This window comes from Caulobacter sp. FG7 (assembly GCF_057808875.1).
In genome coordinates, this window is record NZ_JBMDIW010000009.1 from 1 (window position 1) to 115343 (window position 115343).

Annotated in this window: 94 protein-coding genes and 1 pseudogene (1 of these 95 running past the window's edge); 61 read left to right on the forward strand and 34 right to left on the reverse strand. The window is 69.0% G+C overall.

Annotated features, from left to right (window positions below; all coding sequences use genetic code 11):
- Positions 1-764 precede the first annotated feature (764 nt).
- Genes ACODR1_RS09155 through ACODR1_RS09165 form a run of 3 tightly spaced genes read left to right on the forward strand, consistent with a single transcriptional unit; the run spans position 765 to position 3635 of the window.
- Positions 765-1904: a DNA cytosine methyltransferase gene (locus tag ACODR1_RS09155; RefSeq protein WP_488880168.1), complete on the forward strand. Its 1140-nt coding sequence runs from the start codon at positions 765-767 to the stop codon at positions 1902-1904.
- A complete protein-coding gene (locus ACODR1_RS09160; RefSeq protein WP_488880169.1) occupies positions 1904-2965 on the forward strand; it encodes a DUF262 domain-containing protein in 1062 nt (353 codons plus the stop codon). The genes ACODR1_RS09155 and ACODR1_RS09160 overlap by 1 nt, the downstream gene beginning before the upstream one ends.
- Position 2966: 1 nt before the next feature.
- The gene (locus tag ACODR1_RS09165; protein WP_488880170.1) at positions 2967-3635 is read left to right on the forward strand and encodes an MAE_28990/MAE_18760 family HEPN-like nuclease; all 669 of its coding nucleotides are present in this window, start codon (positions 2967-2969) and stop codon (positions 3633-3635) included.
- 7 nt (positions 3636-3642) lie between these two features.
- Here the strand turns inward: ACODR1_RS09165 and uvrB are convergent, their stop codons facing one another.
- The 5 genes from uvrB to ACODR1_RS09190 all read right to left on the reverse strand — a co-directional run bounded on the left by uvrB (position 3643) and on the right by ACODR1_RS09190 (position 10597).
- Entirely contained in the window at positions 3643-5919 is a 2277-nt protein-coding gene (gene uvrB, locus ACODR1_RS09170; RefSeq protein ID WP_488880171.1) for an excinuclease ABC subunit UvrB, read from the reverse strand.
- A gap of 87 nt (positions 5920-6006) precedes the next feature.
- The gene (locus ACODR1_RS09175; RefSeq protein ID WP_488880172.1) at positions 6007-7542 is read right to left on the reverse strand and encodes a hypothetical protein; all 1536 of its coding nucleotides are present in this window, start codon (positions 7540-7542) and stop codon (positions 6007-6009) included.
- A gap of 21 nt (positions 7543-7563) precedes the next feature.
- Positions 7564-9102, reverse strand: a complete 1539-nt coding sequence (locus ACODR1_RS09180) for a hypothetical protein (protein ID WP_488880173.1) — start codon at positions 9100-9102, stop codon at positions 7564-7566.
- 62 nt (positions 9103-9164) lie between these two features.
- Positions 9165-10106, reverse strand: coding sequence for a hypothetical protein (locus ACODR1_RS09185; RefSeq protein WP_488880174.1), 942 nt, complete (start codon positions 10104-10106; stop codon positions 9165-9167).
- 77 nt (positions 10107-10183) lie between these two features.
- Positions 10184-10597 carry a DUF1810 domain-containing protein gene (locus ACODR1_RS09190; RefSeq protein ID WP_488880175.1) on the reverse strand — a complete coding sequence of 138 codons (414 nt, stop codon included), beginning with the start codon at positions 10595-10597 and terminating at the stop codon, positions 10184-10186.
- 120 nt (positions 10598-10717) lie between these two features.
- On the opposite strand from ACODR1_RS09190, the gene ACODR1_RS09195 reads away from it, so the two are divergent.
- On the forward strand, positions 10718-12793 hold the full coding sequence (locus ACODR1_RS09195) for an alpha/beta hydrolase family protein (RefSeq protein WP_488880176.1): 2076 nt from the start codon (positions 10718-10720) through the stop codon (positions 12791-12793).
- On the opposite strand, the gene ACODR1_RS09200 is transcribed toward ACODR1_RS09195, so the two are convergent.
- Positions 12753-13652, reverse strand: coding sequence for a LysR family transcriptional regulator (locus ACODR1_RS09200; RefSeq protein WP_488880177.1), 900 nt, complete (start codon positions 13650-13652; stop codon positions 12753-12755). The two genes, ACODR1_RS09195 and ACODR1_RS09200, sit on opposite strands and share 41 nt — an antisense overlap.
- A gap of 103 nt (positions 13653-13755) precedes the next feature.
- On the opposite strand from ACODR1_RS09200, the gene ACODR1_RS09205 reads away from it, so the two are divergent.
- From ACODR1_RS09205 to ACODR1_RS09230, 6 genes are all read left to right on the forward strand, one after another.
- A complete protein-coding gene (locus ACODR1_RS09205; RefSeq protein ID WP_488880178.1) occupies positions 13756-14511 on the forward strand; it encodes an SDR family oxidoreductase in 756 nt (251 codons plus the stop codon).
- Positions 14512-14682: 171 nt separating this feature from the next.
- Positions 14683-15012: a PadR family transcriptional regulator gene (locus tag ACODR1_RS09210; RefSeq protein WP_101711469.1), complete on the forward strand. Its 330-nt coding sequence runs from the start codon at positions 14683-14685 to the stop codon at positions 15010-15012.
- Between the two features lie 12 nt (positions 15013-15024).
- Entirely contained in the window at positions 15025-15990 is a 966-nt protein-coding gene (locus ACODR1_RS09215; RefSeq protein ID WP_488880179.1) for an HAAS signaling domain-containing protein, read from the forward strand.
- 184 nt (positions 15991-16174) lie between these two features.
- The gene (locus ACODR1_RS09220; RefSeq protein ID WP_488880180.1) at positions 16175-18013 is read left to right on the forward strand and encodes a DUF885 domain-containing protein; all 1839 of its coding nucleotides are present in this window, start codon (positions 16175-16177) and stop codon (positions 18011-18013) included.
- Between the two features lie 250 nt (positions 18014-18263).
- Positions 18264-20615: a TonB-dependent receptor gene (locus ACODR1_RS09225; protein WP_488880181.1), complete on the forward strand. Its 2352-nt coding sequence runs from the start codon at positions 18264-18266 to the stop codon at positions 20613-20615.
- A 269-nt stretch (positions 20616-20884) separates the two neighbouring features.
- The gene (locus ACODR1_RS09230; RefSeq protein ID WP_488880182.1) at positions 20885-21394 is read left to right on the forward strand and encodes a GNAT family acetyltransferase; all 510 of its coding nucleotides are present in this window, start codon (positions 20885-20887) and stop codon (positions 21392-21394) included.
- A 22-nt stretch (positions 21395-21416) separates the two neighbouring features.
- Here ACODR1_RS09230 and ACODR1_RS09235 read toward each other — a convergent pair whose 3' ends face one another.
- The 3 genes from ACODR1_RS09235 to ACODR1_RS09245 all read right to left on the reverse strand — a co-directional run bounded on the left by ACODR1_RS09235 (position 21417) and on the right by ACODR1_RS09245 (position 29627).
- Positions 21417-26156, reverse strand: a complete 4740-nt coding sequence (locus ACODR1_RS09235) for an autotransporter domain-containing protein (RefSeq protein WP_488880183.1) — start codon at positions 26154-26156, stop codon at positions 21417-21419.
- 187 nt (positions 26157-26343) lie between these two features.
- Complete coding sequence (gene katG / locus ACODR1_RS09240; protein ID WP_488880184.1) at positions 26344-28521, reverse strand: catalase/peroxidase HPI; 2178 nt, start codon at positions 28519-28521, stop codon at positions 26344-26346.
- Positions 28522-28676: 155 nt separating this feature from the next.
- A complete protein-coding gene (locus ACODR1_RS09245; protein ID WP_488880185.1) occupies positions 28677-29627 on the reverse strand; it encodes a LysR substrate-binding domain-containing protein in 951 nt (316 codons plus the stop codon).
- Positions 29628-29750: 123 nt separating this feature from the next.
- Between ACODR1_RS09245 and ACODR1_RS09250 the strand changes: the two genes are divergently transcribed.
- The 3 genes from ACODR1_RS09250 (at position 29751) to ACODR1_RS09260 (ending at position 31338) form a co-directional block, all read left to right on the forward strand.
- Positions 29751-30185, forward strand: a complete 435-nt coding sequence (locus ACODR1_RS09250; protein WP_488880186.1) for a transcriptional repressor — start codon at positions 29751-29753, stop codon at positions 30183-30185.
- An 87-nt stretch (positions 30186-30272) separates the two neighbouring features.
- Positions 30273-30635, forward strand: a complete 363-nt coding sequence (locus tag ACODR1_RS09255; RefSeq protein ID WP_488880187.1) for a response regulator transcription factor — start codon at positions 30273-30275, stop codon at positions 30633-30635.
- A gap of 52 nt (positions 30636-30687) precedes the next feature.
- Entirely contained in the window at positions 30688-31338 is a 651-nt protein-coding gene (locus tag ACODR1_RS09260) for a response regulator transcription factor (protein WP_488880188.1), read from the forward strand.
- Here ACODR1_RS09260 and ACODR1_RS09265 read toward each other — a convergent pair.
- Positions 31335-33242, reverse strand: a complete 1908-nt coding sequence (locus ACODR1_RS09265; protein ID WP_488880189.1) for a PAS domain-containing sensor histidine kinase — start codon at positions 33240-33242, stop codon at positions 31335-31337. The two genes, ACODR1_RS09260 and ACODR1_RS09265, sit on opposite strands and share 4 nt — an antisense overlap.
- A 160-nt stretch (positions 33243-33402) precedes the next feature.
- On the opposite strand from ACODR1_RS09265, the gene ACODR1_RS09270 reads away from it, so the two are divergent.
- The 4 genes from ACODR1_RS09270 to ACODR1_RS09285 all read left to right on the forward strand — a co-directional run bounded on the left by ACODR1_RS09270 (position 33403) and on the right by ACODR1_RS09285 (position 36604).
- Positions 33403-33990: a helix-turn-helix transcriptional regulator gene (locus ACODR1_RS09270; RefSeq protein WP_488880190.1), complete on the forward strand. Its 588-nt coding sequence runs from the start codon at positions 33403-33405 to the stop codon at positions 33988-33990.
- 122 nt (positions 33991-34112) lie between these two features.
- Positions 34113-34634 (forward strand): Dps family protein, encoded by a 522-nt coding sequence (locus ACODR1_RS09275; protein WP_101718766.1) that lies wholly within the window; start codon positions 34113-34115, stop codon positions 34632-34634.
- 121 nt (positions 34635-34755) lie between these two features.
- Positions 34756-34902 carry a hypothetical protein gene (locus ACODR1_RS09280; RefSeq protein ID WP_488880191.1) on the forward strand — a complete coding sequence of 49 codons (147 nt, stop codon included), beginning with the start codon at positions 34756-34758 and terminating at the stop codon, positions 34900-34902.
- 28 nt (positions 34903-34930) lie between these two features.
- Positions 34931-36604, forward strand: a complete 1674-nt coding sequence (locus tag ACODR1_RS09285) for an FAD-dependent oxidoreductase (protein WP_488880192.1) — start codon at positions 34931-34933, stop codon at positions 36602-36604.
- A gap of 54 nt (positions 36605-36658) precedes the next feature.
- On the opposite strand, the gene ACODR1_RS09290 is transcribed toward ACODR1_RS09285, so the two are convergent.
- The 6 genes from ACODR1_RS09290 to ACODR1_RS09315 form a co-directional block, all read right to left on the reverse strand.
- On the reverse strand, positions 36659-39466 hold the full coding sequence (locus ACODR1_RS09290) for a TonB-dependent receptor domain-containing protein (protein ID WP_488880193.1): 2808 nt from the start codon (positions 39464-39466) through the stop codon (positions 36659-36661).
- A gap of 201 nt (positions 39467-39667) precedes the next feature.
- Complete coding sequence (locus ACODR1_RS09295) at positions 39668-39976, reverse strand: UBP-type zinc finger domain-containing protein (protein WP_488880194.1); 309 nt, start codon at positions 39974-39976, stop codon at positions 39668-39670.
- A gap of 100 nt (positions 39977-40076) precedes the next feature.
- Positions 40077-40565: a RidA family protein gene (locus ACODR1_RS09300; RefSeq protein WP_488880195.1), complete on the reverse strand. Its 489-nt coding sequence runs from the start codon at positions 40563-40565 to the stop codon at positions 40077-40079.
- Positions 40566-40696: 131 nt separating this feature from the next.
- On the reverse strand, positions 40697-41095 hold the full coding sequence (locus tag ACODR1_RS09305; RefSeq protein ID WP_488880196.1) for a c-type cytochrome: 399 nt from the start codon (positions 41093-41095) through the stop codon (positions 40697-40699).
- 28 nt (positions 41096-41123) lie between these two features.
- Complete coding sequence (locus ACODR1_RS09310; protein WP_488880197.1) at positions 41124-42728, reverse strand: flavin monoamine oxidase family protein; 1605 nt, start codon at positions 42726-42728, stop codon at positions 41124-41126.
- 262 nt (positions 42729-42990) lie between these two features.
- The gene (locus tag ACODR1_RS09315) at positions 42991-45486 is read right to left on the reverse strand and encodes a TonB-dependent receptor plug domain-containing protein (protein ID WP_488880198.1); all 2496 of its coding nucleotides are present in this window, start codon (positions 45484-45486) and stop codon (positions 42991-42993) included.
- Between the two features lie 661 nt (positions 45487-46147).
- On the opposite strand from ACODR1_RS09315, the gene ACODR1_RS09320 reads away from it, so the two are divergent.
- The 7 genes from ACODR1_RS09320 to ACODR1_RS09350 all read left to right on the forward strand — a co-directional run bounded on the left by ACODR1_RS09320 (position 46148) and on the right by ACODR1_RS09350 (position 59166).
- On the forward strand, positions 46148-49183 hold the full coding sequence (locus tag ACODR1_RS09320) for a TonB-dependent receptor domain-containing protein (protein WP_488880199.1): 3036 nt from the start codon (positions 46148-46150) through the stop codon (positions 49181-49183).
- Between the two features lie 82 nt (positions 49184-49265).
- Complete coding sequence (locus ACODR1_RS09325) at positions 49266-51053, forward strand: amidohydrolase family protein (RefSeq protein WP_488880200.1); 1788 nt, start codon at positions 49266-49268, stop codon at positions 51051-51053.
- Positions 51054-51267: 214 nt separating this feature from the next.
- Positions 51268-52434 carry a hypothetical protein gene (locus ACODR1_RS09330; protein ID WP_488880201.1) on the forward strand — a complete coding sequence of 389 codons (1167 nt, stop codon included), beginning with the start codon at positions 51268-51270 and terminating at the stop codon, positions 52432-52434.
- 101 nt (positions 52435-52535) lie between these two features.
- Positions 52536-53138: an RNA polymerase sigma factor gene (locus ACODR1_RS09335; RefSeq protein WP_488880202.1), complete on the forward strand. Its 603-nt coding sequence runs from the start codon at positions 52536-52538 to the stop codon at positions 53136-53138.
- Entirely contained in the window at positions 53107-54108 is a 1002-nt protein-coding gene (locus tag ACODR1_RS09340; RefSeq protein ID WP_488880203.1) for a FecR family protein, read from the forward strand. Before ACODR1_RS09335 ends, ACODR1_RS09340 begins: the two co-directional genes overlap by 32 nt.
- A 91-nt stretch (positions 54109-54199) precedes the next feature.
- Positions 54200-57433, forward strand: coding sequence for an outer membrane beta-barrel protein (locus ACODR1_RS09345; RefSeq protein ID WP_488880204.1), 3234 nt, complete (start codon positions 54200-54202; stop codon positions 57431-57433).
- Between the two features lie 101 nt (positions 57434-57534).
- Positions 57535-59166: an alkaline phosphatase D family protein gene (locus tag ACODR1_RS09350; protein WP_488880205.1), complete on the forward strand. Its 1632-nt coding sequence runs from the start codon at positions 57535-57537 to the stop codon at positions 59164-59166.
- On the opposite strand, the gene ACODR1_RS09355 is transcribed toward ACODR1_RS09350, so the two are convergent.
- The 3 genes and pseudogenes from ACODR1_RS09355 to ACODR1_RS09365 form a co-directional block, all read right to left on the reverse strand.
- Complete coding sequence (locus ACODR1_RS09355; RefSeq protein ID WP_488880309.1) at positions 59163-61199, reverse strand: PAS domain-containing protein; 2037 nt, start codon at positions 61197-61199, stop codon at positions 59163-59165. The two genes, ACODR1_RS09350 and ACODR1_RS09355, sit on opposite strands and share 4 nt — an antisense overlap.
- Positions 61185-61643 (reverse strand): annotated as a pseudogene (locus tag ACODR1_RS09360) (GAF domain-containing protein); the annotation flags it as partial. The pseudogene ACODR1_RS09360 and the gene ACODR1_RS09355, both read right to left, overlap by 15 nt.
- Before the next feature lie 109 nt (positions 61644-61752).
- A complete protein-coding gene (locus tag ACODR1_RS09365; RefSeq protein WP_488880206.1) occupies positions 61753-63354 on the reverse strand; it encodes an EAL domain-containing protein in 1602 nt (533 codons plus the stop codon).
- A 250-nt stretch (positions 63355-63604) separates the two neighbouring features.
- Between ACODR1_RS09365 and recA the strand changes: the two genes are divergently transcribed.
- Both recA and alaS read left to right on the forward strand, forming a co-directional pair.
- Entirely contained in the window at positions 63605-64675 is a 1071-nt protein-coding gene (gene recA / locus ACODR1_RS09370) for a recombinase RecA (protein WP_101718782.1), read from the forward strand.
- 1153 nt (positions 64676-65828) lie between these two features.
- Positions 65829-68471, forward strand: coding sequence for an alanine--tRNA ligase (alaS, locus tag ACODR1_RS09375; RefSeq protein WP_488880207.1), 2643 nt, complete (start codon positions 65829-65831; stop codon positions 68469-68471).
- Positions 68472-68553: 82 nt separating this feature from the next.
- Here alaS and ACODR1_RS09380 read toward each other — a convergent pair whose 3' ends face one another.
- Positions 68554-69234: a hypothetical protein gene (locus tag ACODR1_RS09380; protein WP_488880208.1), complete on the reverse strand. Its 681-nt coding sequence runs from the start codon at positions 69232-69234 to the stop codon at positions 68554-68556.
- A 76-nt stretch (positions 69235-69310) separates the two neighbouring features.
- Positions 69311-70648: a serine hydrolase domain-containing protein gene (locus ACODR1_RS09385; protein ID WP_488880209.1), complete on the reverse strand. Its 1338-nt coding sequence runs from the start codon at positions 70646-70648 to the stop codon at positions 69311-69313.
- Between the two features lie 168 nt (positions 70649-70816).
- Between ACODR1_RS09385 and ACODR1_RS09390 the strand changes: the two genes are divergently transcribed.
- From ACODR1_RS09390 to ACODR1_RS09445, 12 genes are all read left to right on the forward strand, one after another.
- Positions 70817-71665, forward strand: a complete 849-nt coding sequence (locus tag ACODR1_RS09390; protein WP_488880210.1) for an alpha/beta hydrolase — start codon at positions 70817-70819, stop codon at positions 71663-71665.
- Between the two features lie 111 nt (positions 71666-71776).
- Entirely contained in the window at positions 71777-72430 is a 654-nt protein-coding gene (locus tag ACODR1_RS09395) for a hydrolase (protein ID WP_488880211.1), read from the forward strand.
- 64 nt (positions 72431-72494) lie between these two features.
- A complete protein-coding gene (locus ACODR1_RS09400) occupies positions 72495-72782 on the forward strand; it encodes a XapX domain-containing protein (RefSeq protein ID WP_488880212.1) in 288 nt (95 codons plus the stop codon).
- Between the two features lie 53 nt (positions 72783-72835).
- Positions 72836-74710: an amidohydrolase gene (locus ACODR1_RS09405; RefSeq protein ID WP_488880213.1), complete on the forward strand. Its 1875-nt coding sequence runs from the start codon at positions 72836-72838 to the stop codon at positions 74708-74710.
- Positions 74710-75129, forward strand: a complete 420-nt coding sequence (locus ACODR1_RS09410) for a DoxX family protein (protein ID WP_488880214.1) — start codon at positions 74710-74712, stop codon at positions 75127-75129. The genes ACODR1_RS09405 and ACODR1_RS09410 overlap by 1 nt, the downstream gene beginning before the upstream one ends.
- On the forward strand, positions 75126-76409 hold the full coding sequence (locus ACODR1_RS09415) for an alginate export family protein (protein ID WP_488880215.1): 1284 nt from the start codon (positions 75126-75128) through the stop codon (positions 76407-76409). The genes ACODR1_RS09410 and ACODR1_RS09415 overlap by 4 nt, the downstream gene beginning before the upstream one ends.
- Positions 76410-76411: 2 nt before the next feature.
- Positions 76412-77089 (forward strand): YoaK family protein, encoded by a 678-nt coding sequence (locus ACODR1_RS09420; protein WP_277795239.1) that lies wholly within the window; start codon positions 76412-76414, stop codon positions 77087-77089.
- 144 nt (positions 77090-77233) lie between these two features.
- Positions 77234-77857, forward strand: a complete 624-nt coding sequence (locus ACODR1_RS09425; protein ID WP_488880216.1) for a helix-turn-helix domain-containing protein — start codon at positions 77234-77236, stop codon at positions 77855-77857.
- A gap of 17 nt (positions 77858-77874) precedes the next feature.
- A complete protein-coding gene (locus ACODR1_RS09430; protein ID WP_488880217.1) occupies positions 77875-78672 on the forward strand; it encodes an alpha/beta hydrolase in 798 nt (265 codons plus the stop codon).
- Positions 78673-78763: 91 nt separating this feature from the next.
- Positions 78764-79414: a response regulator gene (locus ACODR1_RS09435; protein WP_488880218.1), complete on the forward strand. Its 651-nt coding sequence runs from the start codon at positions 78764-78766 to the stop codon at positions 79412-79414.
- The gene (locus ACODR1_RS09440; protein WP_488880219.1) at positions 79411-82440 is read left to right on the forward strand and encodes a sensor histidine kinase; all 3030 of its coding nucleotides are present in this window, start codon (positions 79411-79413) and stop codon (positions 82438-82440) included. The genes ACODR1_RS09435 and ACODR1_RS09440 overlap by 4 nt, the downstream gene beginning before the upstream one ends.
- Positions 82441-82507: 67 nt before the next feature.
- Complete coding sequence (locus ACODR1_RS09445) at positions 82508-82846, forward strand: hypothetical protein (protein ID WP_488880220.1); 339 nt, start codon at positions 82508-82510, stop codon at positions 82844-82846.
- Between the two features lie 7 nt (positions 82847-82853).
- Here the strand turns inward: ACODR1_RS09445 and ACODR1_RS09450 are convergent, their stop codons facing one another.
- A complete protein-coding gene (locus ACODR1_RS09450; RefSeq protein WP_488880221.1) occupies positions 82854-83789 on the reverse strand; it encodes an AEC family transporter in 936 nt (311 codons plus the stop codon).
- Between the two features lie 93 nt (positions 83790-83882).
- On the reverse strand, positions 83883-85409 hold the full coding sequence (locus ACODR1_RS09455; RefSeq protein WP_488880222.1) for an esterase-like activity of phytase family protein: 1527 nt from the start codon (positions 85407-85409) through the stop codon (positions 83883-83885).
- A 118-nt stretch (positions 85410-85527) separates the two neighbouring features.
- On the opposite strand from ACODR1_RS09455, the gene ACODR1_RS09460 reads away from it, so the two are divergent.
- On the forward strand, positions 85528-85752 hold the full coding sequence (locus ACODR1_RS09460; protein WP_488880310.1) for a glyoxalase superfamily protein: 225 nt from the start codon (positions 85528-85530) through the stop codon (positions 85750-85752).
- A gap of 11 nt (positions 85753-85763) precedes the next feature.
- Positions 85764-86870, forward strand: a complete 1107-nt coding sequence (locus ACODR1_RS09465) for a serine hydrolase domain-containing protein (RefSeq protein WP_488880223.1) — start codon at positions 85764-85766, stop codon at positions 86868-86870.
- Between the two features lie 12 nt (positions 86871-86882).
- Here the strand turns inward: ACODR1_RS09465 and ACODR1_RS09470 are convergent, their stop codons facing one another.
- Complete coding sequence (locus ACODR1_RS09470) at positions 86883-87455, reverse strand: DUF2939 domain-containing protein (protein ID WP_488880224.1); 573 nt, start codon at positions 87453-87455, stop codon at positions 86883-86885.
- A 183-nt stretch (positions 87456-87638) separates the two neighbouring features.
- Between ACODR1_RS09470 and ACODR1_RS09475 the strand changes: the two genes are divergently transcribed.
- Together ACODR1_RS09475 and ACODR1_RS09480 are read left to right on the forward strand one after the other, a co-directional pair.
- Positions 87639-89054 (forward strand): amino acid permease, encoded by a 1416-nt coding sequence (locus ACODR1_RS09475; RefSeq protein ID WP_488880225.1) that lies wholly within the window; start codon positions 87639-87641, stop codon positions 89052-89054.
- 171 nt (positions 89055-89225) lie between these two features.
- Positions 89226-89582, forward strand: coding sequence for a PilZ domain-containing protein (locus tag ACODR1_RS09480; protein ID WP_488880226.1), 357 nt, complete (start codon positions 89226-89228; stop codon positions 89580-89582).
- On the opposite strand, the gene arsH is transcribed toward ACODR1_RS09480, so the two are convergent.
- Positions 89579-90307 (reverse strand): arsenical resistance protein ArsH, encoded by a 729-nt coding sequence (gene arsH, locus ACODR1_RS09485; RefSeq protein WP_488880227.1) that lies wholly within the window; start codon positions 90305-90307, stop codon positions 89579-89581. The two genes, ACODR1_RS09480 and arsH, sit on opposite strands and share 4 nt — an antisense overlap.
- Before the next feature lie 51 nt (positions 90308-90358).
- On the opposite strand from arsH, the gene ACODR1_RS09490 reads away from it, so the two are divergent.
- Genes ACODR1_RS09490 through arsC form a run of 3 tightly spaced genes read left to right on the forward strand, consistent with a single transcriptional unit; the run spans position 90359 to position 91799 of the window.
- On the forward strand, positions 90359-90718 hold the full coding sequence (locus ACODR1_RS09490; protein ID WP_488880228.1) for an ArsR/SmtB family transcription factor: 360 nt from the start codon (positions 90359-90361) through the stop codon (positions 90716-90718).
- A gap of 2 nt (positions 90719-90720) precedes the next feature.
- On the forward strand, positions 90721-91395 hold the full coding sequence (locus tag ACODR1_RS09495; protein ID WP_488880229.1) for an MIP/aquaporin family protein: 675 nt from the start codon (positions 90721-90723) through the stop codon (positions 91393-91395).
- On the forward strand, positions 91392-91799 hold the full coding sequence (arsC, locus tag ACODR1_RS09500; protein WP_488880230.1) for an arsenate reductase (glutaredoxin): 408 nt from the start codon (positions 91392-91394) through the stop codon (positions 91797-91799). Before ACODR1_RS09495 ends, arsC begins: the two co-directional genes overlap by 4 nt.
- Here the strand turns inward: arsC and ACODR1_RS09505 are convergent.
- From ACODR1_RS09505 to ACODR1_RS09515, 3 genes are all read right to left on the reverse strand, one after another.
- The gene (locus ACODR1_RS09505) at positions 91789-92595 is read right to left on the reverse strand and encodes a hypothetical protein (protein ID WP_488880231.1); all 807 of its coding nucleotides are present in this window, start codon (positions 92593-92595) and stop codon (positions 91789-91791) included. The genes arsC and ACODR1_RS09505 overlap by 11 nt on opposite strands.
- A gap of 121 nt (positions 92596-92716) precedes the next feature.
- Positions 92717-93046, reverse strand: a complete 330-nt coding sequence (locus ACODR1_RS09510; protein ID WP_488880232.1) for a DUF2322 family protein — start codon at positions 93044-93046, stop codon at positions 92717-92719.
- A gap of 120 nt (positions 93047-93166) precedes the next feature.
- A complete protein-coding gene (locus tag ACODR1_RS09515) occupies positions 93167-94381 on the reverse strand; it encodes an NADP-dependent isocitrate dehydrogenase (protein ID WP_488880233.1) in 1215 nt (404 codons plus the stop codon).
- 230 nt (positions 94382-94611) lie between these two features.
- Between ACODR1_RS09515 and ACODR1_RS09520 the strand changes: the two genes are divergently transcribed.
- Entirely contained in the window at positions 94612-97131 is a 2520-nt protein-coding gene (locus ACODR1_RS09520; RefSeq protein WP_488880234.1) for an ATP-binding protein, read from the forward strand.
- 112 nt (positions 97132-97243) lie between these two features.
- On the forward strand, positions 97244-97564 hold the full coding sequence (locus ACODR1_RS09525) for a DMT family transporter (protein WP_488880235.1): 321 nt from the start codon (positions 97244-97246) through the stop codon (positions 97562-97564).
- A gap of 110 nt (positions 97565-97674) precedes the next feature.
- On the opposite strand, the gene ACODR1_RS09530 is transcribed toward ACODR1_RS09525, so the two are convergent.
- Positions 97675-98703: a serine hydrolase gene (locus ACODR1_RS09530; RefSeq protein WP_488880236.1), complete on the reverse strand. Its 1029-nt coding sequence runs from the start codon at positions 98701-98703 to the stop codon at positions 97675-97677.
- A 95-nt stretch (positions 98704-98798) separates the two neighbouring features.
- Here ACODR1_RS09530 and ACODR1_RS09535 point away from each other — a divergent pair, with 95 nt between their 5' ends.
- Both ACODR1_RS09535 and ACODR1_RS09540 read left to right on the forward strand, forming a co-directional pair.
- Positions 98799-99617, forward strand: coding sequence for an RNA methyltransferase (locus ACODR1_RS09535; protein WP_488880237.1), 819 nt, complete (start codon positions 98799-98801; stop codon positions 99615-99617).
- Between the two features lie 199 nt (positions 99618-99816).
- Positions 99817-102516 (forward strand): TonB-dependent receptor, encoded by a 2700-nt coding sequence (locus ACODR1_RS09540; protein WP_488880238.1) that lies wholly within the window; start codon positions 99817-99819, stop codon positions 102514-102516.
- Positions 102517-102652: 136 nt separating this feature from the next.
- Here ACODR1_RS09540 and ACODR1_RS09545 read toward each other — a convergent pair whose 3' ends face one another.
- Complete coding sequence (locus tag ACODR1_RS09545) at positions 102653-103522, reverse strand: LysR family transcriptional regulator (RefSeq protein WP_488880239.1); 870 nt, start codon at positions 103520-103522, stop codon at positions 102653-102655.
- Positions 103523-103636: 114 nt separating this feature from the next.
- Here ACODR1_RS09545 and ACODR1_RS09550 point away from each other — a divergent pair, with 114 nt between their 5' ends.
- The 4 genes from ACODR1_RS09550 to ACODR1_RS09565 all read left to right on the forward strand — a co-directional run bounded on the left by ACODR1_RS09550 (position 103637) and on the right by ACODR1_RS09565 (position 106312).
- Positions 103637-104746 (forward strand): S-(hydroxymethyl)glutathione dehydrogenase/class III alcohol dehydrogenase, encoded by a 1110-nt coding sequence (locus ACODR1_RS09550; protein WP_058350041.1) that lies wholly within the window; start codon positions 103637-103639, stop codon positions 104744-104746.
- A 130-nt stretch (positions 104747-104876) separates the two neighbouring features.
- Positions 104877-105707, forward strand: coding sequence for an S-formylglutathione hydrolase (gene fghA / locus ACODR1_RS09555; protein WP_488880240.1), 831 nt, complete (start codon positions 104877-104879; stop codon positions 105705-105707).
- Between the two features lie 10 nt (positions 105708-105717).
- Complete coding sequence (locus tag ACODR1_RS09560; RefSeq protein WP_488880241.1) at positions 105718-106014, forward strand: hypothetical protein; 297 nt, start codon at positions 105718-105720, stop codon at positions 106012-106014.
- A 7-nt stretch (positions 106015-106021) separates the two neighbouring features.
- Positions 106022-106312 carry a hypothetical protein gene (locus tag ACODR1_RS09565; RefSeq protein WP_488880242.1) on the forward strand — a complete coding sequence of 97 codons (291 nt, stop codon included), beginning with the start codon at positions 106022-106024 and terminating at the stop codon, positions 106310-106312.
- On the opposite strand, the gene ACODR1_RS09570 is transcribed toward ACODR1_RS09565, so the two are convergent.
- Positions 106309-107112 (reverse strand): hypothetical protein, encoded by an 804-nt coding sequence (locus ACODR1_RS09570; protein ID WP_488880243.1) that lies wholly within the window; start codon positions 107110-107112, stop codon positions 106309-106311. The two genes, ACODR1_RS09565 and ACODR1_RS09570, sit on opposite strands and share 4 nt — an antisense overlap.
- 178 nt (positions 107113-107290) lie before the next feature.
- On the opposite strand from ACODR1_RS09570, the gene ACODR1_RS09575 reads away from it, so the two are divergent.
- The 6 genes from ACODR1_RS09575 to htpX all read left to right on the forward strand — a co-directional run bounded on the left by ACODR1_RS09575 (position 107291) and on the right by htpX (position 111427).
- On the forward strand, positions 107291-107683 hold the full coding sequence (locus ACODR1_RS09575) for a hypothetical protein (protein ID WP_488880244.1): 393 nt from the start codon (positions 107291-107293) through the stop codon (positions 107681-107683).
- 63 nt (positions 107684-107746) lie between these two features.
- Positions 107747-108436 carry a hypothetical protein gene (locus ACODR1_RS09580; RefSeq protein ID WP_488880245.1) on the forward strand — a complete coding sequence of 230 codons (690 nt, stop codon included), beginning with the start codon at positions 107747-107749 and terminating at the stop codon, positions 108434-108436.
- A 3-nt stretch (positions 108437-108439) separates the two neighbouring features.
- Positions 108440-108883, forward strand: a complete 444-nt coding sequence (locus ACODR1_RS09585) for an ExbD/TolR family protein (protein ID WP_488880246.1) — start codon at positions 108440-108442, stop codon at positions 108881-108883.
- 148 nt (positions 108884-109031) lie between these two features.
- A complete protein-coding gene (gene rpsD / locus ACODR1_RS09590; RefSeq protein ID WP_101712483.1) occupies positions 109032-109649 on the forward strand; it encodes a 30S ribosomal protein S4 in 618 nt (205 codons plus the stop codon).
- A gap of 462 nt (positions 109650-110111) precedes the next feature.
- Positions 110112-110474 carry a TFIIB-type zinc ribbon-containing protein gene (locus tag ACODR1_RS09595; RefSeq protein WP_488880247.1) on the forward strand — a complete coding sequence of 121 codons (363 nt, stop codon included), beginning with the start codon at positions 110112-110114 and terminating at the stop codon, positions 110472-110474.
- 20 nt (positions 110475-110494) lie between these two features.
- A complete protein-coding gene (htpX, locus tag ACODR1_RS09600; protein WP_488880248.1) occupies positions 110495-111427 on the forward strand; it encodes a zinc metalloprotease HtpX in 933 nt (310 codons plus the stop codon).
- A gap of 143 nt (positions 111428-111570) precedes the next feature.
- On the opposite strand, the gene ACODR1_RS09605 is transcribed toward htpX, so the two are convergent.
- Positions 111571-112881, reverse strand: coding sequence for a cation:proton antiporter (locus ACODR1_RS09605; protein WP_488880249.1), 1311 nt, complete (start codon positions 112879-112881; stop codon positions 111571-111573).
- A gap of 154 nt (positions 112882-113035) precedes the next feature.
- Between ACODR1_RS09605 and ACODR1_RS09610 the strand changes: the two genes are divergently transcribed.
- Positions 113036-114211: a sialidase family protein gene (locus ACODR1_RS09610; RefSeq protein WP_488880250.1), complete on the forward strand. Its 1176-nt coding sequence runs from the start codon at positions 113036-113038 to the stop codon at positions 114209-114211.
- Positions 114212-114220: 9 nt separating this feature from the next.
- Here the strand turns inward: ACODR1_RS09610 and ACODR1_RS09615 are convergent, their stop codons facing one another.
- Both ACODR1_RS09615 and ACODR1_RS09620 read right to left on the reverse strand, forming a co-directional pair.
- Positions 114221-114652 (reverse strand): hypothetical protein, encoded by a 432-nt coding sequence (locus ACODR1_RS09615; RefSeq protein ID WP_488880251.1) that lies wholly within the window; start codon positions 114650-114652, stop codon positions 114221-114223.
- A gap of 94 nt (positions 114653-114746) precedes the next feature.
- Complete coding sequence (locus ACODR1_RS09620) at positions 114747-115229, reverse strand: Lrp/AsnC family transcriptional regulator (protein WP_488880252.1); 483 nt, start codon at positions 115227-115229, stop codon at positions 114747-114749.
- Positions 115230-115313: 84 nt separating this feature from the next.
- Between ACODR1_RS09620 and ACODR1_RS09625 the strand changes: the two genes are divergently transcribed.
- A protein-coding gene (locus ACODR1_RS09625) for an EamA family transporter (protein WP_488880253.1) crosses the window boundary here: on the forward strand, positions 115314-115343 show its 5' end (the start). The gene runs 885 nt beyond the window's last position; only the first 30 of its 915 coding nucleotides appear in the window; its start codon is at positions 115314-115316; the stop codon falls past the right edge of the window.

Consider the following 115343-nt stretch of genomic DNA (forward strand, 5'->3'; position numbering starts at 1 on the left):
TTCGGCCGCCTCCCCCAGAGGGGGAGGTTCCCCCTCAGTCGCTCCGCGACAGCTCCCCCAGAGGGGGAGCATTGGGTTGGCGAAGGCGTCGGACGAGATCCTCCCCCTCTGGGGGAGGTGGCCCGGAGGGCCGGAGGGGGTCTGCACGGACAGACACGCGGCCTCGCGCTCACGCGGGAAACCGCTGAGGGGATGGAGAGGGCGCGGGGCGTCCGGACCGCGTCCGGAGCTGTGTTTGAATGTACCGTTTCGACGAAGCCTTGACGCCCCGCGCGATCGTTTGACCTCAGGCCGGGGCGCGCGGGCCTTTTCCGCCCTTCACCCCCTTCGGCATCTGCCTTCCCCGTAACCGGGCTGTGAGCTTCGCTAGCCATCGCGTGCAGACAGAAGGCGCCGGAGCGGACCCTCGGGCGGGCGGGAGCCCATGACAGGCAGGCCCCCGAGAGGCGGGTTTACGTCCCCCGCCCTCCGTTCAAGCCCCGCCGGCCCGGCTCACGCCGCTCCAGGAGACCCCGCTCGATCGCACCCCGCCGCACGCATCGGGCCGGATCCTGGCGCCCTCTCCCCGCGACGGGATGGAGAGGATTATGCGGGCGGTCTGAGAGCCGTCGGATGGGAAACGTTGATAATTTTCTAGAGCGTTGATTGGGTTGGGGTTTGTGTGTCGGCGGACGGGGATAGGGGGGCTGGAGACTACCGCTGTCTCGCCGGTACGGACGACTCCTGATAACCTAAATGCCGAAAATAGCTAACATATATAGATCATGAAATTTGCAAGTCTTTTCTCCGGAATTGGTGGTTTTGAGGTTGGGTTCTCAGCCTCTGGTCACGTTCCTCAGCTTTTTTCAGAAATATTAAATCCAGCTCGTGCTGTTCTTTCGAAGCATTTCCCCGATGTTCCTCTTGAGGGGGACGTTTCTGATATAGTTGATATGGGGGGCGATGTCGATATGATAGTTGCCGGATTCCCATGTCAGGACCTTAGTCAGGCGGGGAGAACTGCAGGGTTAGACGGCCTGCGATCAGGTCTCGTTTCAAACGTTTTCAGACTTGCGGAAAAGTCGAAGACGGAATGGATCGTGCTTGAAAATGTTCCTTTCATGTTGAGGCTAAATTCTGGGTCTGCAATGCTATCCATTGCCGATAGTCTTGAAGCGCTCGGGTATAAGTGGGCTTGGCGCGTGGTGGACTCTTTCGGTTTTGGGGTGCCTCAAAGGCGCGAGCGTGTCTTCATGGTTGCGAGTAGGTCGCATGACCCGGCTGGCGTGTTGCTGGTGGATGATGAAAAGCTTGAGCGCCCGACGACGGAAATTGGGCTTAAGGCTCATGGCTTTTACTGGACCGAAGGGCGGACCGGACTCGGTTGGGCGGCGGATGCTGTGCCGACTCTCAAGAACGGATCTGCTGTAGGTATTCCGTCGCCGCCGGCCATCCTCCTTTCCAGTGGATTGATAGTGAAGCCGGATATTCGAGATGCGGAGAGGTTGCAGGGCTTTTCGGCCGATTGGACCAAGGAGGCTGAAGTGGTTTCTAGGTCCAGTTCGCGCTGGAGCTTGGTTGGTAGCGCGGTTAGCCCTCCCGTGGCGCGCTGGATTGGGGGGAGGCTGGCAAGCCCGGGTGAGTATGATCTGTCGCGTGATCGAGTGTTCGACCTCACGCGAACTCTTCCTCGGGCCGCTCGTTTCGACGGCTCTTCGCGGCATGCCGTTGAGATAGGGGCGGATCCGATCGGTCTTGCTCCAGTCTCGCTCGAAGGCTTCCTGCAGTATCCCGGTACTCCGCTGAGCTATCGTGCGGCTTCGAGCTTTTTGGCGCGGACCAAGGTTGCAAAGCTACGGTTTCAGGCGGGCTTTATCGATGCGGTGGAAAAATACGTATCCGAACAAGGTGCTGAGGCGGCGTGATGGCTGGAAAGAAAAAAGTTTTTGCGATCTCGGATTCTGAAATATTGGAATCCATCGAGGAAGCGCGTCGAGAGGTGAAGTACATTGTTACGGATTTTGCTCTTGATCTGATCGTTTCAAGGTACAGGGATCGTCCCGAAGAGGAGGGGCATATATATGTTCCTGATTATCAGCGGAGTCTCGCCTGGAATAAGGAGAAGATGTCTTATTTTGTCGAGAGTTTGCTTCTGAGGATACCTGTTCCGCCCATATTTCTCTATGAGGTTGAGGGGCAGCTTGAGATTGTGGATGGATCTCAGCGCGTTCGGACGCTTGTGACTTTTGTCTCGGATAAGCTGAAGTTATCTAAGCTTGAAAAGCTCGACGTTATTAATGGTTTAACTTACAGTCAGCTCCCGGCTGCTGCTAAGCGAAGGTTCATGAATACGCCAATTCGTGCATTTGTTCTCGATCAGGGGACTGATGAAAACACGAGAATTGATCTGTTTCGACGGTTGAATACGTCGGGAAAATCTCTGGAAGATGCTGAGATAAGGAAGGGGGCTTATCGCGGCCCGTTCTTGGATGTGGTGCTTGCGGCTGCCAAGTCGGATCTTATGAAGCAGGCCTTGCCGGACATTGGTGGTGGTGCGGATCCAGATAGTGAGCGGCAAGAACTGGTTACAAGATTTTTTATATACTCTGATTATTATAAAAACTTCAGGCATGATGTTAGGAAGTTTCTTGATGGTCATATGATTGATCTAAATAAGAATGCCGATGAGTATCATTTAGCTCGCATTCGACGTGAGTTTGATTCTGTCATGTCTTATGTTTTGGCGAGTGAGCCTCGGGCCTTCTATCGTGAGGAGACGGGGCGACGCGTGCCTAGGGTGAGGTTCGAGGCCATTGCTGTGGGGGTAAACCTGGCTCTCCGCGAAAGGCAAAATCTTAGGCCGATGCCTTTTGACTGGCTGGTGAGTGATGAGTTCCAGCAATTGGTTCGGACGGATGCCAGCAATAGCGGGCCGAAGTTGACAGCCAGGATTGAGTTTGTTCGCGATCGGCTTTTGGAAAAATGACATGAGCGCTTCTGCGGAGTTTCGCTCTAGAGTATCGGCTGCCAGCGACTATTTGAAATCGCTTTCTGAAATGGAAAAGGAGTTGGCTTCCGGCTCGCTTGGCATTTACAAGGGGGCGAAAGCTGTTACGGCGTCTAGGGCCGCTGCTTATGTCATGATATATAATTGCGTTGAGTGCGCAGTTAGGGATACCTTGGTACTTATACGAAAAAGTATAGTATCTGAAAGTGTGGCTATAACGGATATAAAACCGCATTGGAGAAGGGAGATTATAGGTGTCTACTTTCATGGTAAATTAAGCAACGGCGTTAATCACTCGTCATTTTTGGACGAATTATCTGAATTTCTTCCTGGATATGTTTCTTGGAAAAATAAGGAATCTGAAATTCCTTTTAATGGAAACATTGATCACGTCAAGATTATAAAACTGGTTACGGATTTAACTGGAAAGAAATGGTCTCCTCCTAAAGGTTCTATTGGTGGCAGTGATCTCCTAACTGTGAAGAATGCCAGAAATGAGCTTGCTCATGGGGAGGAAACTTTTGAAAGTATTGGTTCTCTGTGCACAACGGATGAGCTTGTTTCTTTGCTGGGGCGTGTCGTTATTTTTATGGAGAAATTTATAAACGATATGGATAAGTATCGGGCGTCAAAAGGCTATTTGGCGTAACCGCCCCTTACCGCCTCCCCTTCCTGAACGCCTCCGCCTTCTCCGCCCGGTGCTCCGCCCGCACCCGCTTCGGGGCTGACGTGTCCACGGCCTCCCCAGCCCCCGTCAGGGCCTCGTTGGCGAACTCCAGGTCCAGCAGCTTCATGCGCTTGATCTCGTCGCGGAGGCGGGCGGCGGTTTCGAATTCGAGGTTGGCGGCGGCTTCGCGCATCTTGGCTTCGAGGTCGCGCAGGGCGGCCTTGAAGTTGTCGCCGCTGAACGGCTTCTCGGCGCCCGAGGCGTCGCTGACGCCCATCGGCACCAGGACGCGGTCGCCGCGCTCGTAGGGGCTGGCCAGGATGTCCTTGATGTCGCGCTTGACGCTCTCGGGCGTGATGCCGTGCTCGAGATTGTAGGCGTTCTGCTTGTCGCGGCGGCGGGTGGTCTCGGCCATGGCCCGCTCCATGCTGCCGGTGATCCGGTCGGCATAGAGGATGACCTTGCCGTCGACGTTACGGGCGGCGCGGCCGATGGTCTGGACCAGCGAGGTCTCCGAGCGCAGGAAGCCTTCCTTGTCGGCGTCGAGGATGGCCACCAGGCCGCACTCGGGGATGTCGAGGCCCTCGCGCAGCAGGTTGATGCCCACGAGCACGTCGAAATAGCCCAGGCGCAGGTCGCGGATGATCTCGATGCGCTCCAGGGTGTCGACGTCGCTGTGCATGTAGCGGACGCGGATCCCCTGTTCGTTGAGGTATTCGGTCAGGTCCTCGGCCATCTTCTTGGTCAGGACGGTGACCAGGGTGCGGTAGCCCTTGCTGATGGTCTGGCGGATCTCGTCGACGACGTCGTCGACCTGGGAGGCGCCGTCCTTGGCCACGGGGCGGACCTCCACGGGGGGATCGATCAGGCCGGTGGGGCGGATCACCTGTTCGGCGAAGACGCCGCCGGCGCGCTCCAGCTCCCAGTTGGCGGGGGTGGCCGAGACGTGCACCGACTGGGGCCGCATGGCGTCCCACTCCTCGAACTTGAGGGGGCGGTTATCCAGGGCCGAGGGCAGGCGGAAGCCGTATTCGGCCAGGGTCCATTTGCGGTTGCGGTCGCCCTTATACATGGCGCCGATCTGCGGAACCGTCTGGTGGCTCTCGTCGGTGAACAGCAGGGCGTTGTCGGGGATGTATTCGAAGAAGGTCGGCGGCGGCTCGCCGGTGCGGCGGCCCGACAGGTAGCGGCTGTAGTTCTCGATGCCGGCGCAGGAGCCGGTGGTCTCGATCATCTCCAGGTCGAAGGTGGTGCGCTGCTCCAGGCGCTGGGCCTCCAGGAGCTTGCCGTTGGCGTTCAGCCACTCCAGCCGCTCCTTCAGCTCCTTGCGGATCTCGATGATCGCCTGGCGCAGGGTGGGGCGCGGGGTGACGTGGTGGCTGTTGGCGTAGACCTTGATGGTCTCCAGGTCGGCGGTCTTCTTGCCGGTCAGCGGGTCGAACTCGCTGATCGCCTCGACCTCGTCGCCGAACATCGAGACGCGCCAGGCGCGGTCCTCGTAGTGGGCGGGGAAGATCTCGATGGTGTCGCCGCGGCGGCGGAAGGTCCCGCGGTCGAAGGCGGCGTCGTTGCGCTTGTATTGCTGGGCCACCAGGTCGGCCATCAGCTGCTTCTCGTCGACCCGGTCGCCCACCGTCAGGGTGAAGGTCATGGCGGTGTAGGTCTCGACCGAGCCGATGCCGTAGATGCACGACACCGAGGCCACGACGATGACGTCGTCGCGCTCGAGGATCGCCCGCGTGGCCGAGTGGCGCATGCGGTCGATCTGCTCGTTGATGGAGCTGTCCTTCTCGATGAAGGTGTCGGTGCGCGGGACGTAGGCTTCCGGCTGGTAGTAGTCGTAGTAGCTGACGAAATACTCGACCGCGTTCTCGGGGAAGAAGGCCTTCATCTCGCTGTAGAGCTGGGCGGCCAGGGTCTTGTTGGGGGCCAGGATCAGCGCCGGGCGCTGGGTGGCCTCGATGACCTTGGCCATGGTGAAGGTCTTGCCCGAGCCGGTGACGCCGAGCAGCACCTGGTCCTGGTCGCCGTTCTCGACGCCCTCGACCAGCTCCTTGATGGCGGTCGGCTGGTCGCCGGCGGGTTCGTAGGACGACACCAGCTTGAAGGTCTTGCCGCCTTCCGACTTCTCGGGACGCGCCGGCCGGTGGGGCGTCCACAGCATCGGCATTACACCCCCTTGGCCCTCCAGCGCGGCGTCGAGCTGGGCGTCGAGGACGAAGGGCGTCGAGGCGTCGGAGACGCCGGGGTTCTGGCTGCTGGGCATGGGCCAAATCTAGGCGCCCGAGGCCGTTAAGGCCAGAGGGCCTGCTGACAGCCGATGTCAGCAGGTGGCGGCAGATGGCGACAGGGGTCAGCTGCCGTACTGGCTGGCCAGGTCGTAGTCGAGGGCGCGGCCGACCTTGGCCAGGGCGGCCTGGACGTCGGGACGCGCCTTCAGCTGGGAACCGCGGCGGAGGATCGGCGGGGTCTTGTCCACGGCGGCCTTGGCGCCGGGCGGCTGGCGGCCGGTGCGGAACCAGGCCAGGGCGTCGCCGCGCAGGGCCGGGTCTTCCAGCCAGCGGATCAGCAGGGCGGCGGCCTCGTCGTCGCGCTGCAGGCAGGTCAGGCCGTGGATCGCGGCGCCGGGCGCGTCGCGCCAGTTGGGCGTCAGCCTGGCCAGCTCGGCCTCGGCGTCCTGGCGGCGGTCGAGCAGGGCCAGGGCGCACAGCTTGTTGCTGGCGGTCACCATGCGGCCGTAGGGCGAGCCGTAGCCGGACGGGATCTTGTCGAGGGTTTCCAGGGCCTCCGTCGCGCGCCCCTGCTGCACCAGGAGGGCGGCGCGGTTGACGTATTGGCTGATCTTGTCGGATCCGTCGGCGGCGGTGACGAGGGCGGCGTCGGCCGGGGCCGTCTCGCCCAGGTCGTCGAGCACGCTGGCATAGGCGTAGAGCACCCAGGCCTTCTGCCCCTTCTGGTCGTCGAAGGCGTTGTCCCGCTTGAGGCGCTTGGCATAGTCGGCGCCGACCGCTCGGGCCTCGTCGTAGCGCTCGAGATGGCGCAGGGCCTGGATGCGCTGGACCACCAACTCCAGGCGGCGGGGCTCGCGGGCGATGCGCTCGTCGATCCCGGCCAGGCGGGCGGTCTCGCGGGCGCGCCAGTCGAAGCGGCCTTCGTCCTGCATCTGCGGCCACAGCCGCTCGAAGCGGCGATCCTGGTAGACGGACATCAGGACCGAAGGCTCGCTGGCGCGCGACAGCGCGGCGGAGGCCCGGGTCATTTCGCCGGCGTCGGCGGCCTGGACGGCCTCGCGCAGGGCCCAGTCGTTGTCGACCTTGTGGTGAGCCTCCTCGGTGGTCCAGGGCGCGCGCCGCAGGGCGGTGATGAAGGCAGGGTCGTGGTCCCGGTCGCTCAGGGCCCAGGCGTACAGCTGCAGGGGGAGGTCGACGGCCTTGTCGGGCGTGGTGTCGAGCACGATCCGGATGTGGTCGGCGAACGAGCGGGTGTCAGACTTGGCCAGATCGGCCAGGGCGACCCGGAGGGCGGCCCGGCCGCGCACCTCGGGCTGGAACTCGGCGCCCAACAGGCGGTGGGCGGCGGCCGTGGCGGTTGTACGGTCGCCGGCGCGCGCGGCGCAGTTCATCCGGACCTGGAGCAGGATCTCGCGCGAGGCGAGCTCCAGCCGGTCGAAGCCGGCGGCGTCGGTCATGGCGGCCACCTGGTCGATCGTCGGGGCCTGGCAGGCGCCGTCGCCCTGACCGACCGCGACGTCGGCGAGCTGACTCGCCTGGACGTCGAACGCCGCGGTCTCGGCGGCTTGGGCGGCTTGGGCGAGGACGGGCGAGGCCAGGGCGATCGACGACAGGCCGGCCGCGGCCAGCAGGACCGCGCGGGCGGTGAAGCGGTTCATGACTGTCATTCCGATCGTGACCTAGTAGCCGCCGGCGTAGTCGCCGCTGAGCGGCACGGTGATCGCGCGGCCGTATTCCTGCATCACCGACACGACCTCGGGCCGCGCAACCATCGCCTTGCGGCGGGCGTCGAGCTCGGTGTCGCGCGGGGTGGGCGCCGGCGGCGGCGGGCCGTCGCGGAAGGCCTTGAGGGCGTCGCCGCGCAGGGCAGGGTCGCGCAGGCGGCGGATCATCAGCTGGGCGGCCTCGTCGTCGCGGCCCAGGCACAGCAGGGCGCCGGACAGGGCGTAGGGGTTGTCGCGCCAGCCCTTGCGCAGCTTGTCGAGCGCCTTGCGGGCGGCGGCCTCGTCGCCAAGGCGGTGGCGGGCGCAGGCGCGCAGCTCGTCCAGCCACATCAGGCCGAACGGCGAGGCGATCGAGGCGTCGGCGGCGTCGACCGCCTTCAGCACCTCGGCCGAGCGGTCGAGGCCCAGGAGGAGGGCGGCGCGGGCGGTGTTCTGGGTCAGCCTGTCCTGGGCGACGGGCCTGGCGAGCAGGGCGTCGGCCTCGTCGAAGCGGCCCAGCTCGCTGAGCGCGGCGGCCTGGATGGCGACCAGCATCGGGCCCGACAGCTCGACGTCGTCGAAGGTCTCGCCGGCCTGCAGGCGCGTGACATAGCCGGCGCCCAGGGCGATGGCCTCTTCGCGCCGGCCCAGGGCCCGCAGGTGGTCGATGCGCTGGGCGATGCGCTTGAGGTTGGCCGGTTCGCGGGCCGATTGCTCGTCGGCGCGGGCGAGGGCGGTCTGCAGCACCTTGGTCCAGTCGAAGCGGCCGGCGGCCTCCATGTCCGGCCACAGGGACGCGAAGCGGCGATCCTGGGCCACGGCCAGCAGCACGTGCGGGCTGCTGGCGCGATCGAGCACGGCGCCGGCGCGGGTCATGTCGCCGTCGTCGGCGGCCAGCTGGGCGCGGACCAGGGCCCAGTCGTTGTCGACCTGGTCGTGGCCGTCCTCGCTGGGCCAGTCGAGGCCGCGCAGCAGGTCCAGCGCCTTGGCGCGAGCGGCCGGATCGTCCTTCAGGTCCTCGACCGTCTGGCCGTACATCTCGGGCGGCAGGGCGGTGACCTGCGCGGCGTCGGCGGCCACGGCGCGCTGCAGGGCCGCCAGTTCGCCCTTGCCGTCGTTGCGCCTGGCCGCGTCGGCCAGCAGCACCATGTTGGCCGAGGCCAGGATCGGCGGGGGCGTGTCGTCGCGGTCAAGGCGGCGGGCGGCGGCCACCGCGCGGGCGTCGTCGAACGGCCGGCAGACGACGACGGCGTACAGCACCGCGTCGCGGCGGAAGGCGTCCAGGGCCTCGAAGCCGCGCCGGGCGACCAGGGCGTCGACCCGGTCGGCCAGGTCGGCGGGGCACGGCTGGCCGGCCTCCGACCCTTGCGCCTTCGACAGGTCGAGCATGCGGGCGATCACCGCGTCGGCGTCGCGGGCGAGGTCGGGCCCGCCCCTGGTCGGCGCGGCGAGGGCCGGGGCGGCCGCCAGCGACAGCGCCGCGCCGACGGCGGCGAGTTGCAGTTTCACGATCATGCGCGGCCCCCGGGTCACGCGTCACTTAAGACCACGCGGCCGGCCGCGCCGCAACGCCGCGATCAAGCGCACGCCTTGCGCGGCTCGTCGGCCTTGATCACGCACAGGATCTTGGCGCCCCGCGCCTCGCCATACTGTCGGCGGACGCTGTCGGAGAACGCGTCCCACTTCTGGCGGGTGTCGGCGGCGGCCACGGCCATGGCCTTCTCGTAGCCGCCGCGGCCGGTGTGGACGGTGTCCTTGTTGAGGTAGTCGTGCTTGATGCGGCCGCCGCAGCTGGCCCATTCGGGAAAGCCGTAGCAGCCGCTGATCAGGCCGGCGGGAACCTCGGCCGGCCGGGCCGGGCCCAGCCATTCGGCGGGGGCGTCGTGGTTCAGGCCCTGCGGGTTCTTGATCGTCGGGCTGGCGCGGGGCGCGTCGACCCAGTTGGTGTGCGAGTAGAAGTCCTGGGCGGCGTGCAGGGCCAGGCCGAAATATTCCAGCACCCGGCACTTGGGGGTGTCGGCGTCGTCCTCGTCGAACTTGCAGCTTGAGCCCATGGCGGTCTGGCCCAGCGACAGGTCGGGGGCCACCAGGTCGCCGGCGCGGCGCAGGGCCTCGTCGAGATTGCGGTGCATCAGGGCGCGGCAGGCGCGCAGGGCGTCGTTGGCCTTGTCGCGGCCCTGGGCGTAGTCGCGGGCGTCGAACCAGTCGCCGTCGTCGCAATGGGCCTCGGTGACGCTGATCAGGCCGCGGAACGGCCGGTCGGGCGCGCCGACCGCGCCGAAGCTGCCGGCCCCGACCATCAGGCTCGTACCGGCCAGCTGGTTGAGGGTCAGACGCTCGAAGCCGACCGGCTCCAGCGCCCGGCGGGTGATCCGCTCGTGCTCGGCGTTCTGGCCCAGCTTGCGCACGGTGCCGAAGGCCTGGGCGGCCTGCGGCGCCAGGGTTGCGGCCAGGGGGGCGGCCAGGGTGGCGACGGCGAGGCCGGCGGCGAGCAGGCGCGAACGGACGGACTTGGGCATGACGCTACGGATCCCTGGAGCGCGACAACCGGCGGTCACATTTTCAGGGATTCCCTTAAGCGCCGGTGTGCCGAATGTCACAGGCGCGCCAGGATCAGCGGATCCTCCCGCCCGGCGAAATACTTGGCCAGGGCGGCGCGAAAGCGCGGCTCGTCCGGCGCGGCGGCGGCAAACAGGGTGAGGCTGGAGCGCAGCTTCACGTCGTCGGGCGAGCCGAACACGGCCAGGGCGTCGTCGCCGGGCAGGCCCAGGATCGCCTCGACGCACTCCAGCAGCCGCGGCGCCAGCACCGGATGCGCCAGATAGGCCCGCGCCTCGTCCAGCCCCGCGATGGCGTAGAACTGGGCGGTCGGGCTGTGGCCCAGGCCTTCGACCTGCGGGAACACGAACCACATCCAGTGCGTCTGCTTGCGGCCCGCGCGCAGCTCGGTGATGGCGGCGGGGTAGGCGGCGGCCTGGGCGTCGAGGAAGCGGGTGAGGGCGTGGGGCAAGGGGGCAAGGGGGCAAGGGTGGCCGGCGCTCGCCCCGATTGCAAACGGGGCCTTGCTGGCGCAGAACGCGCGGGCGGCATGTGCGCCGCGATCCATCTCCGCGACCGGGGGGCCGCATCCTTGTTCCAGCGTATCGCCAAGCCCGCGGTGGATGTCGCGACCCTGATATTCGTCTGTATCGCCGTCCTGTTGGTCGGCCTTGGCGCCAGCGCGTGGGCCGAAGAACAGCCGGAGGGGCCACCTGAGGCCGATCTGGAGAAGACGGTGCCGAGCTGGGTGGCGGAGTTGTTCGCCAGGCCCAACCTCCAGCAAGGCTTACTGTCGCCCGACGGTCGTTACCTGTCGATCGTCTCGAGGAAGCTGCTGACCCACTCGGTCCAGCTGATCGACCTGTCCAACAACAAGCAGAGCGTCGCTTTCGACAAGCCGGGCGCCGAATACAGCACCGTCGACTGGGTGGCTTGGAAAGACGATCACACCCTGATCGTCAGCTATACGGGCTATGGGCGGTGGTCGGGTAAGCGCCCGAGTCCGGGTCTGTGGGGGTTGTCTCGTGTCGAACTGCTGCTGGCGGTCGACATTGTGACTGGGAAGCAGGTCGAACTGGTCGGTGACGTTCTGGTCGATGTGCTGAGAAGCGATCCGGACAATGTTCTCGTGCAGCACGCGACCTCTGGGCGGCAGTTCCTTCGCAAGGTGAATGTCAGGACAGGCGACGCGATAGCGATCGAGCAATCGCGGGACCTCGACGTTCGCTGGCAGACGAACCGCCAGGGCGAGCCGGTGATCCGCTACGACATGGTCGGACGCGGGGGCGTCCGGCTACAGTACCGTCAGGCGTCGGACGCGTCGTGGACCACGGCCTTTACCTTGCGGCCGAAGGAAATCGAGGCGCTGCCTGATTTCAGCATATTGGAAGCTGGTCCCGACGTGACCAGCTTCTATGTCGCCGTCATGCCTGAGGGAAACAAGGGAAGTCGGGAACTGAGGCTCTACGACTTCAAATCCCGGACCATGGGGCCCGTCCTGTATTCGGCGCCGTCACATGATTTCGAGAGCATCATCTTCGACGTGCGCGATGGTTCCGTCCTGGGTGGTTGCTTTATCGCCCAGGTGAGGGTCTGCAACTTCTTCGACAAGACCCTGCAGCGGGAATGGCGGGGCATAGCCAAGTTTTTCGAGGACGAGCGCAACATCAGCATCGCCTCCATGTCGGGCGACGGCGCCGTGCAGCTGCTCTACGTGTCGGGGCCTGACGAGCCTGGCTCCTACTACCTGTATCGACGCGCGGACAAGTCCATCAAGCTGTTGGGTATGGCCTGGCCGAGCCTAAAGCCCGACGAACTGGGGCCGATGACCGAGTTCGCGTACACGGCGAGCGACGGCCAGAAGCTGGTCGGCTACGTCACCCGCCCGCCGAAGGCCAAACCAGAGGATAGGCCGCCGTTGGTGGTTATGCCGCATGGTGGTCCGGAGGTGCGCGACCAGTTCGATTTCGATCCCTGGGGCCAGGTACTGGCCCGGGCCGGATATGTGGTCTTCCAGCCGCAGTTCCGGGGATCGGGCGGGTTCGGCCGGGCCTTCGCCTCGGCGGGCTACGGGCAGTGGGGGCTGCGCATGCAGGACGACGTCGTGGAAGGCGTCGAGGCGTTGATCCGCGACGGCAAGGTCGACCCTGACCGGGTCTGCATCTTCGGCGCCAGCTATGGCGGCTACGTGGCGCTACTGGCGGGGGCCAAGCACCCCGAGCGCTTTAAGTGCGTGATCAGCCAGGCTGGGGTGTCGGACCTGGTCGCGAGCCAGGACTGGGAACGGCGGACGTCCGGGGCGGACTCGCCAACTTATCACTACTGGCTGAAGTCGATTGGTGATCCGGTGAAGGACCGTGAGCGTCTCGTTGCCACATCGCCGATCACCTACGCCACGCAATACAGGCCGCCGGTGTTGTTGCTTCACGGCGACTATGACGGCGTCGTGCCGCTGGAGCAGTCGCAACTGATGGAGAAGGCGCTGGCCGGAGCCGGCCGCAAGGTCGAACTCGTGACCTATCGCGCCGTCGGCCACAGCCAATGGCGGCTGGGTGCTCGGTTGGACGCGATGCGGCGAATTCTGGCCTTCCTGTCCGCTTCGATCGGGCCCTCGGGCGCCAATTTGGTCACCCCGCCCCCGCCAGTCGCGCCCCCGCCCAGTCGATGAACACCCTCGTCCGGGCCGAGAGCTGGCGGTCGCGGGGCCAGAGGAGGTTCACCGGGGTCGGGGTCGGCGGGTGGGCGGTCAGCACCTCGACGAGGGCGCCGGAGGCCAGGTGCTCTTCGGCGCGGTAGCGGGGGACCTGGATGAGGCCAAGGCCCAGGAGGCCCATGGCCAGGGAGCTTTCGGCGCTGGAGACCACGACGGCGGCGGGGACGGCGATCTGGCGGACGGCGGCGCCGTCGGTGACTTCCAGCGGGTGCCAGCCGCCGTCGGGGCGGGCGAAGCCGACCATCTGGTGGCGGGAGAGGTCGGCGGGGGTCCGGGGCGCGCCGTGGCGGTCGATATAGGCGGGGGCGGCGCAGGTGACCTCGGGCAGCAGGGCGACGCGGCGGGCGGCCATGTGGCCGTCGGCGGGCGTTCCCAGGCGCAGCACGCAGTCGACGCCCTCGGCCACCAGGTCGACCAGCCGGTCGCCCTCGGTCATGCGCAGGCGAAGCTCGGGATAGGTCGCCAGGAATTCGGGCAGGCCCGGCAGCAGGAAACGGCGGGCCAGGGCGCCCTGGACATCGACCCGCAGTTCTCCGCGCGGACTGGCGCGGCGGAAGGCGTTCTCGGTCTCGTCGAGTTCGTCCAGGAGCTTCAGGCAGCGGCGGTAATAGGCCTCGCCGTCGAGGGTGGGGGCGACGCTGCGGGTGGTGCGTTGCAGGAGGCGCACGCCCAGCCTCGCCTCGAGCTGCTGCACGGCCTCGGTGGCGGTGGAGCGGGGCAGGGAAAGGTCGGTGGCGGCCTTGGTGAAGCTGCGGCGCTCGACGACGCGGGTGAAGAGACGCATGGCCTCGAAGCGGTCCAGGGTGGCCTCCATTATTCGCTGGTTCGAATAGTGATGGCCCGATCGCCTGAATTATTCAATCGACGCGAAGGCGCATGGTCAGCCGTCGACACGGTGTCGACCGGAGGACCAAGGCATGACCCAAGACGATGACGCTCGGAACAACGGCAAGGTGGCGCTGGTGACCGGCGCGTCTGGCGGCATCGGGGCGGCGACGGCGCGTCGGCTGGCGGAGGACGGCTTCGTCGTCATCGTCAACTATGCGGGCCGGGCGGCGGCGGCCAACGGCGTGGTGGCGCAGATCGAGGCGGCCGGCGGCCGCGCCGTGGCGCACCAGGCCGACATCGCCGACCCGGGCGCCGTGGCGGCGATGTTCGACGCCGCCGAGGCGGCCTTCGGCGGGGTCGACGTGCTGGTCAACAACGCCGGCGTCATGGAGCTGGCGACCATCGCCCAGGCCGACGACGCGCTGTTCGACCGGATGATCGCGGTGAACCTGAAGGGAAGCTTCAACACCCTGCGCGAGGCCGCGCGGCGGATGGCGGGGGGCGGGCGCATCGTCAACGTCTCGTCCAGCGTGGTGGGCCTGCTGCAGCCGACCTACGGCCCCTATGCGGCGGCCAAGGCCGGCGTCGAGGCCCTGACCAGCGTGCTGGCCAAGGAACTGCGCGGCCGCGACATCACGGTCAACGCGGTGGCGCCGGGGCCGACGGCCACGCCGCTGTTCCTCGACGGCAAGCCGGCGCAGCTGGTCGAGCGCCTGGCCAAGGCCGCGCCGCTGGAGCGGCTGGGCGCGCCCGAGGACATCGCCGCCGTCGTCTCGTTCCTGGCCGGTCCCGACGGGGCCTGGATCAACGGCCAGACCCTGCGCGCCAACGGCGGGATCATCTGAGCGCGGCGCGGGTGGAGCGGATGGGGGCGTGGCCGGCGGGCCGGCCCCTTCGCACATTACCAACAATTCAGAGAACGGCGGTTGACCCGCGCTTATACTGTGTGACACACAGTGTGTATCGCACACTATGTGCTGCACACCATGTGACGCACACCAAAACCGGGCACGCCAATGCCGACAGACACGGACATCTTCGAATCCCTCCGCCAGGAGTTGCGTCGCGGGACGCTGATCCTGGCAGTGCTCGCCCAGCTGAAGGTCGAGCGCTACGGCTACAGCCTGCGCCAGGCCCTGGCGGAGGTCGGGCTCGAGATCGACGAAGGCGCGCTCTACCCGATGCTGCGCCGGCTCGAGGGCCAAGGCCTGCTGACTTCCGAATGGCGCGAGGAGGAGAAGCGCAAGAAGCGCTTCTACCGCCTCTCCACCGAGGGCGAGACCGTCCTCGAACGCCTGGCCGCCGAGTGGCGCGCCATCAACGACACCCTGCAAAATCTGATCTGAGGGGACTGGATCATGGACCTGCTCGACCGCTATCTCGCCGCCGTCGCCGCCCTGCTGCCCAAGGCCCAGCGCGAGGACATCGTCGCCGAACTGCGCGACCTGCTGCTCAACCGCATCGAGGAGAAGGAGGAGGCCCTGGGCCGCCCCCTGACCGACAAGGAGCGCGAGGCCGTGCTCAAGGACTTCGGCCATCCGCTGGCCGTGGCCGGGCGCTACGGCCCCCAGCAGAGCCTGATCGGCCCGACGCTCTATCCGTTCTATGTGTTCGCCCTGAAGATCGCCCTGGCCGTGGCGGCGGCGATCTCGGTCATCCCGGCCCTGGCGGCCATCGTCCTGGGCGGCGACAACCCGGCCCGGCTGCTGGCCAACGCCGCCTTCGACCACTTCCCGAGCTCGGCCCTGATGCTGGCGGGCCTGGTCACCCTGGTGGCGGCCGGCATCGAGCGCGGCTGGGTGCCGTTGACCGGCCTGACCGAGTGGAAGGTCAGCGAGCTGCCCGTGCCGAGCAAGAAGAAGGGGGTGTTCGAGACCCGCTTCAACGCCGTGGCCGAGGTGGTCGTGACCGCGCTGTTCATCCTGTGGTGGACGGGGCTGTGGAAGGTCGACATCGCCAGCTCGATGAACGTCAAGCACGGCCTCACGCTCGAACCGTCGGCGATCTGGAGCACGCTGTTCTGGCCGATCCTGGCGTTGGCGGCGGTGCAACTGGTCGGGGGACTGGTCGCTCTGCTGCAGACCGGCCGGGTGCGCCTGCGGGCCGCCTTCGAACTGGCCCTGGGCGTGGCGGGCATGGCCCTGACCACCGTGCTGTGGAAGTCGGTCCCGCTGTTCACCGTCCAGCCCGTCGGCCTGCCCGAGGCGGCCAAGCTGCAACAGGTGTTCGATCTGGGGATCCACGTGGTGATGCTGGTCTCGGGGATCACCTTCGCCTGCCAGATCGGCGCGGCCGCCTGGCGCCTCTATAAGGGCGTTCGCTGATCGGGACCGAAGGCGGGGCGGATTTTTCCACGGTCGAATGACACGGAATTAATCCGTCCCCGGTTGCCCCGCCCGCCGGGGCCATTTACGCCTTCGCCCCAGCCTTTCCGGCGCGGACCAACGCGCCGGAATTCATGTCAGGGCCCGACCGGAGGGGGAGGGCTCAAGGGAAGGGGACTTTCTCTTGCAAAACCGCCGCGAACTCCTGCTGTCGACCGTGGCCGCGGGCCTGGCCGCCGCCGCCGCCCCGTCGCTGGGCTTCGCCCAGCCGGCCGCCGCCTCGGCCTCTGGCGAAGCCGCCAAGATGAACGCGTTCTTCGACGCCGCCATGGCCAAGCTGATGCGCCAGGCGCCGGAGCTGACCACGGGCCTGGGCCTCGACAAGGACGACCTGGCCTGGACCAAGGGCCTGCTGAGCGACCGCTCGTTCGAGGCGATCGCCGCCGGCGCGGCCCAGACGACCGCCCAGTTGGCCGAGCTGCGCTCGATCGACCGCAAGCAGCTGACCGGCATGGACGCCGTCAACTACGACACCGTCGAGTTCACCCTGGCGGTGCAGGACGAGGGCAACCGCAAGTTCACCTACGCCGGCGGCGGTTCGGGCGCGCCCTACGTGCTGAGCCAGCTGACGGGCAGCTACCAGCAGATGCCCGACTTCCTCGACACCCAGCACAGCATCGAGACCAAGGCCGACGCCGACGCCTACCTGCAGCGCATGGAAGGCTTCGCCCGCCTGATGGATCAGGAGACCCTGATCGCCAAGCGCGACTACGCCGACGGCGTGATCCCGCCCGACTTCGTCATCGACAAGGCCCTCATCCAGATGAAGGCCTTCGCCGACACCCCGACGGCCGAGACCACCCTGGTCAAGTCGATCGCTCGCCGGACCAAGGAAAAGAACATCACCGGCGACTGGGCCGCCGAAGCCAGCAAGGTCTACGAAAACTCGGTGCTGCCGGCCCTGAAGCGCCAGATCGCGCTGCTGGAAAGCGTGCGCCCGAAGGCCAACCACGACGCCGGCGTGTGGCGCCTGAAGGACGGCGGCGACTACTATGCCGTGTCGCTGAAGAACTACACGACCTCGACCATGGGTCCCGAAGAGATCCACCAGCTGGGCCTGGACCTGGTGAAGTCGATCTCGGCCGAGGCCGACAAGCTGTTCAAGTCGATCGGCATGAGCAAGGGCACGGTCGGCGAGCGCATGGCCGAGCTCGGCAAGGACATCTACGAGAACACCGATCCGGCCAAGGAACAGCTGATCGCTGACCTCAACACCAAGGCCAAGTGGATCGAGAAGCAGCTGCCGGCCTATTTCGGCCAGCTGCCCAAGGCCCCGCTGGAGATCCGCCGCGTGCCCAAGGCCATCGAGGCCGGCGCGCCGGGCGGCTACTACAACTCGCCCTCGCTCGACGGCAAGCGCCCGGGGATCTACTGGATCAACCTGCGTGATACGGCCGAGCAGGCCAAATACACCCTGACCACCCTGACGGTGCACGAAGGCGTCCCGGGCCACCACCTGCAGCTGTCGCTGTCGAACGAAGCCCAAGGCCTGCCGTTGATCCGCAAGGTCATCGGCTTCTCGGGCTACGCGGAGGGCTGGGCGCTCTATTCCGAAGAGCTGGCCGTCGAGATGGGCATCTACAAGAACGACCCGCGCGGCCACATCGGCATGCTGCACGACGCCCTGTTCCGCGCCGTGCGCCTCGTGGTCGACAGCGGCATGCACTACAAGAAGTGGACCCGCGAACAGGCCGTCAAATACATGGCCGAGACCATGGGCGACGAGGAAAGCGGCACGATCACCGAGATCGAACGCTACGTCGTGTGGCCGGGCCAGGCCTGCTCGTACATGCTGGGCAAGATCACCTGGCTGCGCGCCCGCGAGCGCGCCAAGAAGGCCCTGGGCAAGAAGTTCGACATCAAGAAGTTCCACGATGCGGGCCTGCTGTCGGGCATGACCCCGCTGACCGTGCTGGACCGCGTGGTCGACGACTACGTCGCCGCCACCAAGGCCGGGAAGTAAGCGTCGCGCCTTTTCGCAAGGCCGAACGGGAAGGGAGCGTCCGAAAGGGCGCTCCCTTTTTCGTTGGCGGCGGTCGCGCAGTTGTCGGGGCGGAACTGTCCGATCGCCCGTAGATGACTGTTGTCCACCGCGCAGCCACTGCTGTTGCGGAAAAAGTGTCATCAACCTGTGAAATAGACGCGGCGCTGAAAACAACCGGCGCCGTCGAGAACAGTACCCCGCGGCGCTTCCGATATCGGGGGATATCCGAATGCTGCTCAGGACCGCCAGCGCCGCGGCGATCGCCGCCTGCCTCATGCTCGCCAGCCAGGCCCAGGCGGCCGACGCTCCCGCCGCCGATGCGCCCGTCGCTACAGCGGATGGCGGCGAGGTCGAGGGCGTCGTCGTGGTCGGCAGCGGCCAGACCCGCTCGGTCTCGACCCTGACGCCCGCCAGCCTGGAAGTGCTGCCGCCGGGCACGAGCGTGCAGAAGGCGCTGAACTTCCTGCCCGGCGTGATGGCCCAGTCGATCGACGCCCTGGGCGTCAACGAGCAGTCGCTGTCGCTGCAGGTGCGCGGCTTCAACACCACCCACCTGGGCTACACGCTCGACGGCATGCCGCTGGGCGACGGCGCCTACAACAACTACAACGGCCTGACGATCAGCCGGGCGCTGATCTCCGAGAACCTGGGCCGCGCCGACCTGGCGACCGGCATCGCCGGCCTCTCGATCCCGTCGACCAGCAATCTGGGCGGCGCGCTGATCTACAGCTCCAGCGATCCGAAGAAGGCCATGGGCCTGTCGATCAGCCAGAGCTTCGGCAGCGAGGACACCCTGCGCACCTTCGCGCGCTTCGACACCGGCGAGCACAACGGCTGGTCGGCCTATCTGTCGGGCCAATACAGCGAGCAGGACCTGTTCGTGAACCAGCCGGTCTACAACAAGTCGACCGGCAAGCAGTTCAACGGCAAGCTGACCTACAAGGGCGAGCGCGGCCAGGTCACGGCCTTCGCCGACATCTCGCGCACCAACCAGGCCGACGACGCCTATCTGTCGAAGGACATGCGTACGCGCCTGGGCTGGGACTGGGGCGGCTATGCGCCCAACTGGGACGCCTATGTCGCCCGCGCGGCCTGCTCGGTGGCCTCGCTGGCCTCCAAGTGCGTGACCTCGACGGCGCCGGAAAAGCTGTCGGACGTGACCTTCACCAACGGCCAGATCCTGCGCAACGACGACCTCTTCTACATCGCGGCCGACTTCGACGTCACCGACAGCCTCAAGGTCCACGGCCAGGTCTACAAGCACGAGAACAAGGGCGCGGGGAACAACTTCATCACCGGCCTGTCGAACCAGGGCACGGCGTCGACGGCCGACGACCTGCCGGTGCAGATCCGCGACACCCGCTACACCATCGATCGCGACGGCGTGGTCGCCAGCGTGGCCTGGACGCACGGCTTCAACCACCTGCAGGCCGGCCTGTGGCTGGAGCAGAACACCAGCAGCGCCGCCCGCTACATCTGGACCAACGTCACCGGTCCGTTCAGCCTGGCGCAGTACCTGAAGGGCCGTCCCGACACCGCCCAGTGGGTGCAGAAGACCGACTGGACCACCCAGCAGTTCTACGTTCAGGACACCATCACCCTGCTGGACGACGCGCTGAGCATCGACTTCGGCTTCAAGAGCACCAACGCCAAGTCGACCGCCACGGCCCTGCCGGGCATCGCCAAGGCGCCGGCCGCGGCCTCGACCCAGTTCGCCAGCGGCTCGCTGAAGGCTTCGGACAGCTTCCTGCCGGAAGCCGGCGCGCGCTGGCGCATCGCCCCCGGCCACGAAGTGTTCGCCAGCTACGCCGAGAACATGGCCATGTTCCAGGGCGGCTTCAAACTGGGCCCGCAATCGGTGTCGCAGGCCGTGTGGGACGCCCAGGGCAAATACCTGGAGCCCGAGACCTCCAAGAGCTTCGACGCCGGCTACCGCTATGTGGGCGAGAAGGTGCAGCTGTCGGTGTCGGCCTACGAGGTCGATTTCGACAACCGCCTGCTGCAATACAATCCCTGCCCGACCAACCAGCAGCAGAACCCCGGCTGCGGCAACTCCTTCCACAACGCCGGCAGCGTCACCAGCAAGGGCGCCGAGGTGGGCGTGCTGTGGAAGCCGCTGTCGTGGCTGAACTGGTACAACTCGGCCTCGTACAACAAGTCGACCTATGACGAGGACCTCAACTGGTGCTCGGGCGCGACCTGCGTGGTCAAGAAGACGGCCGGCAAGCAGCAGGTCGACACGCCCAAAGAGATGTTCGCCAGCGTGGTCAGCCTCAAGCGCGGTCCGTTCTCGGCCTCGCTGCAGGGCAAATACACCGGCCGCCGCTACTACACCTACACCAACGACCAGAGCTTCGGCGGCTACACGACCTTCGACCTGGGCGTCAGCTACGCCTTCGGCGAGGTCGGCTTCATGAAGGGGGCCAAGGCCTCGCTGAACGTCACCAACCTGACCGACAAGCGCTACGCCTCGAACTTCGACAGCAGCGTGTTCGCGCCGGACGACGCGGCGGGCTCGATCCTGGTGTTCCACTCGTCGGCGCCGCGGCAGGTCTTCGCCACGATCGGCTTCGATTTCTAGGGAAGGCGATCGACGGTCACCCGGCCGCTCTACTCAAACCCGTCCTTCCCCGCGAAGGCGGGGACCCAAGCGGAGTCTGCGGTGGTTTCACCGCCGCGCCGACTCCTGAAAGACAGCTTGGATCCCCGCCTTCGCGGGGAGGCTCAGTGAAAAAGGCCGATACTTCTGAGTGTCGATCTGGCTGGCGTGCGCGGCGAACCGGAGCGGGGCGGCGAACGTTGATGCCCCGCGACCGGCCCCGCTTGGGTCGGGGCCCCCGGGAGCTTGCCGTGACCTATGTGACCCGCGCCATCTTCGCCGCCGCGAGCCTGCTGCTGCTGCTGGCGGCCATGAGCCTGGTGGCCCTGGGGATCAACGAGGCGCTCGCCGGACTGCGCAATCCCGATCAGTCGGGCGCCGAGGCGGTGCTGGACGTGCTGGGCTACATCATCGTGGCGATCGCCGTGTTCGACGTGGCCAAGTACCTGTTCGAGGACGAGGTGCGACGCGGCGAGGAAAAGCGCAGCGCGGCCGAGGCCCGGCGCAGCCTGACCAAGTTCCTGTCGACCATCGTCATCGCCCTGTTCCTCGAGGCGCTGGTGGTGGTGTTCAAGACCGCCCGCACGGACGTTTCCCAGCTGGTCTATCCGACCATGCTGCTGGTCGCGGCGGTGCTTGTCCTGGTGGGGCTGGGCGCATACCAGCGCTTCTCGGCCGCCGTGGAGGAGAAGGTCGGCGACGACGACGACGCCGAGGCCCGCAAAGAGAAAAGCCGCCGGCGCGGAAGCGCCGGCGGCTGAAGCTTGCGAGCGGTGAGGCCGGTCAGAAGGCCCACTGCACGCCCAGCAGGCCCGACTGGCGGCCGCCGTCGCCGAACTCGCCGGCGTAGCGCGCGGACACCGAGACGTTCGGCCTGACCTGGTAGCTGACGCCCGCCCCGGCCGTGGCCAGGGTGTCGGCGCGCGTGACGCCGGCCGCGCGCAGCTGCACGCCGCCGAGGCTGGCGGTCGAACTGACGCCGTCGCCGTCGACCAGGCTGCGCAGGCCGATCGAGGCGTAGGGACGCAGACGCGCGTCCGCCGCCTGGCCGCCGACCAGGGTGACCTGGGCGTCGACGAACAGACTGGAGAGGCGCTCCTTGTTCACCGACAGGGCGAAGGCCCCGCCGCCGGTCTCGCCGACCGCCGCGCGCTCCGCCTGGATCCAGCTGACGCCGACGCTGGGCGCCAGTCGCCAGTCGCTGTTCAGGGCGGTGGCGTAGGTCAGGTTGAGGTCGGCCGACCAGGTCTTGAGCTTGTAGTCCTCGGCGCGGGCCGAGGCGCCGCCGGGCAGGCCGCGGCGGGTGTCGGCCTCGGCGCTGTCGTGGGCCAGCACGCCGCCCAGGGCGAGGTCGCCGAAGGCGAGGCCGCCCTGTACGCCGGCCACGAAGCTGCGGGTCTCGGTGCGGGCGTCCAGGCCGCCCAGGCGTTCGCGGCCGTCGAGATAGCCGACGAAGCCGCCGGCCCAGGCCTGGCGGGCGCCGTAACCGACGCCGGCCAGCACGCCGGCGCCGTCGACCTTGCCGCCGGCCACGCCCTCGGCGGCGTCGCCGTCCAGGGTGCGGCGGTTGAGCATGGCCTGGCCGAAGCCGAACAGGCCGGCTGTCTCGGGCGCCGAGGCCGACTGTGCGCGGGCGGCCTCCACGATCGTCAGGCCGTTCTCGGTTCCCAGCTGCAGGGCCGAGGCGTAGGCCTGCGGCGTGACGCGGATCAGGGCGGCGGCGTCGCTGCGGCCGGTCGAGGCCAGGGTCAGGCTCGGCATGGCCGCGGTCAGCGTCGCGCTGGCCGTGTTGGCCACGATCGCGGCGTTGAACGCGCCGACCGCGTCGGCGGCCTGGCCGGGCAGGGTCTGGTCGCTGGTGAACAGGCCGACGGCCTGCAGGCGATCGGAGCCCTGGCGCAGGTGGACGCTCAGCGCCTGCGCGCCTTCGACGGTGGTGAAGCGGCCGGCGATGCCGCCGCCGGCCGTGATCAGGTCCAGGATGCGGCCTGGCGCCAGCACGCGTTCGCCCACGAGTTTCAGGGTGGTGTTCGGCGCGATCGTGACCGCGCCCGAGACCGCCAGTCTGTCGCTGGTCGCGCCCAGTTCGAACACCGCCGACGAGCCGCTGGCCATGGCCAGGTTGCCGGTGAGCGTCATCGTGCCCGGCGAGGCGCCAGGGCTGAGCACGCCGTTGATGGTCAGGTTGCCGACGACCGCGCCGGCTGAACCGAAGGTCGCGCCGCTCTGCACCAGGATGTTGGCGGCCGACAGGCGCGAGCCGGCCAGGCCGATCAGGCGGCCGCCCGCCATGGTGATGCTGTCGAAGCCGTAGTCGCCTGCCAGCGAGACGACGCCCGACTCCACGGCGAGGACCTCGAAGCCGGTGAAGGCGGTCGAGCCCAGCGCCACCGGCGCCGCGTCGGTTCCGCCGAGCGCCAGTTCGAGGCGGTCGTAGCCGGTCCCGCCGCTGGCGCCGCCGGTGAAGTTCGCGCCGGACAGCAGGCGCAGGACATCGTCGCCCGCGCCCAGGTCGAGGGGGCCGTTCATCTTGGCGCCGGCCATCTGCACGAAGGTGTCGTTGCCTTCGCCCAGCAGGACCGCGCCCTCGATGGAGCCGTAGTTCTCGATCCTGTCGTCGCCGGAACCGAGGTTGATCGCGCCGATGATCGTGCCGTCGTTGCGGATCTTGTCGGCATAGTAGCCGCCGGCGATCGCGCCGGTCTTGCCCTCGATCACGCCGTTGACGCCGTTGGTGATGGCGAGGGGGGCATAGCCGCTGCCCTGGATGGCCGTACCCGCCGTGCTGCGGATGACGCCGTCGTTCTGGATGATCGCCGAGGCGTAGTAGCCGCCGGAGACGGCCGCTCCGGCCACTTCGATGACGCCGCTGTTCTCGAGCTTGGCGACATTGAGGACGCCGATGGCCGCCTTGCCTCCGGCGACCTGCCGGATCTCGCCGGTATTGACCAGGGTGAGCGTGTTGCTCACCCCGGCGCCGCCTTCCAGCGTGATGAGGCCGGAGTTGGTCACCTTGTCGCCGCCGCGGATCGCCGTCGGCGTGGTCTGCGACCAGGACTGGGGCGAGAGCGCGACGTTGATAGACCCGGCGTTCTCGAACTCGGTGCTGTTGTTCAGGTCGACGGCCGCGCCGCCGGTGTAGTCGTAGGTGACTTCCGTGAACTGCAGCGCGCCGCGGCTGACCAGGCTGACGTCGCTGTAGAGCGAAGCGTCGTAGGGAGAGGTGACCTTGATGGCGCTGCCGGTCGTGGTCGTGATGTCGGCCGTCAGGTCCAGAGACCCCTTGCCCGACACGGAGAACTGCGAGGTCAGGGGGGAGGAGACCGCCGCCTTCACGACCGCGTCGTCGCGAAGTTCGAGACCCAGGGCCTCGAAGCTCGTGGGCAGGCTCAGGGTTACGTCGGCGCTCTTGGCGGTGCGCAGGATCAGCTGGTCGACGCCGTCGCCGGCGTCCACGGCGCCGGTGAGGAAGCTGAACTTCCCGTCCTGCAGGCGGTCCAGGTCGGTGATCAGCCTGTCGTCGCGATAGCTCATGGTCAGCGAGCCGTTCAGCTGGCCGCCGGCGTCGATGTAGGTTCCGTCGCCCGAGAAGGTGACGTCGCCGTTGATGACGCCCGCGTTGCTGACGATGCCGGCCCAGTCGGCGCGCACCCCGCCCTTGGAGCCGGAGATGACCCCGCCGGCGAGGTTGTCGACGCGCGAGTAGCTGTCGAGAATGACACCGTAGCCGTTGCTCGCGGTGATCGTCCCGCTGTTGGCCAGGACGATCGACGAGACCTGGGCGCCGGCGGTCGCGCCCTCGATCACGCCCTTGTTCGTGGAGGTTCTGGTCATCACCGTGCCGCCGCCGAGCGACACGTAGAGGCCCACGCCCGCGGTGGAGCGGATCTCACCTTCGTTCAGGACCGAGCCGCTCGAGACCGAGAGCGCGGTGGCGACGGCGCTGATCGAGCCGTAGTTGGTCAGGGTTCCGGAACCGGTCAGGCTGGCGATGACGCCGACGCCGCTCGATACGATCGAGCCGTTGTTCACGAAGCTGTTCAGATTGGCGAGGTTGATCGCCGCGGGGCCGGCATAGCCCGGCGCGGGCGGGGCGACGCTGCTGGTGACCGAGCCGTTGTTGGTGAACGACAGGCCCCCGTAATAGTAGTCGGGCGAATAGTAGGACGCGAAGGCCGTGCCCGTGCTGGTCACCGCGCCGTTGGTGACGATCGATCCGTAGCCCGCCACCGACAGCCCGACGGGCGTATTGCCGTTCAGCGTCAGGACGGTCCCTTGGGCCAGCGCCATGCGATAGGCCTGGAAGTTGACGTAGTCGGCCGACATCAGGCCTGCGTTCAGCTCGACCGACTGATTGAGGATGAACTGCAGGGTGTTGAGGCCGCCGCCGCCGTCGACGCGGCCCGAGATCTCCTGCAGCCGGCGGGTGGCGACGTCATAGGTTCCGATCACGAGATCGTCGGAATCACCCAGCAGCACGTCGCCGACGATCCGGCCGCCGACCGTGTCGATCGTCGTCCAGCCGTAGACGCCGGGGCGCGAGGCGACCACGATCGAGCCGGTGATCAGGCCTCGGTTGTAGATGGTGACGTTGGGGCCGCCGGACTGGATGGCCACGGCGCCGCCGCTGGAGATCACCCCGCTGGCGGTGTTGGTCAGGGTGACGCCGGAGCCGACCTCGAGCGCCGCGCCCGAGCCACGGTTGGCGATCAAGCCGCTGTTGATGATGGTCGGCAGGGATGAGGCCTTGATGGTCGCTGCCGTGCTGTTGGAGCGGATCTCGGCGCCGGCGTCGTTATTCAGCGAATAGAGGATGCTGTGCGCATAGGGCTGGGCCACGGCTGCGGGGGTGCTCACGGCGCTGAGCGCGCCGCCGTCGATGATCCCGGCGTTGTTGAGCTGCTGCACGCCGGCCTGGATGCCGCCGATGTAGCCGGTCCGGCGATTGGTGATCGAGAAGAAGCCTTCGACCGAGGCGTCGGTGCTGACGATCGCCGGACCGCTGGTCGAGCGGATCTGGCCGCTGTTGTCGAGTTCGGCGACCGCCAGGCCGTAGCGGTTGCCCGCGGTGCCTTGCAGCCGGATGGCGGCCGCGCCCTCGATCGTCGCGTTCGCGCCGACGATGATGTTGAGGCGGGTGGAGGGCCAGTAGTAGCCCGGGCGATACTCGCCGCTGTTGACCAGCACGCCGTCGGCCGAGCCGCCCGAGATCGCGCCCTGGACGTTCAGGTTGATGATCGAACCATTGGTGACGCCCATCGGCGAAACCGCCCGGAAGGCGGCCAGGTCGCCGCTGGCCGCCGACAGGCTGGCGTCGGGGAGGATGTTGACGAGGCTGGATTTCTGGACGGTCAGTCCGCCGATCGTGGCGCCGGTGCAGTTGGCGGTGTTTCCGACCTCGACCGGGTAGGGCGCGCAGGCCGCCCAGGCCGAGCTTCCCGCGCCTGCGGCCAGGGCCGCCAGGCTGCAACCAAGCAGACGCGCGCGCAGGCTCCGCGCCTTGAAACCATTCAGCTGAAGCATGTACGCCCCCCGGGAACATCAACCGCGATGGCGTCTAGCTTTGCTGTGGCGCAACGTCCAGATGCTCCGGGATATCTCCTCGCGCTCTGGTCAACTTCTTCACGCGGCGGGGCGGACATGAAGCGGGGCGCGGGCCTTTCGGCCAGCGCCCCGCGGATCGAGGTTTCGTCGCCTACTGGTTCAGGGCCTACTGGTTCAGGTCCAGCCGGTCGGCGTTCATGACCTTGTTCCAGGCGGCCACGAAGTCGACCACGAACTTGTCCTGGGCGTCGGCCGAGCCGTAGACCTCGGCCAGGGCCCTGAGCTCGGCATGGGAGCCGAAGATCAGGTCGACGCGGGTGGCGGTCCAGCGCGGGTCGCCGCCGGCCCGGGGGGAACCGGCGAAGGCGTTGACCGCCGTCGGGTTCCAGGTCGTGCCCATGTCGAGCAGGTTGACGAAGAAGTCGTTGCTCAGCACGCCCGGATGCTCGGTGAACACTCCGGCCTTGGAGCCGCCGGCGTTGGCGCCCAGCACCCGCAGTCCGCCGACCAGGACGGTCATCTCGGGAGCGGAGAGCCGCAGCAGCTGGGCGCGGTCGACCAGGGCCTCTTCGGGGGCCATGAACTGGGTCCCCTCGCGACGATAGTTGCGGAAGCCGTCGGACAAGGGCTCCAGCGGATCGAAGCTGTCGGCGTCGGTCTGTTCGGCCGAGGCGTCGGCGCGGCCGGGGACGAAGGGCACGGTGATCCGCGAGCCGGCCGCCTTGGCGCCTTCCTCGACGGCCGCCGCGCCGCCCAGCACGATCAGGTCGGCCAGCGAGATTTTCTTTTCGCCCGTGGCGTCGAACCTGGCCTTGATGCCTTCCAGCACGCCCAGCACCTTGGCCAGGGTGGGCGGGTCGTTGACTTCCCAGTCCTTCTGCGGGGCCAGGCGGATGCGGGCGCCGTTGGCGCCGCCGCGCTTGTCGGAGCCCCGGTAGGTCGAGGCCGAAGCCCAGGCGACCGAGACCAGCTCGGCGATCGACAGGTCCGAGGCCAGGATCTGGCGCTTGAGTTCAGCGACGTCGGCGCCGTCGACCAGCGGGTGGTCGACCTCGGGGATCGGGTCCTGCCAGATCAGGGTCTCTTCCGGCACGAGCGGACCGAGATAGCGGGCCTTGGGGCCCATGTCGCGGTGGGTCAGCTTGAACCAGGCGCGGGCGAAGGCGTCGGCGAACTGATCGGGGTTCTCCAGGAACCGGCGCGAGATCTTCTCGTATTCCGGGTCGAAGCGCAGCGCGAGGTCGGTGGTCAGCATCCGCGGCACGTGCGTCTTCGAAGCGTCGTAGGCGTCGGGGATGTCGGCCGGAGCGTCCTTGGCCCGCCACTGCTTGGCGCCGGCGGGGCTTTCATGCAGTTCCCACTCGTACTTGAAGAGGTTCTCGAAGAAGTGGTTGCTCCACTTGGTCGGGGTCTGGGTCCAGATCACTTCGGGGCCGCCGGTGATGGAGTCGGCGCCGATCCCCGTGCCGTGCTTGCTGGCCCAGCCCAGGCCTTGCGCCTCGATCTCGCCGCCCTCGGGCTCGACGCCGACGAAGGACGGGTCGCCCGCGCCGTGGGTCTTGCCGAAGCTGTGGCCGCCGGCGATCAGGGCGACGGTCTCCTCGTCGTTCATGGCCATGCGGGCGAAGGTGTCGCGGATGTCGCGCGCCGCGGCCTTCGGGTCGGGATTGCCGTTGGGGCCTTCGGGATTGACGTAGATCAGGCCCATCTGCACCGCGCCCAGGGCCGGGTGCAGCTGGCGCTCGCCGCTGTAGCGCTCGTCGCCGAGCCAGCTGCCTTCGGGACCCCAGTAGAGCTCCTCGGGTTCCCACTGGTCGGCGCGGCCGCCGCCGAAGCCGAAGGTCTTGAAGCCCATCGACTCCAGGGCGACGTTGCCGACCAGCACGTAGAGGTCGGCCCACGACAGCTTGGCGCCGTACTTCTGCTTGATCGGCCACAGCAGGCGGCGGGCCTTGTCGAGATTGGCGTTGTCGGGCCAGCTGTTGAGCGGGGCGAAGCGCTGCTGGCCGCCGCCGGCGCCGCCGCGGCCGTCGCTGGTGCGATAGGTGCCTGCGCTGTGCCAGGCCAGACGGATGAACAGGCCGCCATAGTGGCCGAAGTCGGCGGGCCACCAGTCCTGGCTGTCGGTCATCAGGGCGTGGAGGTCGGCGATCACCGCATTGAGGTCGAGGCCGTGGAAGGCCTGCGCGTAGTTGAAGGACGCGCCGAGCGGATTTGAGCGCGGGTTGTGCTGGTTCAGGCTCTCGAGGCTGAGATGCTGGGGCCACCAGTCGCGGTTTGCTCGCCCGCGGCCATGGCCGACCGGGCACTGGCCCTGCGCTTTAGGATCGACGTTCCCATCCATTGTCGGCTTCCTCCGGTTGGCTTGTTGCGTTCGCCATTTCCCCCGTCGGGCCTAGTCAACGCGCCCTTTCCGCCATTGGTACAATTGATTGTTCCTATCGCTTCGATAGACGCGGCCAACCCTCCCGGATCGTTTCGTCCGCCGTCGGCCGATCTTCAGGCCGCGTCGGCGGCGGTGCTCTCGGTGTAGCCGCGCAGGCGGCGGGCGATGATCTCGCCCACGGCCTCGGCGGCGGGGCGCTGGGGGAACTGGGCGCGCCAGACGATGCGGATGGTGCGGCCGGTCCAGGTCGACAGCGGCCTCAGCACGATGCCGGCGTCCTGGGCCGCGCCGGCCGCCAGACCCGGGATCAGGGTGGTGCCGTAGCCGGCGGCGACCATGTTCAGCAGGGTGGTCAGGCTGGAGGCGCGCAGCGAGGCGCCCAGCGCGGTGGTCTGGCCGCAGGCTTCCAGCGCCTGGTCGCGCAGGCAGTGGCCTTCGGACAGCACGAGGATGTCGCGGGTCAGATCGGTCTCGGCCACCGCCTCGCGGGCGGCCAGCGGATGGTCGGGCGGCAGGGCGGCCAGGAACGGCTCGGCGAACAGCGGCGCGCCCATCAGGTCGGGCGCGGTCTCGTCGGTGGCCAGCAGCACGGCGTCCAGTTCATGGGCCCGCAGGCGTTCGAGCAGGGCGGCGGTCTGGTCTTCCCACGGCTCCAGCTCCAGCGCGGGCAGGGCTTCGCGCAGCGGGCCGAACACCAGCGGCAGCAGGTAGGGCGCCAGGGTCGGGATGACCCCCAGGCGGAAGCGGCCGGCCAGCGGATCGCGCAGGCTGCGGGCGGTGGCCAGCACGGCCTCGGCCGCGGTCACCGCCGATCGGGCGTGGTCCAGCAGCTGGCGGCAGGCGGCGGTCGGGGTGGCGGTCTTGCCGCCGCGCTCGAAGAGGACGACGCCCAAGAGGTCCTCCAGCTTGCGGATCTGGACCGACAGGGTGGGCTGGCTGACGCCGCAGGCGCGGGCGGCGCGGCCGAAGTGCTCGTGCTCGGCCACGGCCAGCAGATAGCGGAGATCGCGCAGGTTCATGCCGCCGGTTTCCGGTTCTCGATAGCCGAAGCCTATCGCGATCATTGATCTTTGAAACTTCTTTTCCGCGGCCCGTTGCGCCAAGCTGGCCGCGATACGGACGCGAGGAAGAGGTCGCGACGCGCAAACGATCGTGACCGTCCTTCGCCGCCGGGAGGACGCCTGACGATGCCCCATGCCGTGGACGCCGTCCTGCAGGACGAGCTGCGTCGCGCGGGCCTGCCTTGCCGCGGCCCGACCTCGCGCCTGCTGGCGCTGCTGCGCGCCTCGGAGGAGACGCACCTGACCGCGCCCGAGATCGCCGAACTGGCGGCCGAGGCGGGCCTGGCCATGCCGCCGGCCGAGATCGCCCGCCAGGTCGAGGCCTTCGCCGACCACGGCCTCCTGGGACGGCTGCCGACCACTACGGCCGAGCCGGTGTTCGACACCCAGCCCGAGCCGCACTTCCACCTGATCTACGAGGACACCGCGCGGATCGTCGACCTGCACGTCTCGCCCGAGACCCTGCTGGCCATGCTGCGCGACGCGCTGGCCAGGCGCCCGGGCGGGGTCGAGGTGGTGGTGGTCATGCGCCGCGAGGGCGGGCCGGCGGGCGGGGGATAAACCAGCGTATGGGTGTCGGGGGCGGTGGCGGTGGTCTAATCCAGTCCCGGTCAGCGTCCATGTAACGGGCGTGCTTAGAGAAACGCCATGTCCCGCCGGCGCGCCATCGCCGTCATCGACGACGACGCCCTTGTCCGCTCGGGCCTCGCGCGACTGATCCGCTCGTTTGGGCTGGAGGTCGGCGTCTTCGCCTCGGCGGCCAGCTTCCTGGCCTCGGGCCCGGAGGCCTGGGGCTGCGTGGTCACCGACATCCACATGCCGGAGATCTCGGGCCTCGACTTGCTGCGCCGCCTACAGGCCAGCCATCCGGACCTGCCGGTGGTGGTGGTCACCGCCTTTCCGGACATGCGCGACCAGGCGATGGGCGCCGGGGCGCGGGATTTTCTCGAAAAGCCCTGTGCGCCCGACCGGATCGAGGCGACCTTGAGACGGATGCTCGACGAGACGTGAAGCGCTGGGCGTGAGGCGCGGGGGCGCGTCGCTGGTGGAAGGGGGAGTGGGTATGCCGGGCAAGGCCGAGAGCGCGATCGACGAGACGGTGCAGACCGTGCTGGTCGTCGACGACAACGAGATGTTCCGCGGCTCGATGGACAGGCTGTTCCGGTCGGTGGGTCTGCGCACGGCGCTCTACGGCTCGGCCCAGGCGCTGCTCGACGCGGCCCTGCCCGACACCCCGTGCTGCATACTGGTGGACGTGCGCATGCCCAAGATGAGCGGCCTCGACCTGCAGGAAACCCTGGCCGCGCGCGGCGTGCGGGCCCCGGTGATCGTCATGACCGGCCATGCCGACGTGCCGATGACGGTGCGGGCGATGAAGGCCGGCGCCGTCGACTTCCTCGCCAAGCCCTTCCGCGACCAGGACATGATCGACGCGGTGACCGCCGCCCTGGCCAAGGACGGCAAGCGCCGCGCCCTGGCCCGCGATGTCGCCGAGGTGAAGGCCCGCTTCGACGCCCTGACCCCGCGCGAACAACAGGTCATGACCCTGGTCACCGCCGGCCTGCTCAACAAGCAGGTGGCCGGCGAGCTGGGCCTGCAGGAGATCACCGTCAAGCTGCACCGCGGCAGCCTGATGAAGAAGATGCGCGCGGGATCCTTCGCCGAACTGGTGCGGATGGCCGAGGCGCTGGAACGGGACCGGGCGGGCGGCTAGGCGAGCGCCGGCAGCCGCACCTCGATCCGCGCCCCGGTCTCGCCGGCCGTTGGCGGCAGCACCGCGATCCGTCCGTCGTGGGCCGCCACGGCTGACTGGCAGATGGCCAGGCCCAGGCCCATGCCGCCGGGCTTGGTGGTGAAGAAGGCCTCGAAGGCGCGGTCGGCGGCGTCGGGCGGGAAGCCGGGGCCGGTGTCGGCGATCTCGATCACGGCCTCGCCGGCCTCGCGGCGCGAGCGGACGTGCAGGCGGCGGGCCTCGGCGGGGACAGCGGCCATGGCCTGGACGCCGTTGAGCATCAGGTTGACCAGCGCCTGCTGCAGCACGACGCGGTCGCCTTGGACCACGGTGTCGGGCGCCTGCGGATCGAGGACCAGTTCGACGCCGTGCTCGGCGATCTCGCGGCGCACGAAGCCGGCCGAGACGGCCAGCAGGCCGTCGACCGGCAGGGCTGCGCGATCGGCGGGGGTCTGGGCGATCAGGCCGCGGATGCCGCGCACCACCTCGGCGGCGTGGGCGGCGGCGTGGACGACGTCGGCGACGGCCTCCTTGGCCTCGTCGAGGTCGGGCGTCTCGCGGTCGAGCCAGCGCTGGGCCGCGCCGGCGGCGTTGGAGATGGCGGCCAGCGGCTGGTTGACCTCGTGGGCGATCGAGGCCGACAGCACCCCCAGCGTCGCCGCGCGCAGGGCGTGCTCCAGCTCGGCGCGGGCGCGGTCGAGGCGTTCCTGCATCCGCCGCTGCTCGGTCAGGTCGACGATCGAGGCCTGGACGCGGTCGAGGCCTTGCGCGTCGGGCGGGAAGTTCAGGGCGACCATGACCGGGATCATCTCGCCGGTGCGGCTGCGCACGGTGGTCTCGGTCTCGAAGCGCGGCGCGCCGGCGTCGAAGGCGATCAGGAACTGGGCGAAGCTGTCGTCGGTCTCGGGCAGGAGCTCGTCCAGGCGCTGGAAGAAGCCGGCCTTGTCGGCGACGCCCATCATCTTCAGGGCGGTGGCGTTGACGTCGGTGATGCCGACCCTGGCCTTGATCTCGCGGGCGACCTCGGGATTGCGGGCCAGGTGCTCGGCCAGATCCGTGATCCCCTGGGCGCGCAGTTCGTCCAGCGCGGCTTTCACCGGCCGGAAGTCGTGCTCCCAGATCGACACCGCCAGGGTGTTGAAGATGGTGCGGTAGCGGGCCTCGCTGCGGCGCAGGGCCTCGTCGGCGCGGCGCAGGTCGGAGATGTCGGTGTTGCTCTCCAGCAGGGCGTGGGCGCCGGTCTCGTCGCGCTCCAGGATCCACTCGCTGAGCACGGTGAGGATCCCGCCGTCCTTGCGGCGCTGGCCGACCTCGCCCTGCCAGGCGCCGTCGCGGGCCACCAGGGCGGCGATGTCCTCGGAGGGGGCGGGCAGGGTGGTCGCCAGCAGCCGGTGGGCGTCCTGGCCCAGGGCCTCGTCGCGGGTCCAGCCGTAGAGCCGCTCGGCCCCCCGGTTCCAGAAGGTGATGCGGCCCTGCGCATCGCGGATGAAGATCGCGTCGGAGGTGACGTCGAGCAGCCGGGCCTGGGCCTGCAGGATCTCGCGCGCGGCCAGGTTGCGGCCGGTCAGGAAGGCCGCCACGCCCAGGGCCGCCAGGCTGACCATCAGGCGCAGGGTGGGGGCCAGTTCGACGTCTTCCCCATGGGCGAAGGCGAAGCTGATCGTGGCCATGGCGGCGCAGGCCAGGGTGACGACCCACAGCCTGCGGCCGGGCAGCTCCTCGCCGACCAGCAGCAGCACCAGCACGTAGAGCACCGCCACCGCGCTGGAGAGCGGGGTGAAGGTGTCGATGACGAACACGGCCGCCGCGATCAGGGCCGCGCCGGCCAGGCGCAGGCGGCGGCCGACCGCCGAGGGGCGCGACGAGGGGAAGGGCGAAAAGCGCATCAGGCGATTCATAGCGCAAGCCTGGCCCGGATCGGGACCCCCTACCAAGGTCTGGGGCGGCCCAACCAAGTCGATACGTCCGGTCAACGTCCGTTCGGTGTGTTGGATGAGCGACCGTCGCTAGGGTTGCGGTCATTCGAGGCGGCAGGAGGCCGGAGCCATGTTGCAATCCATCGACACCCAGGCGGCCAGGCCGTCTCCCAACGCGCCCCAGGCGATCTGGCTGGTCGAGCAGGCCCGGGCCGCCCTGGACGCCGACCTCGGCTCGGCCCGCGAGATGCTGGACCGGCTGGCGGTGGTGCTGAACACCGCCGTCCAGCGCGAGGAGCGCAGCTTCCTGCCCGGCTCGCGGGTGCGGTCCTCGGGTCCGGCGCGCGGCGGGCTGGCCGGCTGGCAGATCCGGGCCGTGGCGGCCCATGTCGAGGCCCATATCGGTTCGACCGTCTCGGTCGCCGTGCTGGCTGGCCGCGTGGGCCTGTCGGCCAGCTATTTCTGCCGCGCCTTCAAGGTCAGCACCGACGAGACGCCGCACGCCTATATCATGCGCCGGCGCCTGGAGCACGCCCAGGCGATGATGCTGGAGACCGACGAGAGCCTGGCCCATATCGCCGCCGTCTGCGGCCTGGCCGACCAGGCCCACCTGACGCGCCTGTTCCGCCGCCACACCGGCCAGACCCCCAATGTCTGGCGCCGCGAGAACCGTCCGTGGGGCCGGGCCCTGGTGATGGGCTCGCTGCGGCGAGCCTGAGCCGAGCGCGACGGCGCCGACGTTCAAGCCGGCGCGCCTCGCGCCAAGCACGGTCGCCGCCAGACGCGCAAGATGACTCTCAACGGCGCGGCGCTGGACCTCGCCTTCGCAGGAGAAGACTCATGGACACCGAAATCGCCCGCGCCCGGCGCCTGGCCCCGCTGACCACGCCCACGGGCCTGGGCGAAGCCGCCGCCAAGGACATCTCCGCGGCCCTGACCGCGCTGCTGGCCGATGTCTTCGCGCTCTACATCAAGACCAAGAACTTCCACTGGCACGTCTCGGGCCCGCACTTTCGCGACTACCACCTGATGTTCGACGAGCAGGGCGACGAGCTCTACGCCATGACCGACCCGATCGCCGAACGGGTGCGCAAGCTGGGTGGCACGACCCTGCGCTCGATCGGCCACATCGCCCGCGCCCAGCGGGTGCTGGACAACGACGCTGACTACGTCGAGCCGCACGACATGCTGGCCGAACTGCGCGACGACAACGGCGGCCTGGCCGCGGCCATGCGGGCGGTGCACTCGGCCTGCGACGAGCATGGCGATATCGCCACCGCCAGCCTTCTGGAGAACTGGATCGACGAGACCGAAAAGCGCGTCTGGTTCCTGTTCGAGGCCGGTCGCCGCGACCGCGCCTGATCCCCCTCGGGGTCCTGGAACCTCTCCCCCCAGGCCAGGACCCCGCAAGGCCCCGCCCGCTGCACCTCCCCCCCGGCGGCCGGCGGGGCCACCCCCTTTTATCCGACCAAGGGCGTCGCTCGTGAACGGGATCCAGAAACTGGCGCTGAGCGCCGCGACCGCCGCCCTGCTGGCCCTGACGGCCTTCGCCGCCGTGACGCCGCGCGCCGCGCCGGAAGGCGCCGCTGTTTCCGTTCAAGACATCGCTTCCCGGCATTCCGTGAACTAGGGTTCGAAGGACCGCCAGGAGGCCCGCCGTGACCGATACCATCGCCACCAAGCCGCTCGCCGCCGACGACCCCTACGCCCGCACCGCCCAGATCTTCCCCGTGCTGTCGCCCGAGATGACCGAGCGCCTGGCCGGCTATGGCGTCGAGGAAGAGATTGCGAAAGGCCAGGTGCTGTTCCGGCGCGGCGACCGGCGGGCCGACTTCTTCCTGGTGCTGGACGGGCAGGTGGGCATCACCCGCACCGGCGAGGCGGGCGACGACGAGATCCTGACCATCCACCGGGCCGGCCAGTTCAGCGGCGAGCTCGACCAGATCAACGCCCGCGCCCTGCTGGTCGGGGCGCGGGCCCTGACCGATGGCCGGGTGGTGCGGGTGGCCAACAGGAACGTGCCGCGGATGATGGCGGCCGAGCCCGACATCGGCGAGATCGTCATGCGGGCCTTCATCCTGCGCCGCATGGGCTTCCTGCATCACGGCGAGGCGGGGATCGTGCTGATCGGCCGGCCCGACGATCCGGAGACCCTGCGCATCGAGCGCTTCGCCGTGCGCAACGGTTATCCGCTGCGGCTGGTCGACGCGGAGAGCGACGAGGCCGCGTCCGGCTGCATGGGCCGTCATGGCCTGGACGTCGCCGACCTGCCTGCGGTGGTGCTGCCCGACCGCAGCGTGCTGCTCAACCCCGACACCATGGCGCTGGCCGACCGCCTGGGCATGACCGAGGGCTTCGACCCGCAGGCGGTGTTCGACGTGGCGGTGGTGGGCGCGGGGCCGGCGGGCCTGTCGGCGGCGACCTATGCGGCGTCCGAGGGGCTGGCGACGGTGATCCTGGAGGGCCTGGCGCCCGGCGGCCAGGCCGGCGCCAGCTCGAAGATCGAGAACTATCTGGGCTTTCCCACCGGCATATCGGGCCAGGCCCTGGCCGGCCGCGCCCAGGTGCAGGCCCAGAAGTTTGGCGCGCGGCTGGCGGTGTCGCGGGCCGTGGTGGGGGTCGAGTGCGACAAGCGCCCCTACCGCCTGAAGCTGGAGGACGGCCAGACCCTGCTGGCGCGGGTGGTGGTGATCGCCTCGGGCGCCCGCTACCGCAAGCTGGACGTCGAGGGCTATGACCGCTTCGACGGCCAGGCCATCCATTATGCCGCCACGGCCATGGAGTCGGACCTCTGCCGGGGGCAGGCGGTGGTGGTGGTCGGCGGCGGCAACTCGGCCGGCCAGGCGGCGATGTTCCTGTCGCGCACCGTCGGCCACGTGCACATGCTGGTGCGCGGCGAGGGGCTGGCTGCGACGATGTCGGACTATCTGGTCCAGCGCATCGAGGGCTCGGCCCGCATCACCTTGCATCCGTTCAGCGAGGTTTCCCGCCTGGAGGGCGAACGCACCCTGAGGCGGATCGGCTGGACCGACCATCGCAGCGGCGAGGAGACCGTGGTCGACGCCGGGGCGCTGTTCGTGATGATCGGCGCCGAGCCCAACACCGACTGGCTGCGCGGCTGCATCGACCTGGACGAGCGCGGCTTCGTGCTGACCGGCGAGAGCGGCCAGGTCCCCGGCGCCCGCTCGGCCTACGAGACCGAACGGCCGGGCGTCTACGCGGTCGGCGACGTGCGCTCGGGCTCGATCAAGCGCGTGGCGGCCGGGGTGGGCGAGGGCTCGGTGGTGGTCTCGGCCATCCACCGCGACCTGGAGGCGCTGCGGGCGGTGTAGAGCTTTGACGCATTTTCTGACGACGAACCGGAATCCACTGCGTCGGAAAATGCTCTAGAATCGGGCGATCAGGGTGGCTTCGAACCGGCGCTTCAGCGGATCGTCGTCCGACCAGCGGTCGAGCAGGTTGCGCACGCCCAGCCGCAACTCGGTCTCGGACGCGCCGGGCGCCCGAGGCAGTTCGAAGGCCGCGGACAGGTCGATCGTGGTGCGCTCGGGCAGCGCCGTCGCCAGGTCGGCGTCGACATAGCGAACGGTGGCCGAGGCGGCGAAGCGCCGGGTCGACCAGCGGGCGCCCACTGCGCCGCGCCACTTCGGCGTCGCGCCGTCTGGGGTGCGCTTGAAGGCGCCGCTGCCCGGCGGAATGTAGTTCAGCAGGGTCGGCTGCCAGGTCAGGGCGGCGCTGAGCCCGAGGCGTCCGCCCGCCAGGTCCAGGTCGTGCTCGGCGACCACGTCCACCGACTGCATCAGGCTGGAGCCGGTGTTCTCGTTGAGGTCGCGCACCCCGATGATCCGGCCGCCCGTATAGCCCTTGGCGCGGTCGGCGTCGCTGAGCGGCGCCCGGACGACGGCGCCGGGATAGAGATCCTCGTTGAGGATGTAGAGGTCGACGCTCCTGCGCACGGTGACCATCAGGTCGTGGCCTTCGATGCGGGTGTAGTCGATCGACAGGCGCGTGCGCGGGATCAGCGGCGAAGCCAGCACGGCGCCCGCCGAGTAGGTCCGCGTCTGGTCCGGGCGCAGGTTGGCGGGCGCGCCCCAGAGGATGGGGAACCACCCCTCCGCATAGACGGGCTGGCGTGGATCGCGCTTGGGATCGATGACGCTGCTGGTGGCCAGGCTGGCGGTGGCCGCGAGCATGTAGGGCTCGGGCAACTGCGCGCCTTGCGCGTAGGAGGCGCGCAGGACCAGGCCGGGCGCGGGTTCGGCCTTCGCGCCGACCAGTAAGAGATCGGCGGATTTCTCTATCGGCGTGGCGGGCGATCCTTCGGAGATCAGTATCCGGCCGACCTGGCGTCGCGCCGCCGCCTGCAGTTCCAGGCCTCTGACGCCGAGCACGCCTTCCAGCGGCGCGCGCAGTTCGGCGAAGATCGATCGCGTGCGGCTCGAGAGGTGGTTGGTGCGGTTGGGCGGGAAGGTCGGCATGGCCTCCCACAGCTGCTGGGCGGTCAGCGACAGCGTCAGGTCGCGGCCGCCGATCCGGGCGATCGGTCCGGAGGCGCGCAGCGAGATGTCCTCGAGCCGCGAGGTCGCATAGGGGTCGTTTCCCGCCCAGGGCGCCTTGTAGCGCGCGAGGTCGGCCAGGAACCTGGCCTGGTCGCCGAAGGGGTTGGGTACGGGCCGGCCGTCGGCGGGCGCGATCCCGCTGGCGACCGTCGACCAGGCCAGGCCCTCGTAGCCAATGTCGATGATGGGCTGATTGGCGTGTACGCCGCCCACGGCGTAGTCGACGCCGCCCCGCCAGCGCGCAGGCAGGTCGAACACCAGGCCCGCGGTGTAGCGACGCGAGATGATCCGGGAGGATTCGCTTCCCTGAACGAAGGGGATGGGCGCGACGAGTTCGATCGGGCTCGATCCCGAGAGCATCGAAGCCGTCCCCTGGCCCGGCGTCAGCGTGGTGTAGAAAGCGCCGGTGGCGGTGGCGTAGGTGTCGGAACTGGCGAGATAGATGTAGTCCAGATAGGCCTCGGCGCCGCGCCACAGCTTCTGGCGAAGATTGATCAGGACGGCGTCGGTGCGGCTGTCGTTGGACAGCGGGCGGACGCTATGGGCCGGGGCCAGCCCCGGGGCCGACTTGCCGGCGTTCTGGATCAGCACCGTCTCGATCGGCGTCGAGCCGTCGTAGTCGGCGGGGATGTAGGTCTGCGACATCGAGACGCCGCCGACCGTGAAGGGACCGTTGACCCCGAACAGGGTGATCCCGTTCCCCGGTGACCGGCTGTAGCTCTGGCCGGCCTTGAGCGAAGATCCGTCGAGCGGCGCAAAGGCTTCGGATCGGTCGCCGATCGTGACGCCGTTGAAGCGCTTCTGGCCATAGCGGACCATCACCGCGGTGTTTCCGTCTTCGTTGCTGTAGCCGAGGCGGGCGTCGAAGCGGCTATAGCCGCCGTCGCCGCCCTTGCTGGCGCCGGTGGTGACGGCGACCTCGGCGCCGCGATAGTCGCGGTCGAGCACCAGGTTGACCACGCCGTTCACCGCGCCCAGGCCATAGAGGGCTCCGCTGCTGGAGGCGAGGGTCTCGATACGGCTGATCGCCCCCAGCGGGATCGGCCCCACGTCGGCCTGCGCCAGCCGATTGTAGTTGGGGATGGCGGGCATGCGTCGTCCGTCGACCAGCACCAGGGTCTTTTCCTGGGCGTTGGAGTCGCGAAAGGCGAAGTTGGAGCGCGACGGCGGAATGCCGCGGCCGGGGCGCGGGATGGACTGGCGGCTGTCGCCGTTGCTGGTCAGCCAGGTCTGCAGGAAGTCGTCGGCCGAAAGGGCCTGGGCCGCGCGCAGGGTGCTGCGCTCGAACACGCGATAGGGCTGGATGTCGTCGGGATCGCGCCGCTGGTCGACGTTCTGGGTGCGCACGCCCACCACCAGCAGCTCAGGCAGGGCGGTCGGTCCGAGCTCGGCCTCGGGCGCCGCGCCGCGCCGGGCGCGTACGACATAGGCGCCGGACTCGACGGCCTCGTACTCCAGACCGGTTCCCGCCAGCAGCCGGTCCAGGGCCTCGCTGGGCGTCAGGCGACCACGCAGCGGCGGCGCGCGTCGGTCGCCGACCACGGCCGAGGAGACCAGGATGTCGACCCGCGCCTGGCGGCCCAGCTCGGCCAGGGCGTGGTTCAGCGGCTGGGCAGGCAGGGCCAGCGCAGTCATGCGTTCGGCCGCCAGGGCTGGCCCCGCCAGGGCCCAGGCGCAGGCGATGACCGTCAGTCCACGGAAAAAGTCTTGTCGTTCTCTAGAGGCCACCCCGACCCGCCCTGATGTCGCCCTCGCCGGCCTGTGGGCGAGAGTCGTGAAGATCATCCGGGCAATAGAGCGAACGATGTTTTCCGGACAACACCCGATCGGGTAGCGCTACCCCTCGACCCATCGCTTGATCGGGCGCGGGTGGGGCGTCTTGTAGGCGGTAAGGTCGAACATCACCTCGTCGACATAGCACCAGCCCCAGCCCTCGGGCGGGTCGTAGCCCTCGATGATCGGGTGCTGGGTGGCGGCGAAGTGGGCGCTGGCGTGGCGGCTGGGCGACTGGTCGCAGCAGCCGACGTGGCCGCAGGCGCGGCACAGGCGCAGGTGCACCCACCAGCCGCCCGTCTTGAGGCATTCCTCGCAGCCGTCGGCGCTGGGCGTGACGACGACGATGGTGGACAGGTGGGTGCAGCTCATCGGGTCGGCCTTTCTGCTCGGCGTCGGGACGGTCCGGCGATCATGCCGCCAAACCGTCCGTCGCGCTTGAGCCTGGTGGGCCTTTCTTGGCCGGCCGGACCTATTTCTTCGGCTTGCGGGCGGCCTGGACCTCGATCTCGACCAGCATGCCGTCGGCGACCAGGGCGGTGACTTGGCTGGTGATGCGCGAGGGCTTGTTGGGCTGCTCGGCCGTGCCGAAGAAGGTCTTGTAGCCCTCCATCATGCCGGCGAAGTCCATCTTGCCGTCCTTGGCCGGGTCGCCGACCAGCAGCACGCGCATCATCACCACGTCCGACAGGCTCGCGCCCTGGCTCTTGAGCGCGTCCTCCAGGCGCTTGATGACGCCGATGGTCTGGGTCTTGGTGTCGCCGAACTTGGCCACGCCCGTGGCGTTGGCGTCGACCACCGGCGGGGTCATGCCGCTGACATAGATGGTGTCGTAGCCGGCCGGCACGGTGACGACGCTGGCGATGGCCGACTTCGGATCGCCGCCGCGGACGATCTCCTGGGCCAGGGCGGGCGTGCTGACGGCGGCGGTCGCCGCAAGGGCGAGGGCGAGGCGTTTCATTGGGCGTTTCTCTCCTGGGGAACTCAACTTGGACCGAAACCCTCGTCCTTCGACAGGCTCAGGAAGAGGATTTCTACTGCGGCGTCGAAGTCGCCCTCATCCTGAGCTTGTCGAAGGACGAGGGCGCGGAACTAGTGGGCCTGCAGGCCGCGGGCCTTGGCGCCGGCCTTGGACTGGGCGCGGGCGCTGGAGACGTCGGCGAAGCTGACGGGCTTGCCCTTGTTGCCCCAGGCGGTGCGGACATAGTTCAGCAGGCCCGTCAGTTCGGCGTCGGACAGGTCGTCCTTGAAGGCGGGCATGCCGGCGCGGCCGTTGAGCACGACGCCGGCCATGGTCTTGCCGTCGCCCTGCACCAGCGGCGAGCCGGCCAGGGCCGGGAAGGCGCCCTTGACGCCCTTGCCGGTGACCTGGTGGCAGGCCGAGCAGTTGTCGGCGTAAAGGGTCTGGCCGGGCGGGGCGGCGAGGGCGGACGAGGCGGCGCCGGCGACGAGGCCGAAAGCGGCGAGCGCCGGGAAAGCGTGGCGAAGCATCAGGTCTCCGAGGGCTGGATGGGGGTCGTCACGCGGCGCGGACGCGGGCGTGCAGCTTGGCGATCTGCTGCCAGGCGGACTCGATGGCCCCGGCCTGCCAGCCGCCGAGATAGCTGAGGTGCTCGCCGGCCAGGTAGAGGCGGCCGTCGGGCTCGCACAGCACCGGATAGGCGGTCTTGCGGCCTTCCTCGCCCCACTCGGCCCAGCCGCCCAGATTGTGCTCGGCCAGGTGCCAGCAGAACGAGAAGGCGTTCTCGTAACTGTCGGCGTATTCGGGGAACACCTTCTGGCCGCCGGCCACGGCGAAGGCGGCGCGCTCGGCCGGGCTCTTGGCGCTGATCTTCGCGGCCTCGCCGCCGAACGAGTAGTAGCCCAGCAGCACGCCCTTCTGCGATTGCCAGCCGGTCGAGGGCAGGCTGATCGTGCCGATGCCGGGCATGTCGTTGTAGATGTGGCCGCCGTAGATGAAGTGGTCCTCTTCCCAGAAGCGGCGCTTCATCTGCAGGCCGATCTTGTTGACCGGGGCGTAGGCCACGCCCTCCATCGCTGCCTTGAAAGGCTTGGAGGCCTGCATGTCGACGCTGCGCAGCACGCTGAGCGGGATGGTGCAGATGCAGTAGTCGGCGACGACCTGCGCCTTCTTTCCGGCCGCGTCGCGATAGCCGATCTTCACGCCCTTGGCGTCCTGGCCGATGGTTTCGACCACGCAGGAATAGCTGATCTTGTCGGCGACATTACGCTCGAAGGCCTTGGCCAGCTGGTCCATGCCGCCGATGGGCTGGAGCATGGTGCGCTGCTGCTCGTAGCCGGCGACCGAGGTCAGGGTGCGCCAGGCGCCCGAGTGCAGCACGTCGGCCATGCTGCGCGGGGTCGAGGGCTTGCCGGGACCGGGCGAGACCCCGGCGCCGGGATGGACGTCGAAGCCGCGGCCGTCGGTGCCGGTATAGGCCAGGTCCGTCGGCGACAGCCGGCCCTCGTTGACCATGTAGGCGACGAAGAGGTCGCGATCCTCGGTGGTGAAAGCGCCGTCGAGACCGCCCTTGGAGGCGACCTTGGCCATCAGCTCGGCGGCGTGGCCGCGCGCGTCGGCGGCGATCTCGCCCTTGCGCACGGGCTTGCCCTTCAGCGGGCCCTCGCCCTTCTCGAAATAGACATAGGCCGCGTCGTTGTCGTTGACGAAGCTCTCCAGCGGCACGCCGAACAGCTTGGTGTAGTGCAGCGTCGAGCGGTGGTGGTAGGGGATCCGCCAGGGGCCGTGGTTGATGTAGAGGCCCTCGTCGAACTGGCAGGTCTGGTCGTTGCCCAAGAGGTCGACGTGGCGGAAGCCCTTGCGGGCGGTCTGGCAGCGGCCGCCGGCGAAGTCGCGGGCTTCCAGCACCTGCACCTCGTAGCCGTGCTTGGTCAGTTCATAGGCGGCGGTCAGGCCCGCCAGGCCCGCGCCCAGCACCACCACCTTGATCCCCTTGCCGCCGCCTTCCAGCGGGGGCGGGGCGGCCTGGGCCGAGGCGAAGCCGTAGCCCAGGGCGTCCATGCCGGCCATGGCCAGCGACACCCCGCCATAGGCCGCCAGGCTTTCGAAAAACCGTCGGCGCGTCAGAACCGCGCCAGATGCCGAAGTCGCTCGACCGTCCATACGCCACCCCGTGTTCTTGTCCGCCTGCCGGATGTTTCGGCGGCGCGACCATCTCGAAATCCCCGTCTCGGCGGGGCAATCCCTTTAAGCCGGGCAGGGCGGTCAGCCTGTCGCGGAACGGCGTTGTGCCGCCTGCTTGGGCGCCCTGATCGCGGCTTGTGCGAAGTTGGGGCGCGGCGAGCGCGTCCCGTTGAATCGCCTTCGGAAAAGGGAGCCGGGCGGACGCCCGACTCCCTCGTCGCCGATGCGATGGAAGGGCGACCTAGAAGGTGTAGGTCAGGCGCCCGTAGTAGTAGCCGCCGTTGATCCCGAACGGCGAGAAGGCCGGGTACTGGGTCACGCAGCCGCCGCCGGAGGCGACGCAGGCCGACTGGAAGGCGGCCGAGAACTTGTCCGGATACTCGTTGAACAGGTTGTTGGCGCCGATGGCCGCGATCACCCCGACCGGGAACTTGTAGGAGATCTCCAGGTCGGTGAGGGCGGTGGCGCTGACCACGGTGTTGAGCAGCGGGCCGGTGCCTGGGTCGGCCAGGGCCGAGGCCTTGCCGTAGAAAGTCTCGGTCAGGCTGACGGTGACGGGGCCGAAGCTGTAGAGGCCGTTGATGCCGATCTTATACTTGGGCGCGGCGGTCTCGAGCAGCGAGGCGGCGTTGCCGGCGAACAGCACCTGGCCGGTCGGGAAGGCCGTGCTGGTCACGCCCAGCGCGGCCGGAGCCGACTTCACCCTGGTGATCTTGGTCTTGTTGTAGTTGCCGCTCAGGGTCCAGTCGATGCGGCCATAGTCGCCCAGGTCGGTCGGGTAGGAGACGACCACGTCGACGCCCGTGGTGCGGGTGTCCAGGCCGTTGGAGAAGATGTTGATGCCGGTGCTGGTGACGGTGCTGTCCAGGATGTTGCCGTTGGCGGCGATGGCGGCGTTGACGTTCGGGTTCACCACCACGCCGTTGCGCAGGCCGTAGACCGAACTGGAGCCGAAGATGCGGTCTTCCAGCTTGATGCGGTAGGCGTCGATCGTGGCGGTCAGTTTCGGGATCGGGTGCGCCACGACGCCGAAGCTGTAGTTGGTCGACTTCTCGGGCTTCAGCTTCTCGATGCCCAGCAGCGCGGCCGCCGCCGAGTTCGGGGCCAGCTGCACGAAGGCCGAGGTCGGCGAGACGTTGGTGGCCGAGTAGAACGACTCCGCCAGGGTCGGGGCGCGGAAGCCGGTGCTGACGGTGCCGCGGATGGCGAACATCTCGTTGAAGTCGTAGCGGCTGGTCAGCTTGCCGACCGTGGTGTCGCCGAAGTCGCTGAAGTCCTCGTAGCGCAGGGCCACGTCGACCTTCCAGGGCGTGACCGGCGAGACGGCCAGGTCGGTGTAGAGGGCCCAGCTGGTGCGGCTGTGGCCGCCGGCGTCGGTCTTGGAGAAGCCCGGATAGGACTGCGAGCCTTCCTTGTAGGTCGAGGCCGCGTCGCCTGCGCCGATCGCGTAGGTGTCACGGCGCTGCTCGATGCCCAGGGCGACATCCAGCGGCGTGGCCAGGCCCACGTCGAAGCCGCGGGAGAGGTCCAGATTGTTGGTCCACTGGGTCGTCTGCCAGCTGCCGGCGTGGAACGAGGTGGGGGTGAAGCCCTTGGTCGTGAGGGTCGAGGTGTCGGTGTAGAGGCTGGCGTTGGCCGAGTCCTCGACGCGGACCTCGATGTCGTCCTTGCCGTAGGTGGCGCTGAGGTCGAGGTTCCAGCCGGCGACCACGCCGGACAGGCCCAGGGTCAGGGCGTAGTCGTCCTCGATAATCCGTTCGCGCGGGCTGAAGCCGTTGGGGAAGGGCCGGTCGGCCGCGCCCATCCTGCCCTGGATGCGGTTGTAGCGGCGGTAGTTCTCGTAGGCCGAGGCGTCCTTGTGGCCGTAGGTGCCGAACGAATAGACCTCGAAGTCGCCGGGCAGTTCGACGCCGCCGTTGAAGGCCAGGACGTGCATCCGGTACTCGGCGTCGCCCGAGATCAGGTTCAGGTTCGGATAGCCCTTGATCTGGCTCTCGACGGCGTTGTTGGCGGCCGAGTAGCTGGGGCTGGCCGGGTTGAAGACGCGCTGGTCGGGCAGGCCGCGGTTGGAGAAGCCGTGGTATTTGCTCTCGACCGTGAAGTTCAGATAGCTGTTCTCGGTCGGGGCCGTGCCCAGGTTGGCCGAGAACGAGGCGGTCTTGCCGCCGCCGTCGAAATACTCGCCGCCGGTGGCCGAGACCGCGCCGCCCGACTCCGACTTCTTGAGGATGATGTTGACGACGCCGGCGATGGCGTCGGTGCCGTACTGGGCCGCGGCGCCGTCGGTCAGCACTTCGATCCGACCGATCGAGGCCATCGGGATGAAACCGAGGTCGGCGGCCGCCGCGCCCTGGTAGGGGCCCGACAGGACGGCGAAGTTGCCGGTGGTATGGCGGCGCTTGCCGTTGATCAGCACCAGGGCCTGGTTCGGCGAAAGGCCGCGCAGGCGCGCCGACAGGGTCAGGTTGGCGGTGTCGCCGCCGAAGGCCTGGGCGTTGAACGACGGCACCAGGTTGGCCAGGCCCAGGCGCAGGTCGACCTGGCCGGTGCGCTCGAGGGTGGCGGTGTCGACCACCTGGACCGGGGCCGGGCTGTCGGCGACCCGCAGGCCGGTCTGGCGCGTGCCGGTGACGATGACGGTGTCGAGTTCGACGGAAGGATCAGGTGCGGGCTCGGCCGCATGTGCGATGGTCGAAGTACCGATAGCGATCGACAGAGTCGAAATGCTCGCGGTCAAGATTTTTTTGAGATTATTGTTCACTAGTGCCCCTCTCCGCATAGTCAATGCATGACTGATGGCTCCTTCGTGGGGTCCGCCCTAATCGTGTTCTTATTGTTGGAACGCGAATACTAGACTGAACAGCGGTTTTGGCCGCGGTTCAGCGTTGATCAGGGCGGCGGGTTCGGCAATGGGGGAGGGGGCGCGGAAGGCCTTTGCGGGCCTACTTCGTATACGCACGCCACATTTCAGGGCGCCGGCCAAAGGTTTCCGGAAGGTGCTGATTATCACACCGGCAACTGGGATAACGTTGTTTGATCATGCGCGCACGGCGACGCCGACAGCGGGTTCCAGGATCTGATCGGCGAAGCGCGATCCGGCGGCGCAGCCGCATTTCACACCCGGCGGCCCTGGAGGCCGGCTCGAACGGCGTCTGGTAGAAATTGCCGTTCCAACCCATTTTTTGACGGGGCGGCGGCAAACTTGGTCGCAAGCGGTTCAGAAAATCTCGAATTCAATTCCCATCGATTCGGTGGGAATTGACCGGCGCCGGCAATGATCCGGCACGACCTGTTCGTTTCGTCAGCATCGAGACGACGCGCCGGCATTTCCTGAAATGTGGATTGCGGGCGCGCTGTCGCGGCGGGGAGCGTCGGGTCGCAGTTCTGGAGGGGATACCATGAACACTCGCCTACGCGTCGCCCTGCTGGCGACCACGACTCTCTGCGCCGCCGTCCTGGCCGCGCACGCCAACGCCCAGGAGGGCGAGGCCGCGACCGTCGAGGAAATCACCGTCGTCGGCTCGCAGATCAAGGGGGCCAAGGTCACCGCCGCCCTGCCGGTGACGGTGGTCGGGGAGGACCAGATCCAGGCCACCGCCGCCGTTTCGGGCGACGACCTGTTTCGCGCCATCCCTCAGATGGGCGACGTCAACTTCAATTCGCAGTACCTGCCGGGCACCAGCAACAGCGCCCGCGGCGACGTCGGCTCGGTGAACCTGCGCAACCTGGGCATCGGCAACACCCTGGTGCTGCTGAACGGCCGCCGGGTGGTGACCCACCCGACCAGCCAGGCCAACGACAACCTGGTGCCGGTGCTGACCTACAACTCCAACGCCATTCCGGTGACGGGCCTGCGCCGGCTGGAAGTGCTGCGCGACGGCGCGGCGGCCATCTACGGCGCCGACGCAGTGGCCGGCGTGGTCAACACCGTGCTGCGCGACGACCTGGAGGGTCTGAACGTCGCGGCCCAGTATGGCTTCGCCGAGGGCACGAACCTCAAGGAGTATAATTTCAACGCCTATGGCGGCCACAACTTCGCCGAGGGCCGTGGCAATGTCAGCGCCTTCTTCTCCTATGACGCGCGCACGCACCTGCGTTCCAACGAGCAGGCCTTCACCGCCTCGGCCGACCGCCGCTCGCTGTTCGCGGGCACCCGTTTCGCCGGCGCCACCAGCCTGGACGGCCGCAGCACGACCACGCCCTGGGCCTACCTGCAGACGCCGCAGAGCTTCGGCACGGTGCGCCAGGGCGCGACGGCCCTGACCAGCAGCGCCGGCTATTTCCACATCCAGCCGACCACCTTCTCGGGCTGCCAGCTGAACATCGGCAACGGGCTGTGCATCGACGACGGGGCCCTGGCGACCTCGGGCGTCGATCGCGACCTGCGCTTCGACGCCGCCTCGCTGGGCACGACGGTGATCCCGTCGGTCAAGCGCGCCAACCTGTTCGCCACCGGCAAGTACGAGATCAACGACAGCGTCACCGCCTTCGGTGAGCTGGGCATCTATCACGCCAAGACCAACGCGGGTCAGGCGCCGATCCAGACCCTGTCGTCGGGGGTGATCACCATCCCGGTCAGCAACTACTGGAACCCGTTCGGCCCGACCGTCTTCGCCAACGGCTCGGTCAATCCCAACCGCTTGCCCAACCTGAACGTCCCGGCCGCGGGCCTGCCGGTCACGCTGCGCGGCTACACCTTCGCCGACCTCGGCCTCACCCAGGTGGACGTCACCAACAAGCAGTACCGCGTGCTGGGCGGTCTGCGCGGCGAGAAGTTCGGCTTCGACTGGGAGTCGGCGGTCGTCTACTCCGAGGCCACCGCCGAAGACGTGGCCGACAACATCTCGACCACCAAGCTCTACGCCCAGCTCGCCCTGTCGACGCCCGACGCCTACAACGTCTTCAACGGCTCGGACCTGCTCTACACCAGCGGCCCCGACAACACCCGCAACAGCCAGGCGGCCATCGACGCCATCCGCGTCAAGACCATCCGCCGCACCAAGAGCACCCTGGCGCTGTGGGACTTCAAGGTCTCGCGCCCGGATCTCCTGACCCTGCCGGGCGGCGACCTGGGCGTCGCCTCGGGCGTCGAGTTCCGCCGCGAAACCCAGCTGGACGACCGCGACAGCCGCATCGACGGCACGACCACCTTCACCGACCCGATCAGCGGGGCGGTGCTGAGCGACCTGATCAACTCCAGCATCAACCCCGACACCAAGGGCCACCGCACGGTGGGTTCGGCCTATCTGGAACTGGCCGTGCCGCTGGTCTCGCCGGAGATGTCGATCCCGCTGGTCCACCGCCTGGAAGGCCAGCTGGCCGGCCGCTACGAGCGCTACAGCGACTTTGGCAATACCGCGAAACCCAAGGTCGCCCTGGCCTGGGACGTGATCGACGGCGTGCGCTTCCGCGGCTCGTGGGCCCAGGGCTTCCGCGCCCCGAACCTGGAGCAGATCAACGCCTCGATCATCTCGCGCTCGAACACCCGCACCGACTACGCCTTCTGCGAGGCCGACCTGCGGGCCGGGCGGATCGGCGCCTTCTCGTCGTGCTCGCGCTCGCAGCTGACGACGGCGCGGCGGGCGGGCAACCCCGACCTGGAGCCCGAAGAGTCCGAAACCCTGTCGTACGGCGTGGTCTTCGAGCCGAAGTTCGTGCCCGAGGCCTTCGGTCGCCTGACCTTCACCGCCGACTACTGGAAGGTGAAGCAAACGGGCCTGATCGGCGTGTTCGGCGAGGGCAACGCCCTGATCCTCGACTACCTGCTGCGCCAGCAGGGCTCGAGCAACCCGAACGTGGTGCGCGCCGCCCCGACGGCCGACGACGTCGCCGCCTTCGCCGGCACCGGCCTGACGGCCGCCGGCCAGGTGCTGTACGTCAACGACAAATACACCAACCTCCAGCCGCAGGTGGTCGAGGGACTGGACTTCGGCTTCCTGTGGAAGCTGGGCACCGACCGGTTCGGCGACTTCGACCTGAACGTCAACGTCGCCCACCTGCTGAAATACTACCAGTCGCCGTCGCCGGGCATCGCCGAACTCCTGAAGGCGCGCTCGGACGGGGTTATCAACGCTGGCACCACCATCACCGGCGGCGGTAATCTGCTGCGCCAGAACGGCAAGCCGGAATGGAAGTGGTCGGCGGCCCTGACCTGGCGCTACGACCGCTTCACGGTCGGCGGCTTCACCCAGTATATCGGCGACTACGACGACACCGCGCTGATCGACGCCTCGGGCCAGCCCTGGGTGGTAGACTCGACCCTGACCGGCAACCTCTATGGCGAGGTCGACGTCGCCGAGATCGGGACCAAGCTGCGGCTGGGCGTGCGCAACGTCACCGACGAGCAGCCGCCGCTGAGCGCGGCCGGCTACGACGGCACGGTCTACACCCCGTACGGCCGCTACTGGTACTTCAACGTCAAGAAGCGGTTCTAGCCGCTCGAGCGAGCCCCGGGCCGTCGTGTGCGGCCCGGGCGTCTTCCTTCCAAGAATTAGGCCAAGAACCAGGGGAAATCCCATGACATCGCGTTCCGCCCGCATCCTGCTCGGCGGCCTGTGCGCCGCGGCGCTCTCGACCTCCCTGGCGGTCGCCCAGACCAAGCCGCTGGCGGTGGTCAACGCCGAGATCTTCGACGCCACCGGCGCCGCGCCCTATCGCGGGACGCTGGTGGTCAAGGACGGGCGGATCCTGGCGATCGGACCCAAGGTCAAGACCCCCAGGGGCGCCAGCATCGTCGACGCCAAGGGCGCGGCGTTGATCCCGGGCCTGTTCGACGTTCACACCCACTGGACCCCGGCGGGCGCGCCGGCCGTGACCCCGCAGATCGCCGACGCCTACCTGGCCTCGGGCGTGACGACGGTGAACGACTTCCACCAGCAGCCCGAGAGCTTCGCGCCGCGCCGGGCGTGGCTGGGAACCCTGACTGCGCCGCACGTCAATTTCGTCGCCCGGATGAGCACGCCGGGCGGCCACGGCGCCGACTGGGCCGACCAGGCCACCACCCGCTGGGTCGACACGCCCGAGAGCGCGCGCCTGGCGGTCGAGGAGATCGCCGCCTACAAGCCCGACGCCATCAAGGCCTTCACCGACGGTTGGCGCTATGGCAGCGCGCCCGACAACACCAGCATGGACGCCTGGACGCTGAAGGCCCTGACCGAGGCGGCGCACAAGCACAATCTCAAGGTCCTGACCCACACCGTCACCGTCGAGCGCGGCAAGGTGGCGGCGACCAGCGGCGTCGACGTCATCGCCCACAGCCTGCAGGACGAGCCGGTCGATGCGGACACCATCGCCGCGATCAAGGCCTCGGGCCTGTTCTACGCCCCGACCCTGGCGGTCTATGAACCGGTCAAGCCAGGCGCCAAGCCGCCGACCGATCCCGACAGTCCGCGCAACGTCCAGGCGCGCCGCAAGTTCGGCTACGCCCTTTCCAACGTGAAGAGCCTGTTCGACGCCGGCGTTCCGGTGGCCTTGGGCACCGACGCGGGCATGCTCGGCACGCCGCACGGCCCCTCGACCCTGCGCGAACTGGAGCTTTTGGTGCAGGCCGGCCTGACGCCGAGCCAGGCCCTCATGGCCGGCACCGCGACGAGCGCCCGGGCCATGAACCTGCTGGCCGATCGCGGCACGCTGGAGGTCGGCAAGCGCGCCGATTTCGTGCTGGTGGCCGGCAAGCCCTGGGAGACCATCACGGACGTCCGCAGGACCGAGCAGGTGTTCCTCGACGGCCAGGCGGTGTTTGGCCCCGGCGCCGTGCGCGCGCCTGCCAACGACAAGCTGACGCCGCCGGCGGTGAAGGCGACCGCGCTGATCGACGACTTCGAGCGCCCCGACGGCCGCACCAGCCTCGACACCCTGCGGCTGGACGACTTCGACGGCGGCCGTGATCGCAGCCTGGAAGTCTCGCAGGTCATCACCCGCGAGGGCGGCGGCAAGGTGCTGAGCGTCGGCGCCCGCATGGCCACCAAGGACGACGCCTCAGCCGGGGTGCTGCTGCCGCTGACCCGCGGCTCGGTGGTTCCGGCCGACGCCACCGCCTTCAAGGGGCTCAAGTTCGCCGTCCGCGGCGACGGCGGTCCCTATGTCGTGACCCTGGTCGGCGCGGCCGGCCGCTGGACGACCAAGGTCGAGGCCAGCCCGCAGTGGAAGAGCATCGAGCTGCCGTTCACCGCCTTCAAGCCGGTCGCGTCGCGCGGCGAGGCCCCGGCCTTCACGGGGACCGACCTGCTGCAGGTGGGCGTCGAGGGCGAGCGCGCGGCGGGGACCAAGCTGTGGTTCGAGCTCGACGACGTGGCGTTCTACTGAGGGCGTGGCGCCTGGTCCTCGCCCTTCGACAGGCTCAGGGTCAGGACCACTGCTGAGCGTGGGTTAGAAAACCTCGTCCTGAGCTTGTCGAAGGACGAGGTTTTCGCTGCTTGGGCGCGGACAGTGATCTGCGGGCCAACCGTCCCTGTCGCCGGACCGTCATGGAGGGGCGCTAGAGGGGCGCTTTTCCGATCCGCCAGCGCCCGGTTCCGCCATGATGAAGACGCGTCTTTCGCTCCTGCTCGCCGCCGGCGTCCTGGCGCTCGCCCTGCCGGCCGCGGCCGCGCCGCCGATCCCGCCCCTGACCCAGAACGGCGGGACCTGGGCCTCGGGCCACGTGCAGGGCGTCGCCGTCGACCTGAAGGGCGGCTACGTCTACTACTCGTTCACGAACCTGCTGGCGAAGTACGACTTCGAGGGCAGGCTGGTGGGGACCCTGGTCGGCTGGACCGGGCACCTGGGGGACCTCGACTTCAACCCCGAGGACGGCAGGCTGTACGGCTCGCTGGAATACAAGAAGGACCAGGCCTTCTACATCGCCGTGATCGACGTTTCCCGGCTGGACAAGGTGGGCGTCGAGGCGGCCAGGAGCGATCTCTTCCGCACTGTCTATCTGCCCGAGGTGGCCAAGGACTACGCCGCCGACCTGAACGGCGACGGCAGGTTCGACGGCGACACGGCCAGGACGGCCGACCATCGCTACGGCTGCTCGGGCATCGACGGCGTGAGCTTCGGCCCGGCCTTCGGGCGCAGCGACGGCCCGCGCTACCTGACGGTGGCCTACGGAATCTACGGCGACGAGGGCCGGACCGACAACGACCACCAGGTGCTGCTGCAATACGACGTCGCCGGCTGGGCGAAGCTGGCCCGGCCGCTGTCGGAGGCCGCGCCGCACCACGAGGGCCCGGCCGCGCCGCGCGACAAGGTGTTCGTGCGTACCGGCAACACCCGCTTCGGCGTGCAGACCCTGGCCTATGACGAGACCCTGAAGCGCTGGTTCATGGGCGTCTATCAGGGCGCCAAGCCGGCCTTTCCCAACTATCTGCTGTTCGCGGTCGACGCGGAAACAGCGCCGGCGGCGGGCGACCTGATGGGCGTGCCGGGAGCGGACGGTCAGGGCTGGGAGCAGGGCAGGGTGCTGCCACTGGCCGCGGACGGCCTGAAGCACGAGGCCAGCGGCGTGCGCGGCTGGAACCAGAAGGCCGACGTCGGCTTCCAGCCGATCGGCGGCGGCCTGGTCTATGTGGCGGCCAATTCCAAGGTCGACGGCCGGCAGACCGCCGACCTGACCTTGATGCGCTGGACGGGCGACGCGGCGCGCCCGCTGGTTCCCGCGACAGCGGCGGACCTGCACTCGCCCGAAACGAGCGGCCGGGACTGACTGTCACAAACCGCGTCTAGGCAAGGTGCCGACTCGCTGCGGGGAAAGTCCGGTCCCGGACCGCTCCCCGCGCCAGCGCAACGTCCAGCCAGCGGATCAGGATGACCGGCGCCGACAGGGAAAGACAGCGATGGTTCGTGCGCAACGTGCTGCCGCACGAGCCGGCCCTGCGCGGTTGGCTGTCGCGCAGCACGCCGGCGGGCGTCGATCCCGAGGACGTCATCCAGGAGGCCTACACCATCCTGGCCGAGCTGGAGACGGTGGAGACCATCCGCTATCCCCGGGCCTATCTCTTCCAGGTCGCGCGCTCGGTGATCATGCGGCACGTGCGGCGGGCCAGGATCGTCTCGATCCAGGCGGTGGGCGACCTGGAGCGGCTGGACCACCCCGACGACGCCGCCTCGCCCGAGCAGCACGCGCTGGACCGGGACGAGCTGCGGCAGCTGGCCCGGGCGATTGCAGCAATGCCAGCCAAGGTACGCGAGGCCTTCGTGTTGCGGCGGGTGGACGGGCTGTCGCAGCGCCAGATCGCCGAGCGGATGCGGATTTCGGAGAACACGGTCGAGACCCACATATCGCGCGGCGTTTCGTTCTTGATTGATTGGTTCGGCCGTAGCGGAAACAAGCGGTCCCAAACCTCTATTGCAGTGGATGCGGAGATCGCCTCGCCAGATGGCCGAACGAGACACCAGTCGAGACATTGACGAAGCGGCGTCCAACTGGACGGCGCGGCTGGATCGTGGGCCGCTGACTCCGGAGGAAGACCAGGCTTTTCAGAGCTGGCTGAAGGGGGATTCCCGCAGCCGGGGCGCGCTGCTGCGCGCCCAGTCGCTGTTCATGATGAGCGAGTCCGCCCGGGCTCTGGGCGCGCAATACGACCCGGCGGACTTCCAGGAGCCGGCGGCGCCGAGGCCGCGCGGGTTGTCGCGTCGCGCGGCGCTGTGGGCGGGCGGCGCCGGGGCGGCCGCGTCGCTGGCGGCCCTGGCCGTGGGCGTGCCGGCGGCCGGCGCGGTGACCAGCACCCGGCGCGGCGAGATCCGCCTGGTCCCGCTGAAGGACGGCTCGACCGTGCTGCTCAACACCGACAGCCGCATCCGCGTGCGCTATGGCCAGAACGAGCGGTTCGTCGCCCTGCTGAAGGGCGAGGCCTATTTCTCGGTGGCGCACGACGAGCGGCCGTTCGTGGTCGAGGTTGACGGCCGGCGGCTGCGCACCAGCCAGGCGGGCTTTAGGGTGCGCAAGCTGGCTGCCGATCCCGTGGACCTGCTGGTGCAGCAGGGGCGCGTCGACGTGACGATCCCCCGGCTGACCGCGCCCACGACCAACCTGGCCTTGGACGGCAACACCCGGCTGGTGATGGCCGACCTCGTCCCGCGCCCACAGCCGATCACCCCGGCGGTGGTCACGCGCGAACTGGCCTGGCGCGAGGGCAAGCTGGCTTTCGAGGGCGAGAGCCTGAAGGAGGCCGCCGACGCCTTCGCCCGCTACAGCGACACCCGTATCGCGATCCCCGACCCAGCCCTGGCGCGCGAGCCGGTGGCGGGTCTGTTCGCCGCCAACGACCCCGTCGGCTTCAGCCGCGCCATCGCCCGGGTGTTCGACGCCCGGCTGGACCAGAAGGGCGACCTGGTCGTCCTGAGCCGGGCTCCGGCCCCGACGAGCGCCTCGGACTGAGAATTTTTTGTGACCGGTCACGGAAGCCCGCGGCCGGCGGCTCTCAACCCGCGACGTCGCGATCTGGGCGACGATTGGGGGCTGACTGCCGATGACTTCCCGCTACTCCATCCTCGCCTGCGGCGTCGCCGCCGTGGCGCTCGCCGTCGCCTCGCAAGCCCAGGCGCAGGACCGCGACTTCGACATTCCGGCCCAGCCGGCCGTGCGCGCCATCCCCGAACTGGCCCGCCAAGGGCAGGTGCAGATCGTGGCCCCGGCCCGGCTGCTGGACGGCGTGCGCACCCCGGCCGTGAAGGGCCGCATGGACGTGCGCACGGCGCTGTCGCGGCTGATCGCCGGCACGCCGCTGCGCATCGACAGTGACGACGGCCAGGTCATCACCCTGAAGTCGGCCGCTCCGGCCGGCGCTCGCCCGTCGGCGGCGGCGGGCTCGGGCGTGGTGCGCGGCAAGGTGCTGAACACCGCCACCGGCCAGTACGTGCGCAACGCCGAGATCCGCGTCGAGGGCACGACCATCGTGGCCTTCTCCGAAGACGGCGGCGACTTTCGCCTGACCGGCGTGCCGGCCGGCGAGGTGGCCGTGGTGGCCAAGTACGCGGGTCTGGAGACCGCCCGCACCGTGGTGACGGTGGAGCCCGGCCAGACCGCGGCGGTGACCTTCGACCTGACGGCCTACGCCGCCGCCGGCGGCGACGCGGTCGAGGCGGTGACGATCACCGCCGCCCGCGACGGCCAGGCCGCCGCCATCATGGAGCGCCGCGCCTCGACCAACGCCAAGAACGTGGTGGCCGCCGACAACTTCGGCGCCCTGACCATGGGCGACGTCGGCGAGTTCATGAAGAACATGCCCGGCGTGTCGCTGGACTACACCGAGGTCGACGCCACGGCCGTTCGCATCGGCGGCCTGGATCCGAAATACTCGACCTTCACCACCGATGGCGCGCGCATGGCCACGGCCACGTCGAACAACAATTCGGGTCGCCAGAACTCGTTCGAGCAGATGTCGATCACCGGCATCGACTCCATCGAGCTGAACAACACCCTGCAGGCCAGCATGGACGCCGACAGCCCCGGCGGCTCGATCAACCTGCGCAGCAAGTACGCCTTCCAGCGCAGGAGCCGCCTGCTGCGCTTCCAGATCGGCGGCGTGGGCACCTCGGACTCCACCCTGTCGCGGCAGTACCTGCCCGACGACAAGAAGCACATGACGATCTACCCTTCGGCGCAGATCGGCTATGGCGACGTGTTCCTGGACGGCCGCCTGGGCGTGGCGTTCAACGCCAGCTACAACGCCAACTTCGTCCAGCAGGACCGGGTCCAGACCGACTGGTCCTACCTCGCCGACGGCCGGGTCATGCCCTACCAGGTGATGTGGCGTCCGGGTCCGAAGCTGACCAGCCGCAAGGCCGCCAACCTCAGCGTCGACTACAAGATCACCGACAAGCTGGCGCTGTCCCTGCGCAGCACCTACTCGTTCTACGACGTCGAATACTTCAACCAATATACCTACCTGATCTTCGGCACCGCGACGACGTCGCGGGCGACGGCGGACTCCACGCCGACCCACATCGTCGTGAACCCCAGCGGGACCAATACCCGCCTGCACACCCAGTATTCGCACCGCTACGCCGGCACGCCGGCCTGGGTGTTCGCGCCCAAGCTGGAATATCGCGGCGACACCTTCGAGGCCTTGCTGCGCGCGAACTATTCCAGCTCGCAGTTCAATTTCGAGGACAACGACCAGGGCTTCTTCGTCCGCACCGACAGCTACCTGACCCGTATCGGCTTCACGCTTGACCGGGCGTCGGAGGACAGCAACGCGTGGACGCTGAAGCAGACGGCCGGCCGTTCGTGGAGCGACCCGGCCAACTTCAACCGCGACGACGACATCGCCAACAACATCCGCTCGTCGCAGTCGAACGCCAACAACCAGATGTATGGCGTCAATCTCGACCTGAAGAAGCTGTTGTCCATCGGCGACGTGCAGCTGAAGCTGCTGGGCGGGGCGGCCTTCCGCACCAACATGTGGAAGACCAACGAAGGCTCGTACAAGCAGTTCCAGTATGTCGGTCCGACCGGCGACCCGACCCAGAAGGCGCCTGAGGCGGTCATTCCCTGGACCCAGAACTACCAGTTCAAGATCCACGGTTTCGACGCCGGCAACATGAACGAGCAGGGCTGGCGCGCCGACAACAACTACGCCGTCTACGACATCTACCAGGCCCATCCCGAATACTTCGTGCCCGACACCGTGGGCAACCTGAAGCGCCAGCTGGATAACAACAAGAAGATCGGCGAGGAGGTCAGTGCGGCCTATGTCGAGGCCCAGCCGCGCCTGGGCAAGGCCCAGTTCGACCTTGGCCTGCGCTACGAGAAGACCAAGACCCAGGCGCGCGTCGCCGACATCCGTCCGGCCAAGGACGTGACCGCCGCGGGCCTGTCGACCAGCACGGTCGAGGGCCTGATGTACCAATATCGCAACGGGACCTACACGACCCGTGAGGGCGAGTACGACGACTGGTTTCTGAGCGGCGGCGTGAAGTACGACTTCAACAAGCGTCTGGTGGGCCAGCTGGCCTTCAGCCAGTCGATCCTGCGCCCCGACTACGGCAACCTGGGCGGCGTGGTGGCGGTGGACGAAACCAACATGGTCGTCACCGTGCCCAACCCGCTGCTCAAGCCCGAGCACTCGACCAAATACTACGCCAGCCTGCTCTACTATCTGGAGCCGTCGGGCGTGGTGGGGATCTCGGCCTACCAGCTGGACGTCAAGGACATGCAGGTCACTGGCATGACGGTCGATCCCGAGGACGTCGGCTATGATCCGGACGACTACAACGGCTACACCTTCCGCAGCGCCCAGAACATGCCGGGGACCAGCACCAACAAGGGGATCACGCTTGAGTACGACCAGCAGCTGGTCTTCCTGCCAGGGGCGCTGCGCGGCCTTGGCCTGCGGGCCTCGGTCACCAAGATCGATCCCGACGGCGAGCGCGTGAACCTGCCCAAGGCCTCGGCCAACTGGGGTCTGCGCTACAGCTACGGCAAGTTCGACGTCCAGCTGACCGGCAACTGGCAGGATTCCTACCGCACCAGCGCCCTCACGATTTCTCCGACGGCGGCCAACCGGGTTCTCTACCGGGCCGAGCGGCAGCTGTGGAACGTCAGCGCCAGCTACAAGATCAACAAGCGCTTCGAGGTCATGCTGGCCGGCCGCAACATCTTCAACGAGCCGGACATCGTCTACTCCGAGGTCCGCAGCCGGGTGCAGCAATACAGCATCTACGGCTCGATGTGGAACGTGGGCCTGAAAGGCGTCTTCTAAGGCGCTTTCGGCTCCCCGGCGGCCGCGTTCCTCCCCTTCGCGCGGCCGCCGCCCCCCTTCTTTCTCCCGTCATTCCTTCGTTCTGATCGAAGAGGTCTTTCGTGGTTCTGCACATCGATCGCCGCGGCCTGGTGCTGGGCGGCTTGGGCCTTGGAGCCCTGGTCATGCCGGCCGGTCGCGCGGCCGCCCGGCAGTTGCTGGGCGCCAGCGGCTTCACCCACAACGTGGCCAGCGGCGAGCCGGGGCCGGACGCCATGCTGCTGTGGACCCGCTATGTCCCGCCGGCCGGCGACGCCGGCGTCGTCACTTTGCAGGCCGAACTGGCGCTGGACCAGGCCTTCGCCAAGGTGGTCGCCGGCGGCGTGGTCCGCACCGGCGCCTATCGCGACTGGACCGCCAAGCTGACGGTCGACGGCCTGAAGCCCGGCACGGTTTACTGGTACCGCTTCGTGGCCCCGGACGGTTCGAAGTCGCCGGTCGGCCGCACCAAGACCCTGCCGGTCGGGCCCGTGTCGCGCTTCGGCCTGGCGGTGTTCTCGTGCTCGAACCTGCCCAACGGCTACTTCAACGCCTATGGCCACGCCGCCGCACGCCAGGACCTGGACCTGTGGCTGCACACCGGCGACTACATCTACGAGTACGGCGTCGGCTCGACCCGCGAGGGCGACTGGGCGCAGGGCCGCAAGGAACAGCTGCTGCCGGTCAACGAGATCCTGGCCATCGCCGACTATCGCCTGCGCTACGCCAGCTACCGCGCCGATCCCGACCTGCAGCGCCTGCACCAGATGGCTCCGATGGTGGCGCTGTGGGACGACCACGAGTCGGCCAACGACAGCTGGGAGGGCGGGGCCCAGAACCACCAGCCCGACAAGGAGGGCGACTGGAACGTCCGCCGCGCCGCGGCCATGCAGGTCTATCGCGAGTGGATGCCGGTGTCGGACGAGCCGTGGAAGGCCTATCCGATCGGCGCCCTGGCCACGCTGTATCGCACCGAGTCCCGCCTGCTGGGCCGCACGAAGCCCGCCGACCTGGGCGCGGCGTTCAAGGCGGCCGATCCCGACGCGGCGCTGAAGGCGTTCCGCGACGGGGCCTGGCGCGACCCGTCGGCCACCATGCTGGGCTCGACCCAGGAAAGCTGGCTGGCCCATGAGTTCAAGGCTTCGTCGAAGGCCTGGCAGCTGGTCGGCATGGGCACGATCCTGGGCCGCACCGTGATGCCCAGGGACGCCGTCGACTGGCTACGCCCCGAGGTCGCCGACAAGAAGGTCGCCGGCTATCGCAACAACATCCGCGCCGCCCAGCAGGGCGTGCCGATGTGGATGGACCGCTGGGACGGCTATCCGGCCGCCCGCTCGCGCCTGCTGAAGGCCGCCCAGGCGGCTGACACGGACCTCGTCATGCTGTCGGGCGACAGCCACAACGCCTGGGCCTATGGCCTGGTGGAGGACGGCCGCCCGGCCGGGGTGGAGTTCGCCGGCCAGGCGGTGACCTCCAACGGCATGGAAGGCGACATGGGCGCTGATCCGAAGGTCGTGGCCCAGGGCTTCATGGCCGCCAATCCCGAGCTGAAGTGGGCCGACACCAGCCGCCGCGGCTACATGATGATCGAGGTGACGCCCAGGAGCGTCGCCGGCGAATGGCTGTTCCTGAAGACCATCAAGGCCCGCTCGACCGAGCTGGCCGGCAGCCACCGGATGCGGGTCGACCGCGGCCGGCGGGCGTTCAGCGCCTAGAGGAGCGTGCGCATCATCCGGTCGACCCGGGCGGCCAGGTCCGACACCGCGAAGGGCTTGGTCAGCACCTCCATGCCCGGCTGGATATGGCCGTGGTTGAGGGCGGCGTTCTCGGCGTAGCCGGTGATGAACATCACCTTCAGCCCGGGCCTCAGCGCCCGGGCGGCGTCGGCGACCTGGCGGCCGTTGAGGCCGCCGGGCAGGCCGACGTCGGTGATCAAAAGGTCGAAGCGGGCGTTCGACTGCAGCAGGCGCAGACCGGCCGGGCCGTCGGCGGCCTCGGCGCAGGCGTAACCCAGCTCCTGCAGCGCATCGACGATCAGCATGCGGACGGTCGGCTCGTCGTCGACCACCAGCACCGTCTCGCCGGCCGCCGCCGGGGCGGGCAGCACGGCGTGGACGTCGGTCTCGGGGGCGGTCTCCTCGCCGAAGTGGCGCGGCAGGTAGATGCAGACCATCGTGCCTTGGCCGACCTCGGAATAGATCCGCACGTGGCCGTGCGACTGGCGGGCGAAGCCGTAGACCATCGACAGGCCAAGGCCGGTGCCTTCGCCCATCGGCTTGGTGGTGAAGAACGGGTCGAACACCCGGTCCTGGATCGACTTGTCCATGCCCACGCCGGTGTCGCTGACGCAGACGGTGACGTATTGGCCAGGTTCCATGCCGCGCTCGTCGGCCGAGCGGCGGTCGAGCCACTTGTTGCCGGTCTCGATGGTGATGCGACCGCCGTCGGGCATGGCGTCGCGGGCGTTGATGCAGAGGTTGAGGAGGGCGTTCTCCAGCTGGTTGTCGTCTACCAGGGTGGGCCACAGCCCGGCGGCGGCCACGGTCTCGACCTTGATCGACGGGCCCACCGTGCGGCGCACCAGTTCCACGAAGTCGGCCATCAGCCGGTTGATGACGATGGGCCTGGGCGACAGGGTCTGGCGGCGCGAGAAGGCCAGCAGGCGATGGGTGAGGGCGGCCGCCCGCCGGGCCGCGCCCTGGCCGGCGGACAGGTATTTCTCGACGTCGCGCGAGCGGCCTTGCGACAGCCGCGTGCCGATCATCTCGAACGAGCCGGAAATGCCCGACAGCAGGTTGTTGAAGTCGTGGGCCAGGCCCCCGGTCAGCTGGCCGACGGCCTCCATCTTCTGGGCCTGGCGCAGGGCCTCCTCGGCCTCGCGCAGGCGTTCCTGTTCCTCCAGCCGCTCGGTGACGTCGTAGACGAACTGGTAGGCGCCGGCCTGCAGGCCCATGTCGTCGCGCAGCACGCCGAAGCGCATCTCGTAGAAGCGGCGGTAGCCTCCCGGATCGCCATAGGCCTCGACCTTGACGAACTCCTCGCCGGCCAGGGCGCGCGACCAGACCGAGCGCACCTGGGCCTGGTGCTCGGGCTGATCGGACAGAAGGTCGAGCATGCGCTCGCCGACGCGGGGCGTGACGCCGAACACCTGCTCGAACTCGCGCACGGCCGCGCCGTTGACGGCCAGCCAGCGGAAGTCGTTGTCGACCACCTGCACCAGGGCGGCCGTGCCCTCGACGATGTCGGCCAGCACCCGGCGCTCGGCCAGGGCCGAGGCCACGCGCTGCTCCAGCGTCTCGTTCAGCCGGCGCAGGGCCAGCTCGGCGCGGCGGCGCTCGGTGATGTCCTGGAACAGCACCGCCACCTGCTTGCGCTCGGGCGGCTCGATGCGGAACGACGACAGCGACAGATAGCGGCCGGTGGCCACCAGCTCCTGCTCGAAGCGGATCGGCTCGCCGGTGCGCAGCACGTGGCCGTAGCGCGCCACCCAGGCGTCGGCCTCGTCGGGCACCATCTCGCGCAGCTTCTGGCCGACGACGTCGGGAATGCCGGCGTGGCGGGCGTAGGCGGCATTGGCGTCGATGTGGAGGTAGTCGCTGTCGGGCCCGTGCGGACCGTCGAGGAACTCGATGATGCAGAAGCCCTCGTCCATCGAGTCGAAGAGGGTGCGGTACTTGCGCTCGCTGTCGGCGCTGGCCTGTAGCGACAGGCGCAGGTCGAGCTGGCTCATCACCTGGCGGGCCAGCACCTGCAAGGTGCGTTGCTGGAGGGGCGACAGGTCCTTGGGCGCGGTGTCGAGCACGCACAGCGTGCCGATCGGCAGGCCCTCGGCCGTCTTCAGCAACGCGCCGGCGTAGAAGCGCAGGTGCGGATCGCCGGTGACCAGGGGATTGCAGTCGAACCGGTGGTCGCGCGTGGCGTCGGGGACCAGCAGGAAGTCGTCCTCGAGGATCGCCTTGGCGCAGAACGAACTCTCCAGCGGCGTCTCGCGCACGCCCAGGCCCACCTCGGCCTTGAAGAACTGCCGGTGCTCGTCGATCAGGTTGACGACCGCGATGGGCGCGCCGCAGATCTCGGCGGCCAGGGCGACGATCTCGTCGAAGGCGGCCTCGCGCGGAGTGTCCAGGATGTCGTAACGGCGGAGCGCCGCGAGGCGGCGAGCCTCGCGTTCCGACGCGGCAGCGGCGTTCATGCTGGTTGCGGCCCCCCGGTCCCCGCGTGTCGACTCGCCGACGAAGGCCGGCGCGGTCCCTTAGACGCTTGGCGCGACCAAGGGTTCCACGCAAGTATGGTTAAGCTGTCTAGCCCCAGCCTTCCGACACGCCGGCGCGACGGGCCATGGGCGTGATGGCCGACGGCTTCTGCGAGGGCTGCGGCTGGTCGGCCGGCTTGCCGTAGAGCCAGCCCTGGGCGAAGTCGACGCCGGCCTTGCGGACCACGTCCTCGACCTCGGCGGTCTCGACCATCTCGGCGACGGTGCGGACGTTGAGGTCGCGGCACAGCTCCACCAGGCGGCGGACCATGGCCCCGTCGCGGCTGTTGCCGGCCAGTTCGCGCACGTAGCGGCCGTCGATCTTGACGATGTCGAGCGTCAGTTCCTGCAGGTAGGCGAACGAGGCCGCGCCGGCCCCGAAGTCGTCCAGGCAGACCAGCGAGCCCAGGCCGCGCAGGGCCTGGATGTGGCGGTTGGCGCGCGGCAGGTCGTCGATGGCGCTGGTCTCGGTGACCTCGAAGATCAGCTTGCCCTTGGCGGCCGGGGTGGCGGCCAGCAGGCGGCTGATGTGGTCGACGAAGGTCTCGCTGACGATGGTGCGGCCCGAGACGTTGACGGCGAGCTTCACCCCGCCGCTGCGGTCGGCGGCGATCCGGCGCACCGCCTGCTCGGCGATGGCGTGGTCCAGCTCCTCGATGATGTCGAACTCCTCGGCCATGCGGATCAGGGCGAAGGGGCTGGCCCCGTCCTCGAAGCGCACCAGCGCCTCGTGGTGATGGGCCTGGCCGCTCGAGAGGTCGACGACGGGCTGGTAGGCGAGGGTGAAGCGGCGCTGGCTGACGGCCGCGCCCAGGGCGCCGGCGCGGGCCAGGGTGCGCTTGACCGATCGGTTCATCGCCTCCGCCAGGGTCATCGGCGGGGTGTCTTTCAAGCCTTCGCGCAGGAAATCGTCGAGGGCGTAGCGCAGGGCGCGCAGGCCGCGCGAGGAGGCTCCGCCGTCCAGCGGCACCACGTGGGCGCTGGCGTCGAGCGTGGCGATCTTGGTCAGTCGCGCGGCCAGGGCCTCGGGGCGGTCGTCCTTGGCTCGCAGCAGGGCGAAGCGTTCGGGCGAGACCTGGGTGGCCATGGCTCCGGCGTGGCTCTCGGCGCGGACGGCGCCGGCGATCTTCATGTCGAGGGCGTGGGCCTCGGGGGCGGCCAGGCCGTCGCGCAGGGCGGCCAGGCCGGCGAACTCGACCATGGCCAGTTCCAGCTCGAGCCCGGTGACGCGCGCGGCTTCAAACAGGCCCTTGGCGATTTCCTCGAAGTTCTCGCGCGGGCGCAGGCCGGCGGCGTCCAACCCTCCGGCGGGCGCACGGGCGGCGGTAATCGCCACGGAGGTACGTCCGAAATTGTCGGGGAGGGCGCGCAGAGTGACTCCGACGAAACGTTCCGGCTCGCCGGCGACGCGGACGGTGACTGGACCCCGGCGCTGGCCTTCGTCGAGAGCGTTGAGCGTCGCGTCCATCAGCGGGCGGTCGGCGGGGGTGAACAGGTCGCGCCAGACGCGGCCCATCAGGGAGACTTCGGACTTGCCCATGATCTTCTGCGCCGCGCCCAGGGCGAGGCTGACGCGATCGCCCTCGAGTTCGAGAAGCAGGTCGGCGCTGGCGAAGGCCAGACCGAGGAGACGGCGTGGATCGATAGACAAGGATGAAGGCTCCCCCAGAGGGCCTCATCCTACGCCCTCTTAGCTTAAGGACCCGTGCATGGGGCGCGGCCTGGGAGCACGGCGAGCGGGGTGCGGCGGCCGGTCGCGGAATGGGTCGGGCGAAGCGAAAAGAACATCTTGCGAACATAGAACAAAATGTGTACGCATTAATCATTCCACAGGCGGTGGGCGTAGCGGCGCCCGAACTTCCGGCCCAGCGGTCGGAATCATGGAATAAGGCGATCATCCAATGACCAGTCAGGCGGCTTTGAAACTCGTGGGCAAGGAAGAAGGCGACAAGGCGCGGGCGCTAGAAGCGGCTCTGGCGCAGATCGATCGGGCCTTCGGCAAGGGCTCGGTGATGAAGCTGGGCGAAAAGGGCAAGGTCGAGATCGAGTCGGTCTCCACCGGCTCGCTCGGTCTCGACATCGCGCTCGGCATCGGCGGCCTGCCCAAGGGCCGGGTGATCGAGGTCTATGGCCCGGAAAGCTCGGGCAAGACGACCCTGGCCCTGCACGTGGTGGCGGAAGTCCAGAAGGCCGGCGGCACCGCCGCCTTCGTCGACGCCGAGCACGCGCTGGATCCGTCCTACGCCCACAAGCTGGGCGTCAATCTCGACAATCTTCTGGTCTCCCAGCCTGACAACGGCGAGCAGGCCCTGGAGATCACCGACACCCTGGTGCGCTCGGGCGCCGTCGACATCGTCGTGGTCGACTCCGTGGCCGCCCTGACCCCCAAGGCCGAAATCGAAGGCGAGATGGGCGACAGCCTGCCCGGCCTTCAGGCCCGCCTGATGAGCCAGGCGCTGCGCAAGCTGACCGGCTCGATCAACAAGGCCAACACCATCGTCATCTTCATCAACCAGATCCGTCACAAGATCGGGGTGATGTACGGCAGCCCGGAAACCACCACGGGCGGCAACGCCCTGAAGTTCTACGCCTCGGTGCGCCTGGACATCCGCCGCACCGGCTCGGTCAAGAACCGCGACGAGATCATCGGCAACAACGTCCGCGTCAAGGTGGTGAAGAACAAGGTGGCCCCGCCGTTCCGCGAGGTCGAGTTCGACATCATGTACGGCGAGGGCATCTCCAAGCTCGGCGAGATCATCGACCTGGGCGTCAAGGGCGGCATCATCGACAAGGCCGGCTCCTGGTTCTCGTACAACAGCCAGCGCATCGGCCAGGGCCGCGACAACGTCCGCGAGTTCCTGAAGAACAACAAGGATCTGGCCAACGAGATCGAGACCGCGGTGCGCCGCGCCTCGCAGAAGATCGAGGAAGAACTGCTGGTCGGCGGCCCCGAGGAGGGCGACGAAGACTAGGCCTTGAGTTTCGGCGCGCGCCTGCGCCGAACATCGCGGCCGCCGCCCGCCGAGGGCGACCCCGCCTTATAGCCCGCGGCGGCACGACACCGCCGTCGACGGCCGCGATCCCCGGACGCCTGGACCCCATGCCAGGCGTCCGATTTCGTTTGTCCTCCCCCGTATAACGGGGGAGGCAGTGCGGCGTCACGGAGGGGGCGGCCGTCGCAAGGCCGATCGGCCAAGAGCAGGGCAAGGTTGTCCAGGGCGGGACCGGGCCGTTGCGAGCGCGGGATCAGTCGAGCGGCCGAAGCGCCGACGCCAAGATCCTCCCCCTCTGGGGGAGGTGGCGCGAAGCGCCGGAGGGGGGGCGTTTTCAGCTTCCGAGACGCCTGCGGGTTTGACCGCAAGACCCCACAGCCAGGCCTGACTTGCCCTGGCGGAAGGGCCTGGAGCCCGCCCAGAGACTGCGCCCCGCCTATTCCCCCATTCGAAACACCGCCCGCTGCACACAGCGTGGCTGGCCTTCGAAGATCGCCACCCGGGCGGCAGCGGGCGGCGCCCAGTAGACTACGGCCTCGGGCGTCTGCACCGCCAGGGCGCCGGGGCCGGTGAAGTCGCAGACCTGGGCCTCGCGCTTGCGGCCGTCCAGGCGATAGAGGTGGCAGTGAGCACTGCGCGTGGCCGATCCGGCGCGACAGGCGCGTGTCGTCGAAATCAGTGGTCATCGGCGCTCGGCGGGAGACGGCCGCGAAGTCGGCCGCCGAGATGACGGGGCAGGGGTCTCCGTCCAGGCTCCAGCGGACGGCTTCCTCCGCCTGGGCCTCGACGCCGGCCTTGTGTTCGGCGCGGTACCAGGAGCTGGCCAGGGGCGAGACGACGGCCGCGGCGAACAACAGGCGCAGCGGCCAGGGCGGCAGGCGCTTGCCCTCCACGCGGACCTCGCCGGCATGGCGTGAAGGACGCCGGCGCTGCGGGCCAAGATTCCGTTCGAACATCCCCGTTCCCCCGGGCCGTGATCCCGATTCAATAGCCTCGCAGGGCCGATCATCGCCAGGGCGCAGCTTTGGAAAGCCGACCATTCCTGAGGTTGGATTTCCACAAAGCTTGAAACCGCGCTATGCAGCGCCGACCTCCGGCAGCCACCGGACCTTTCGAGATTCCCGAGACGACGATGCCTAGCCTCAACGAGATCCGCAGCACCTTCCTCGACTACTTCGGCAAGGCCGACCACGCCGTCACGCCGTCCGCGCCGCTGGTGCCGCAGAACGATCCGACCCTGCTGTTCGTCAATGCGGGCATGGTGCCGTTCAAGAACGTCTTCACCGGCGCCGAGACGCCCGCGCACCCGCGCGCGACCAGCTCGCAGAAGTGCGTCCGCGCCGGCGGCAAGCACAACGACCTGGACAATGTCGGCTACACCGCTCGCCACCACACCTTCTTCGAGATGCTGGGCAACTTCTCGTTCGGCGACTACTTCAAGGAACAGGCGATCCACCACGCCTGGACCCTGCTGACCGGCGAGTTCAAGCTGCCCAAGGAAAAGCTGCTGGTCACGGTGTACCACACCGACGACGAGGCGGCCGATCTGTGGAAGAAGATCGCCGGCCTGTCCGACGACAAGATCATCCGCATCCCGACCAGCGACAACTTCTGGTCCATGGGCGACACCGGCCCTTGCGGCCCGTGCTCGGAAATCTTCTACGACCACGGCGAAGGCATCTTCGGCGGCCCTCCGGGCAGCCCCGATGAAGACGGCGACCGCTTCATCGAGATCTGGAACCTGGTGTTCATGCAGTTCGAGCAGATCGCCGGCGGCGAGCGCCTGGCGCTGCCCAAGCCCTCGATCGACACCGGCATGGGCCTGGAGCGCATCGCCGCCGTGCTGCAGGGCGTGCACGACAACTACGACATCGACCTGTTCAAGGCGCTGATCGCGGCCTCGGTCGAGCTGACCGGCGTCAAGGCCGAGGGCGACCAGGCCCCGTCGCACCGCGTCATCGCCGACCACCTGCGCTCGTCGTCGTTCCTGCTGGCCGACGGCGTCACCCCGTCGAACGAAGGCCGCGGCTACGTGCTGCGCCGGATCATGCGCCGGGCCATGCGCCACGCCTACCTGTTGGGCGCGAACGAGCCCCTGATGCACCGCCTGGCCCCGACCCTGGTGGCCGAGATGGGCCAGGCCTATCCGGAACTGCGCCGCGCCGAGGCCTCGATCGTCGAGACCCTGCGCCAGGAAGAAGAGCGCTTCCGCACCACGCTGGGCCGCGGCATGGGCCTGCTCGACGAAGCCACGGCCAATCTTTCGACCGGTGACGTGCTGGACGGCGAGACCGCCTTCAAGCTCTACGACACCTATGGCTTCCCGCTCGACCTGACCCAGGACGCCGTGCGCGCCAAGGGCCTGACCGTCGACACCGACGGCTTCGACGCGGCCATGCAGAAGCAGCGCGAGATGGCGCGCGCCAACTGGGCCGGCTCGGGCCAGCAGGGCGCGGCGGCCGCCTGGTTCTCGATCAAGGAAAAGGCCGGCGCCACCGACTTCGTCGGCTACGAGACCACCGAGACCACCGGCGTGGTCAAGGCCATCGTCGTCGACGGCGCCGAGGTCGAGGCCGCTTCGGCCGGCCAGACCGTCGACGTGCTGCTGGACCGCACCAGCTTCTACGCCGAAAGCGGCGGCCAGGCCGGCGACACCGGCGTGATCGAAGCCAATGGCGCGGAAAGCCGCGTGCTCGACACCCAGAAGCAGGCGGGCGAACTGCACGTGCACCGCGTCGAGCTGACCGGTCCGCTGAAGGTCGGCGACAAGGTCGTGGCCTCGGTGGACGCCGATCGCCGCCACACCACCCGCTCCAACCACTCCGCCGCGCACCTGGTGCATGCGGCCCTGCACCATGTGCTCGGTCCGCACGTCGCCCAGAAGGGCCAGATGGTCGACGGCGAGCGCATGCGCTTCGACTTCAGCCACGGTGGTCCGCTGTCGGCCGACGAAATCGAGCGCATCGAGGCCGAGGTCAACGCGGTCATCCGCCAGAACGTGGCGGCCCGGACCGAGGAGATGGCTCCGGAAGCGGCCATCGAGGCCGGCGCCGTGGCGCTGTTCGGCGAGAAGTACGGCGACAGCGTGCGCGTGCTGACCCTCGGTGACTCGCTGACCGACGCCGGCAAGGCCTATTCGGTGGAACTGTGCGGCGGCACCCACGTGGCCCGCACCGGCGACATCGCGCTGTTCAAGATCGTCTCGGAACAGGGCGTCGCCGCCGGCGTGCGCCGCATCGAGGCCCTGACCGGCGAGGCGGCCCGCCGCTTCCTGCTCGACCAGGCCGGCGTCGCCAAGGCCCTGGCCGACCAGTTCAAGACCCCGGTCGCCGAGGTCCTGGCCCGCGTCGACGCCCTGGTCGCCGAGCGCAAGAAGCTGGAGAAGGAACTGGCCGAGGCCAAGAAGCAGCTGGCCCTGGGCGGTGGCGGCGCGGCCTCGGGTCCGGAAGACGTGAACGGCACCGCCCTGATCGCCCGCGTCCTCGACGGCGTCGGCGGCAAGGAGCTGCGCGGCGTGGCCGAGGAGTTCAAGAAGCAGCTGGCCTCGGGCGTCGTGGCCCTGGTCGGCACGACCGACGGCAAGGCCGCCGTCACCGTCGCCGTGACCGCCGATCTCGTCGGCAAGTTCAGCGCCGCCGACCTGGCCAAGGCCGCCGTGATCGCCATGGGCGGCCAGGGCGCGGGCGGCAAGCCCGACTTCGCCCAGGGCGGCGCGCCCGACGCGACCAAGGCCGACGACGGCCTGGCGGCGATCAAGACCGTGCTGGCCGGCTGACGCGACTTAAGGAGCCGGGGCGGCGTCGTCGCCCCGGATCTCCGTTTCGACGACACGCCACGCGCTCTCGCGGCGTGGGGAGCTACTGAGGGCTCGTCGCCATCTCGTGCGCGAGAGCCATTTCCTCAAACTGCCGGATGGCCTCCTCGTAGGTCATGCCTAGCGCCTTCATCTGCCGCGCCATCAGCGGCTTGAGGTCGCTCGAGCGGATCGCGGCGTTGTCGAGCGGGGACTTCGCCACCGTCACGGCGACGGCGCCGTCGACGCACGACCCCAGGATCGAATTTCGGCTCAGGTCCATGATCCAGGCGATCACGTCGAACTGGACATTCGCGCCTTTCAGTGTGGCTAGCACGTATTGACGGCTCTGCTCCCGATCTCGGCCCGTCACGATCATGCGGACGAGGGTCCGGGCGATCATGGGGTAGGTTTCCAGCCCTTGGATGGCCAAGGTGTTGGCTACAGCCTCTCGCGCTGCCGTCAGGTCGCCATACAGATCCCCGTCCGGCCGTTCGCGATCATCGCTGTCGAGATCCTCGGCCGGTTCATCAACCAGGTTCTTGAACAAGAAAGCGCCGGCGGTGAATCGCAGCATCGAGAGGGCAGGGGCGCGGGCGGCCGTCTGGCTCGGCTTGTCGAGTTCCGCCCGCTGAAGCTCCAGGCGGGCGCTGACCGTTTCGGCCAAGAGAGCCAGCGCGCCGCCTTCGGCAGAGGTGTCCTGGTGTCGAGTCCGATAGTCACTCAGGCTGACAAACAGCGCCATGTCGTCTCCGATGCGGCAAGGTTCGCGCGCGGCGAGACCTTCGTGCAACGGGAGTGTCCGGGAGCTTAACCGGCCCCTAAGGCTCCAGCTGGACTTGGCCCTTGCCCAGCTCCAGCCAGTCGGTGAAGGGCCGGTGGTAATAGAGGTCGAAGACCTCGGCCTGCAGCTTGAAGGGCAGGCTGCTTTCGCTGTTCCACAGCATCACGACGCCGGTCTTCTTGGCCGGATCGAACATCATGGTGGCGCGGTAGCCGTCGACGGCGCCGCTGTGGCCGGCCAGGCGGTGGCCCTGGTAGCCGAAGCTGCGCATGGCCAGGCCGTAGCCGGGCTTTTCCAGCGTCCGGCCCAGCGGCGAGTTGCCGTAGGGCTTGCCGGTGTTGACGCGCGGCCGCTGGATCTCTTCCAGCACCCCCGCGGGCAGCACGGCCGGCGCCAGGCCCATCTGGGCCTGCATCCAGCGGGCCAGGTCGACGATGTTGGAGTTCACGCCGGCGGCGGCGGGGGTCAGGTAATAGGCCTCGGCCAGGGTCAGGCGACGGCCGTAGCGCGACGGGCGCGCCCAGTGCTTGGCGTCGCTGATCTCGCCCATGCCGATCGTGGCGCTGCTCATGCCCAGCGGCAGGAACAGGCGCTGGCGTACCTCCTCGGCGTAGGGGCGGTGGGTGGTGGTCTCGACCACCTCGCGGATCGTGTCGAAGGCGACGTTCTGGTAGGTGTGGCAGGTGGCCGGCGGGCACTGGGGCGGCACGTCGCCCAGGGCCTGGCGGATCATCTTGGGCGCGCGGCCGCCTTCCAGCCAGCCGTCATAGGCGTTGCGCGGCAGGCCCGTGCGCTGCGACAGCAACTGCTCGATCGTCAGGGTTTCCTGGGCTCCGGCCGGCAGGCGCAGGCTGGTGTGGAACTTGCCCAGCGGGTCGGTCAGCGCGAAGGCGCCGTCCTGGGCCAGGCGCGCGCTCAGCGAGCCGGCGACGGTCTTGGACAACGAGGCCCAGCGGAACACCGTGTCGGCGCCCACCGCCTCGCCGTCGTCGGGCGCGGTGACGCCGTAGCCCTTCACGAACGACAGCCGGCCGCCCTCGACCACGGCCACGACCAGCCCGGTCATCGAGCGGTCTTGCATCATCGCCTGGATGCGGGCGTCGAGGGCGCGGTAGTCGATCTCGCCGCGCCAGTCCTGCGGTTTCAGCGGCAGGACGACGGGCGTGGCCGCGGCGGCGATCGCCTTGTCGTCGACGGCGCCCGGCGCGCGGGTGCAGCGCGAGACGCCGAACACCACGCCGCCCAGCAGGACGACGCCGACGGCGGCGGCCGCCGCGATCCGTCGGCCGGTCCAGAGACGACGGCGGAAGGTGAACTGCGAGGTCTTGAGGAACTTGGTCAGGCTGTCCGTCCGTACGCAGGAAAGCAGCGGCAAGACGCCGGCAGCCCCCCGGCGTCGCAACCGCGACACATGAAACACGAAGCGTCCGTCCTAGCGTTTTGGCGGAAGGTCACAACCCCATTTGAGCCGCGGGTCCGGGATTGTCGGGCCGCCGCTGCGCGAGCACCTTGCCGGGCGCCACCGGGGCGATAACATCACCGCATGAAGCGTCTCGCCAGCATCGTCGCCGCCGTGCTCCTGGTCTTTGGCCCCGTCGCCACGTGGCAGGCCAAGGCGCAGATCCACGAGCGGGTCTATCCGGCCCCGAAGGCGCCTCTGGATCTCGCGGGCCTGCCGTCGGCCGCCGCGATGATCACGGTCACGACCGCCGACGGCCTGGCCCTTCGCGGCGTCGAGGTCGCGCCGCGCGACGGCAAGCCGACCTTCCTGATCTTCCACGGCAACGGATCGACCGCCAACAACTCGGTGCGCTGGCTCTCGCCGCTGATCGCCGAGGGCTACGGCGTGGTGGCGGCCGAGTACCGCGAGTATAGCGGCAATCCCGGCCGGGCCAGCGAGAAGGGCCTGGCGGCCGACGCCGACGCCTTCTTCGACAGGGCGCAAGTTGTCGCCGGCGCCGGGCCCCTGATCGTCGTCGGCCACAGCCTGGGCGGCGGCGTCGCCTTCGGCCTGGCCAGCCGGCGCAAGCTGGACGCCCTGGTCACCATCGGGACCTTCACGCGCCTGTCGGCCATGGCCCCAGCCATAGCCCGCCCGCTGCTGACCGACCGCTACGACAACAGGGGCGCGATCGCGTCGCTGGACGAGCCTCTGTTCCTGATCCACGGCGACGCCGACCCGGTCATTCCCTACGCCCACGGGGAGGCGCTGCGGGCGCAAGCGGTCGCCGCCCATCGCCAGGGGGCGCTGTTCACGGTGCGCGGGGCTGGCCACGGCCCGGATTCGGCGACTTTGGCGATGGTGCTCAGGGCGATCGTCGCCAAGGTCGAGAGCGGCGCGGCGACGGCGAAGGTCACCCTGCCGGCCCATGTGCGGCTGGCGCCCTTCTAGGCGCTCCGATGGCCCGCTTGGCCAAAACGCAGGGGGACTGAACAAGACTGTTTTTGTCGGCGTCGACACATTCCGCGGACTTCTTCCACTCCGCATCCAAGGACAAAGTCGATGCCGATCAAGGCCACCCCGACCCCCGGCCCGCAGCTGCTGACGCCGACCGACCACACCCTGATCATGATCGACTTCCAGTCGCAGATGGCCTTTGCGACCCACTCGATCGACGCGATCACCCTGCGCAACAACGCCGGCCTGGTGGCCAGCGCCGCCGCCGGCTTCGGCGTCTCGACCATCCTGACCACGGTCGCCGAAAAGAGCTTCTCGGGCCCGATGTTCGCCGAGGTCACCGCGCCGTTCCCGGGCAAGACCCTGCTGGACCGCACCTCGATGAACACCTGGGAAGACGCCCCGGTGATCGAGGAAGTCAACAAGATCGGCAAGGACCGCATCGTGCTGGCCGGCCTCTGGACCAGTGTCTGCATCGTCGGCCCGGCGCTGTCGGCCCTCGCTCAGGGTTACGAGGTCTACGTGATCACCGACGCCTGCGGCGACGTCTCGGCCGAGGCTCACGAGCGCGCCGTCGAGCGCATGATCCAGGCCGGCGCCCGCCCGATCACCGCGCTTCAGTACCTGCTGGAAATGCAGCGCGACTGGGCCCGCACCGAGACCTACGACATGACCACGGGCATCGCCAAGGTGCACGGCGGCGGTTACGGCCTGGGCATCATCTACGCCAAGTCGATGTTCAACGCCCACGAAGGCTAACCAGCCCGTCCGCGCCGGCTCGTTTCCGGGCCGGCGCGGCGCGTCCCCGCAAGGCGTCCCCATGATGAAGATCTACATCCTGTCGCTCGCCGCCGGCCTCGCGGTCGGCGTGTTCTACGGCCTCTTGCAGGTGCGCTCGCCGGCGCCGCCGGTGGTGGCCCTGGTCGGCCTGTTCGGCATACTGCTCGGCGAGCAGGTCCCGCCGCTGGTCAAGGGCTGGATGGCGCGCAAGCCGGCCGCCGTCTCGTGGCTGAAGCACCAGGTGGGCCCGCACATGTTCGGCCCTTTGCCCTGCGGCCAGAAGCCCACCGAGCTGGCCGAGAACGAGCCGCCCGCCGCGCCCAAGGCCTGAAGTCGAGTCCCGCCAGTTCGCTGGCCCCCAAAGTTTCCCCCGGAGTTTCGCCCATGACCTCGCCTGACCTGATCCTGCGCAACGGCCGCTTCACCACCCTGGACCGCAGCAATCCGAACGCCGAGGCCGTGGCCGTCATCGACGGACGCTTCGCCGCCGTAGGAACCGAGACCGAGGTCATGGCCCTGGCTGGCCCGACCACCAAGGTCGTCGACCTGAAGGGCCGCCGGGTGCTGCCGGGCCTGATCGACAATCACCTGCACATCATCCGCGGCGGCCTGAACTTCAACATGGAGCTGCGCTGGGACGGCGTGCGCTCGCTGGCCGACGCCATGAACATGCTCAAGCGCCAGGTGGCCATCACCCCGCCGCCGCAGTGGGTGCGGGTGGTCGGCGGCTTCACCGAGCACCAGTTCGTCGAAAAGCGCCTGCCGACCATCGAGGAGCTGAACGCCGTCGCGCCCGACACGCCGGTGTTCATCCTGCACCTCTATGACCGCGCGCTGCTGAACCAGGCGGCCCTGCGCGTCATCGGCTACGACCGCGACACCCCCGAACCGCCCGGCGGCCAGATCATCCGTGACAGCCAGGGCAACCCTACCGGCCTGCTGCTGGCCAAGCCCAACGCCCAGATCCTCTACGCCACCCTGGCCAAGGGGCCGAAGCTGCCCTTCGACTACCAGGTCAATTCGACCCGCCACTTCATGCGCGAGCTGAACCGCCTGGGCGTGACCGGGGCGATCGACGCCGGCGGCGGCTTCCAGAACTATCCGGACGACTACGAGGTCATCCAGAAGCTGGCCGACGAAAACCAGCTGACCATTCGCCTCGCCTACAACCTCTTCACCCAGAAGCCCAAGGGCGAGAAGGACGACTTCCTGAACTGGACGAAGACGTCGAAATACAAGCAGGGCGACGACTATTTCCGCCACAACGGCGCGGGCGAGATGCTGGTGTTCTCGGCCGCCGACTTCGAGGACTTCCGTCAGCCGCGCCCCGACATGCCGCCGCAGATGGAGGGTGAGCTCGAAGAGGTCGTGACCATCCTGGCCCAGAACCGCTGGCCCTGGCGGATGCACGCCACCTATGACGAGACCATCGATCGGGCGCTGGACGTGTTCGAGAAGGTCAACAAGGACGTCCCGCTGGAAGGCCTGAACTGGTTCTTCGACCACGCCGAGACGATCTCGGAGAAGTCGATCGACCGCATCGCCGCGCTCGGCGGCGGCGTCGCCGTGCAGCACCGCATGGCCTATCAGGGCGAATACTTCCTCGAGCGCTACGGTCCGGCCGCCGCCGAGGCGACGCCGCCGATCGCCAAGATGCTTGAGAAGGGCCTGAAGGTCTCGGCCGGCACGGATGCGACGCGCGTGGCTTCGTACAATCCGTGGGTCTCGCTGGCCTGGATGATCACCGGCAAGACCGTCGGCGGCACGCGCCTCTATTCGCAGCGCAACTGCCTGGACCGGGAGAGCGCGCTTCGCATGTGGACCGAGAACGTCACCTGGTTCTCCAACGAGGAGGGCAAGAAGGGCCGGATCGTGGAAGGCCAGCTGGCCGACCTGATCGTGCCCGACCGCGACTTCTTCGGCGTGCCGGAAGACGAGATCGCCGACATGACCTCTGACCTGACCATGGTCGGCGGCAAGATCGTCTACGGCGCCGGCGACTTCTCCAAGCTGGACGAGAACGAGGTGCCGCCGGCCATGCCCGACTGGTCGCCGGTGCGCGTCTTCGGCGGCTACGCCGCCTGGGCCGAGCCGCAGGCCGACAAGGCCCTGCAACGCCAGGCCGCCGCCTCGTGCGGCTGCGCCAGCAGCTGCAACGTGCACGGCCACGACCACGCCACCGCCTGGACCAAGAGCCTGCCGATCGCCGACCTGAAATCGTTCTGGGGCGCGCTCGGCTGCGCGTGCTGGGCGGTCTGATGAGCACGCCCGTCCAACGCCTGCGTGGGGCCTTCCTCGCGCCGGCGGTGCGCTGGACCGCGCTTGCGGGCCTTTGCGCCGCCTACATCCAGGGCGGCCTGACCAAGGCCTTCGATTTCCCGGGCGCGCTGGCCGAGATGAACCATTTCGGCCTGTCGCCCGCAGCGTTCTTCGCGGTGCTGGTGATCGTGCTGGAGATCGTCGCTTCGCTGATGATCCTCTCCGGCCGGCTGCGCTGGCTGGGGGCGCTGGCCCTGGCGGCCTTCACCCTGGGGGCGACCTTCATGGCCAACCGCTTCTGGGAGATGGGCCCGCCCGAGCGTTTCGGCGCGACCAACAGCTTCTTCGAGCACCTGGGCCTGATCGGCGGCTTCCTGCTGGTGGCCTGGCACGACCTGCAACCAAGAGCGAGGTCATGAGAACGCTGGCGGCCGCGGCGCTCGTTCTCGTCGCGGTCCCGGCTATGGCGGCCGAGCGTCCGGCGATCAAGGTCAACCGCTGGCAGGAGGATCGCCCCGACACGTCGCTGAGCCTCGGCCTCACCCTGCGCCAGCGGATAGAGACGGGGGACGCGGCCAGCTTCGGCGGCGAGCCTTCCGACACCAGCCTGTCGCAGCGCCTGCAGGTCCACGCCGACGCCCGCAAGGGCGGCTGGCAGGGTTTCGTGCAGATCGAGGACGTGCGCGCCTTCGGCCGCCGCGACATCGGCCCCGCCGACCAGAACCGCCTGGACCTGCGCCTGGCCTTCGTCGGCTACGAAAGCGAGATCCTGGGCGGCAAGGCCAATGTGCGGGTCGGTCGCCAGGACTTCCCGATCGACCAGCAGCGGTTCCTGTCGGCCCGTGACGGTCCCGGCGTGCGCCAGTCGTTCGACGCGGTCTGGGTCGACTGGTCGCGCGGCGGCTGGAAGCTGGCGGGCTTCGTCAGCCAGCCGGTGCAGTATCACGACGGCGAGGCCTTCGATGACACCTCCAGCGGCAATGTGCGGCTCGACCTGATCCGGGTCGAGCGCAAGGCGCCCGGCGGCGCGGTCTCGGCCTATGCCGCCCGGTTCGCCCGCTCGACCGCCCGCTATGTCGACGCGGTCGGCGAGGAGGACCGCCAGGCCTACGACCTGCGCTACCTCGGCGCGGCCGGGGCGCTGGACTGGGACCTGGAGGCCATGGTCCAGCGCGGCGACGTGGGCGCCAGCGACGCCCGAGCCTGGGCCGCCGGCGGCCGGATCGGCTGGACGCTCAAGGCGCTGGCCTGGAAGCCGCGCCTGGGTTTCCAGGTCGATACGGCCAGCGGCGATGCGCGTCCGGGCGACGGGCGGGTGGGGACCTTCGACCCGCTCTATCCCAACGCCGCCTATTTCACCCGCGCGGCCTACACCGGCTACGCCAACCTCGTGCACGTCAAGCCGTCGGTGACCGTGACGCCCGCCAAGGGCCTGGCGGTCACCGCCGCCCTGGCGGGCCAGTGGCGTCGCGAGACGACCGACGCGATCTACGCCCAGCCCTTCATCCCCCTGTCCGGCACGGCCGGGCGCGGCGGACGCTGGACCGGGGCCTACGCCCACCTTCGGGCCGACTACGCTTTCAACCCGAGCCTGACCGGGACCATCGAGGCCGTCCACTACGAAGCCGGAAGCGCCTTGCGCGCCTCGGGTCGGGACGACAGCGACTATCTCGGCGTCGAGCTCAAGTACGGATGGTGACCATGAGATTCCCGAGCCTTTCCCAGCTGATGAGCTTCAACGGCGGCTATCTCGACACGGTCGGCTTCCTGGCGTTGCAGGGCGTGTTCGTCGCCCACGTGACCGGCAACTTCGTCACCTTCGGCGCGGCCATGATCCATGGCGCGGACGGGGCGATCGCCAAGCTGCTGGTCTTGCCGGTGTTCTGCGCGGCGGTGGTCATCAGCCGACTGGTCACCTTCAAGCTGGCAGCGGCCAACCTGCCGACCTTGCGGATCATGCTGGCGGTCAAGACCGTGCTGCTGATCGCCGGCTCGGTCGCCGCCGTCGTGCTGGCGCCGTTCGCCAAGGGCGACAGCTGGCAGCTGATCCTGGTGGCGGTGCTGTTCGTCTGCGCCATGGCCATCCAGAACGCCGCCCACCGGGTGCACATCCCGACCGCGCCGCCGACCACCCTGATGACCGGCTCGACCACCCAGATCATGCTCGACGTCGCCGAACTGATCCGCGGCGGCGGACCGGACCGGGGCGCCTCGGTGGCGCGGATCAGGAAGCTGTCGGCGGCCGTGGGCCTGTTCGCGGCCGGCTGCGGCCTGGGCGCGTTGGCCTTCGCGTTCGGCGGGACGTGGGCGTTCTCGGTCTCGGCCGTGCTGGCCTTCCTGTCGCTGTTCTCCGCCGAGGCCCGCAGCCAGCGCGGGTAACGCTCCCATTCGGGCCTGCGGCTTCACCCTCCTGGGTAGGCGAGGTTCACCCGGGCGGGAATGGCGGCAGGGCTCCCCTTGGTTGAACTTCGCTACACGCCGTCCTCGCGCCGGCGCGCCGAAGACCAGCCGAAGAGAGCGACGATGCAACTCCAGACCGTGTCGACCCGCGTTTCCGAACCGGCCCCAGTACCCGGCCCAGACCTCGCCCCGGAGCCCGCCAGGGACCAGATCCGCCTGCTGCTGATGCAGGCGCGTCACGCCCTGACCACCGATCCGGCCGACGCGGAGCGCTGCATCGCCGTTGCCGTGCGCCTGCTGCCGCAGATCGACGCGGCGCCGGCGTCCGAGCCCAAGGCCTTCGCCGCGCCGGTGATGCAGCGCGGGGGGCTGGCGCCCTGGCAGGTGCTGCGGATCAAGGCCCTGGTCGAGGCGCGCCTGGCCGGCCGGATCTCCAGCGCCGAGATGGCGGCGGCCGCCCGGCTCAGCCCCAGCCACTTCTCGCGCGCCTTCCGCATCAGCTTCGGCGACGCGCCCAAGGCCTATGTGAACCGCCGCCGCATCGCCCGCTCCAAGACCATGATGCTGGAGAGCGGCGATTCCCTGGCCGCCATCGCCCTGGCCTGCGGCCTGTCGGACCAGGCTCATTTCTGCCGGATGTTCCGCCGCTTCGAGGGGATGTCGCCCAGCGTCTGGCGCCGCTTGAGCGGCGGGGCGTCCGAGGCCGTCGAGACCGAGGCCGAGTGGCCGACGGCCGCCGTCGGCTGAACGGAGAGACAAGACCAGTGACCGCCGCCGTCATGCTTATCCACGGCGCCTGGCTGACGCCGCGCGCCTGGGACCGTTTCAAGACCCGCTACGAGGCGCGGGGGCTGACGGTGGTCGCGCCGGCCTGGCCGATGCTGGACGCGCCTGTCGATGAGCTACGCGGCCTGTCGCCCCGCCTGCTGGGCCGCCTGACGCTCGACGCCGTGGTCGAAGCCCATGCCGCCCACGCGGTGGCCATGGTCGAGCCGCCGATCCTGATCGGCCACGGCCTGGGCGGGCTGATCGTGCAGCGCCTGCTCGACGGGGGCTGCGGCGCCTGCGGGGTGGCCATCGCCTCGACGCCGCCGCTGGGCCTGCTGGCCCGTCCGCGCGCGGCCTGGGCGCTGCGGCGCCTGCTGGCGCGCTGGAGTGGTGCGACACCGCTTTCGCCGGAGGGCTTCGCCGAGCTCTTCGCCCCGACCCTGGCCGAGGCCGAGCGCCGCCAGGCCTATGCCGAGCACGTCGTTCCGGCCCCCGCCCGCGTGGTGCGCCAGGCCCTGCTGGGACCGGGGAGCAGCGCGACGCGGGCCGCCCGCCGCCGTCCGCCGCTGCTGCTGATCGCCGGCGACCAGGACCGCATGGCCCCGCCGGCCATGGTCGCCGCCGCAGCCCGCCACCAGCGCCGCGCCGCCTCGCGCACCGACCTGCAGTGCTTCTCGGGCCGGTCGCACTGGCTGTGCAACGAGCCGGGCTGGGAGGACGTCGCCGACTTCGCCCTCGACTGGGCCCTGGCCAACGGACGGGCGGCCCTTTCGGGTCAAGCCCCGAAAGGGTAATCGTGCGCCGCTTTCGTGTATGGTCTCGGCTTGCGGAACAGGCCAACTGTACGAGTCCCATGCGCAAGGACCGGTCCCCGGACGTCGCCGAATGAACCAACACCCCGCCAGCATCGAGGCCGGCGACGACCGTATCCGCGTGCTGATCGCCGACGACCACCCCATGCTGCGCGAGGGGGTGATCGCGGTGCTTGAAACCCAGTCAGACATGGTGGTGGTGGGCGAGGCGGCCACCGGCGACGAGGCGATCGCCGGCTGGGAGCGGCTGCGCCCCGACATCACCCTGATGGACCTGCAGATGCCCGGCAACGGCGTCGTGGCCATCGAGACCATCCGTCGCGCGCACCCCGAGGCGCGGATCATCGTGCTGACCACCTTCACCGGCGACGCCCAGGCCCTGCACGCGCTGCGGGCCGGGGCGGCGGGCTATCTCTTGAAGAGCAGCCTGCGCCGCGACCTGCTGGACGCCATTCGCGGCGTCCACGCCGGCCGTCGCCACCTGCAGGCCGAGGTGGCCGAACGCATCGCCATCCACGCCATCGACGAGTCGCTGAACGCCCGCGAGATCACCGTCCTGCAGCTGATCGCCAACGGCAATTCCAACAAGCATATCGCCCGCGAGCTGAACCTGTCGGAAGACACCATCAAGTCGAACATCAAGAGCATCTTCGCCAAGCTCTATGTGAACGACCGGACCCACGCGGTGACCGTCGCCGCCAAGCGCGGCATCATCGACCTTTGAGCCGGGCGGGGGGGCTCCGGAGCGAACTGGCGGGGGCGGCGCTCGCCCTGGCGCTGGCCGGCACGGCGGCGGCCGCGCCGGCGCTCGAGCCCCTGGCCGAATACAAGCGCGTCAGCTGGTCGATCGAGGGCGGCGCCCCCAGCCGGGTCAACACCATCGGCCAGTCGAAGGACGGCTATCTGTGGATCGGCAGCGTCGATGGCCTGTTCCGCTTCGACGGCGTGGGCTTCGAGCCCATCCAGCGCGACGGGCCCAAGCCCGGGCGGCTGAACGTCTCGCAGGTGCTGGGCGCGCGTTCGGGCGCGCTGTGGGTGGGCCTTGGCCGCAGCGGCGGGGTGGCGGTCTATCGCGACGGACGGCTGATCGACGCCCGCATGCCCGATCCCTCGCGCGAGGTCACGAGCCTGGCCGAGGACCGCGAGGGAGGAATCTGGGTCGCCCGGGGCGGTCGCAAGCGCGCCACGCTGGCCCGCTGGCATGACGGCCGCTGGCAGGAATTCGGCCCCGAAGCGGGTCTTCCCGAGCAGGAGATCTGGCAGGTCTTCTTCGATCGCGACGGCGTGCAGTGGCTGGTGCTGACCAGCACCGTGCTGCGCCGCGCGCCGGGCGAGACGCGCTTTTCGCCGACCGGGGCCAAGATCGCCCGCCGGGCCAGCCTGGCCGAGGACGCCCTGGGGCGGCTTTGGCTGTCGGACACCGTCAGCACGCGCCTGATGCGCGGCGAGGCCCCGGCGGCCTCGTCCCTGACCCGGGCCTATCCGCGCCGCGACGAGGTGGGCGCCTCGCGGATCCTGTTCGACCGCAAGGGCGACCTGTGGGGCGCGACCTGGACCGACGGCGTCGTGCATATCCCGGCGCCGGGCGTGGCGGCCCGCAGCGCCGACGCCGGCGCCCTGCGCATCCAGTCCTACAAGGCCGTGCACGGCCTGACTTCCGACCAGACCCACGCGGTGTTCGAGGACCGCGAGGGCAATATCTGGTTCGGCACCGAACTGGGCCTGGACATGATGCGGCCGGCGGCGGTGACCGTCGAACAGGCCATCCCGGCCAATTCCGCGCGCGGCTATCGGATGACGTCGACGGCCGACGGCAAGGTGTGGATCGCCGACGCCCACACCCTCTACGCCATCTCGCCGGGCCAGGCGCCCAAGCCCGTCCTGAAGACCGACTGGTCGGCGGGCTCGCTGTGCGCGGCGGCGGGTGACGCGGTCTGGGTGACGCTGCGCGACACCGTGCTGCGGGTGCGTGGCGGCAAGGTCGAGACCTTCGCCAAGCCCGCCGAGGCCAGCGCCTATGGCTGCGCCGAGGACGAGGACGGCCGCCTGTGGATGGCCGCCCTCGACAAAGGCCTCTACTGGCGCGAGGGCGGCGCCTGGAACCGCTGGCCTGGCGATGTCGGCATCGCCTCCAACGCCGCGCTCCAGGCCGACGGCCGGGCGGCGATCCTGTTCCGCAACGCCCCGACGCTGCGGGGGCCTGCGCCGTTCGAGCCGATCCACAAGGCGCGCTTTGCGATCGGCGAGATCGAGGGCCTGCTGCCGGGCCGGGAGGCGCTCTATCTCAGCGGCGGCCAGGGCCTGGCCCGGCTTCGCGGCGGGGCCACCGCGAGCCTCGACGCCGAACGCTATCCGTGGCTGGCGTCGGTCAACGGCCTGGTCCAGACCTCGGCCGGCGACACCTGGACGATCGGCGACGCGGGCGTGGTGCGCATGCGCTCGTCCGATCTCGACCGGGCCCTGGACCGACCTGGCGCGCCCTTGCCGCGACGGGTGTTCGACTTCCGTGACGGCCTCAACAGCTTCGTCCAGAAGTCGCCGGGCCAGCAGATCACCGCCGGCGGCGACGGCCGGATCTGGATCCTGACCCGCCGCAACGTCGTGGTCGTCGATCCCGCGCGGCTGAGCGTCAACACCTTGCCGCCGCCGGTGGCGATCCGCGCGGTCATGGTCGGCGACCAGCATTTCCGCGATCCCAGCGTCCTGCGGCTGCCGGCCGGCACGCGCGGCCTGCGCATCCACTACACGGCGCTCAGCTTCCCCGCGCCCGACCGCGTGCGCTTTCAGTACCGGCTGGAGGGCGTCGACAGGGACTGGGTCGAGGCGGGCGACCGGCGCGAGGTGATCTACGACAACCTGCACCCGGGGACTTTCCATTTCCGGGTGAAGGCGGCCAACAGCGACGGCGTGTGGAACGAGCAGGGCGCGACCCTGACCGTCGAGATCCCGCCGACACTGGTGGAGACCTGGTGGTTCCGCGCCGCCTGCGTGCTGGCCGTGGCCCTGGCGCTGTGGGGTGTCTATGCCCTGCGCCTGCGGCGGGTCGCCGCCCAGATCAAGGACCGCCTGGAGCAACGCGCGGCCGAGCGCGAGCGCATCGCCCGCGAACTGCACGACACCCTGCTGCAGAGCGTGCAGGGGCTGATCATGCGGTTCCAGTCGGTGGCCTACCAGATCCCCGACGACCTGCCGGCCAAGGACGTGATCAACCAGGCCCTCGATCGCGCCGACCAGATGCTGGTCGAGGGGCGCGACCGGGTGCGCGACCTGCGCGGGGCCGAGGTGCGGCGGCTCGACATCGTGCTACGCGAGCTGATGGCCGAGCAGCCGTTCGAGACCGGGGTGAAGGTCGAGCTGGTCGCGGAGGGGACGCCGCGTCCGGTGCAGCCGCTGGTGCAGGAAGAGATCGTCCGCATCGCCGGCGAGGCGCTGTTCAACGCCGCCCGCCACGCCAAGGCCAATCAGGTGCTGGTCAAGGTCTCGTACGGGGTGCGGCAGTTGCAGGTGACGATCCGCGACGACGGGGTGGGCATCGGTGCCAACCGCATGGCCTGGGCCAGCCGCGAGGGTCACTACGGTCTGCTCGGCATGCACGAACGGGCCGGCAAGATGGGCGCCCAGCTGGCCATCGAGAGCGCCTCGGGCAAGGGCACGACCATAGCCCTCAGCGTCGCCGGCTCGATCGCCTATCCGACCCAGCCATGGCTGGCGCGGCTGGGGCGGCGAAACAGTCGCGGCGCGCCAAGCTAAGCCGTGGACGCGGATGAACATGTTCTCTAGGTTGCGCCCGCAATTTCGTGCAGCCTGGAGATCGTAAATGAAGTTCCCCGGTATCGCCGCCTTTCTGGCAGCCATGGCGATGGCCTCGAGCGCGTCGGCGAGCAACGCCACGGCCGGCTCGATCTCCAACATCGCCATCAATGGCGCGGGGATCGTCAGCTTCCATCATTCGGGCGGCCGCGAGGCGCCGCCGGCCTGCCAGACCCAGGCCAGCACGGTCTGGGTGTTCTCGGCCGCGACGCCGCAGGGGCAGGCTAAGCTGTCGTTCCTGCTGACCGCCTACTCGCTGGGCAAGCAGGTCACGATCCTGGGCACGTCCGACTGCGCCGAATGGGGCGACACCGAGACGGCCAACGTCATGTTCATGGTGGGCTGACGGGCGTTCAGGCCTTCAGCCACACCGCCACGGCCGACAGGGTGATGCAGGCGATGGCGGTGGTGAGCGCGACGGTGCGGGCGCCGCCGCGGGCGAAGACGCCGTAGGCGCGGGTCTGGATGAAGACGTTGACCGCCGTCGGGGTCGCCGCCAGCAGGGTGGCGGCCAGGTGGAAGGTTGCGGGCGCAGGCGTCAGTCCGACCACGAACCAGACCAGGATCGGCAGCACCAGCAGCTTGGCGATCGCGGCGAGCGCCACCGGGCTCCAGCGCGGCGGGGCCGCGTCGGCCTCGGCCGGCAGGCCCAGCACCACGCCCAGCGCCACAAGGGCCACCGGGCTGCCCGAGGCGGCGGCCGCGCCCACCGCGCGGTCGAGCACGCCGGGCAGCTGCAGGCCCAGCAGGGCCAGGGCCGTGCCGAACAGGGCGGCGGCGACGATCGGGTTGCGGAACGCCTGCATCGTCGAGCGCCACACCGAGCGTCCGCCGGCCCAGCCCAGCAGGGCCACGCCAAGGGCGGTGGCCAGCACGAAGTCGATGGCGACCATGCCGGCGCCGACGCGGGCGACCTCCGGTCCGAACACGGCCGCCGCCACGGGCAGGCCCAGGAACGCGCTGTTGCCGACGCCGGCGGCCATGGCCGCGCCGGCGCGCTCGCCCCGGTTCCAGCGCAGGACGAGGCCGACGCCGACCATCAGCGCCATGATCGCCACGAGGCAGCCGGCATAGGCGGCCAGGCCCAGGGTCAGGTCGTGATCGGGCCGGCCCATCCGCGAGAGGGAATGCACCAGCAGGGCCGGAAAGCCGATCCAGTAGACATAGGCCGACAGCCCCTGCGCCATGCGGCCGTCCAGCAGCATCAGCCGCGCCAGGGTCACGCCCGCGCCGACCAGCAGGAAGAACGGCAGGGCGCGCGCCAGCACCTCCAGCGTCAGGGCGATCACGCCGGATACGCCTTGGCGGGCGGAGGAAGGGTCATGCGCAGGGGCCTTAGCGAAAAACGCGGGTCGCTGGATAGCACCGCCTTCGCGCCGGGGTCAAAAGCGGCGCTGGGCGGCGAGGTCGGCCGGAAGGGTCAGGCGGTAGACCAGCACCAGGCTGTCGTTGTCGGCGCCCGGCGCGCCTTCGGGCGTCTTGGGGGCGGCGTCGAAGGCCATCTCGCCGACCTGGCCCCGGGCGGTCTGGAAGTCGTTGTCGCTGCCGACCAGCAGGAAGACGTCGTTGGGCGTGGCCGGGTCGAGGACCGGGACGATGGCCATGGATTCCAGCTTCTCGGGCAGGGTGGCCGCGTTGGGCGTCGCATTGTCGAGGTTGACGCCGACGCGGGCCAGGTCCGGGCGGTCGGCGAGGTTGACGAGCTGGGCCTGGCTGGCGGGGACCACGCCCTGGGCCAGCACGCCGCCGGGGGCGATGGCCGCGCCCGCCGCGTCGTTCCCGGCGCCGGCGAGGTTGGTGGCGAGGGCGGTGTCGACCAGCAGCACCGAGCGATAGACGGTGGGCCTGGCCGAGCCGGATCCCAGGCCCGCGCCGTCGCGGGCCAGAACCAGGAACTGGTGGTCGGAAAGCGCCAGCAGCTCGGACTGGGCGGCCACCTTGTCAGGCGCGCCTCCGTCGCCCTTGGTCCGCAGCACCGGTAGTTCGAGCGCGTATTCGGCGATCGGGGCGGCGGGCGTCGGATCCTTCTCGATGTCGTAGACGAACAGGCGGCTGACGGCGCGCTCGGCGTCGCCGTCGCCGCTGTCCTGCACGGCTGCGCTCTGCAGCAGGGCGAAGAGGCGCTTGCCGTCGGGCGAGACCGCCACGCCCTCGAAGCCCTGGTTCGGACGGCGGCCGGACTGGGGCTTGACCTCGCTGGACAGGGCCGGTCGGCCGTCCTTGCGGGGCGACACGGCCGCCACCGGCGCGATGACGCCTCTCAGGGCGCCGTGGGCGTCAAAGCGGTAGATGTTGGCCGCGTATTCGTCGCCGACATAGAAGCCGCCGTCCGCCAGCCGGGCCAGGGCTTCGCCGTCGAGACTGATGCGGAAGCCGCCGGGGCCGGTCAGGGCGCTGGGGCAGGCGGCCTGGTCGCAGAACACGACGCCGTCGCCCGGATCCATGCCGGTGAAGGCGTGGCCCTTGTCGTCCTTCAGCAGGAAGCCGCCGGTCGGCGTCAGGGTCAGTTGCTCGGCGCCGCCCGAGGCCCCGTCGGTCAGCGGCCGGAAGACCAGGTCGAAGGCATGGACGCGATTGTCGTAAGGCGTGGTGCCGGCCACTGTGCCGACCCCGTTGGGGCCGCGGTCGGGCAGGGTCAGAAGCTTGCCTGCATAGGCCCCGTCGGCAGTACGGCGCCATTCGGTCACGGCCATGCCCGAGAACGAGCCGAGGGTGTCGCCCCGGAAGTCGCGGGTGTTGGCCGCCAGCCGGCCGGCGCCGACCAGGCCGTGGTTGACGAAGCTGGCCCCGCCGAGGGTTACCGCCTTCGGGCTGGCCGTGTCGGGCGTCAGGTAGACGGCGGGCGCGGCGAAGGCCGGCGCGGCGAGCGACAGGGCCAGCAGCGAGGCGGCGCAGGCGAACGATTTCATGACGGCTTCCCCCAGACCATCCGGAACGTGGCTGACGCCAAGCCGCTCCGGGCGATGGCCGGTGCCTAGCAGCGGTCTTTGAAGGTTCGGTGACAGCGTTGCGCGCCCGGCTCGGGCCATCCATGCACACCAGGTCGAGCTGATCGGCAAGAACTACGGCTACGGCCGGCCGGGCGTCGAGGCGAAGCCGTGGGGCGACGTGCTGCAGGTGCACGACCCCTTCGACAACCGCATCCGCTTCTGCGAGGAGCGGGCTAGAGGCCGCCGCGGATCTTCTACTTACATAACTTTCAGTTGCGGCCGTCCCAAGCATGCGGTTGAAGTGACGCTTCATTGCAAGTGAGGGTCGTTTCCATGCTGCATCGTCGTCGCCTGCTCACCCTCGCCGCCGTGGCCGGCAGCGCGCCGTCGGCGGCGCTGGCCCGGCAGATCATGGCCCTGCCGACGGTCGATCCCGCCGCGGTGCTGACCGAGACGGGCGCGCCAGCGGTGGCGGGCCTGGTCACCGATCCGGAAAAGGTGATCGTGCAGAAGCAGGCCGGGGTGCGGCGTGTGGGCGAGCCCGACCTCGTCGAGAGCTCGGACCCCTGGCACATCGGTTCCAACACCAAGGCCATGACCGCCGCCGTCTATGCCCGTCTGGTCGAGGCCGGCAAGGCCAAGTGGGGGACGAGTCTTGGTTCGCTGTTTCCGGGCGTGAAGCTGGACCCTGCATGGAGCGAGACCACGGTCGAGCGGCTGATGAGCCACGTCTCGGGGATCAGCGACAAGCCGGTGATGGCCGGCGGCTGGCTGGCGCGCGCCCATGCCGACAAGCGGCCGCTGCCCGTGCAGCGGGCCGAGCTGGCCGCTCAGATCCTGGCCGCGCCGCCCGCCGCCAAGCCCGGGAAGTACGAATATTCCAACCTCAACTACATGCTTGTCGGCTCCGCGATCGAGACGATCACCGGCAAGCCCTGGGAGCAGGTGATCGACGCCCAGCTCTTCAAGCCCCTGGGGATCACCACGGCTGGGTTCGGCGCGCCGAAGGGCGCCGCGCCTTGGGGCCATCTGCCCAAGCCGGGCGGCGGACTCACGCCGGTCGATCCGGCCGGTCCGTCCGACAATCCGCTCGCCATGGGGCCGGCCGGCACGGTGCACATGAGCCTTGCCGACCACGCCCGCTTCGCGCGGCTGTTCCTGAAGGACAACGCCTTCCTCAGCGCCGACAGCATCAAGCACATGACCACGCCGGTCGGCGACGCGATCTATGCGCTGGGTTGGCTGGTCGTGCCCAGCCAGCCGTGGAGCCGTGGGCCGCTGCTGGTCCATGAGGGCTCCAACACCATGTGGCACGAGGTGATCATGCTGGCGCCGGGACGCGGGACAGCGATCATCACGGCCAGCAACGCCGGTCCCGAGGCGTCGAAGGGGGCGGCCAACAAGCTGCTGCACCAGCTGCGTGGCGCGTACGTGGGCTGAGGTCTCGGGGTCCTACCGCTCGTCGGCCGGGAGGCGGATGTGCACCAGCTTCCAGACGAACAGCTCGCGGCGCTGGAAGGTGAAGATCGTGGCCTTGGTCTTGTCGCCGGGGCGGCGCACGGCGATGCGTACGCGGTTGGGGTCCCAGTAGGCGATGGTCGGGTAGGGACCGCGCACGACGGCCTGCATGCGGCCCAGCGCCGTCTCGGGCCGGACGGCCGGCGGCGGGGCCGCGCCAGGGGCGTAGCCGCGGGTCAGGGCCGACAGGCCCTGTACGGTGAGGTAGCGGTCGACCTTGGGTTCGGGCGGGGCGATCGGCTCGATGGCGCGCTTGAAGACGCCCATCGGGTTGGTCCACAGCGACGGGGCCTCGGGCTTGGCGGCGGGGGCTTCCTCGTCCAGCTGGCCGGTCAGGCTGCGGCGGACGACCGGAAAGTCGACCAGTTCGCCCAGCGCCTGCACGTCTTCGTACTGGGCCGCGGCCTTCAGGGCGCGGAAGGCGAACCAGGGCGCTGTGGCGAAGGCGGCGGCGAATATGAAGATCGCCAGGACCAGCAGGTCCCAGATCCGCTTCTGCAAAGTCATTGCGCCCCCGCACGGTTAACGCCGCCTAGAATGGGCATTCATGCCCCCACTGCAAGGGCGTTCGCGCGCCAAGGGTTCCACGAGTGGAATCCGCTTTCCCGGAGGGCTTGGCCGCTTTAAGGGGTCGCCGCTTACGGCGCGGCCTTAAGCCTTCGCCGCCCCTGAGGAATTCCCGGAGCGCCCATGGCCGGCTCGCGCATCGCCGATCTTTTCCGCTGCAAGCCCGTGGGGGCGATCGCGGCCGAGGGCGACGACAATCCCAACGAGCTGCCGCACGAACTTGAGCGCTCGATCGGTCTGTTCCAGCTGACCATGCTGGGCGTCGGCGCCACCATCGGCACCGGCATCTTCGTGGCCCTGACCACGGCCGTGCCCCTGGCCGGTCCGGCGGTCATCGTCTCGTTCGTCATCGCCGGGATCACCGCGGCCCTGACGGCGCTGTGCTACGCCGAACTGGGCTCGACCATCCCGGTCTCCGGCTCCTCCTATTCCTACGCCTACGCAACGCTGGGCGAGTTCGTGGCCTTCCTCGTCGGCGCCTGCCTGCTGCTCGAGTACGCCGTCTCGGCCTCGGCGATCGCCGTGGGCTGGGGCCAGTACCTGAACGAGCTGTTCGTCGACCTGTTCAGCTGGCACCTGCCCGACGCCCTGGCCAAGCCGCCTGGCGCGGGCGGCGTGTTCAACCTGCCGGCCGTGGTGCTGGTGGGCTCGTGCATGGTGCTGCTGCTGCGCGGGGCCAAGGAGTCGACCACGATCAACGCCGTGCTGGTGGTGGCCAAGCTCTTGGTGCTGCTGTTCTTCGTGGTCATCGCCTTCACCGGCTTCAACTCCGAGAACCTGACGCCGTTCGCCCCGATGGGCGTGGCCGGCATCGGGGCTGCGGCCTCTTCGATCTTCTTCTCCTACATCGGCATCGACGCGGTCTCGACCGCCGGCGACGAGGTCAAGAACCCGCGCCGCAACCTGCCGCTGGGCGTGGTGCTGAGCCTGCTGATCGTCACCGCCGTCTATGTGCTGGTGGCGATCGCCGCCGTCGGCGCTCAGCCCTGGACCGCCTTCGCGGGCCAGGAGGCGGGCCTGGCGGTGATCCTGCGCAACCTGACCGGCGCGGGCTGGACCTCGCTGGTGCTGTGCCTGGGCGCGATCATCTCGATCTTCAGCGTCACGCTGGTGGTCATGTACGGCCAGACCCGGATCCTGTTCGCCATGAGCCGCGACGGCCTCTTGCCACGTATCTTCCAGAAGACCGACCCGCGCACTCGGGTCCCCACCTGGAACACCGCCATCGTCGCGGCCTTCATCGCCTTTCTGGCCGCCTTCGTGCCGCTGGACGTGCTGGTCAACCTGACCAGCATGGGCACGCTGATCGCCTTCGCCATCGTCTCGGCCGGGGTGATCGTCCTGCGCCGCACCCGGCCCGACCTGCCGCGCGGCTACAAGGTTCCGCTCTATCCGGTGCTGCCGATCGCCAGCGTGGCCTTCTGCGGCTACCTGATCATCGGCCTGCCGTGGGACACCTTCGCCCTGTTCGGCGTCTGGGCGGCGGCCGCCTGCGTGATCTATTTCGGCTATTCGCGGAAACACTCGAAGCTGGCTTGAACGGCCTTGGCCGACCCATTCTGGGTCAGGATTGAACACCGAGCCGCCTTCCTGGGGACGGAAGCGGGCTCACGTCTTGCCCGGTCTTCGCGACGCCCCCTAGGGTCTCCCGCGACGTCCCGTGCACGATTGCGCGGCCGTTTGGCCCGAGTCGGGTTTAGGATCGCCGCGATGACCCAGATCGAAGTCCAGGGAATGGAAAAGCGCGCCTACCGACGCTATCCCGCCTCTCGCAAAGCCTACCTCGTGGTGGGCGGCGAGCCCCTGCGTTGCCGGCTGATCGACATCGCCAAGGGCGGGGCGCGCATCGCCGCGCCGGAGTTCGCCACGCCGCCTGAGATCCTGCACCTGGTCGATCCGGCCCGCCGCATGATCCATCTGACCCGCATGGTCTGGCAGGGCGACGGCCAGATGGGCCTGCAGTTCATCGATTCGCGCGCCTTCACCGAGCCGCTGGGCGGCGCCGAGGGCGCGGGCCGGGTGGTCGAGATGGTCGGTCCCTGGCCGAAGCCAGCGCAGGGGAACTAGGCCGTCTCGTGGCGCATGGCCTCGGCGGCCAGCGCCGCGTGTTCGGCGATGCGGCCGCCGGCCTTGCGCTCGCTGTAGCGGTCGACGAGGTAGTCGGCGCGGTCGCGGGTCAGCAGGGTGAACTTCACCAGTTCTTCCATGACGTCGACGACCCGGTCGTAATAGCTGGACGGCTTCATGCGATCGTTCTCGTCGAACTCCTTGTAGGCCATGGCGACCGACGATTGGTTGGGGATCGTGATCATCCGCATCCAGCGGCCCAGCAGGCGCAGGGTGTTGACCGCGTTGAACGACTGGGAGCCGCCGCTGACCTGCATGACCGCCAGGGTCTTGCCCTGGGTGGGGCGCACGCTGCCGATCTCCAGCGGAATCCAGTCGATCTGCGACTTGAACACCCCGGTGATCGCCCCATGCCTCTCGGGGCTGCACCAGACCTGGCCTTCCGACCATTCCGACAGGGTGCGCAGTTCCTGGACCTTGGGGTGATCGGGGCCCGTGGCGTCGGGCAGGGGCAGGTCGCGCGGGTCGAAGATGCGGGTCTCGCAACCCAGGGCCTGCAGGATGCGGGCGGCCTCCTCGACCAGCAGCCGGCTGAACGAGCGTTCCCGCAGTGATCCGTAGAGCAGCAGGATGCGCGGCGGATGCAACGCGTGACCTGACGGTTCCAGGCGACCGGCGTCGATCCTGGAAAGGAACGGGGCGTCGAGGGCGGGGAACTTTGTCACGGGCGTCTCCAGGGGCTTTTCAAAATCTTATATTTCGAGAATAATGGAAATATGGAATCTATGTCCGCTGTCAACATGCTCTCGGCCCTGGGCCACGACGGGCGCCTGGCGATTTTCCGCCTGCTGGTGAAGGCCGGACCGCAGGGCGTGGCGGCCGGCCAGATCGCGCGGGCGCTGGACGTGCTGCCCAACAGCCTGTCGGCCAATCTGAACATCCTGGCGCATGCCGGCCTGATCGTGTCGCGGCGCGAGGGGCGCTCGATCATCTACTCGGCCGACTACGGCGCGATGAGCGGCCTGCTGGGCTTCCTGATGGAGGACTGCTGCAACGGCGCGCCTGAGATCTGTTCGCCCCTGACCGCCGTCCTGGCCCGCGTCGAGGGCTGCGGCCCGGCCTGCGCGCCGAAATGACCATGGTCGGTTTCGACCTGCGCCGTCGCCTCGTCGCCGAAGGGCTGGGCTCTGCCCTGCTGCTGGCTGTAGTGGTCGGCTCGGGGATCATGGGCGCGCGGCTGGCGGGCGGCAACGTCGCCATCGCGCTGCTCGGCAACACCCTGTCCACGGGCGCTGCGCTGGTCGTGCTGATCGGCGTGTTCGGCCCGATCTCGGGCGCGCACTTCAACCCAGTCGTCACCCTGGTGGCGGCGCTGCGGCGGGAACTGTCCTGGCGGGATGCGGCCCTGTACCCGCTGGTGCAGGTCATCGGCGCGGTTCTGGGCGTCTGGGCGGCGCACGCCATGTTCGGCGAGGCGATCATCCAGGTCTCGACCAGGGCGCGGACCGGCCTGGACCAGGCGTTCGCAGAGCTGGTGGCGACCTTCGGCCTGCTGGCCACGATCCTCGGGACCGTCCGGTTCAAGCCGGAGAGCACGCCGATAGCGGTGGGGCTCTACATCACCGCCGCCTACTGGTTCACAGCCTCGACTTCGTTCGCCAACCCGGCCGTGACGCTGGCTCGCGCGATGACCGACACCTTCGCCGGCATCGCGCCCGCTGGCGCGCCCGCCTTCATCCTGGCCCAGATCGTCGGCGCGCTGCTGGCGGCGGGGGTGTTCGGATGGCTGCTGAAACCGGAGGCCGCATCATGACCGACTTTCCGATCACCATCTTCCACAATCCGGCCTGCGGCACCTCGCGCAACGTCGTGGCCATGGTCGAGGCGGCCGGCTACGCGCCAACGGTGGTCGAATATCTGCAAGCCGGGTGGACGCGGGAGCAGTTGGTTGACCTCGCCAAGCAGGCCGGCCTGCCGTTGCGGGACCTGATCCGCGACAAGGGAACGCCGGCGCAGGCGTTGGGCCTACTGGCCGCGGACGTGTCCGACGAGCGCATCCTCGAGGCCATGGTCGCCGATCCGATCCTGGTGAACCGGCCGATCGTGGCCACGCCCAAGGGCGTTGCCCTGTGCCGGCCGTCCGAGGTGGTGCTGGGCCTGCTGGATCAACGTCCCGCCGGCTTTACCAAGGAAGACGGCGAGGTCGTCATCCCCTAGAGGGCGGCCTTGTCCCCGGCGCGAACAGCAGGTCCGACCAGCGCCAGGAGGCGTCGCCCAGGGCCAGGCGTGGGGCGCCGGGGCCGTCGGCGAGGCTGACGACGACGAGGCCGCGCATCGGGTCGGCGCGGCAGGCGGCCGGCGCGAAGCCGACCTCCATGATGATCGCCTCGCGAACGCCGGCCAGGCCGCGGCCGACCTGGTTGGGGCTCTGCAGCCACTTGCCGTTCCAGATCAGCACCGCCTTGCCGGAGGCGGCGGCCTCGCCGTGGGCCGAGGCCAGGGCGCTGCGGACGCGGGGATTGCGGCGCAGCGCCGCCTGCAGCCGGCGGACCATGTCGCAGCTGGCGCCGTCGCCCGAGCCGTTCCCCGATCCCGTGCCGACCGTGGTGGCGCCGGCCAGTTCGGCCTCGCCCAGCTCGGCGGCCATCATCGTGGTGTCGGCGGGCGTGGCGGGCAGGGGCTCGACGTCGGGCGGGCGCACGGCCGGGCGGGCGGTGCGGGTCGGCGGTTTCGGGTCGGGCTTCGGCGGGGCGGGCGAGGGCGGTCGCGCGGGCTTGGAATCCGGCTTCGGTTCCGGCGCGGGCGGCTTGGGTTCCGGCGGCGGGGGAGGCGGAGGCGGGGGCTGGACGAGGTCGACCGCGAACGGCTCGGGTTCGGGCGGGCGCGGCTCGCCCTGGGACAGCATCACGGCCGCGAGCACGGCCGCGTGGGCCCCGACGCTGAACAGGCCGGCCGCCAGCTTCGTCGCGCGCGAGGGGCGGCGTCGCGGAGGGGCGATCAGCGGTCGTGGCATCGGGCGTCCGTCACGGGCGCCGGGACGCCGGCGCAGCGTGCAGGTGAGCACTTCAGCGCGTCAGGATCGTGGCGGGCGCCGCCCCGATGCGGCCACGAGCGCTAACGGGGCGGCGTCGGCGTCAACCGGCGACGACTTCAATGCCGAGCGGGGCGCCGCCCTCGGCGATGGCGATCAGGCGATCGACATTGGGGTGGGCGCCCGGGTTTTCGCGGGCGTCGGCCGTGTGTTCGGCGAAGACGGCCAGGCCGTGCTCGGCGGCCTTGGCGTCGAGGGCGCCGAAGGTCTGTTTCAGGTACTGGTAGACGGCGACCGAGCCCTTCTTGCCCGGCTGGTTCTCGATGCTGGCGACCACGGTCCCTTCGGCGTCGACGAGGTCGACGCGCGCCACGCCGTCGATGGCCGGCAGTTGCTGAAGGTTGTCCTTGAAGGTCGCGCTGGGCTGGATCATCGCCGGCTTTCCTGAGTTCGAGAGTGGGGCGGGCCTTTAGCACCCCGCTCCGCGGTCGGGCCAAAGAAAAAGGCCCTCCCGCGGGGGAGGGCCTTCGTCCTTACCGGAAGGTTGGTCGCCTTAGGCGGCCATGGCCTTCTGCAGGTTCTCGTCGATCTTGTCGAGGAAGCCTTCGGTGGTCAGCCAGCCTTGCTTGTCGCCGACGAGCAGGGCCAGGTCCTTGGTCATGAAGCCGCTTTCGACGGTGTCGATGCAGACCTTTTCCAGGGTGGCGGCGAACTTGGCCAGCTCGGCGTTGTCGTCGAGCTTGGCGCGGTGGGCCAGGCCACGGGTCCAGGCGAAGATCGAAGCGATCGAGTTGGTCGAGGTCGACTCGCCCTTCTGGTGCTGGCGGTAGTGACGGGTCACCGTGCCGTGGGCGGCTTCGGCTTCCACGGTCTTGCCGTCCGGCGTCATCAGCACCGAGGTCATCAGGCCCAGCGAGCCGAAGCCTTGAGCCACGATGTCCGACTGCACGTCGCCGTCGTAGTTCTTGCAGGCCCAGACGTAGCCGCCCGACCACTTCAGCGCCGAGGCGACCATGTCGTCGATCAGGCGGTGTTCGTAGTGGATGCCCAGGGCCTTGAACTGCTCGGCGTAGTGCTCGTCGTAGACCTCTTGGAACAGGTCCTTGAAGCGGCCGTCATAGGCCTTGAGGATCGTGTTCTTGGTCGACAGGTAGACCGGGTACTTGCGGTTCAGGCCGTAGGCGAACGAGGCGTGGGCGAACTCGCGGATCGACTCGTCGATGTTATACATGGCCATGGCCACGCCCGAACCCGGAGCCTTGTAGACTTCGTGCTCGATGGTCTCGCCGTCTTCGCCGACGAACTTGATCGTCAGGGTGCCCTTGCCGGGGAACTTGAAGTCGGTGGCGCGGTATTGGTCGCCGAAGGCGTGACGGCCGACGATGATCGGCTGGGTCCAGCCCGGCACCAGGCGCGGCACGTTCTGGCAGATGATCGGCTCACGGAAGATCACGCCGCCCAGGATGTTGCGGATCGTGCCGTTCGGCGACTTCCACATCTTCTTGAGGTTGAATTCGGTGACGCGCTGCTCGTCGGGGGTGATGGTGGCGCACTTCACGGCCACGCCGTGCTTCTTGGTGGCCTCGGCGGCGTCGATCGTCACCTGGTCGTTGGTGGCGTCGCGGTTCTCGACCGACAGGTCGTAGTAGTCCAGTTCCAGGTCCAGATACGGGAAGATCAGCTTATCCTTGATGAGCTTCCAGATGATCCGGGTCATTTCGTCGCCGTCCATGTCGACGACGGGATTGGCGACTTTGATCTTGGCCATTGCGGGGTCTTCCTCTCGCGGTGGCGCGCTCTGACGCTCGGCGCACAGGGCCGAAACGTGGCGCGGACGGCGAGCCCTATAGACTGTTGCGGCCGTTGGGGAAAGGCTGCGTGGTGCGACGTCCGATGGTCGAGCGCGGCATTCCACCGCAGGCGACATGGACCCCGCAGCGCCCTAATGGGTTGTGGCTGTGCTGGACGTCCCAAGTGGGGGCGAGAGTGGGGAGCGGCTTGAACGGTCTGTGGCGTCATACGGACGTGATGTCGCCCTTGGCGCGGCGGTTGCTGGCCTTCGCCGCCCTGGTGTCGATCGCCGTGACCGGCCTCGTCACGGCCGTGACCTTCTACTTCGTCCAGCAGAGCGCCGCCGAGACCCAGATGCGGCATCTGGCCGAGTATGTCGGCGAGCGGGTCAAGACCGAGGACCGATTGTTCTCCGACCTCGTGAAGGTGCACGACGCCGCCAGCCTGGCCCTGATGCGCCGACTGCGCGAGATCGAGCCCGACATCGACGGCCAGTTCGACCTGTTGTTTCCCGAGTTCGGCGACGGCACCCGGCGCACGGCCTCGCGCCTCTATGACGGCGGCCGCACGGGCAATCACTACGTCTACGGCATCGGCGGTTTCGTGCCCCAGGCCCGGGAGCTGACCCGCGAGGACAAGGCGCTGATGGTGGCGGCCATGGAGGTGGTCGCCAACGCCGGCGAGACCGAGATCGGCCACTACGACAACTTCTATTTCTTCACGCCGCAGACCCGGCTGGTGATGTTCGGGCCCAAGCGCAAGGACCGGCTGCTCTATTACCGCCAGGAGGCCCCGCCGAGCCTGGACATCGCCAAGGAGGAGATGAGCCAACTCACCCTGCCGGCCAACAATCGGCAGCGGGTGATGAAGTGCACCAAGCTGCGCAAGCTGATCTCCAATCCCAGCGGCCGCGGGCTGAACGCGGCCTGCGTCACCCCGTTCGACATCGGTGAGCGGCATGTCGGGGCCTGGGGCACCAGCCTGTCGCTGGATTCCTTCCTGCTGCGGGCGGTCGGCGACGCGCTGCCGGGCGGGCAGAACATGATCGTCTCGTCCGACGGCGAGCTGATCGCCGCGCCGGGCCTGGCCGCCGACGGGGTGGTCGACGCGGCCCAACTGGCGAAGGTGCAGTCGCGCGAGCGGGTGGCCGACCTGGTCGCCCAGATCCGCAAGCACGGCGGCGACGTCGGGGCCCTGCGCGACCGCAGCGGCGACCGCGTGGTGGCCTACGGCCGGATGAAGGAGCCCGACTGGTACTTCCTGATGACCTTCCGTTCGGACCAGATCGTCTGGAACGCGGTCAAGACGGCGTCGTGGGTGCTGCTGTTCGGCGTGGTCGGGGTCGTCGCCCAGCTTTTCCTGCTCTACCGCCTGATGGCCCGCGAGGTCGTGGCGCCCCTGCGCGGCCTGGGCGAGGCCCACCGCGCCGACGACGGCGAGGCGGCCGCCCGCATCGAGGCCCGCGGCGACGAGATCGGCGCCCTGGCCCGCGCGCTTCGCAAGCAGCGGGAGGTGCACGAGGACCTGCTGCGCTCGCTGGAGGTGCGCGTCGCCGAGCGCACCCGCGAACTGGAAAAGGCCAACCAGGCCAAGTCGGTGTTCCTGGCCAACATGAGCCACGAGCTGCGCACGCCGCTGAACGGGGTCATCGCCGTCGGCGACCGCCTGGCCGAGGAGAATGATCCGGCCCGCCGGCGCGAACTGGCGGCGCTGGTGGCTTCGTCGGGCCGACTGCTCGAGCAGGTGCTGGGCGACATCCTCGATGTCTCCAAGATCGAGGCCGGCGAGTTCCAGCTGACCTTCGCGCCCTTCGACCTGGAGGGGCTGGTGGCCGGCATGGCCGAGCTGCACCGCGCCTCGGCCGAGGCCAAGGGCCTGGCCTTCTCGTGGTCGGTCGCGCCGGACGCCGTCGGCCGCTACGACGGCGACGCCGGCCGCATCAGCCAGATCCTGTCGAACCTCTTGGGCAACGCGGTGAAGTTCACCAGCGTCGGCGGTGTCGACCTGTCGGTGGAGAAGGTGGGCGAACTGGTGCGCTTCAGCATCAGCGACACCGGCGTCGGCTTCGACGACGCGGTGCGCGAGCGATTGTTCAAGCGCTTCGTCCAGGCCGATCAGTCGATCACCCGTCAGTTCGGCGGCACTGGGCTGGGGCTTTCGATCTGCGCGGCCCTGGCCGAGATGATGGGCGGATCGATCGACGCGCGGGCGGTGGTCGGACGCGGGGCGACCTTCATCGTCGAGCTGCCGCTGCAGCCCTCGACCGAGAGCCTCGACCACGATCATGCCGACGACGAGGGCCCGGTGTCGCTGGAGGGCATGCGGGTTCTGGTGGCCGAGGACCATCCGGGCAACCGCAAGGTGGTCGAGATCGTGCTGGAGCCGTTCGGGGTCGACCTGACCATGGTCGAGGACGGCGAGGCGGCGCTGCGGGCCTTGGAAGCCCAGCCGTTCGACGCGGTGCTGATGGACATGCAGATGCCGGTGATGGACGGCCTGACCGCCACCCGGGAATTGCGCGCCCGCGAGACGGCGGCCGACGCCGACCCGATCCTGGTCATCATGCTGACCGCCAACGCCATGGACGAGCACGTCGCCGCGGCCCATGCCGCCGGGGCCGACCTGCACGTGGCCAAGCCGCTCAATCCGGGCCTGCTGGTCCAGGCCCTGGCCTCGGCGCGACATCGCGCCGCCGCCCACGAGGTCGCTTCCAGGCTTGAAGGCTGAGGCGGCGGGGACTATCTCACCGGCCACAACCGAGCGAGGCCACGTCCTCCACCGCCTATCGAGGCGGGTTTAAGTCCGGGACGGCCCGGCGTTCTTGCAAGGGGACGCCGTCATGGCTTGGATATTCCTCATCATCGCTGGCCTGTTGGAAGTGGTCTGGGCCTTCTTCATGAAGGCCTCGGAAGGCTTCTCGAAGCCGTGGCCGAGCATCGCCACGATCGTCTTCATGATCGCCAGCTTCGGCTTGCTGTCGCTGTCGATGAAATCGCTGCCGCTGGGCACGGCCTACACCATCTGGACCGGCATCGGCGCGGTCGGCGCCTTCGTGGTCGGCGTGGCGGTGCTGGGCGAGCAGCTCAGCGTCATGCGCGTGGTCGCCGCCGTGCTGATCGTCAGCGGCCTCGTCCTGATGAAGCTGTCTTCGTCGCACTGAGCGGTGCGTGGTCCTCGTCCTTCGACAAGCTCAGGATGAGGACCAGGGAGCGCGATCGAGTAGAAAACCTCACCCTGAGCCTGTCGAAGGGCGGGGTTTTCGCTTGGCGCCTATCTCGCCTTCTCGGCCGCCTGCAGCACCGTCCGCATGACATCCAGCATCAGGGCGTCGCGGTCGGCTTCCTCCAGCGGCGAGGCCTTGAGCAGGATCGCTAGGGCGAAGCGTCGGCCGTCTTTCAGGCGGATCATGGCCAGCACGTTGTCGGCCGCGGTCTGGCCGAGGTCCCACGGTGTGGCCGAGATGATCGCAGCCAGCCGCGCGCCGGCCGGCAGGGCAGGGCGCAGGCGCTCGCCGGCCGCGGCCTCCATCATCCGCAGCAGTCGGCGGCGGTTTTCCTGGCTGGTCAGTTCGCCCTGGTTCAGGGCCTCGAGGAAGCGCACGGCGGCCAGGGGCGTCGTGGAGTCGTGCGGGTCTGCCAGATAGTCACGCCAGGCTCTGCGGCGGCTCGTCTCGGGCGTGGCCAGCACCGCCTTGCGCCAGGCCTGGCCGCGCCATTCGGCCCGGAAGGACTGCGTGCCCGTCTGTTCGGGCAGCAGCTGGCGGGCGTAGCGGTCGACCCGCAGGTTCTCGACCTTCTTCAGGTCCAGCCAGGCGGTGACCGCGCCGGGACCGCCGATGCGCTTCATCAGCACGTCGGCGGCGGTGTTGTCGCCGCCCGCCACGGCGTGCTTCAGCAGTTCCTCGACCGTCCAGCGTCGGCGGCCGGGCCAGGCGTCGGCGACGCCGCTGGGCGGCGGCGACAGGTCGACGTCCTCAATCGTGATCGTCTCGCGCAGCGACAGGGCCTTGGCCTCGACCTCGGCCAGCACCGCGGCCCCCAGCGCCGCCGTCCAGATCCCGGCCAGCGGGAACAGGTGATCGCCGGCCACCGTGGCCCGCTGGGCGGTGGTCAGGTCCTGCACCGCCACGCCCAGGTCGCCGGGGCGGGCGCGTTCGGCGATGGCGGTTAGCTTGTGGCTCATCGTCTCGTGGTCGAAGGTGGGGTCCTCCTGGCCGGCCAGCGGCGGCTCGCGGCAGGCCGACAGCGCCGCCGGCAGGGCGGGCATGGCGAGGGCGGCGAGCAGGGCGCGGCGATGCATCGGGTTCGAAAGCCTCCAAGCGTGAGTGGAGGCTAAACGCGCCAGATGACGGTTCGGACTTGCGTCAAAGTGTGGCTCGACGGCAAAGGGACGCCATGACCGCCGACACGACCTCCCCCAGCCCCTCGGGCGAAATCGTCCGCACGCCGCCTTGCGTGATCCTCAACGCCCCGCAACTGGCCGAGAACATCGGCTCGGTCGCCCGGGTCATGGCCAATTTCGGTCTCTACGAGCTGCGGCTGGTCAATCCGCGCGACGGCTGGCCGCAGGAGCGGGCCTGGGCCAGCGCCTCGGGCGCCAGCTGGCCGCTGGACGACGCCAAGGTGTTCGACACGCTGGCCGAGGCGATCGCCGACCTGCATCTGGTCTACGCCACCACGGCCCGCCCCCGCGAGACGCGCCTGCCGGTCTACACCCCACGCGAGTCCGCCGGCCACCTGGCCGAGGAAGTCGAGCAGGGCCGCAAGGTCGGCCTGCTGTTCGGCGGCGAGCGCGCCGGGCTGGAGACCGACGACATCGCCCTGTGCCAGGCCATCGTCTCGATCCCCATCGACGAGCGCTTCCGTTCGCTCAATCTCGCCCAGGCCGTGTCGATCAACGCCTACGAATGGAAGATGACGGTCGACGACCGTCCCTGGAAGAAGTTCGAGCTGAACGTCGAAGGGCCGGCCGACCAGGCCGCGATGATGGGTCTCTACGAGCATCTGGAAGGCGAGCTCGACAAGGCCGGCTTCTACCATCCACCGGAAAAGCGGCCCTCGATGGTGCGCAACCTGCGCGTCCCGCTGGCCCGCGCCCGCCTGACCGACCAGGAGGTCCGCACCTTCCGCGGCGTGATCACCGCCCTGTCGAAGGGGCGCGGCCGGGTGCTGGCCAAGCTGGCGAAGAAGGCGGCGGACCAGGGCGAGGACTGAGGCGCGTCCTCACCTTGCGCAAGGCGTCGTCCAGTCTCGTCGCAGTAACCGGTTTCCCACCTTACGCCGCTTTAATTTCCGCCCTGGCGCAAACGCCGCTATCCAGCCAAAATCTGCAACCATGGTCCAGGTTGTGGGATAGTCGGCGGTTGAACGCCGGGGCTTTAGGGTAGGGGGCGTGGCGATGGCGCTTGGTGGCGTGCTTCTGCAGGGTTTCGCCGCGGCTGTGGCGGTCGGGACGGCGCCGCCGTCCGAGGCCAAGCCGTCCGAGATCAAGGCTCTTGAGGTCAAGGCCTCCGATGCGAAAGCCCCTGACCTCAAGCCCGCCCTCATTCCCGTCGTCGAGGCCGAGGACGCCGTCGTCGAGGGCGTGACCGTGCAGTCGGCGCCGCGCGGCAAGACCGAGGGCCCGGTCGAGCCGGACATCTCGCTCGACGAGGAAGCCATCAAGGCCTATGGCGCGGGCAGCGTCGCCGAGCTGATGACCCTGCTGGAACCCCTGACCGTGAGCTCACGCGGACGCGGCGGCGAGGGGCCGGTGACGCTGGTCAACGGCCAGCGCATCTCGGGCTTTCAGGAGATCGCGGGCCTGCCGCCCGAGGCGGTCCAACGCTTGGACATCCTGCGTGAGGAAGCCGCGCTGGCCTATGGCTACCGGGCCGACCAGCGGGTGGTGAACCTGATCCTGAAGAAGAACTTCCGCTCGCTGAACCTGGAGGAGGAGTTCCGCTTCGCCACCGAGGGCGGGCGCACCTTCAACGAGCAGAAGGCCAACGTCTTCAAAGTCGACGCCGACGCCCGCTGGACCGTCAACGTCCGCTATCGCCGCGAAACGCCGCTTTACGAGTCCGAGCGCGACATCGTCCGCACCAGCAGCACCCCCTACGACATCCAGGGCAATATCGGTACGCCGACCGGCCCGGAGCTGGATCCGGCCTTGTCGGCCCTCGTGGGTTCGGTGGTGACGGTGGCGTCCGTGCCGGCCCTGGCGGCGGGCGCCGCGCCCAGCCTGGCCGACTTCGTGGCCGGCGCCGGGACGGCGGCGACCGACGACCTGACCGCCTCGCGCACCCTGCTGGCCCGCGGCGAGGAGGGCGCGATCCAGGGCGCCTACACCCGCAACCTGATGCTGGGCGCGCTGGGCAACGTGACCACGACCTTCAGCGGCAATGTCGAGAGCACCAACCGCGTCAGCTTCAACGGCCTGACCGGCGTGAACCTGGCGCTGAAGGCCGACAGCCCCTACTCGCCGTTCGACCGGGACGTGTCGCTCTATCGCTATCTCGACGTGCCCGACGGCCTGCGCCGCAAGACCGACACCGACAAGTTCGAGGCGGGGATGACGGCGCTGGGCATGATGGCCGGCTGGCGCTGGACCTTCACCGGCAATTACGACCTGACCGACAGCGCCACCCGCACCGGCCGGGGGCTCGACACCACGGCCTATCGCGCCGCCGTGGCGGCCAGCGATCCGCAGGTCAATCCGTTCGGCCCGATCCCGCGCAGCCTGCTGCGCTACGCCGCCCAGGACACCGCCGACTCCATCACCACCAACGCCAAGGCCGAGTTGACCATGAACGGCACGGTGGCGGAGCTGCCGGCCGGCCGTCTGCGCGCCACGGTCAAGGGCGGCCTCGACAGCCGCAAGGTCGAGTCCGAGAGCGTGCGGTCGGGCGTCTTCACCCAGCGCACCCTGACCCGCGACCGGGCCACGATCCAGGCCAGCGCCGACGCGCCGATCGCCGAGCGCGACGGCGTGCTGGGCTTCCTGGGCGGCGTGTCGCTGAACGGCAACGTGCTCTACGAGCAGTTCTCCGACATCGGCGGCCTGGTGACGGCCGGCGGCGGCCTGTCGTGGTCGCCGGTCAAGCGCATGAACCTGTCGCTGAACTACAGCACCGAGGAGGGCGAGCCCTCGCCCCAGCAGGTCAACGATCCCGTGCTGCTGACGCCCAACGTGGCGATGTACGACTTCGCCACCAGCCAGACGGTCAACGTGACCCGCATCGAGGGCGGCAACCCCAACCTGAGCGCCGACAGCCGCCAGGTCGTGAAGCTGGGCTTCAACTACCGGCCGTTCGAGAAGCGCGAGCTGTCGCTGTGGGGCAACTACACGGCCAGCCGCGTCGAGGACCAGATCGCCAGCTTCCCGGCCGTGTCGCCGGAGCTGGAGGCGGCCTTCCCCAGCCGCTTCGTGCGCGACGCCACGGGCCGCCTGACCTCGGTCGACACCCGGCCGGTGAACTTCGCCCATGCCGACCGCCAGGAACTGCGCTGGGGCCTGAACTACAATCTGCGCTGGGGCGGCCCGCCCCCCGCCGCGCCCGGCGCCCGGCCGGCAGGCGCGCCGCGTCCCGGCGGTGGCGGGATGCAGGTCAGCGGTCCGGGCGGCTTGCTTCGATCGGGCGGCCCGCCGGGACAGGCGATCTTCAACGTTTCGCTGAACCACCTGTGGCGATTGCAGGACGAGGTGGTGATCCGCGACGGCATGACCCCGCTCGACCTGCTGGACGGCGCCTCGCTGGGGCGTCGCGGCGGCACGCCGCGCCACGAGGTCAACCTGCAGGCCAATCTCGCCAAGGACGGCGTCGGCTGCGGCCTGCGCAGCGCCTGGCGCTCGGCCACCTGGGTCGACGGCGGCCCGCGCGGCGACGACCTGTTCTTCGCCGACATCCCCACGGTCAGCCTGTCGGGCTTTGCGGATCTGGGGCAGCGCAAGGACCTGGTGAAGCGCTACGACTGGCTGAAGGGCTCGCGCGTGACGCTGGCGGTCGACAACCTCTTTGACGAGAAGCAGCAGGTCCGCGACGACCAGGGCCGCACGCCCCAGGCCTATCAGGAGGACTACATGGACGCCATGGGACGGACCGTGCGCCTGAGCCTGCGCAAGCTGCTGTAGTCGAAACTGGAGACCTCTCCCCCTTGATGGGGGAGGGGCAGGGGTGGGGGTGAATGCGGCGGTGGACGTCATGCACGGCGTCCGGCTCAGCTGCCACCCCCATCCCCGACTTTCCCCCATCAAGGGGGAAGGGAGGTTATCCGAGGTTGCCTTCCAGATGCTCCACCAGCAGCCGCACCTTGGCCGGCAGCAGGCGCAGATGCGGATAGACGGCCCAGACCCCCTCGTCCGCGGGATTGGCGTGCTCCAGCAGCGGAACCAGCCGGCCGTCGGCTATGGCCGGGTCGACGTAGAAGTTGGGCAGCTGGCAGATCCCCAGGCCCTGCAGGGTGGCGTCCAGCACCGCCTGGCCGCTGTTGCAGCGAAAGCGCCCCTGGGGCTTGAACGCGATCTCGCGCTCGCCCTCCCGGAACGGCCAGGTATCGGCCGCGCCCAGCACGCCGGCGTGGGTTTCGAGGTCGGCGATGGCGGCCGGGGTACCGGCCCCCGCCAGGTAGTCGGGCGAGGCGCACAGGCGGCGGGTGCGCGAGGCCAGGCGCTTGGCGATCAGGCGGCTGTCGGTCAGGCGGCCGAAGCGGATGGCGAGATCGAAGCCCTCGCTGACGATGTCGCGCACGGTGTCGTCCAACTCGATGTGCAGCGACAGCTTGGGGTGGGCCAGGGCGAAGGCGTTGACCGCCGGCACGACGTAGCGCTCGCCATAGGCCGACGAACAGGTCATGCGCAGCAGACCCTTGACCTCGCCGTCCTCCTCGCCGACCGCGGCTAGGGCCTCGTCGCGGTCGTGGATCAGGTCGCGGCAGCGGGCCAGGAAGGCCCGGCCGGCGTCGGTCAGGCTGACCCGGCGGGTGGTGCGATAGAGCAGGCGGGTCTGTAGCCGCTCCTCCAGCCGGGCCACCTCGCGGCTGACCCCGGACGTCGAAAGCCCCAGCCGCCGCGCGGCCTGCGAGAAGCTTTCGGCCTCGGCCGTGGCCACGAACTCGTCGATCCCGTCCCAGCGGCTCATGGCGCGGTGGTGCGCTCATTGTCCCTATATGGCAACAATGTTTTGCCTTGTGAGGGATTATCGCCGGGCGCGCATCGGCGTACCACAGGGACCGAGAACCCATCGGAGCCTGCCATGAAGACCCGCGCCGCCGTCGCTTTCGAAGCCAAGAAGCCGCTGGAGATCGTCGAGGTCGACCTGGAAGGCCCCAAGGCCGGCGAGGTCCTGATCGAGATCAAGGCCACCGGCGTCTGCCACACCGACGCCTACACCCTGGACGGCCTCGACAGCGAAGGCCTGTTCCCGTCGATCCTGGGCCACGAAGGCGCGGGCGTGGTGGTCGAGGTCGGCCCGGGCGTCACCAGCCTGGCGGTCGGCGACCACGTGATCCCGCTCTACACGCCCGAATGCCGCCAGTGCAAAAGCTGTCTCTCGGGCAAGACCAACCTCTGCACGGCCATCCGCGCCACGCAAGGCAAGGGCCTGATGCCGGACGGCACCAGCCGCTTCTCCTACAAGGGCCAGACCATCCACCACTACATGGGCTGCTCGACCTTCTCGAACTACACCGTGCTGCCCGAGATCGCCGTGGCCCGCATCCGCAAGGACGCCCCGTTCAAGACCGCCTGCTACTGCGGCTGCGGCGTGACGACGGGCGTGGGCGCGGTGACCAACACCGCCAAGGTCGAGCCGGGCGCCAACGCCATCGTCTTCGGCCTGGGCGGCATCGGCCTCAACGTCATCCAGGGCCTGAAGCTGGTGGGCGCCAACATGATCGTCGGCGTCGACCTGAACCCGGACCGCGAGGAATGGGGCCGCAAATTCGGCATGACCCACTTCGTCAATCCCAAGGACGTCTCGGGAGATCTGGTCGCCCACCTGGTGGCCCTGACCGACGGCGGCGCCGACTACACCTTCGACGCCACGGGCAACACCACGGTCATGCGGCAGGCGCTGGAAGCCTGCCACCGCGGCTGGGGTGAAAGCATCATCATCGGCGTGGCCGAGGCCGGCAAGGAGATCGCCACCCGTCCGTTCCAGCTGGTCACCGGCCGGGTCTGGAAGGGCACCGCCTTCGGGGGCGCTCGCGGCCGTACCGACACGCCCAAGATCGTCGACTGGTACATGGACGGGAAGATCCAGATCGACCCGATGATTACCCACGTCCTGCCGCTGGAACGCATCAACGAGGCCTTCGACCTGATGCACAAGGGCGAAAGCATCCGGACGGTGGTGACGTTCTGATTTGATCCTTTCCCCCTTGCGGGGAAAGGTGGCCGCGAAGCGGTCGGATAGGGGGGCGGCTCGGTGTTGGACGCCTGCGCCGCTCCCCCACCCCCAGCCCCTCCCCGCAAGGGGAGGGGAGGAGTTGAAGATGGTCGAAACGCTCGCCACCCACCGCACCCAAGGCGGGACCCTGCGCTACTGCCGGCACGACAGCGCCAGCACCGGCACGCCGATGAAGTTCAGCGTCTGGGTTCCGGACGGCGAGGGGCCTTTCCCCTATCTCGTCTGGCTGTCGGGCCTGACCTGCACGGAAGACAACTTCACCACCAAGGCCGGGGCCTATGCCTGGGCCGCCAGGCACGGCGTGGCCATCGTCGCGCCCGACACCAGCCCGCGCGGTGAAGGCGTCGCCGACGATCCGGCCTACGACCTGGGCCAGGGCGCGGGCTTCTATGTCGACGCCACGCAAGAGCCGTGGGCGCCGCATTTCAACATGTATTCCTACGTCACCAAGGACCTGCTGGAAGCCGTCGACGGCGCCTTCCCGCTGGATCCGGCGCGGCGGGGGATCTTCGGCCACTCGATGGGCGGCCACGGCGCCCTGACCATCGCCCTGCGCAATCCGCAGCTCTTCAAGTCGGTCAGCGCCTTTTCGCCGATCGTCTCGCCGCTGAACTGCCCGTGGGGCGACAAGGCCCTGACGGCCTATCTCGGTCCTGACCGCGCCAAGTGGCGGGCCCACGACGCCTGCGCCCTGATCGAGGACGGTTTCGGCGAAAGCTTCGACGAGATCCTGGTCGACCAGGGCCTGGCCGACAATTTCCTGGAAAACCAGCTCAAGCCCGAATTGCTAGAAGAGGCCGGCGCCGAGGCCCGGCTGAAGGTCACCGTCCGCCGCCAGGAGGGCTACGACCACAGCTACTTCTTCATCGCCAGCTTCATCGGCGACCATATCGACTGGCACGCCGAAAGGTTGTAACCTTGGCCGTATGGAAGAGGTTTGGCCTGGCCTGATCGACGCCCTGGTCGAGGAGGCGCCAAAACGGCGAGCTCGACTGCTGTGGACCACCCTGGCCTGGGTCAACATCCCGTGGATTGCTGGCTCGGCGTTCGTGGCGCTGGATCCTGATGGCCAGGAACAGTCCTATCGGTTGGCCGTCTTCCTGGCCTGCGCCGCCTACACCCTGGTTCCGTCGCTATTGTTCGTGCTGGCCTATGGGCTGTGGCTTGCGATGGGGCGACGGCGGCGCGTTGCGCCTCGGTCGCCGTTGCAACTGAACGGTTAGCGTCCGGATGGACGTCAGCGATCACATCGAGCGCGTGGCGCAGGACCGGCCGGGACTGCGCTGGCGCGACGCCCTGATGGCCGCCTTGGCCGTCACAGGCGTGGCCGCGCCGGGCACAGCGATGGTGGTCGGGATGCGGCTGCAAGGCTCGCCGCTCAGCTTGGCCGAATGGATCGGAACAGGCGTCTTCATGCTGGCGCCGGCGGCGATCTTCCTCGCCGGGTTCGCGCTGTGGCGGCGGGGCAATCGGCGCAGGCGGCCCGCGCCGCGCCGGCCGACCGTGCTCGACGCCGCCTAGAACTGGCCGGTGAAGTCGAACAGCTGGCCGTTGATCCAGCCCTTGCGGAAGGCCAGGGCGCCCTTGCGGTTCATCACCACGCCCCGCGCCTTGGCGGTGCTGAGCGAGGCGCGCAGGTAGCTGAGCACGAACAGTTCCAGGTCGGCGGCCGCCACCTTGTCGCGCCATAGGCCGGCGTTCTTGATGCAGTCGACGCGGCCCCACCAGGCCGCCGGCGCGGCCAGCAGCCAGTCGCAGACCACGTCGTCGGCCTTGCCCGGCGTCGAGGTCTTGATGAACTGCTTGACGTCGTCATGGTCGACGCCCTTGAGGCTGCCGTTCTGGGTGACGAGGTCGAAGAACCAGATCAGCTCCTGCAGGCTGCGCGCGGCCCGGCCGGCCGCCAGGGCCCAGGTCGTGGCCAGCGCATCGGCCTTGTTGGCCACCGTGCGGATGCGGGCCAGCTGCTGGGCCTTCATCTCGGGCGAGCCCATCAGGTTGGCCAGTTCCTTCTTCGGCGTGGCCTTGAGCTGGCTGCCGGTCTGCCACTGGCGCACGATCGTCAGGCCCTGGGAGACACCGCCGTTGCTCGCCTGCCAGAGCTGGGCCCCGATCGTCGGCGCCTCGCGCAGCACCACCGGCTTGCCAACGGCCAGCACCATGGGCTGAAGCGAGGCCGAGCCGATATTCCACTGCAGGAAGCCGCAGGAAATGCCCATGCCGTCGAAATCGCCGGTGACCCCGCGCCAGGGATCGCCGGCGTTCTCGAAGCGACCCGTGACGGCCACGGCCGCGTTGATCTCGGCGTCGGTGACGGCCATGTCGCGATCTCCCCCTGGGCGATAACTCAAAAATACACGCATAGGGAGATTTTGTCATCCTGAGGCGTTTTGCGTGCAGCGCGCTCCGGTTGTGAACTTTCGGTAATTCATCCCGGGTTCAGCCGCCGGCCGCTCCTCTGCGCCAAGGTCAAGTTCGACCGCTGAGGGGTGTTCAAACATGCAGAAGAAACTGGCCGTCCTGGCCCTGGTCGTCGCCGCGGGCCTGTCGACCTCGGCCTGCGTCATCATCGACGCCGACGACGGCGGCAAGCGCGACGTCTCGGTGAAGATCAATGACGGCAATGATACGCTCGAGCCCCTGTACGGCGTGGCTCTGGAGAAGGGCGAACTGGTGGCCCGCGTATCGTCGAACGGCTGCACCAAGGCCGAGGATTTCAAGGTCACGGCCGATCGACGGGAAAGCGGCGTCGCCGTCACCCTGACCCGCGAGCGTCCGGACCTGTGCCGCGCCCTCGTTCCAGAAGGCAAGGAACTGCGCTTCGACCTCGACGCCATGGGCGTGCAGCGCACCGACAAGGTGCGCGTGCGCAATCCGCTGCAGCGGGCCTGATCGCGGCGCCAAGCCGGCGGGCGTGTCTTGGCGACGCGCCCGCGCCGGTTGTAGGATGTCGGCATGACGACGTCGACGCCGCCATCGAAACCTTCCCTGGGAATGAGGTGTCTGCGCCTTGGCGAAGCCGTCGTTTGGCCGGCCCTGGCCGCGGCGCTGCCCAACTGGCCCGACCTCGCGACGCCGCTCTGCGTCCTTTTCTTCTGCGCCTCGATCTCCGGAACGATGCGTGGGCCGCCTATCGACAGTGTTCCACGCCTGATCCGCAACCTTGCCGTCACGACGCTGGGCATCGGGCTGCTGGTCAGGTTCCTGCCGGGCGACGGGGGGAACGGCCGTGCGCTCGTGGCGGTGGGGCTGCTCATCGCCTCGGCCCGGCTCGGCGGGTTTCGGTTGGAGCCCCGCCCGCGCTGGCCGTGGATCGCGGCGACCTTCGTCGCGGCCTTCGTCGTACTGGCGCTGGATCACCAGCGCGTCGTCGCCGCCGAGGCTGGAGACCTGGTCCGCTATGGCGACATGCTGACGACTCTCGGGCCGGAAATGAGCCCCGCGTCGCGCTCGGCGCTGGAACGCACGGTCGAGAACCTGCGTCACCCCGATCGTTTCTGGTGGGGCCCGCTCGCGGTGTTCGCCGTCCTGCTGCCGCTGTCGCACGTCCTGATCCCGCGCGGCATGGCCCTGATCCGTCGCCGCGACGTCGGCCGGTCCCGCAAGGCCTGGTTCCGCCATCCGGCCAACCTGTCGTCGGAGTGAGGGATGGTGGAAGCGCGCATCGACACCCGCCGGCCCCTGGCGGCGCCCAGTCTGACGCCGCTGATCGGCGTGCTGATGGTGCTGTTCACGGCGTTCATGGCGGTTTCCGGAGCCGGAACGCCTAAGGCGAGCAACGATCTCCAGATCCCTCCCGCTCTGGCGCCGATTCACTGGATGTCGGCCACGCCGGAGCTTCATTTGTCCATACATGGCGGGCGTTACTTCCTGGGCGATGAAGTCGTGGAGCCGGACCAACTGCCCGCGCGCCTGCGCGATCTCGCTCAGGGCGAACGCCAAGGCGAGGGATTCAGCCGCAGACGCATTCGCGTGAGGGCTGATGCTGATGTTCCCTATGCCGACTTCGCCGGCGTGGTCACAGCCGCGGAGGAGGCCGGACTGGCGGTTATGCTGGTGACCGAAGATCTGCACTACCGCACCGTCCGTTGACTCTCCGCCCCCCCTCCGTCATAAACCGCGCCTTCACGCCGCCGGCTCGCCGCGCGGCGCGATAGCTTCATGACGGATTGACCCGAAGCCGCCGTTGAGATCGTCCTCCTTCCGGAGGTCCGGCCCGGATCGACATAAAGAGTGACCTATGTCCAAGCGCCATAGCGCCAAGTACAAGATCGATCGCCGTATGGGCGAGAACCTCTGGGGCCGGCCCAAGTCGCCGGTCAACCAGCGGTCCTACGGCCCCGGCCAGCACGGCCAACGCCGCAAGCAGAAGGTTTCGGACTTCGGCCTGCAGCTGCGCGCCAAGCAAAAGCTGAAGGGCTACTACGGCAACCTGACCGAGAAGCAATTCTCGCGCACCTACGAGGAAGCCGCCCGCCGCAAGGGCAACACCTCGGAAAACCTGATCGCGCTGCTCGAGTCGCGTCTGGACGCCATCGTCTACCGCGCCAAGTTCGTGCCGACCGTGTTCGCCGCCCGCCAGTTCGTGAACCACGGCCACGTGACCGTGAACGGCAAGCGCGTGAACATCCCGTCGTACCGCTGCAAGCCGGGCGACGTGATCGCGGTCCGCGAAAAGTCGCGCAACATGGCTCTGGTGCTGGAAGCCGTCGCCTCGAACGAGCGTGACTTCGCCGAGTACGTCTCGGTCGACGCCAAGGGCCTGTCGGCCACCTTCGTCCGCGCTCCGGAACTCTCGGAAGTTCCGTATCCGGTGAAGATGGAACCGAACCTCGTCGTCGAATTCTACGCCTCGTAAGACGCGTCGAACTCGCAAGAGACACGGAAAAGGCCCCGGAGCGATCCGGGGCCTTTTTTGTTTCGGGGTCCCTCTCCCTGTGGGAGAGGTGTCGGCGAAGCCGGCGGAGCGGGGATTGGCCACGAAATCGGCCCGCGTCGCGGCGGCTGAAAACGGCCCCCCTCCGGCCCTTCGGGCCACCTCCCCCAGAGGGGGAGGATTTTATGCGCCAGGATGCTTCCCTTCTGGGGGAGCTGTCGCGAAGCGACTGAGGGGGCTTGAAACCCCCAGAACCCCTCCTATCTCCAATAAGCGGGCCGGGCCCCTCTGGCGCAGCGTCTTCACCTCCCCTCTGAAGGACGCGCGTGATGTCGGACCGCATCGGGTGTTCTCGATGTCTGGGTCCGGGTGTCCCTCCCCCTCGTGCCGGATCCGACATCGGGAACCCCGTCTCCATTCTTGGACCAGGGACCCGAACGACCCATGCCTCTTCTGATGTGCCCCAACTGTGATGGCTCCATGCAGGCCGTGCAGCGCGCCGGCGTCGAGTTCGACATGTGCCCCAAGTGCCGGGGCGTGTGGCTCGATCGCGGTGAGCTGGAAAAGCTGATGGCGATGGAGCGCGAGGACGCGCAAGGCGCCGCGCCCCAGCCGTCCGGTCCGTCGCCCTTCGGCCGTCCGCAGCCCGCCTATGAACAGCGGCCGGAGCCACGCCGCTACGACGACAGCTGGCGCGGCGACCACAAGCGTCACGACGACCGCAAGCCCTACGACCGCGACGACGACTATCGCCGTCACGGTCACCACAAGAAGAAGCGCTTCGATCTGTTCGACATCTTCGACTGACGATCTCGCGCAAGAGGACCATGAACCACTTCAAGACCTTCGCCCTGCTGGCCGGCCTGACGGCCCTGTTCGTCGGGGCCGGCTACATGATCGGCGGCCCGACCGGCATGCTGATCGCCTTCGTGCTGGCCGCCGGCATGAACGTCTTCTCGTACTGGAACGCCGACAAGGTCGTGCTCAGAGCCTATGGCGCGGTCGAGGTCGACGAGAGCCATCCCGAGCCTTTGGTGCGCAACTACGCCCGCGACGTGGCCGATCTGGCGCAGCGAGCGGGCCTGCCGATGCCGCGGGTCTGCATCATCGAAAGCGACCAGCCCAACGCTTTCGCAACCGGCCGTAACCCCGAGAACGCGGCTGTCGCCGCCACCACGGGCCTGCTGGCCATGCTCGACCGTGACGAGATCCGCGGCGTCATGGCCCACGAGCTGGCCCACGTGAAGAACCGCGACACCCTGACCATGACCGTGACGGCCACCATCGCCGGCGCGATCTCGGCCCTGGCCAACTTTGCGTTCTTCTTCGGCGGCTCGCGCGAGGACGACGAGCGTCCGGGCGGGATCATCGGCGCGATCGCCCTGGCCATCCTGGCCCCGATCGCGGCCATGCTGGTGCAGATGGCCATCAGCCGCTCGCGCGAGTACGAAGCCGACCGGGTCGGCGCGCAGATCGCCGGCGACAACCGTGGCCTGGCCCGCGCGCTGGAGAAGATCGATGCCTATGCCCGCGGCGGCGTGGTCAACCACGAGGCCGAGCGCAATCCGGCCACGGCCCACATGTTCATCATCAACCCTCTGGCCGGTCGCGGCGCCGACAACCTGTTCTCTACCCACCCGGCCACCCACAACCGCATCGAGGCCCTGATGAAGCTGGCGATCGGGCAGGGGGCGCGCCAGCGGCTGCAGACGGCCGTGCCGACCAGTGGTCCGAGCCGCCGGCCTGGGCCCTGGAGCTAGAAACGAAGAAGGCGGAGGCATCCCTCTTGAGCCGGAACCTCGCCCTTCGACAGGCTCAGGGTGAGGTTTCTACTGATCCGCGGCGCGTGAAATGGTCCTCATCCTGAGCTTGTCGAAGGACGAGGACCACGTACGGCTTTCAACTACCGCGCCGCCGCCGGGGCGGTTCCGTGCGCCGGTTCTTCGTCCTCGTCCTCGTTGAGGGCGCCGAGCTCGCCGCTCAGTCGCGCCTTGCGGCCATAGACGATCTCGAACAGCGGGCTGGCCATCAGCGTGGTGACGATGGCCATGACCACCAGCATCGAGAACAGGGCCGGGCCGATGATGCCCTTCTGCAGGCCGATGTTGATGATGATCAGCTCCATCAGGCCGCGGGCGTTCATCAGTGCGCCGATGCCCATGGCCGTGGCGTTGTCCTGGCCGGTGAGGCGGGCGGCGGCCCAGCAGGCCAGGCCCTTGGCGGCGATCGAGCCGGCCAGGATGACCAGGGCGACGCCGGCCAGGGCCCAGCTGTTGACCACGGTCAGCTGGGTGTTGAGCCCCGAGAAGGTGAAGAACATCGGCACCAGCAGGGCCAGGGCGAAGGGCTCCAGCTGCTTCTTCAGCTCGCGCGTCAAGAGGCCTCGCGGCATGGCCGCGCCGAGGATGAAGCCGCCGAACACCGAGTGCAGGCCGGCCGCGTCCATGGCCCAGGCGCTGAGCATGAACAGCACCACGATCACGCCCAGCAGGGTGGGGGTGACCTTGCCCTCGCGCTCGGCCCAGCGGCCGAGGGGCGCCAGGAGCTTGGGGCCCAGGGTCAGCATGAACAGGGCGAACAGGCCGCCGCCGATGATCGCCTTCAGGGCCACGGCCGCGCCGCCGCCCAGGCTGGCCAGCACGATGGCCAGCACCGTCCAGGCGCCGGCGTCGTCGATCGCGCCCGCCGACAGCGACAGCGAGCCGAGCGGCGTCCGGGTCAGGCCGCGCTCCTGTATGATCCGCGCCAGCACCGGGAAGGCGGTGATCGAGATCGCCGCGCCCATGAACAGCGTGGCCTGGAAAGGCTGCACGCCCTTGCCGAACAGGTTCAGGCTCATCAGCCAGGGCGTCAGCAGGATCGCCACCAGGAACGGCGCGGTCATGCCCGACAGCGACACGGCCATGGCGCTTTTGGCGTTGGCCTTGAAGTGGTCGCTGCGGAAGCCGATGCCGACCAGGAACATGTAGAGGCCCACGCCCAGCTGGGCGCCGACATACAGGATCGACTTGGTCTCCTTGGGGAACAGCATGTGCTGGATGTCGGGGGCGAGGAGCCCGAACAGCGACGGCCCCAGGATCACGCCGGCGATCATCTCGCCCACGACCTGCGGCTGGTCGAAGAACCGCTTCACCACCCAGCCCATCGTGCGGCAGGCCGCCACGATCACCGCCATCTGCAGGAAAAAGGCTACGCTCAATTCAGCCGTCGTCATGCGGCCGTCCCCCTTCGAATACGCCGCGTGTCGCGATCGCGTTTCATCCCTGAGCCGACGCTAGCAACGAACGCTGTTCTGGACAACGTTGTCAGAATTGAATGTTACCGTTCACTGTGGAGGCTGGGCCCAAAGCGTTCGTGTGGGAGGCCCGATGATGATCCGGAACCTGGCGGCGGCCGTCACGGCCCTGGCCCTGACGGCGGGGGCGGCGCCCTACACCGTGGCTCCGGGTCTTTTCGAGGCCGGCGCGCCGGATCTCGGCCTGAAGCCCGCTTCGGGAGCCGAGACCTTCACGGTCTTCGCGCCGACGGAAGGCTCCGACAAGTTCAGCAACGGCGTGGTGCTGATCGCCTTCAAGGGCCGCCTCTACGCCCAGTGGCAGAGTTCGGCCCGCGACGAGGATTCGGCCGACACCTGGGTCGCCTACGCCGTCAGCGACGATGGCCGGACGTGGACCGCGCCCAAGCTGCTGGCGCCGGCCGGGCAGGGCGGAGTGATGCGCTCCAGCGGCGGCTGGTGGACGGACGGGCGGACCCTGGTCGCCTACGCCAACGTCTGGCCTGACGGCTTCCAGTCGGGGGCGGGCGGATATGCCGAGTACCGCACCAGCCGCGACGGCGTGAGCTGGAGCAAGCCCAGGCGGGTCTCGGGCGCCGACGGCGCGCCGGTGGAGGGCGTGATCGAGCAGGATCCGCACCTCGTCGACGGGCGGGTGATGACCGCCTTCCATCTGCGGCCGGGCATGATCGCCAAGCCGTTCTTCACCGACGATCCGCTGGGCGTGTCGGGCTGGACGCAGGGGCGGATGGAGAACCTGCCGCGCGACGTCTCGAACGCCGCAGCCGCGCACGAGCGCCGCCTCAGCCGCGAGATCGAGCCCAGCCTGTTCCGTCGCGCCGACGGCTGCGCGGTGATGGTGTTCCGCGACGAGGAGCTGAGTTTCCGCCAGCTGGCGTCGGAAAGCTGCGACCGGGGCGTCTCGTGGACAACGCCGGTCCTGACCGCCATGCCCGACGCCCGCGCCAAGCAGAGCGCAGGCAACCTGCCGGGCGGAACGGCCTATCTCGTCAACGCGCCCAACGGCGATCGCCCGCGCCTGCCGCTGGCCGTGACCCTCTCCACCGACGGCCGGACCTTCGATCGCAGTTTCCGGCTACGCGGCAAAGGCGATCTGCAACCGCTACGCTTCGAGGGCAAATACAAGCGGCCGGGCTACCACTATCCCAAGAGCGTGGTGTGGAACGGCGCCCTGTGGGTCGGCTACGCGGCCAACAAGGAGGACGTTCAGGTCACCCGCGTTCCACTGTCGGCTCTGGATGGCCGTTGAGATCGGGCGCTAGGGCAGCCTCACCGCGGTAGGCGGCGGAAACTCATCGAGCTGCCAGACCGACGCGCCGGACCGGTCGAGCATGTAGGGAGGCGGCGGGGTCCGCTGCGGCTCATAGCCGTGGCTGAGGGGCTGCATCGGGGCGCGGGGCGGCGGCAACGGGGGCTCATACACCCAACCGACGCGCACCCCGCAGGTCCCAAGATCGGCGGCGCTGTCGGCACGGCAGCGGAAGCCGTCGGCGGTCGCCTGGCAGGCGTCGACCCTGACGGCCGGCTTGAAGCAGGTTCCCTTGCGCTTGGCCGTGGCCTGGGCCTTGTCGGTAGCCAGGCGCATGGCTTCTTCCCGGGTGGGGGCCTTGGCCCAGTGCCAGCTCGACGCCACGGCGCCGCCGGCCGCCAGTGACATCGCCAGTCCGATCAGGATGACCTGAGCCTTCATGTCGCGTCCTCCCATTTTCGGAGGATTTCGACAGCTGAGTGAGCGGACCTCAACAATCTTTGCGGGTGATCGCCGGTGTATTCCACCTTTGAGGCTACTGCACCAGCGGCGCGCGCGAAGGGTCCTGCCGGACGATCTCGCGGATGCCGACCAGGGTAGTGAACGAGCGCACGCGGCGGTCGTCGTTCAGCACCTCGTTGGTGAAGGCCTCGTAGGCCTCCATGGTCGGCACGATGACCAGCAGCACGAAGTCGGTGCTGCCGGTGACGTGCCAGGCGCTGAGCACCTCCTTGCGGGCGGCCACCCCGGCGGCGAAGGCGTTGTAGATGGCGCTGCCTTCGCGCTCCATCTGCACCAGCACGTGCATGGTCAGGCCGGCGTTGAGGCGGGCGGGATCGACGATGGCGACGTCGGCGACGATCACGCCTTCCTTGCGCAGCCGCCGCAGGCGGCGCAGCACCGCGCTCTCGGACAGCCCGACCTTCTCGGCCAGGCTGCGGGCCGGTTCGAGGTTGTTGCGGCGAACCAGTTCCAGCAGCCGGCGGTCGAAGTTGTCGAGGGTGACGGATTTCGTCATCTGTCCTGCCGATGTCGCCTGTTTCAGGTGGTATACGACGAATTTCGGCGAGAAGCGCCAACCGTCCGGTATTAGGTTGCGCTCATGTCCGCCGCCGCCCTCCGCCGTCCCGCG

Bases quoted from the DNA above. Each gene is read 5' to 3' on its own strand.
- ACODR1_RS09560 (WP_488880241.1), top strand. From the start codon at position 105,718: ATGGAAGAGGTTTGGCCTGGCCTGATCGACGCCCTGGTCGAGGAGGCG.
- ACODR1_RS09565 (WP_488880242.1), top strand. From the start codon at position 106,022: ATGGACGTCAGCGATCACATCGAGCGCGTGGCGCAGGACCGGCCGGGA.
- rpsD (WP_101712483.1), top strand. From the start codon at position 109,032: ATGTCCAAGCGCCATAGCGCCAAGTACAAGATCGATCGCCGTATGGGC.
- ACODR1_RS09250 (WP_488880186.1), top strand. From the start codon at position 29,751: ATGCCCCATGCCGTGGACGCCGTCCTGCAGGACGAGCTGCGTCGCGCG.
- ACODR1_RS09155 (WP_488880168.1), top strand. From the start codon at position 765: ATGAAATTTGCAAGTCTTTTCTCCGGAATTGGTGGTTTTGAGGTTGGG.
- ACODR1_RS09320 (WP_488880199.1), top strand. From the start codon at position 46,148: ATGAACACTCGCCTACGCGTCGCCCTGCTGGCGACCACGACTCTCTGC.
- ACODR1_RS09295 (WP_488880194.1), bottom strand. From the start codon at position 39,976: ATGAGCTGCACCCACCTGTCCACCATCGTCGTCGTCACGCCCAGCGCC.
- ACODR1_RS09495 (WP_488880229.1), top strand. From the start codon at position 90,721: ATGGTCGGTTTCGACCTGCGCCGTCGCCTCGTCGCCGAAGGGCTGGGC.
- ACODR1_RS09505 (WP_488880231.1), bottom strand. From the start codon at position 92,595: ATGCCACGACCGCTGATCGCCCCTCCGCGACGCCGCCCCTCGCGCGCG.
- ACODR1_RS09435 (WP_488880218.1), top strand. From the start codon at position 78,764: ATGAACCAACACCCCGCCAGCATCGAGGCCGGCGACGACCGTATCCGC.
- ACODR1_RS09525 (WP_488880235.1), top strand. From the start codon at position 97,244: ATGGCTTGGATATTCCTCATCATCGCTGGCCTGTTGGAAGTGGTCTGG.
- ACODR1_RS09580 (WP_488880245.1), top strand. From the start codon at position 107,747: ATGACGACGTCGACGCCGCCATCGAAACCTTCCCTGGGAATGAGGTGT.
- ACODR1_RS09420 (WP_277795239.1), top strand. From the start codon at position 76,412: ATGAGATTCCCGAGCCTTTCCCAGCTGATGAGCTTCAACGGCGGCTAT.
- ACODR1_RS09275 (WP_101718766.1), top strand. From the start codon at position 34,113: ATGGACACCGAAATCGCCCGCGCCCGGCGCCTGGCCCCGCTGACCACG.
- ACODR1_RS09475 (WP_488880225.1), top strand. From the start codon at position 87,639: ATGGCCGGCTCGCGCATCGCCGATCTTTTCCGCTGCAAGCCCGTGGGG.
- ACODR1_RS09415 (WP_488880215.1), top strand. From the start codon at position 75,126: ATGAGAACGCTGGCGGCCGCGGCGCTCGTTCTCGTCGCGGTCCCGGCT.
- ACODR1_RS09180 (WP_488880173.1), bottom strand. From the start codon at position 9,102: ATGATCGTGAAACTGCAACTCGCCGCCGTCGGCGCGGCGCTGTCGCTG.
- arsC (WP_488880230.1), top strand. From the start codon at position 91,392: ATGACCGACTTTCCGATCACCATCTTCCACAATCCGGCCTGCGGCACC.
- uvrB (WP_488880171.1), bottom strand. From the start codon at position 5,919: ATGCCCAGCAGCCAGAACCCCGGCGTCTCCGACGCCTCGACGCCCTTC.
- ACODR1_RS09215 (WP_488880179.1), top strand. From the start codon at position 15,025: ATGGACCTGCTCGACCGCTATCTCGCCGCCGTCGCCGCCCTGCTGCCC.
- ACODR1_RS09490 (WP_488880228.1), top strand. From the start codon at position 90,359: ATGGAATCTATGTCCGCTGTCAACATGCTCTCGGCCCTGGGCCACGAC.
- ACODR1_RS09480 (WP_488880226.1), top strand. From the start codon at position 89,226: ATGACCCAGATCGAAGTCCAGGGAATGGAAAAGCGCGCCTACCGACGC.
- ACODR1_RS09175 (WP_488880172.1), bottom strand. From the start codon at position 7,542: ATGAACCGCTTCACCGCCCGCGCGGTCCTGCTGGCCGCGGCCGGCCTG.
- ACODR1_RS09340 (WP_488880203.1), top strand. From the start codon at position 53,107: ATGGCCGAACGAGACACCAGTCGAGACATTGACGAAGCGGCGTCCAAC.
- ACODR1_RS09200 (WP_488880177.1), bottom strand. From the start codon at position 13,652: ATGGAGGCCACCCTGGACCGCTTCGAGGCCATGCGTCTCTTCACCCGC.
- ACODR1_RS09305 (WP_488880196.1), bottom strand. From the start codon at position 41,095: ATGCTTCGCCACGCTTTCCCGGCGCTCGCCGCTTTCGGCCTCGTCGCC.
- ACODR1_RS09570 (WP_488880243.1), bottom strand. From the start codon at position 107,112: ATGGCCGTCACCGACGCCGAGATCAACGCGGCCGTGGCCGTCACGGGT.
- ACODR1_RS09330 (WP_488880201.1), top strand. From the start codon at position 51,268: ATGATGAAGACGCGTCTTTCGCTCCTGCTCGCCGCCGGCGTCCTGGCG.
- ACODR1_RS09545 (WP_488880239.1), bottom strand. From the start codon at position 103,522: ATGAGCCGCTGGGACGGGATCGACGAGTTCGTGGCCACGGCCGAGGCC.
- ACODR1_RS09605 (WP_488880249.1), bottom strand. From the start codon at position 112,881: ATGACGACGGCTGAATTGAGCGTAGCCTTTTTCCTGCAGATGGCGGTG.
- ACODR1_RS09615 (WP_488880251.1), bottom strand. From the start codon at position 114,652: ATGAAGGCTCAGGTCATCCTGATCGGACTGGCGATGTCACTGGCGGCC.
- ACODR1_RS09290 (WP_488880193.1), bottom strand. From the start codon at position 39,466: ATGACTGCGCTGGCCCTGCCTGCCCAGCCGCTGAACCACGCCCTGGCC.
- ACODR1_RS09445 (WP_488880220.1), top strand. From the start codon at position 82,508: ATGAAGTTCCCCGGTATCGCCGCCTTTCTGGCAGCCATGGCGATGGCC.
- ACODR1_RS09185 (WP_488880174.1), bottom strand. From the start codon at position 10,106: ATGCCCAAGTCCGTCCGTTCGCGCCTGCTCGCCGCCGGCCTCGCCGTC.
- ACODR1_RS09260 (WP_488880188.1), top strand. From the start codon at position 30,688: ATGCCGGGCAAGGCCGAGAGCGCGATCGACGAGACGGTGCAGACCGTG.
- recA (WP_101718782.1), top strand. From the start codon at position 63,605: ATGACCAGTCAGGCGGCTTTGAAACTCGTGGGCAAGGAAGAAGGCGAC.
- katG (WP_488880184.1), bottom strand. From the start codon at position 28,521: ATGGATGGGAACGTCGATCCTAAAGCGCAGGGCCAGTGCCCGGTCGGC.
- ACODR1_RS09400 (WP_488880212.1), top strand. From the start codon at position 72,495: ATGAAGATCTACATCCTGTCGCTCGCCGCCGGCCTCGCGGTCGGCGTG.
- ACODR1_RS09585 (WP_488880246.1), top strand. From the start codon at position 108,440: ATGGTGGAAGCGCGCATCGACACCCGCCGGCCCCTGGCGGCGCCCAGT.
- ACODR1_RS09405 (WP_488880213.1), top strand. From the start codon at position 72,836: ATGACCTCGCCTGACCTGATCCTGCGCAACGGCCGCTTCACCACCCTG.
- ACODR1_RS09245 (WP_488880185.1), bottom strand. From the start codon at position 29,627: ATGATCGCGATAGGCTTCGGCTATCGAGAACCGGAAACCGGCGGCATG.
- ACODR1_RS09310 (WP_488880197.1), bottom strand. From the start codon at position 42,728: ATGGACGGTCGAGCGACTTCGGCATCTGGCGCGGTTCTGACGCGCCGA.
- ACODR1_RS09345 (WP_488880204.1), top strand. From the start codon at position 54,200: ATGACTTCCCGCTACTCCATCCTCGCCTGCGGCGTCGCCGCCGTGGCG.
- ACODR1_RS09335 (WP_488880202.1), top strand. From the start codon at position 52,536: ATGACCGGCGCCGACAGGGAAAGACAGCGATGGTTCGTGCGCAACGTG.
- fghA (WP_488880240.1), top strand. From the start codon at position 104,877: ATGGTCGAAACGCTCGCCACCCACCGCACCCAAGGCGGGACCCTGCGC.
- ACODR1_RS09205 (WP_488880178.1), top strand. From the start codon at position 13,756: ATGACCCAAGACGATGACGCTCGGAACAACGGCAAGGTGGCGCTGGTG.
- ACODR1_RS09380 (WP_488880208.1), bottom strand. From the start codon at position 69,234: ATGGCGCTGTTTGTCAGCCTGAGTGACTATCGGACTCGACACCAGGAC.
- ACODR1_RS09425 (WP_488880216.1), top strand. From the start codon at position 77,234: ATGCAACTCCAGACCGTGTCGACCCGCGTTTCCGAACCGGCCCCAGTA.
- ACODR1_RS09470 (WP_488880224.1), bottom strand. From the start codon at position 87,455: ATGACTTTGCAGAAGCGGATCTGGGACCTGCTGGTCCTGGCGATCTTC.
- ACODR1_RS09515 (WP_488880233.1), bottom strand. From the start codon at position 94,381: ATGGCCAAGATCAAAGTCGCCAATCCCGTCGTCGACATGGACGGCGAC.
- ACODR1_RS09455 (WP_488880222.1), bottom strand. From the start codon at position 85,409: ATGAAATCGTTCGCCTGCGCCGCCTCGCTGCTGGCCCTGTCGCTCGCC.
- ACODR1_RS09235 (WP_488880183.1), bottom strand. From the start codon at position 26,156: ATGCTTCAGCTGAATGGTTTCAAGGCGCGGAGCCTGCGCGCGCGTCTG.
- ACODR1_RS09620 (WP_488880252.1), bottom strand. From the start codon at position 115,229: ATGACGAAATCCGTCACCCTCGACAACTTCGACCGCCGGCTGCTGGAA.
- ACODR1_RS09210 (WP_101711469.1), top strand. From the start codon at position 14,683: ATGCCGACAGACACGGACATCTTCGAATCCCTCCGCCAGGAGTTGCGT.
- ACODR1_RS09575 (WP_488880244.1), top strand. From the start codon at position 107,291: ATGCAGAAGAAACTGGCCGTCCTGGCCCTGGTCGTCGCCGCGGGCCTG.
- ACODR1_RS09300 (WP_488880195.1), bottom strand. From the start codon at position 40,565: ATGAAACGCCTCGCCCTCGCCCTTGCGGCGACCGCCGCCGTCAGCACG.
- ACODR1_RS09550 (WP_058350041.1), top strand. From the start codon at position 103,637: ATGAAGACCCGCGCCGCCGTCGCTTTCGAAGCCAAGAAGCCGCTGGAG.
- alaS (WP_488880207.1), top strand. From the start codon at position 65,829: ATGCCTAGCCTCAACGAGATCCGCAGCACCTTCCTCGACTACTTCGGC.
- ACODR1_RS09595 (WP_488880247.1), top strand. From the start codon at position 110,112: ATGCCTCTTCTGATGTGCCCCAACTGTGATGGCTCCATGCAGGCCGTG.
- ACODR1_RS09530 (WP_488880236.1), bottom strand. From the start codon at position 98,703: ATGCATCGCCGCGCCCTGCTCGCCGCCCTCGCCATGCCCGCCCTGCCG.
- ACODR1_RS09265 (WP_488880189.1), bottom strand. From the start codon at position 33,242: ATGCGCTTTTCGCCCTTCCCCTCGTCGCGCCCCTCGGCGGTCGGCCGC.
- ACODR1_RS09255 (WP_488880187.1), top strand. From the start codon at position 30,273: ATGTCCCGCCGGCGCGCCATCGCCGTCATCGACGACGACGCCCTTGTC.
- ACODR1_RS09610 (WP_488880250.1), top strand. From the start codon at position 113,036: ATGATGATCCGGAACCTGGCGGCGGCCGTCACGGCCCTGGCCCTGACG.
- ACODR1_RS09535 (WP_488880237.1), top strand. From the start codon at position 98,799: ATGACCGCCGACACGACCTCCCCCAGCCCCTCGGGCGAAATCGTCCGC.
- ACODR1_RS09165 (WP_488880170.1), top strand. From the start codon at position 2,967: ATGAGCGCTTCTGCGGAGTTTCGCTCTAGAGTATCGGCTGCCAGCGAC.
- htpX (WP_488880248.1), top strand. From the start codon at position 110,495: ATGAACCACTTCAAGACCTTCGCCCTGCTGGCCGGCCTGACGGCCCTG.
- ACODR1_RS09270 (WP_488880190.1), top strand. From the start codon at position 33,403: ATGTTGCAATCCATCGACACCCAGGCGGCCAGGCCGTCTCCCAACGCG.
- ACODR1_RS09395 (WP_488880211.1), top strand. From the start codon at position 71,777: ATGCCGATCAAGGCCACCCCGACCCCCGGCCCGCAGCTGCTGACGCCG.
- ACODR1_RS09390 (WP_488880210.1), top strand. From the start codon at position 70,817: ATGAAGCGTCTCGCCAGCATCGTCGCCGCCGTGCTCCTGGTCTTTGGC.
- ACODR1_RS09225 (WP_488880181.1), top strand. From the start codon at position 18,264: ATGCTGCTCAGGACCGCCAGCGCCGCGGCGATCGCCGCCTGCCTCATG.
- ACODR1_RS09325 (WP_488880200.1), top strand. From the start codon at position 49,266: ATGACATCGCGTTCCGCCCGCATCCTGCTCGGCGGCCTGTGCGCCGCG.
- ACODR1_RS09510 (WP_488880232.1), bottom strand. From the start codon at position 93,046: ATGATCCAGCCCAGCGCGACCTTCAAGGACAACCTTCAGCAACTGCCG.
- ACODR1_RS09160 (WP_488880169.1), top strand. From the start codon at position 1,904: ATGGCTGGAAAGAAAAAAGTTTTTGCGATCTCGGATTCTGAAATATTG.
- ACODR1_RS09410 (WP_488880214.1), top strand. From the start codon at position 74,710: ATGAGCACGCCCGTCCAACGCCTGCGTGGGGCCTTCCTCGCGCCGGCG.
- ACODR1_RS09465 (WP_488880223.1), top strand. From the start codon at position 85,764: ATGCTGCATCGTCGTCGCCTGCTCACCCTCGCCGCCGTGGCCGGCAGC.